This window comes from Rhodococcus sp. NPDC060090 (assembly GCF_042729855.1).
GTDB lineage: Bacteria > Actinomycetota > Actinomycetes > Mycobacteriales > Mycobacteriaceae > Rhodococcus.
Window position 1 is genome coordinate 113,619 of record NZ_JBHWXB010000007.1, and the last position, 114,411, is coordinate 228,029.

Here is a 114,411-nt window from a genome sequence, read left to right on the forward strand (position 1 = left end):
TGTGGCTCCGTGACCAGTATCACCGGCGCACGCCGATAACACAAGTACGACCGCCGCGCACTTCGCCGCCCACTCACCGAATCCGCTTCGAATCGGGGCGTCCGGCACGTCCCACTGAGCAGGAGATCGCGTGGCCCGCCCTCGGCCGACGGGTAGAAAAGCCTGTAGGACAGAACAGCCGGTAGGACACTCGGTGTCCGCCCCGCGCTGCCGCGCCCATATCGGTATGAGGTGACCAATCGTATGCACATAGGGATCACGTCACCCGTGGTGATCGGCCACCCCGCGACCCTCGCCGAATGGGAACGCGACGCAGGCATCCTCGAACTCGCGCGTATCGCCGAGACCGCCGACGGCCTCGGATATCACCACCTCACCTGCAGCGAACACGTCGCCGTACCTACGGACGTCGCAGCCGAACGCGGCGGCGTCTACTGGGACCCCCTCGCGACGTTCGGCTACCTCGCCGCGCACACCTCCCGGATCCGGCTCAACACCCGGGTTCTCGTCCTCGGCTACCACCACCCCCTCGAGATCGCGAAACGCTACGGCACCCTCGACCTGGTGAGCGGCGGCCGGCTCGTCCTCGGACTGGGAGTCGGAAGCCTCGAGGAAGAGTTCGCACTTCTGGGAGCGCCCTTCGCCGACCGCGGGGCACGCGCCGACGAAGCCCTCTCCGCCCTGCGCGCCTGCATGTCCACACCGACTCCCGAGTTCCACGGCACCTATTACGATTTCGCCGACGTCTACGTCCGGCCGCATGCGATCCAGCAGCACGTTCCGTTCTGGATCGGTGGGCGCACAGCCCGTTCGCTACGACGTGCCACCACCCTCGGCGACGGCTGGCTGCCGTTCGGACTCACCCTGGAGCAGACCGAGGCCATGCTGGCGAAAGCAGACATCCCCCGCGGATTCGAAGTCGTGCTCACCACCGGCCGAGCTCTCGATCCGCTCGGATCACGCGAGCAGACGCTCCGCGCACTCGATCGCCGAAGGCGGGTCGGGGCCACGATCGTGAGCGCGCCCATCGCGGCCACCGGAGTCGAGCACTACTGCGATCAGTTGCACGCGCTGCGTGATCTCGCACCCGAAATCGGCGCAACGTTCGACGCGCCCTCCCTGTCCGACATCGACGAAAGCACACCGCGCCCATGACCCGTACGCTCTCTCCCCTGTTCCGTCCCCTGTCGATCCGGGCGCTCGAGCTGCCCAACCGCATCGTGATGTCACCGATGACGCGCTCACGCTCCGCAGGCGGAGTACCCGGAGCCGACGTCGCCGAGTACTACCGGCGACGCGCTGCGGGCGGCACAGGGTTGATCGTCACCGAGGGCACCGCAATCGGGCATCCCACGGCGGTGGACAACCCGCGCGTCCCCCGCATGCACGGTGACGACGCGCTCGAAGGCTGGCAGCGCGTGGTCGACGCCGTCCACGCCGAGGGCGGCCGGATCATCCCGCAGCTGTGGCACGTCGGCCCGCTCTGGGGAGCGATGACCGCCGATGTCGATCCGGCGCTCACCCCGATGCGGCCGTCCGGAGTGTGGGGCGAGGTCGGTCTGACCTCCTACTCCGACGAATACGTCGCGCGGGCATCGGAGCCGTGTCGCGCCATGACCGAGGAGGACATCGCCGACGTCATCGCCGCGTATGCCCAGGCCGCCCGCAACGCCCGGGAAGTCGGGTTCGACGGCATCGCCCTGCACGGCGGCCACGGCTACCTGCTCGACTCGTTCCTGTGGGATTCCACCAATCAACGCGATGATCAGTGGGGCGGCGACCTCGAACGACGCACGCGCTTCCCCGCCGCGGTGGTGGCGTCCATCCGGGCCGAGGTCGGCGAGGACGCCCCGATCTTCTTCCGTTTCTCGCAGCACAAGCAGCAGGACTACAACGCTCGGATCGCGCAGAACCCCGAAGAACTGCGGACGATCCTCACCGCCTTGGCCGACGCAGGCGTCGACGTCTTCGACGCGAGCATCCGCCGCTTCGACGCGGCTGTCTTCGAGGGCAGCGACCTGTCGCTGGCCGGGTGGGCGAAGAAGCTGACCGGCGCGATGTCGATGGCGGTCGGCAGTGTCGGCATCGGCGCCAGCCTGCGCGAGAACCGCTCGGGCAGTGCCGCTTCCACCGTCGACAACATCCCCGAACTCGAGCGCAGGTTGTCCGATGACGAGTTCGACCTCATCGCCATCGGCCGCCTCCACCTCGCCGATCCTTCCCTCGCGACCACACTGCGCGACGGATCGGCACTGCCGGAATTCGACCGGTCGGTGCACGAGGCCACCCTCACCTGATTCTCGGTCCTCCGCGGTCTCTCGATACGGCTCTCCCCCTTACAGTCCCGACCGACGGGGCTGTCCCGGCCAACGGGAGATCGTGTCACCGACAGTGGCGAGCACATTAGCGTGAACGGCACACCCGTTCGTCCCGTATCGAAGGAAACCGCATGACATCCGTTCAGACGCCGGTGAGCACGCGCGCGGTGGCGGTCACCGTGGCCGCTGTCGTGCGGGAAACCGCCGACGCGTGTTCGCTGGTATTCGACATTCCCGCGGATGCGAAGGACAGGTTCTCGTACAAGCCGGGCCAGTTCCTGACCGTGCGCATCCCGAGCGACCGGACGGGCTCGGTGGCGCGGTGCTACTCGCTCGCGAGCTCACCGCACAGCGAGGAACAGCTCAAGGTCACCGTCAAGCGCACCGTCGACGGATACGGATCGAATTGGCTGTGCGACAACGTCGCTGCCGGGGACGAACTCGTGGTGTTGCCGCCGGCCGGCGTGTTCACGCCGAGCAGTCTCGACGACAAGCTGCTGCTGTGCGCCGCGGGCAGCGGAGTCACCCCGGTGATGTCGATCCTCAAGTCGGCACTTGCTGCCGGCAACCGCAACATCGTCGTGTTCTACGCCAATCGGGACGAGAACTCCGTCATCTTCGCGCAGGAGCTGCGCGACCTGGCGATACGCTATCCCGGTGCCTTCACCGTCCTGCACTGGCTCGAAACCGTGCAGGGTCTGCCCGTCACCGGACAGCTCACAGCGCTGCTCTCGCCGTACGCCGAGCATCACGCGTACATGTGCGGCCCACAGCCGTTCATGGATTCCGTGCGTGAGGGGCTCGGGGCTGCCGGGGTGCCGTCGGACCGGATCCACGCCGAGGTGTTCACGTCGCTGTCCGGCGACCCGTTCGCCGCGATCGACCCCGTGGAGATCTCGGACGACGAGGAAACCTCGTCCGTCCAGGTGAGCCTCGACGGCGACGATCACGAACTGTCCTGGCCTCGGTCCGCGACCCTCGTCGACGTCATGCTGTCCAAGGGACTCGACGTGCCGTACTCGTGCCGCGAGGGTGAATGCGGTTCGTGCGCATGCACGGTCGTGTCCGGCAAGGTCGACATGCCCGAGTCCGCGATCCTCGACGACGAGGACGTCGCGAGCGGATATGTGCTCGCGTGCCAGGCGCGTCCGATCAGCGATCGCATCGAGATCGAGTTCTGATCGCACCGTCCAGCGACAACAGAAAGGGCCGGCGAGGTGAAAACCTCGCCGGCCCTTTCTCGATCCGGAACTAGCGGTTCAGCAGTGCCCGCATGGCCTTCGCGGCGCCCTGCACCATCTTGTCGCGCGGGAAGCCACTGCGCTTGACCGCCGCGTCGTAGTTACCACCGGCGACCCACACCGGGCCGTCGGCCAGATGCTCGAGGCCCTCGCGGGCCACGTCCTCCGGCTCCGACACGAGCATGCCGGGAATGTCGAAGTTCAGGCCGGCACGCTCCATGGCGGGCGTGCGGGTGACGCCGAGAATCAGCTCGAGCACGTGCACGTTGTGCGGTTCGAGTTCGAGCCACAGGCTCTCCGCGAAGACCCGGCTGAATGCCTTCGACGCGGAGTAGATGCTCTGGTGTTCCGAGCCCATGTAGCCGGCGAGGGACCCGAGCAGCATGATTCCGCCGCGTCCCATCTCCTTCATCCGCGCCCCGAACAGGTGTGACAGTTCGATCTGACGATGCACGTTCAGTTCGATCACGCCGCGGAAGCCGTCGAGGTCGCCGGTGACGAACTCGTGGCCGTAGCTGTTGGCTCCGGCGTTGAAGATGAACAGGCCGACCTCGAGGTCGGCGGTCGCCGACCGGATCGTCTCGACAGCGTCGGCCTCGAGCAGATCCAGCGAAAGCGTGCGCACTTCACCGCCGTGCACACGCACCTTCGTCGCGGTCTCTTCGAGGGGTTCCGGCTTGCGGGCGATGAGCAGCAGGTCGAATCCGGCGCGGGCGAGTTCGTCGGCGAAGGCCGCGCCGACGCCCTCGGAACCACCGGCGATCACCGCCCACTGTCCGTACCGGGCGCGGTCGATCGAAAGGGAGTCGGTCATGGAGTTCCTTCGAGAAGTGTTGTCTTGCTGGGCAATCGAGCTACTGGAACATCGGGGCCGGGACCGGCGCGTCGTCGACGACGTCGATCAGTCCCTCTGCGGCGGCACGAGTGATGGTGGCAACCATCGACGGGCATGTCGGCAGCGGCGCGCCCGGACGCCGGGGCTTGACGGCCCCGGACCCGAACTCGTGACACTGCTGACGCGCCTGCTGGTCCCACTGGACTTCGGTGTGTTCCCAGCTGTTCTTCTTCACCAGCACCTGCGCCATGCAGTCGCTACACCTGAGTGGCTGCATTGTCCTGCTCCGCGCTCGCCTTCGCAGCGAGGTTGGCCTCGACTTCCTTCATCCAGGCCGCGACCGGCCGGGTGGTGTCCATCTCGAACTCGAAGCGGTCGGTCATCTCCGGCTTGACGTCGTCGATGTCGACGTAGAACTGCTCGTACCAGCGGCGCAGCTGATAGACCGGGCCGTCCTCCTCGCACAGCAGCGGGTTCTCGATCCGGGTCTTGTTCTTCCAGATCTCGATGTCCTGCTCGAAGCCGCGCGCGATGAAAGTGCCGAACTGCTGCGCGGTCGCGAGTGCAGCGTCACCCTCGAGTCGATCGGACTTCTTGACGATCATCCCGTACATGAGCACGAACTTGTCGGCGGAGACCGGGTAGTGGCAGTTGAGGAGCACCGATTCGACGTCGTAGCCCTCGTACTCGTACTTCAGATCGTCGATCATGAACGACGGACCGAAGTACGACGCCTCGGAGTGGCTGCCGAGCATCTTCGGCTGACCCTCGGTGTTCGGACGCATGTCCGGGCGGGCCTGGCCCTTCATGATCTGCGTCGCGACATGCCCCTCGAAGACGTTCTTGAAGAACGTCGGGAACGAGTAGTGCACGTAGAAGAAGTGCGCCATGTCGACGATGTTGTCGATGATCTCGCGGCAGTTGGTGTCGACCTCGGTGGTGTACCAGACCCAGTCGGTCCACTCGTCGCTGGTCGCGCCTTCGATCCGGGGAATCGCGACGTCGTCCGTCGGGGGGTTGCCCTGGGGATCGTGCCAGATGAAGAACAAGCCGTCCTGCTCGAGCGTGTGCCACGAGCGGGTCTTGGCGATCGGCGGCACACGACGGGCGTACGGGATCTCCTTGCAGCGGCCGTTGCCGCCCCAACGCCAGTCGTGGAACGGGCACGCGATGTTGTCACCCTTGACGGTGCCCTGGGTCAGGTCGCCACCCATGTGGCGGCAGTACCCGTCGAGGACCTTCAGGTCTCCGTTGCTGTCTGCCCAGGCGACGAGCTTCGTGCCGAATGCCTCGATGGAATGCGGCTTGCCGTCCTTGAAGGACTCCGCCAATCCGAGGCAGTGCCATCCGCGGGCGAAGCGGGTGGGAGCGGAACCGACGACGATCTCGCGGATTTCGGTGTCTCCGGAAGTATCCAGGCTCACGGTCGTCCGTCCTTTCGGAAGTAGTGATCGAGGGAGCGGAACAGGGTGTTCCGTTCGCGGCGCGGACTCGTCGCGGGCTGTGCAACAAGTCCCGGTGGGGCTGTATGGACGTCACGGTAGGTGAGCGAGGTCACCCCCGAGTTCGAGGTCCCGCTCGGTGAGACCGACCGAGGACCGGGCTGCCTTCGGAACACGGCCTAGACGGACGTGAGCGGTGCCGGTAGCAGCGCGGCCCGCCCCTGCTCGGTGAAGTCGCGTTCGATCCGGGTACGCGTCTCGTCGTCGAGCAGGATGTACTCGGGAGTGCGGCCGACGCGGACGTACACCGGGTCGCCGGTGCTCCACGCGGCCGCACGCAGGGGCGCCTTGTCGATCTTGTTGCTGCCCGTGAGCGGGATGTGATCGGTCACTCGCACGAAACGCGGCCACCACTTGTCGCCCATGTCGGGCTGGTCGGCGAGCGTCTGCCCGAACGCCTGCGGATCGAACACCGCGCCTGCGTCGAGCTCGACGGCGCACATCACCTGGTCGCCCGTGGCCGGGTCCGGCACTGCGAACACCGGCGCCGACAGGATCCCGGGGATGCGCACCAGGATTCGTTCGACGGGTGCGGCGGAGAAGTTCTCACTGTCCACACGCAGCCAATCCGACGCGCGACCGGCGAAGTAGAAGAATCCGTCGGCGTCGCGGTAGGCGAGGTCGCCGGTCCAGAAATCGTTACCCTTGATCCGCTCGGCGGCGGCACCCGGATTCTTGTAGTAGCCCTCGAAGGCTGCTGCACCGCCGATCGAGACGATCTGCCCGACCGCCTCGGAGTTGAGCAGCCGGCCGGTGTCGTCGAACTGCGCGCGAGGACATTCCTCACCGGTGTTCTCGTCGAGGATCCGCACGTCGGCTCCGCCCGGCGCCACGCCGAGGGATCCGGTCGGGGTCTCGGCGGTGCGGTTGATCCTGATGACGCCTTCGCTCGAGCCGTAGCCCTCGATGACCGTGCACCCGAATCGCTCGGAGAACCGCGCGACGTCGACCTCGGATGCTTCGGTGCCGAAAGCCAACTCGAGCGTGCCGGTGCGGTCGCGCGGGTCCTCGGGCTTGTTGAGCACGTACGACAGCGCACGTCCGACGTAATTGACGAAGGTCGCGCCGTAGCGGTGGATGTCGTCGGCGAATCGGCTGGCCGAGAACTTCCGGATCAGGCCGACCGTCGCGCCGACGCGCATGGCGGTGCCCAGGTTGAGCATGACGGCGTTGCCGTGGAACAGCGGCATGCACAGGTACGTCACCGAGTCGCGACGCATGCGCGTGCGCTCGACGAGGACGTCGAGGAGCTTCCCGAGGCGGCCCTGCGTGACGATGACCGCCTTGGGTCGACCCGTCGATCCGGAACTGAACAGCAGCAGCGCGATGTCGTCGGGTGCGGGGATCGTCTCGGGCAGGTCGGCGCCGCGGTGCGGTTCGAGGAAGCGGAGGTACTCGGGCGAGTCGACGTCGAGGATCCGGTCGGCAGGCAAGCCGTGGTCGGTGCCGTCCATCAGGTGCGCGAGGCGCGATTCGGTGACGACGAAGTCCACGTCGGCCTGGCGGATGTCGTCGGCGATCTCAGGGCCGCTGCGGCTCGCGTTGATGCCCACCACCACGGCACCGGCGAGTGCGCCTGCCCCGATCCAGAACACGAAGTCCGGAACATTCTCGAGCAGCACGCCGATATGGCGACGGCGATCGGCGGGTTCCTCCGCTGCGGCAACGAGCGCGGCCGCGCGATCGGCACTCTCCTGGGTCACCTGGTCCCAGGTCCATTGCCGATCTTCGAACCGCAGGCCGATCTTGTCGTCGCCCTTACGAGAACGCACTACTTCGGCGAACGTGTCCAACTTTTTCCTCCAGATGGTTCCGGCCCTGGGCAGGGGCGGTCAGGCGAACGTCGCACGCCCACCCGACACCACTGCGTTGTCGCCGGTGCGGACGTCGAATTGCAGGTCGTTGCTCTCGCCCCAGATACGGATCTCGTGCTCGTCGCCGGGGAACGCCGGCGCTGCGAACCGGCCGGACAGCGACGTCAGGTCTGCGGGGTGCGCGCCGACCGCACGGGCCAGCGGGATCGTCGAGGCTGCGAGCGTGCACAGTCCGTGCATGATCGGCCGGGGTTGGCCGATGCGTGCAGCCGCCTCGGGATCGATGTGGATGTGGTGCCGATCCCCCGTCAACCGGTACAGCGCAGCCTGGTCTTCTCGGGTGCGCAGGGTCGTCGTCCGCCCCGGTTCCCCTTCGGACGCCGATGCTGCCGACGGTCCACGTTCGCCACCGAACCCGCCCGCACCCGGCGCGAACAGCGACCACGTGGCGACGAAGAACTCCGACTCGACCAGGACTTCGAACACCGCGGCGCGGCCCTTGTCCCACACCTCGCCGACCTTCGCCGACAACGTGAGCTCACCCGCGCGCGGCAGCGGTGCGCGAACCTCGAGGCTCTGCGACCCGTGCACAGCGGTGCGGGTGTCGAACCCGCCGCGGGCACCGAGCTCGTCGGGTGCCCACTGCGCGAGCGTGAGGGCGAACGTCGGGAGCACCCTGAGCCGCTCCTCGAACACGAGGTCGAGATCGGTGGCGGGTGCGCCGACCGCGAGGGCGTACAGAATCGCGTCGCTCTCGTCGTAACGGACGGTGCGCGTACCCAGTTCGACGCCGCGCCAGCGGGCGGCCGACGATTCTTCGATGGTGGTCATGGTTGCCGGTCCTTTCTCCACTGTGAGCAGGCTAAGTGGGTAGGCGACCGCTCCCCTCTGCTATCTCACTCACCGGTACATTCGAAGGTCGTGGTCCGGAGCGTGAGAGCCTTTCGCGACACACAAGCGCCGTCGGAGGAGGGGAGAGCACTTTTGACTGTCCCGTCGGATCCACGGCCGTTCCTGGACCAGCTCATTTCCCGGCTCACCGGCCGGGGCGGCGACTTCGAGATCGTCATGGACGACGTGCTGGGCACCGAGATGCCGGTGATGCGGAACCGCGACCGGGCCGTCGCCGATCTGCTGTCGCAGTCGCTCGCCTGGGGAGAACGCGAGTACCTCGTCACGACGGAGCGCAGGATCACGTTCGCCGAGCACGCGCGCGAGGCCTACGCGCTGGCCGCGGCGCTGCGCGAACGATACGGGGTGTCGGTCGGCGATCGGGTCGCGATTCTGTCGGCGAACCGGCCCGAATGGGTGACTGCTTTCTGGGCGACACAGGCACTGGGCGCGATCACCGTAGGCCTCAATGCGTGGTGGGTGCGGCCGGAGATCGAATTCGGAATCCGATGTTCGCGTCCACGGGTGGTGTTCGTCGACGAACAGCGCGCCGACACCGTGTCCGCCATGGACATGAGCGACACGATCGTACTCACCATCGAGGAGGATCTGCCGCGCCTGATCGGCGAGTTCAACGGCTCGCAACCTCCCCCGCCGAGGGTCGATGAGGACGATCCGGCCGTACTTCTGTACACCTCCGGCACGAGCGGGGACCCCAAGGGCGCCTTGCATTCGCAGCGGAACCTGCTGGCGGTGGTCGACTATCATCGCTACTCCGACGCCATCGCCGCCGCGTGGAGCGGGGAGCAGTACACGCGTGGTGTCCCCTCGGACACCCGCCACCTGCTCACCTCCTCCCTGTGCCACATCACGAGCCTGCACAACACCGTGGTGCCCCGGCTCGCGACGGGCAGCGCTGTCGTCATGAACCAGGGCTGGGTCGGTATCCGACCCGTGCTCGAACTGCTCGAAAGCGAGGAGATCACCCACTGGAATGCGGTTCCGTCGATGGCGGCGCGCATGCTCGAGATCGACGATCTCGACCAGTACGATCTCACCTCATTGATCAGGTTCACATTGTCTTCGGAGCCGTCCACCCCCGAATTCAAGCAGCGGATACGTGAGAGATTGCCCTTCGGCAGTCACACCGTCGTCGACAGTTACACGATCACCGAGTGCAGCACCTCCATCTCTGTCGCGAGCGCCTTGGAGAACGAGGAGTATCCGGGCACGGTCGGACAACCCGTCATCACTGTGAGTCTCGAGATCCGCGATCCCGACGGCGGGTGGCTCCCCGATGGACACGCCGGCGAGGTATGCGTGCGTAGTCCGTTCGTCATGCTCGGATATTGGCGCGACGACGCGGCCACAGCCGAGACGATCACCGCCGACCGGTGGCTTCGCACGGGCGATTACGGCGTCGTCGAGGGCGGGCGGCTGCGGCTGGTCGGTCGGCGAGCGGACCTCATAGAACAGAACGGGGAGGCGATCTACCCGTCGGAGGTCGAACGCGTCCTGGAAAGTCATCCTGCGGTTCGCGAATGCCTCGTCAGTGGCACACCGCACCCCGAGTGGGGGCAGGAGGTGTGCGCAGTCGTCGTCCTGAATCCCGCGTCGCCGGAGGCCTCGGGGGTTGTGACCAAGGAGAGATTGACGGCGTACGTGGCCGATCGTCTCGCCTACTTCAAGGTGCCCACCCGCTGGCGGTTGACGCAGAATCTGCTGCCTCGCAATACCACCGGAAAGATCATTCGACGCCGCTTCCCCGGGGACGACCTGCCCGGGAACTGACGCGAATTCGCTGTCACTGTGCCCTGGAAGCCGCATGTGCTAACTTACCAAGCAATCGCTTGGTTCGGTACCGACGTTAGGAAAATGCCATGGGCATCACCTCCACCACCGACGGCGCAGGGATCACCACGGTCACCGTCGACTTCCCGCCCGTGAACGCACTGCCCTCCGCCGCATGGTTCGAGCTCGCCGACACCATCGTGGCCGCAGGCAAGGACATGAACACGCACGTCGTGGTCCTGCGCGCCGAAGGCCGAGGCTTCAACGCCGGCGTCGACATCAAGGAGATGCAGGCCACCGAAGGCTTCGACGCCCTCATCGCCGCCAACCACGGCTGCGCAGCCGCATTCGCTGCGGTGTACGACTGCGAGGTCCCCGTGGTCGTGGCAGTCAACGGCTTCTGCGTCGGCGGCGGCATCGGACTCGTCGGCAACGCCGATGTCATCGTCGCTTCCGACGACGCCGTCTTCGGCCTCCCCGAGGTCGACCGCGGCGCCCTCGGTGCCGCCACCCACCTCTCGCGCCTCGTCCCCCAGCACCTGATGCGCACTCTGTACTACACGGCACAGAACGTCACCGCGCAGCAGCTCGAGCACTTCGGTTCGGTCTACAAGGTGGTTCCGCGCAGTGAACTCGACGCCACCGCACTCGAAGTCGCCGGACTGATCGCCGCAAAGGACACGCGCGTCATCCGCCGAGCCAAGGAAGCCATCAACCGCATCGATCCGGTCGACGTCAAGACTGCCTACCGCATCGAGCAGGGCTTCACCTTCGAACTGAACCTCGCCGGTGTCGCCGACGAGCACCGCGACGAGTTCGTCGCCACGGGCAAGCCCCGAAGCAACCACTGAGCAGCACGAGAGCTGGGCAGTACGAGAACTGAGCAGCACGAACAGGAGCTTGAACACTCATGCGTGACAAGAGAATGTCGCTCGACGAGGTCGTCGGCGAACTGCGCAGCGGAATGACCATCGGCCTCGGCGGCTGGGGATCGCGCCGCAAGCCCATGGCGTTCGTCCGCGCGATTCTGCGTTCGGACATCAAGGACCTGACCGTCGTCACCTACGGCGGACCCGACCTGGGCCTGCTGTGCTCGGCAGGCAAGGTGAAAAAGGCGTACTACGGCTTCGTGTCGCTCGATTCGGCGCCGTTCTACGACCCGTGGTTCGCCGCCGCCCGCACCTCCGGCCAACTCATCGCCCGCGAGATGGACGAGGGCATGATCAAGTGCGGCCTCGAAGCTGCCGCCGCGCGCCTGCCGTTCCTGCCCATCCGCGCCGGGCTCGGCTCCGACGTGCAGACCTTCTGGGGCGACGAACTGCAGACCGTCACCTCCCCCTATGCCGACGAAGCCGGCCGCCGCGAGACCCTGATCGCGATGCCCGCGCTGAACCTGGACGCGTCGTTCGTACACCTGAACATCGGTGACAAGCACGGCAACGCCGGCTACCAGGGGGTCGACCCCTACTTCGACGATCTCTACTGCATGGCCGCCGAGAAGCGGTACGTCTCGGTGGAGAAGATCGTCGAGACCGAGCAGCTGGTCAAGGAAGTGCCGCTGCAGCAGTTGCTGCTCAACCGCCTGATGGTCGACGGTGTCGTCGAAGCACCGAACGGCGCCCACTTCACCCTCGCCGGCGACTCGTACGGCCGCGACGAGAAGTTCCAGCGTCACTACGCCGAGGCCGCCAAGACCCCCGAGTCGTGGCAGACCTTCGTCGACCGGTTCCTCTCCGGATCCGAAGAGGACTACCAGGCCGCCGTCAAGAAGTTCACCGCCGAATCGAACACCGGGGAGCAGCAGGCATGACCACCACCGACACCGTGACCCGCGCCGAATACTGCGCGATTGCGTGCGCCGAGATCTTTTCCGGTGCAGGCGAAATCGTTGCCAGCCCCATGGCTACGCTCCCGCAGATCGGAGCACGCCTGGCCAAGCTCACCACCGAACCCGACCTCGTGATCACCGACGGTGAGGCCCTGATCCTCGCCGAGGTGCCCGCGCTCGGCGCGAAGGCTCCGATCGAGGGCTGGATGCCGTTCCGCAAGGTGTTCGACGTCGTCGCATCCGGACGCCGCCACGTGGTGATGGGCGCCAACCAGATCGACCGCTACGGCAACCAGAACCTCTCGGCATTCGGCCCGCTGGAGAAGCCGACGCGTCAGATGTTCGGTGTTCGCGGCGCACCCGGCAACACCATCAACCACGCCACCAGCTACTGGGTGGGCAAGCACTCGACCCGCGTCTTCACCGACACCGTCGACGTCGTGTGCGGCGTGGGCTACGACAAGATCGACCCCGAGAACCCGGCGTACCGATTCCTGAGCATTCCCCGGGTGGTCACCAATCTCGGCGTGTTCGACTTCGAGGGGCCGAACCACGCGTTCCGCGCCGTGTCGCTGCACCCGGGTGTCGACGCCGACACCGTCGCCGCGAACACGTCGTTCGAGGTCGCCGGTCTCGCCGAGGCAGGCGTGACCCGCGAGCCCACCGCCGAAGAGCTGCGCCTGATCCGCGAGGTCATCGATCCGAAGGGCCTGCGCGACCGCGAGGTTTCGCTGTGAGCAGCGAGGGCGAGCGAAGCGACGGGGGATCTGCGCAGGGCGAGCGAAGCGACGGGGGATCTGCGCAGGTCCTGCGTACTCCGTTGACCGAGCTCGTGGGGATCGAGCATCCCATCGTCCAGACGGGCATGGGATGGGTGTCGGGTCCGCGCCTGACGGCGGCGACGTCGAATGCCGGCGGCCTGGGCATCCTTGCGTCCGCCACGATGACCTACCCGGAACTCGAAGCGGCAGTGCTGAAGACGAAGTCGCTGACCGGCAAGCCCTTCGGCGTGAACATGCGCGCCGACGCATCCGATGCGGAACAGCGCATCGACCTGCTGATCCGCGAGAAGGTCAAGGTCGCATCGTTCGCGCTTGCCCCCAAGAAGGAGCTCATCGCGAAGCTCAAGGATCACGGCATCGTCGTGATCCCGTCGATCGGCGCCGCGAAGCACGCGGTGAAGGTCGCATCGTGGGGCGCGGACGCAGTGATCGTGCAGGGCGGTGAGGGCGGAGGCCACACCGGCCCCGTCGCTACGACGTTGCTGCTGCCCAGCGTTCTCGACGCCGTCGACATTCCCGTCGTCGCCGCAGGTGGTTTCTTCGACGGCCGCGGCCTGGCCGCGGCGCTGTCGTACGGCGCGGCCGGTGTCGCGATGGGCACCCGATTCCTGCTCACCAGCGACAGCGCTGTCCCGGATTCGGTCAAGCAGCAGTACCTGGCCCGCGGGCTGCAGGACACCACCGTCTCCCTCAAGGTCGACGGGATGCCGCACCGCGTGCTCAACACCGATCTGGTGAACAGCCTCGAGAAGTCCAGCTACGCGAAGGGACTCGTCGCGGCCGCGCGCAACGCGACGAAGTTCAAGTCGATGACCGGCATGAAATGGTCCACGCTCGTCAAGGACGGACTCGCCATGAAGAAGGCGAGCGACCGCACCTGGCAGCAGATCATCATGGCCGCCAACACCCCTATGTTGCTCAAAGCCGGTCTCGTCGAGGGCAACACCGATGCCGGTGTGCTCGCCTCGGGTCAGGCGGTCGGCATGGTCGACGACCTGCCGAGCTGTGCGGAGTTGATCGACCGGATCATGACCGACGCGGTTGCTCGTATCGACGCCCTCGGAGCCCTGCGGGAATCCGGACGCGTCTGAACCTGGCAGCCCTGATGTAGAGCTCGCAGCCCTGGTGGTCATCCACTGGGGCTGCGAGCTTTACATTCACCCTGCTTACTTCTCTTCGTTCACGGGTCCTGTGCTTGTTCAGGGTCTCAGCATTCTCACGATCATCTCCACCGTCCGCTCGACCGGGTCGGGTCGCGAGTCGATGATCGGCACGACGATGCGCGTCCACACTGCGCCGAGGAGCATGTCGAACACGTCGTTGGGGTCGAGGGTCGGATCGACGGTGCCCGGTGGTGCCGATTCCAGGATCGCAAAGAATTGGGGTCGCACCGACACCCGCTGGTACGCCGCGCCGTGGCCGGCATCGGACCGGCGATGCGCCAGTAGAGGCCCCGCCGCGGCACGTGTCGCCGGGTCGCTGAACGTGCCGGTGTAGGCGCGGATGAAGCGACGCAGATCCTCTCGGAGATTCCCTGTGGGGTCGACCTTCAAGGGGCTCTCCATCGGGAAGGCGGCGTCCTCGATCAACTCGATCCGCGACGACCACCTGCGATAGATCGCCGACGCGTGCACACCCGACCGCACCGCCACGGCCTGGATTGTCGTCGCCTCGAATCCCTGTTGCGCGAGCAGTTCGCGCGCTGCGGCGAGTGCCCGTTCGTCGATGCTGGTGTCGCGCGGTCTGCCCGGACGACGGGACGTGTCCGCCATGTGGTGATCGTACCCAGATCGACTATTTCAGGAGATGGTCTTCTATATCTCTCCCGATCTTGCTAACTTCACTCTTCAGGACTGTGTGACCCGTCCCACAATGAGGGGAGATCGATGATCCGGCATACCCTGACCACCGTCGTCGCCGCATGCTCGGTGCTACTGCTCGTAGGCGCATGCGGGGCCCCCGACTCCGGCGGCACCTCGGACGAACCGGTCGGCGATCCGGTCTCCGGCGGCACGGCCACCATGATCCAGGTTCGCGAACCGGTGGCACTCGACCCGGCGGCATTGACCAACAACTGGGTCGGCCAGAGCCTGCTCGGAAACGCGCTCTACGGAACGCTGATGATCGACGATCCCGAAACGCTCGAGATCGAATACCGGATGGCGACCGGATTCTCCACCGCCGATGGTGGTAGTACGTTCACCCTCGAACTGCGCCCGGACCTGATGTTCACCGACGGAACTCCCCTCGATGCCGAAGCGGTGCAAGTTAATTGGTCGCGGATCGCCGACCCCGCCACCGGATCGAGTTCCCTTCCGCAGGCCTCCCAGATCGCCGCAACAGAGGTGATCGACGAGACCACATTGAAGGTCGTCATGGCCGACCCCAACCCGATGTTCGCCTACTCGATCACGAACAGCACCTTGAACTGGATCACCTCCCCCACCGCGCTGGAGAAGAGCAAGGACGCCTTCAACAACGCTCCGGTCGGCGCAGGACCGTTCACGCTCACGGAGTGGCGTCGCCAGGACCGCATGGGGCTCGAACGCAACCCCGGCTATTGGGACGCACCCCGGCCGTACCTCGACAGCATCACCCTCCTCAACGTCGCCGACGGCAGCCAGCGGGTCAACATGCTCTCGTCGGGAGGAGCCGACCTCGCCTCGGAAACCAGCTGGACGGCCCTCGCCCGAGCCGAAGATGCCGGACTCGGCACCGAGATCGCATCCGTCGGCGGTGGACAGTACTTCGCAATGAATACCCGCCGCGCCCCATTCGACGACCCTCGCGCGCGTCGCGCCGTCTCGATGGCATTGCAGCTCGACGACATCAACACGGCCGCATTCGAAGGCACCGGCATCGTCCCGGACACACTGTTCCCCGAGTCGTCGCCGTTCTACAACGACATTCCCTTGGCCGAGCACAACCCCGAAGAAGCCCAGCGCCTCTTCGACGAGCTCGCGGCAGAGGGCAAGCCCGTCGATTTCACCTTCCTTGCAACATCTCTACCGGAGACCAAGGCAACCGCCGAAGTCTCCCAAGCGCAACTGGCCGCATACGACAACGTGAACATGGACGTCGAGGTCGTCGATTTCACCGCGTTCATTCCGCGCAACATCGCCCGCGACTACGACATGATGATCTCGTCGGCGAATGTCCAGGAACCTGACTCCACCTTGTGGAACGCTTTCCACTCACAGTCGAGAGGCAATGTCACCGGCATCTCCGATCCCGAACTCGACGCGGCCCTCGACGCAGGCCGTGTGGGCACGACACCCGAAGAACGGGCCGCTGCCTACGAGATCGTGCAGGAGCGTCTCGCCGAGGTCGCCCCGGCCATCTGGTACATCCGGGCAGCTCCGGCCGTCATCACCGGCAACGATATCCACGGCATCCGCCTGTACTCGCTCGGATCCCCACTTCCCGGGGAAATGTGGGTCACGGGATAGCGATCCGCCACCAGCTCCATTTGCCTGAAGGTAGGTTCCTCCATGTTCGGATGGGTTGTTCGGCACAGGAATTCGGTCACCTCGCTCGTCGCCGTCTGTGCGGCGGCGCTACTCCTGACAGCGTGCGGTGCGCCGTCCGATTCCGCCGCGCCTGCGGGGTCCGACGGCGAACCGGCGCCGGGCGGTGTCGCACGTGTCATCCAGGTCCGCGAACCGCTGTCGCTCGACCCAGCGACACTCGCCAACAACTGGGTCGGCCAAGGCTTGTTGGGCAATGCCCTGTACGGGACGCTCATGATCGATGATCCTCAGACACTCGAGCTCGAGTATCGGATGGCCGAGGATTTCTCCACGTCCGACGGCGGTGCCACGTTCCTCCTTGCGCTGCGACCCGATCTCGTCTTCACCGACGGAACACCGCTCGACGCCGAAGCGGTGAAGTTCAACTGGGATCGCATCCTCGATCCGGCGCTCGGCTCCGGTTCGCTGACGTTGGCGTCGCAGATCGCGTCGACCGAGGTTGTGGACGACACAACGTTGAAGGTCACCCTGGTTGCACCCAATCCGAAGTTCGGGAATTCGATCACGTCGAGCGGACTCAACTGGATAGCGTCCCCCACCGCACTGGACAAGGGGACCGACGCCTTCAACGCGGATCCCGTCGGGGCAGGCCCGTTCATATTGACCGAGTGGTCGCGCCAGGACCGGATGAAGCTCGACCGCAACCCCGACTACTGGGATGCACCACGCCCGTACCTCGATTCACTCGAGCTCCGCGCCGTCAGCGACGCAAACCAGCGCGTCAACATGATGGTCAGCGGCGGCGCCGATCTGGCGTCCGAATCCAGCTGGGCGGCACTGGCAAAGGCCGATCAGGCGGGCCTGGTCACCGACGCCGTACCGGTCGGCGGCGGACAGTACCTGGTCATGAACACCCGGCGTGCCCCGTTCGACGACCCCCGAGCCCGGGAGGCGGTGAGCGCGGCGGTGAATCTCGACGACATCAACACCGCCGTGTTCGAGGGGCACGGCGAGGTCCCCGACACACTGTTCCCGGACTCCTCACCGTTCCATGCGGACATCCCCCTCCGGCAGGATGATCCCGAGCGGGCACAGCAACTCTTCGACGAACTGGCTGCGGAGGGAAAACCCGTCGAATTCACCTTCACCGCAACCTCGCTCGTCGAGATCAGATCCGTCGCCGAGAGTCTTCAGGCACAGCTCGCCGCCTACGACAACGTCGACGTCCAGGTGGAGGTGCTCGACATCGCCGGGTACATGCCGCGTACCGCGGCCCGCGACTTCGACATGATCATCTGGGCCGCGGACAGCCCCGAACCCGACACCACTCTGTGGAACGCCTTCCATTCCACGTCGTCGGGAAATCACACCGGCATCTCCGACCCCGAATTGGACGCCGCCCTCGACGCCGGTCGCACGGGCACCTCGGGCGAGGAACGGGTCGCCGCGTATCGCACGGTGCAGGAACGGCTGGCCGAACTCGAACCGGGAATCTGGTACATCCGGTCGGCACCGTCGGTGATCAGCAGCCAGAACCTCCACGGTGTACAGATGTACGCACTCGGATCGACACTGCCCGATGGAATGTGGCTCACCCCGTAGTTTTCGGAGCCATCGAGGCACAGCTGCGATCAGACGTTCCCGAGGCGCATGTGGATAGGCCACGCCACCTCCCGCGTGACCGCGGGGTCGCCCCACAGGAGCGTCATGTCCGCTGCGAATGACTTCAGCACCTCGGACTTTCCTGCCTCCGCGGCATTTCGGACCGCCGACCACGTCGAGATATAGCCCAGCATTCCATTCAGGTCCCACTGTCTACGGATCAACATGGGTGGGGCCGATTGCTCGTCGAACGGAAAGTCGATGTCCGCGTATCCACTGTCGACCAGCTGCCGTTCCTTCGTCCAGTACGGGCCGATCTCGTCACGATAGAAACGATCGAACCGGTCGACGAGCTCGGCATCGAGTTGCATCACCCCGTAGCTGACCAGCGCAAGAACAGCATCGTCGACCGCGACACGCCGCACCTCGCTGTAGAACGCCGAGCGATCGAACCAGTGCGCCGCCTGCGCCGCGGTGATCAGCCCGGCGCTACGGTCCCGCACGGGAAGAACCTCAGCGGGCGCCTGCACGTACCGGACCCGATCATGAGCCCGGGCATTCACGATCTGATCGACGCTGGGATCGATCCCGATCACCGCCTCGAAATGAGGTGCGAGCTGCACCGTCAGCTGGCCGCTTCCACACCCGACATCGACCGCGAGTTCGGTCGTCGGAGCAAGGGAAGCGAGGAACTCCGCGAGCTCTGCCGGGTATTCGGGACGAAACTGCGCGTAGGCCTGACCACCATGATCGAACCAATTCTTTCCCACCATCACGCTGCGAAAGATACATCCATGGTCATCCACAAATCGGCATAACGCCGTGTGCATATCGTTGACCTGGGAATTTCCGGGCGCTAACGTGCCTGAAAGCTGTTACTGCCGGTACGAGGGAATTCAAGTGAAATCACGTCTCATGAGCGCTGTCGTCATTGCGGCAGCCACCGCCACGACGATCGCGCTCGCGCCACCGGCCACGGCCGATCCGTCGGGTGGAGCCGATGCCGTCGCATGGCAGGACGCCGTCGACGCACCCGACGACTATCCGAGCACCGCAGTCGAGTGGGACGTTCCGATCACCCTCAGCGACGGAACCATTCTCCGCGCCAACGTGTTCCGACCCGCGAATACGGACGGAACACCGATCGACGAGAAGACACCGGTGGTCCTCAACCTCACGCCGTACACGAAACTCCTGTCGACGCTCGCCTCCGTCGCAATGGAGGATCCCACCCTCCAACCGCTCATCGAAGATCTCGGGACGATCCTGAATCTCGACGTCCCGTTCGACGGCATCACCGAGCTCGCCGCCCCCGCAGCACAGCTCGGACGCGTCTTCGGGCTCAACCGCGACCTCGTGCAGAACGGCTACACCCAGGTGATCGTCGACGTCCGCGGTACGGGCTTCTCCCAGGGTCAGTGGGACGTACTCGGACCTCGCGAACAACAGGACACCGTCGAGGTCATCGACTGGGTCGCGGCGCAGCCGTGGTCCAACGGCCGCATCGGCACTACCGGCGTGTCGTATTCGGCAATCAATCAGATCCAGGCCGCCGGACACCGGCCCGCCGAACTCGACGCGGTGTTCGCCGTCGAACCCGGCAACGACCTGCTCCGCGACATCGTCGGCACCGGCGGTGCGATCGGCGTCGGATTCATGCCGGCGTGGCTCGGCCTCGTCAACGGACTCAAATGGGTACCCGACGTCGAAGCGCTGTTGCAGGGCAGATTCGATGCGCAATGGCTCCGCGACCGCATGGCCGATCCGTTCACCAAGATCCCCGAACTCGTCGAAGCGCTCACCGCACCGACGATCGAGGGCGTCTCCCCCGATGCCCTCGAAGTCGCGCAGGACGGCTCGTTCTACCAGGAACGACAAGCCGATCTCGACGCTGTCGACGTACCCACCTTCGTGTTCGGCAACTGGCACGACATCTTCGCCAACAGCGAGCCCGATATCTACAACTCGATTCCGGTGGCGCCCGGCGACAAGCAGCTCGTGATGGGCGACGGATACCACGCCGTGCTCGGCGAAGACTTCGGCACACCCGGACACCCGCCGACGATGGCAGCATTGCAGCGCGCCTGGTTCGACCATTGGCTCGCGGACATCGACAACGGCATCACCGACTACGGGCCGGTGACCCTGCTGCAGCAAGGAGGCGGCTGGACCACCACCGACCAGTTCCCGCGCGCCGGTGTCGAATACGAGCGGATGTATCTGTCGATGCCCCAGAGCGGCACCGCAGCACACGCAGTCCACGACGGAAGCCTGCAACCCACCCCGCCCGACGCGCCTGCACGGCTCACCGTCGCACCAGGCCTGCGCGGGGTGTGTTCGAGAGAAGCCGCGCAGGGCACCGCGGGCCTTGCAGTTGTCCTCGGATCGAACTGCACGAAGGACGCACGGTTCAACGAAGCGGAGGGCCTGACGTTCACATCCCAGCCGATGGTCGAGCCGACAGCTCTGTCCGGGCCGATCAATCTGCACCTGAATACCGTCCTCGACAATCCGGACGGATTCTGGTCGGTGTCGATCAATGATGTTGCGCCCGATGGTCGCTCCACCGTGCTGTCCTCCGGGTCGCTGGTGGCGTCACTGCGGGCGATCGACGATTCGAAGAGCACGTTCACCGAGGCGGGCGACTACGCGCAGGCCCACCCGTTCCTGACGCTCGACACGCGCCAACCGGTCGTGCCCGGGCAGCCCACCCAGCTCGACATCAGCATGCTGCCCACCGACGCAATCCTGCAGCCGGGTCACCGCATCCGGATCGACGTGTACGCGTCGAGCATTCCGCGGTCGCTCCCGCTCGGTCCGATGCTCCACGACAGCAAGCTCGCACCACAGCATGTCGAACTCGATCCATCCACACCGAGTTTCGTGACGCTGCCTGTCGTGGGTTAGCAGCAGCGTGCGCCCGGGTTCGCATCGCTCGAGGCATGCCGCTCACGCCAGTACTCACGCTCTGTCAGGACGGGGCGATCCGGGTGCGTTCGCCGCTGTAATGCGGCATACCGCGCGTAGTCGTGGTCGCCCATCAACGCACCGACCCACCACCACGCTCGACGCACCGCGGTGATCACGACTTTTCCTCGTCGCGTTGATGCGCATGCTCGGGGTGAGCGCGCGCCGCACCCGGTGCACGCACCTTGCCTGCCGCAATGAGTTCGTCCCACTGCTTCTGCAGTTCACGCTCGGCCGGTGTGGGCACGAATCCGGCCGGAGCGAAGATCTTCGACGGCACATCCGGAGACTCGGTGGTGGGCATGCCGCCCTGTCGTATCGACCGGATACACACCACCACACCGGCGATCGCCACGATGAGCACGAGTACCGCGAACACGATCGACAGTGTGCCCTGGATGAACGTGTTGCGGATGACCGCGTCGATCGCCGCCGGCGAAGCCGCGGAGCCGAAACTGGTTTCGCCTGCGTTCTTCGCGTCGACGAAGGCATTGTGCTGAGCCCAGTAACCGACGGCACGGTCGCTGGAGAAGATCTTCTGCCACGACCCCGTCATCGTCACGATGAGATCCCACACCAACGGGACGCCGGGTATCCACGCCCACTTCAGCAGACCCTTCTTGACCACGATGGTGAGGACGATCGTCAGTGCGATCGCGGCGAGCAACTGATTGGCGATACCGAACAGCGGGAACAGGGTGTTGATGCCGCCGAGCGGATCGGTGACGCCCATGAGCAGGATCGCACCCCACAGCGCGCAGACCACGAACGAGCAGAACCACGCACCGGGACGCCACGACGGATCCTTGAAACGCTTGGCGGCACCGCCGAAGTTGCCGAGGGAATCCGAGAGCATGAAGCGCGCGACACGGGTACCGGCGTCGACGGTCGTGAGGATGAACAACGCCTCGAACATGATCGCGAAGTGATACCAGAATGATTTGAGACTGTCGCCGCCGAACAGGTCGGACAGCACATTCGACATACCGAACGCGAGAGTGGGCGCACCGCCGGTGCGGGAGATGATCGAGTCCTCCCCTACGGCGGCCGCAGCACCGGCTATCTGCTCGGGAGTGATATCCGGCGAGGACAGCCCGAGTCCGTTCACATAAGCGGCTGCGGTTTCGGGAGTGCCGCCGGTGAGTGCTTCCGGGGCATTGAGCGCGAAATACAGGTGCTGATCGATGATGCACGCGGTGACGAGCGCCATGATCGCCACGAACGATTCGGTGAGCATCCCGCCATATCCGATGAGGCGGGTCTGCTTCTCCTTCTCCAACATCTTCGGGGTCGTGCCGGACGAGATCAGCGCGTGGAACCCCGACAACGCCCCGCAGGCGATGGTGATGAACAGGAAGGGGAACAGCGACCCGGCAAAGGCGGGTCCGTCGCCGTCGATCGCGAACGACGTGACGTCGGGCATCTGGATCTCGGGCCGAGCAATGAGAATACCTATCGCGAGCAACGCGATGGTGCCGACTTTCATGAACGTGGAGAGGTAGTCGCGCGGGGCCAGCAGGAGCCAGACGGGCAACACCGACGCGGCGAATCCGTAGGCGATCATCAACCACGAGATCGTCACCTTCGACAGGGTGAACCACTCGACACCCCACTCGGTTTCGGCGACCCAGCCACCGGCGACGATCGCCAGGATCAGCAGCACGACTCCGATCGCCGAGACTTCGGAGACCTTGCCTGGCCGCAGGAAACGCAGATACACGCCCATGAACAGCGCAATCGGGATGGTCATCGCGATGGAGAACATTCCCCATGGGCTCTCGGCGAGCGCGTTGACCACCACGAGTGCGAGCACCGCAATGATGATGATCATGATGACGAAGACGGCGATCAGGGCGGCGGTGCCGCCGATGGGGCCGAGTTCGTCACGTCCCATCTGCCCGAGACTGCGTCCGCGACGACGCGACGAAATCCACAGCACCAGAAAGTCCTGGACAGCACCGGCGAAGACGACGCCGACGATGATCCAGATCGTTCCCGGAAGATAGCCCATCTGGGCGGCAAGCACCGGTCCGACGAGCGGTCCGGCGCCGGCGATCGCGGCGAAGTGATGACCGAACAGCACGCGCCTGTCGGTCGGCATGTAGTCCTTGCCGTTCTCCAGGACCTCGGCGGGTGTCGCGCGGTCGTCGCGCGGCTGCACGATCTTGCGTTCGATGAACTTGGCGTAGAACCGGTATGCGACCAGGTACGTGCACACCGCCGCGATGACGAACCACACCGCGTTGATGTTCTCGCCGCGGACCACCGCGATCATCGACCAGGCGAAGCCGCCGACGATCGCCAGGATCACGAAGACGATGCGCGCCGTGGCGGACATCGGAGTCCGGTCGACGACGCCGACCGGCGGCAGATCCGGTTCTGTACGCAGGTATTCGATATTCGCGTCGGTCTGCGGCGTCGGGTCGACGGCCATCTCGGCTCCTCACCAGAGCCGACGCGGAGCTTCGACCGATGCGCCGCGACAGCCCTCGACAGCGTGCACAGTTCTGGCCAGCGTCACGCTACCCGCGGACCGGAGAGCACGAACCGAAATCAGTGATTCAGCCGCGTGCCGCGATCCTCGCCTGCACTTCGGGACGACGCAGTGGTGGCACCGTCGGTGGTGGTTGCCGCCGCTCGGGGAGAAGGTCGAGCAGCCGGGTGGTGGTCGCGGTGACCTCCGCGACGGCCTGCTCGAACGGCTCCCGGGTGGCATCGGACAGTTTGTGGATTCCGCTGACCTTGCGGACGTATTGCCGAGCAGCCGCCTCGATTTCTTCGGCGGTCGCTACCGGCTCGAGACCGCGCAGCTCTGTGATGTTCCGGCACATGCCTTCGAGGTTAGACCTCGTCGCTGGACACGCACAGGAATCGCGCGCGCCCGTCGCCTTCGCGCAACTGCGAGGTGCAGCGGCGGGAAGCGACGGGCGGGCGGGAAGTATCGAGCAGGTGTCGTCAGACGCGTTCGATGATGGTGACGTTGGCGGTGCCGCCACCCTCGCAGATGGTGAGCAAGCCGTAGCGTCCACCGGTGCGCTCGAGCTCGTTGAGCAGGGTCGCCATGAGCTTGGTGCCGGTCGCGCCGAGCGGGTGGCCGAGCGCGATAGCGCCGCCGTTGACGTTGACCTTGGCCGGGTCGGCGCCGATCTCCTTGATCCATGCGAGCACGACGGGTGCGAACGCCTCGTTGATCTCGATCAGGTCGATGTCGTCGATCGTCAGGCCGGTCTTCTCGAGTGCATGCTGGGTGGCCGGGATCGGTGCGCTCAGCATGAAGATCGGGTCGTCGCCGCGGGCACTCATGTGGTGAATCCGCGCGCGCGGCTTCAGACCGTGCTTCTTCACTGCCTCGTCGGACGCGAGCAGCAGCGCGCTGGCGCCATCGGAGATCTGGCTGGCGACGGCCGCGGTGAGTCGTCCACCCTCGACGAGCACGTTGAGCGAGGCCATCTTCTCGAGGCTGGTCTCGCGCGGGCCCTCATCGGTGGTGAACTCACCGACCGGGACGATTTCCTTCTCGAAGCGCCCCTCGGCGATGGCCGCCTTGGCGCGCTCGTGGCTCTGCAGAGCCCACTGCTCGAGGTCCTCGCGGGTGATGTCCCACTTGTCGGCGATCATCTCGGCGCCCTTGAACTGGGACACCTCCTCGTTGCCGTACCGCTCGGCCCAGCCCTTCGACTCGGCGGTCGGCGTGGTGAAGCCGTACTGCTGACCGACGATCATCGCGGCGGAGATCGGGATCTGGCTCATGTTCTGCACGCCGCCGGCGATGATGAGGTCGGCCGTGCCGGACAGGATCGCCTGCGCCCCGAACTGGATGGCCTGCTGGCTCGAGCCGCACTGACGGTCCACGGTGACACCGGGCACGTGCTGCGGCAGGCCCGCGGCCAGCCACGACATGCGTGCGATGTTGCCGGCCTGGCCGCCGATCGCGTCGACGCAGCCGAAGATGACGTCGTCGACGTCCGACGGGTCGATGCCGGTGCGCTCGACGACGGCCTTGATGACGTGCGAGCCGAGGTCGATCGGGTGAACGGGAGCCAGGCTGCCGTTCTTCTTACCGATCGGAGTGCGGATCGCATCGACGATGTACGCCTCGGACATTGTTGCTCCTTATGCGGGGTTCGGGTTCGACAGTCCATCGAGAACGATGGAAAGGTACTGCTGCGCAACTTGTTCGACACTGAGCGCTCCGCCCGGCCGATACCAGCGCACCGCGACCCACACCGTGTCGCGGAGAAAACGGAAGACGACGTCGACGTCCACGTCGGGCCGGAATGCTCCCTCGGAGATGCCGCGTTCGAGTACCCCCGACCACAGTGTGCGGAACTCGGTGTTGAGTTCGGCGATGTAGGAGAACTTGTCGCCGTCGAGGTGCTTGGCCTCGTCCTGGTAGATCGCAACGGCCGCGTGCGATCGGTCGATCGATTCGTAGGACGTGGTGACGAGCGCTTCGAGGGTCGCGCGCGGGTCGAGGCCGGCTGCCACGATCTTGCGGTACCGATCGAACAGTTCGTCGAGGAACGCTCGCAGGATCTCGTCGACCATCGACTCCTTCGAGTCGAAGTGATGGTAGAGGCTGCCCGAGAGGATCCCCGCGGCGTCGGCGATGTCGCGGACCGTGGTGGCGCGGACACCGCGTGACGCGAAGAGGTCGGCCGCGATGTGGAGCAGTTCGGCGCGGCGGCCGGTCTTCGCTGAGTCGTCGCGAGGTGGGGTCATGGAGAGAAAAGCCTTTCGAACTATTAGGCCCGCTGCGAGGAGATCGACACGATCTCGCCGGTCAGGTAGGTGGTGTAGTCGCTCGCCAGCATCGCAATAGTCGCTGCGATCTCCCACACTTCCGCGGCACGACCGTACGCCTCGCCGGAGGCCAGCTTGTCGAGCAGTTCCTCGCTGGTGACCTTCGCGAGGAACGCGTGGCGCGCGATGGACGGTGCGACGGCGTTGATGCGCACGCCGTATTCGGCCGCCTCGATCGCCGAGCATCGGGTGAGGGCCATGACGCCGGCCTTCGCGGCAGCGTAGTGCGCCTGCGAATGCTGGGCCCGCCAGCCGAGGACCGAGGCGTTGTTGACGAGGACGCCGCCGTGCCCGGCCTCCTTGAAGTAGCGCAGTGCGGCACGGGTGGCGCGGAAGGTGCTGGTGAGGGTGACGTCGAGGACGCGATCCCACTGCTCGTCGGTCATGTCGACCACGGGGGTTTCACCGCCGAGACCGGCGTTGTTGATGAGCGTGTCGATGCGGCCGAGCTGTTCGGCGGCTCCGGTGATGAGCGCGTCGACCTGCGCGGTCGACGACACGTCGCACACGATGGAGTGCACCTGCTGCTCCGGGAACTCGGCAGCAAGCTTGTCTGCGGCCTCGCCGAGGCGACGCTCGTGGAAGTCGGAGACCAGCACGTCGGCGCCTTCGAGCAGGGCACGCCGGGCCGATGAGAAGCCGATGCCCGTTCCGGCGGCCGCGGTGACGACGACCTTCTTGCCGGCGAGCAGTCCGTGTCCCGGGGTTTCGACCGGAGGGACCGACAGGGGTGAAGTGGTCTGGGGCGTGGTGGTCACGGACGAGCCTCTCGGGGAAGGCCGAGCACCCGCTCGGCGATGACGTTGCGCTGGATCTCGTTGGATCCGCCGTAGATGGTGTCGGCGCGGGTGAACAGGAACAGCCGCTGCCATTCGGCGAGCTCGAGATGTTCCGGGTCGGTGATGTTCGACGGGGTGCCCGCGTGATCGTGGTCGGGGCCGATGAGCGATGCGGCGCCCTGGACCTCCATGGCGAGGGCGCCGAGGTCGCGGTGCCAGTTGGCCCACAAGAGCTTGGCGACCGAGGCCTGTCCGGGATCGGCGTCGCCGAGGGTGCGGAGGGCGTGGGCGCGCATCACGCGCAGCCCGACGCGGGCACGGGCGATCTTCTCGCGGATGTTGGGGTCGTCGAGCGATCCACTGGCCCGCGCGAGGTCGACGACACCGTCGAGTTCTCGTTCGAAGCCGATCTGCTGGCCGAGGGTGGAGACGCCGCGTTCGAAGGTCAGCAGACCCATCGCGACCTTCCAGCCGTCACCTGGTTCGCCGACGACGAGGTCGGCGTCGGTCACCGCGTCGTCGAAGAAGACCTCGTTGAATTCGGAGGTTCCGGTGAGCTGCTGGATCGGCCGGACGGTGACGCCGGGCTGATCGAGCGGGACGAGCAGGAAGCTCAGGCCCTGGTGACGTGTCGAGCCCGGTTCGGTGCGCGCGATCACGAACGCCCACTGCGCGACGTGGGCGAGGGACGTCCACACCTTCTGGCCGTTGATGATCCACTTGCCGTCTTCGAGCCGCGCGGTGGTCGAGACGTTGGCGAGGTCGGATCCGGCGCCCGGTTCGGAATAGCCCTGGGCCCACAGTTCGGTGACGTTGCGGATCCCGGGGAGGAATCGCGCCTTCTGCTCCTCGGTTCCGAACGCTATGAGGGTGGGGCCGAGCAGTTCTTCACCGAGGTGGTTCACGCGGGCGGGCGCGTCGGCCTTCGCGTACTCGGTGTGGAAGGTGACTCGCTCCTCCATGGTGGCGCCGCGTCCGCCGTATTCGGTGGGCCAGCCGATGCAGGTCCATCCGGCCTCGGCGAGGTGACGATCCCACGCGAGCCGCTGTTCGAAGAACTCGTGCTCGCTGCCGGGACCGCCCTTGCCCCTGAGCGCGGCGAACTCGCCGGTCAGGTTCTCCTCGAGCCACGCCCGCACGGTCGCCGCGTACTCGGTATTTTCCAGGCTCTCGCTCTCTTGCACGTCTGTACGATAACCTACCAAGCAATTGCTAGGTAGGGAGCTCAGTGAAGACACATCCGAGGACCACGCCGGCCGCCCTCGCCGACGCCGCCGGCACCCGGCCGGACCGGCTCGCGATCGTCGACGGCGACACCCGACTGACCTTCGCACAACTGCACACCCGCGTGCGGGACTTCGCGGCCGCGCTCGTCGCCCGCGACATCGAACCCGGTGCGCGCGTCGCGATCTGGTCACCCAACACGTACCACTGGGAAATCGCAGCTCTCGGTGTGCACTGGGCAGGCGGCGTCGTCGTTCCCATCAACACCCGCTACACCGGCAGCGAAGCGGCCGAGATCATCGAACGAGTGAATGCCGCAGCGCTCGTCGTCGCAGGCGAGTTCCTCGGCACCGACCGCTACGCGCAGTTTCGCGAGGCCGCACCGGATCTCGCCGTGCCCACGGTCGTGCGGGTCCCGGTGGGCGGGATCGACGCTCCCGCCGACGGCGTCCTCGACTGGGACGACTTCCTCGCCGCCGCCACCGACACCTCCCGCACCGAGGCAGACACCCGCGCCTCAGCTGTCGGGCCGGATGACATCTCCGACATCCTGTTCACCTCCGGCACCACCGGCAAGAGCAAGGGCGTGCTCAGCGCGCACCGGCAATGCATCGGGGTCGCGCAGGCATGGGCAGAGTGCGCGGAACTGACGGTCGACGACAACTATCTGATCATCAACCCGTTCTTCCACAGCTTCGGCTACAAGGCCGGGTTCGTTGCCGCCCTGCTCGCAGGCTCGACGGTGGTCCCGCTCGCTGTGTTCGACGTCGAGAAGGTCATGGCGATGGTCTCCGAGGAGAGCATCAGCGTCCTGCCTGGCGCGCCGACCATCTACCAGGGCATCCTCGACCACCCCCGCCGCGGCAACTTCGACCTGAGCAACCTGCGGATCGCCGTCACCGGCGCCGCGCCCGTTCCGGTCTCGCTCGTCGAACGCATGCAGACCGAGCTGAACTTCGACGCGGTGCTCACCGCGTACGGGCAGACCGAGGCCGTGGTCGCGACGATGTGCCGCACCGACGACGACCCCGTCACCGTGTCTACCTCGTCCGGACGCGCGACCGCCGACTTCGAGGTGCGCATCGGCGACAAGGACGAGATTCTGCTGCGCGGCCCCAATGTGATGCTCGGCTACCTCGACGACCCCGAGGCCACCGCGAAGACGATCGACTCCGACGGCTGGCTCCACACCGGCGACGTCGGCACCCTCGACGAGCGCGGCTACCTCGACATCACCGACCGGCTCAAGGACATGTACATCAGCGGCGGATTCAACGTCTACCCGGCCGAGATCGAAGCGACACTGCTGACCATGCCCGGCATCCACGAAGTCGCGGTGATCGGTATCCCCGACGAGCGCATGGGCGAGGTCGGCCAGGCGTTCGTGGTCCCGCTGGACGGAAGTTCGCCGACCGAAGACGACGTGATCGCGTATTCCAAAGAGAAGCTGGCCAATTTCAAACGGCCGAGGTCGGTGCGATTCGTCGACCACCTACCCCGCAACCCATCCGGCAAGGTCCTGAAGAACGTTCTGCGTGAGGAGAAGTCATGACCGTCCCATTCGAGCCCGATGTCGTCACCTACGAGGTGCGTGACGGCGTTGCCATCGTCACTCTGAACCGGCCGGACTACCGGAACGCGCAGAACTCGGTGATGACCTACGCTCTCGACGCCGCTTTCGAGAAGGCAGTCCAGGACGACGAGGTGAAGGTGATCGTGCTCGCCGGCAACGGCAAGCACTTCTCCGCAGGCCACGACCTCGGCACCCCCGGCCGCGACCACCACGTGCACTACGACAACAAGGCCGTCATGTGGTGGGACCACGTCGACAAGCCGGGCGGCGACCAGCGCTACGCCCGCGAGATGGAGGTCTACCTCGGGATGTGCCGCCGCTGGCGGGAGATCCCCAAGCCGACCATCGCGATGGTCCAGGGCGCCTGCATCGCCGGTGGCCTCATGCTCGCGTGGGTCTGCGACCTCATCGTCGCCTCCGACGACGCGTTCTTCTCCGATCCCGTGGTACGCATGGGCATTCCGGGTGTCGAGTACTTCGCCCACCCGTGGATCCTGGGCACCCGGTTCGCGAAGGAGATCCTCTACACCGGCGACCGGTTCACCGCGCAGCGTGCGTACGAGGTGGGCATGGTCAGCCGCGTCGTCACGCGTGACGACCTCGAGACCGAGACGCTCGCACTGGCCGGGCGCATCGCCGAGATGCCGCGATTCGGTCTGGCCCTGACCAAGCGCGCCGTCAACCAGTGCGAGGACCAGATGGGTATGCGAAACGGCATGGACTCGGTCTTCGGCCTGCATCACTTCGCGCACTCCTACAACGCCGAGGTCGGCACCGATTCGCTCGGCGGCATGGATGCCAAATCGATGGCGGCAAGCGCACGTCCGGCCGAGGGGAGCAAGTAGTGGATCTCGAACTGGACGCCGCTACCCTCGCCTTCCGCGACGAAGTGCGGGCGTTCCTCGCGGAGAACGTCCCGAAGACCCCCCTGAAGTCGATGGATACCGCCGAGGGCTTCGAAGAGCACCGGCAGTGGGAAGCACTCCTCGCCGATGCGCGCTTGTCCGTCGTCTCGTGGCCCGAATCGCTCGGTGGCCGCGACGCGACGCTCGAACAGTGGGTCGTGTTCGAGGAAGAGTACTACCGCTCGGGCGCACCCGGTCGTGTGAGCCAGAACGGCATCTTCCTGCTCGCCCCCACTCTGTTCGAGCACGCGAAACCCGAACAGCTCGAACGCATCATGCCGCGCATGGCACGCGCCGACGACATCTGGGCGCAGGCCTGGTCGGAACCCGAATCGGGCAGCGACCTCGCGTCACTGCGCTCGACCGCCACAAAGGTCGACGGCGGCTGGCTGCTCAACGGGCAGAAGACGTGGAGCTCGCGGGCGTCGTTCGCCGACATGGGCTTCGGTCTGTTCCGGTCCGACCCGGAAGCCCAGCGCCACAAGGGCATCACGTACTTCATGTTCGATCTGCGTTCCGAGGGCGTCACCGTCCGTCCGATCGACCAGCTCGACGGCGAACCCGGCTTCGCGGAGATCTTCCTCGAGAACGTGTTCGTCCCCGACGACCCGTCGAAGCCCGGCGAGTCCGGCGTGATCGGTGAGGTCAACGCGGGGTGGCGCGTTGCGATGAGCACAGCGTCGAACGAGCGCGGCCTGTCGCTGCGTGCGCCCGGACGGTTCCTCGCCACCACCGACCGGCTACTGGCGCAGTACTCGAAGTCGCCGCTCCACGGCGACGCGGCGCTCCGGAACAAGGTCGCCGACGCGTGGATCGGTGCCCGCGCCTACGAGCTGTCGACGTGGGGCACGGTCACCCGGCTCACCAACGGCGGACAACTCGGCGCCGAATCGTCGATCAACAAGGTCTTCTGGTCGGAGTGGGACATCGCAACCCACGAGACCGCCCTCGACCTGCAGGGCGCGCACGCAGAGATCGTCGACAACTGGACCGACGGCTACCTGTTCTCACTGTCGGGCCCGATCTACGCCGGCACCAACGAAATCCAGAAGAACGTCATTGCTGAGCGGCTGCTCGGCCTCCCGAAGGGTGACCGATGAGATTCGCACTCGATGAGTCCCACGAGGACTTCGCGTCGAGCATCGACGCGCTCCTCACCAAGTCCGACATGCCCGCCGTCATCCGCGCGTGGAACACCGGCGACACCGCGCCCGGCCTGAAGGTGTGGCAGCGGCTCGCCGAGACCGGCGTCAACGGGCTGCTCATCACCGAAGAACATGACGGTCTCGGCGCCGACGCGGTCGATCTCGTCGTCGCGCTCGAGCAGCTCGGCAGGCATGCCGTTCCGGGACCGGTCGTCGAAACCGTCGCGGTCGCACCGGCTCTGCTCGCAGCAGTCGCCCCAGAGCGTCTCGCGGCACTGGCAGCGGGGTCGCTTGCGACGGTCGCCGCGGCGCCGCACACGCCGTTCGCGGTCGACGCCGATTCCGTCGATCTCGTCCTGCACGTCGACGGAGACGCCGTCTCCACGGCCACCGCGGGTGAGCAGCACGCGTCGGTGGATCTCGCGCGTCGCCTGTTCGAGGTGTCGCCCGGTCAGGCCCTGGGGTCCACCTCGTTCGACGCAGCCTTCGACCTGGGCGCACTCGCGACCGCCGCGCAGCTGCAGGGCCTCGGCCGGACATTGCTCGACACGTCCGTCGAGTATGTGCAGCAGCGCAAGCAGTTCGGCCGCGTCATCGGTTCGTTCCAGGCGATCAAGCATCACCTCGCCGACGTCGCTGTGGCGCTCGAGATGGCGCGCCCGCTACTGCACGGCGCGGCGCTCGCGGTGCGGGACGGTCTACCCACCGCGTCGCGCGACGTGTCGGCCGCCAAGGTCGCGTGCGGCGACGCCGCCTACCTCGCGGCACGCACGGCACTGCAGGTGCACGGCGCGATCGGATACACCCAGGAATACGATCTGTCGCTGTGGATCACCAAGACACGCGCACTCGTCACCGCGTGGGGCACACCTGATTTCCATCGCTCACGCGTCGTCGCAGCTCTCGAGAGCGGAGTGGCGTCGTGACGTTCGAAACCGAGGACCGTGCGGCACTGCGGGAGTCGGTGCGCAACCTGCTCGCGAAGCATTCCGACTCCGCGGCGGTCCGCAAAGCGATCGACACCCCTGACGGCTACGACCCGGATCTGTGGTCGCGGCTCGTCGAGCAGGTGGGGGTCGCGGCGCTCGCGATTCCCGAGGAGTACGACGGTGTGGGCGCGTCGTGGGCCGAAACCCACGTCGTGCTCGAAGAACTCGGTCGCACACTGACTCCGTCCCCGTTCCTCGGCTCGGCCGTGCTCGCCGCGCAGGCGGTGTTGTTGTCCGGCGACACCGACGCCGCAGCGCGGCTGCTGCCGAGCATCGCGGCCGGCGAGGTCGTTGCAGTGTGCTGGGCGTCGGAAGCGGGATGGCATCGGCCCGGCGTGGTCGCCGACGGCGACGTGCTCACCGGCACCGCCCACTACGTCCTCGGCGGCGACATCGCCACAACCCTGCTCGTGATCGCCGCCGACGGTGACACGACAGCGCTGTTCGAGGTGGATCCGACGGCCGACGGGGTAGTCCGTCGCAGGGTTCCGACGATGGACCCCACCCGCACGCTGGCGGAGGTGTCGTTCTCTGCTGTGTCCGCGCGCCGGTTGTCGTCGACCGACGATCTGGTGGAGCGACTGCGGACGGCGGCGGTGATCGCGGTCTCGGCCGAGCAGGTGGGTGCCGCGCAGGCAACACTGGATCTGACGGTCGAATACACGAAGAACCGCAAGCAGTTCGGGCGCGTCATCGGCTCGTTCCAGGCACTCAAACACCGCATGGCCGACATGTACGCGCTCGTGGAGACCGCGCGATCCATGTCGTACGCGGCGGCGCTGTCGCAGGATCCGCAGGATGCCTACGCGGCGAAGATCTACTGCTCCGAAGCGTTCGAGCAGGTCGCGTCCGAGGCGGTGCAGCTGCACGGCGGCATCGCGATCACGTGGGAACACGACACACAGTTGTTCTTCAAGCGCGCACACGGAACCGCGCAGCTGTTCGGGCAACCGCGCGAGTATCTGCTCGCCGTCTGTGCCTGACTGCGCTAACCTGCCGCGGTGCCACTTCTCGACGCCTCCGCGCTACTCCCCGATCGCCCCTGCCGCATCGTCGTGGCGGGGGCGTCGGGCTCGGGGAAGACGACACTTTCCGCCCGGATCGGTGACGCGCTCGGCATCGAACACATCGAGATCGACGGGCTGCATCACGGACCGAACTGGACGCCGCGGCCGTCGTTCGTCGCCGACGTCGAGGATTTCACCGCGAAGCCGCACTGGGTAACCGAGTGGCAGTACACGGTGGTGCGTCCGCTGCTGGCAGACCGCGCGGATCTGATGGTGTGGCTCGACCTTCCCCGCTCCACGGTGATGCGGCAGGTGGTGCGCCGGACGCTACGGCGACGCATCCACCGTGAGGTGCTGTGGAACGGCAACATCGAACCAGGTCTGCACACGATCTTCACCGACCGCACGCACATCATCCGCTGGGCGTGGTCGACGTACGGGCTCTTCCCGGAGCGCATCCGCGAAGTGCTCGAGCGGCGTCCCGAACTGCCGATCGTGCAGCTGACGAGCCGACGTGACGTCGAGAGGTGGACGGTCCGACTCGGACTCGAGTAGCTGCCGCGACCTCACCGATCGCATCTTCAGCCATCTCGGCGACATCAGCGTCGCCATCATCGAGTGCGCCGACGTACCGCGTGCATCGGTCGATGGCGTGCAGGACGTCGACGATGCGCTGGTCTGCATCGCGGCTCACAGTGCGACCGCGCCCTCGAGCGCCGACACTGCAATCGGCCGCTCGAGCAGCTGGAGCGGGAACACGTCGATGTCGTCGCGGCGGGCTTCGTCATGTCCCCATGACACGAAAGGTCGCGGCACGGTATCGACGACATCGAGATCACCGTTGCCGAATACATCAATGGATTCGATCAGCGACGGCTTCATGGCGAGATCGGGCACGACGTGCGATCGGTGTCGAGACCCTTGAAGTCTCGTTAACCTCGTACACATGACGACTCCCGACATCACGCTGAACTCCGGAACCACCATCCCTCAGCTGGGCCTCGGGGTCTGGCAGGCCACGAACGACGAGACCGAGCACGCCGTCCGATTCGCAATCGACGACGCCGGCTACCGACACATCGACACCGCCGCCGCGTACGGCAACGAGGAGGGCGTGGGCCGCGCACTCGCGGGCACGTCGGTTCCACGTGAGGACATCTTCGTCACCACCAAGCTCTGGAACTCCGACCAGGGCTACGACTCTGCTTTGAAGGCATTCGACTCGAGCCTGAAAAAGTTGGACACCGACTACGTCGACCTGTACCTGATCCACTGGCCGCTCCAGGACAACGATCGTCTGTTGCGCACGTGGGACGCCCTCGAGAAGATCGTCGAATCCGGACGGGCGAAAGCCGTGGGTGTGTGCAACTTCGAGCCGCACCACCTGCAGTTGCTCGTCGACCGCGGCGGGCTGCTGCCCGCCGTCGACCAGGTGGAGCTACACCCGAACCTGCCTCAGCATGCGATCCGCGGGGCCGCCGCCGAGCACGGGATCGCGGTCGAATCGTGGAGCCCGCTCGGCGGCACCAGCAACTCCGGCTGGGGGTCGAATTCGAAGCCCAACACCCTGCTCACCGACCCCGTCATCGACCGGATCGCCGATCGTCACAGCAAGACCGCGGCCCAGGTGCTGATTCGGTGGCATCTGCAGAACGGGCTGATCGTGATCCCGAAATCGGTCCACGACGCGCGCATCGCCCAGAACATCGACGTGTTCGATTTCGAACTGTCCGACCTCGATCTCAGCGAGATCGACACCCTCGACAACGGCAATCGCGTAGGCGCGCATCCGGACGAGATGAACCTCGGCGCGCCCAGCTGACCGCTCTACCCACGCTCCCTTCCCCGCCTTCCCCTTCCGAGCGAGTGGTACACCCGATCGATTCATCGAGACGGGTGTACCACTCGCTCGGGCGCGGGAGGGTTCCACTGACGACTAGAACGTGTTCTCATTGCAGTCATGAGTGACGTTCACATGGTGCTGGGCACTCCCGTCGAGATGCCGGTGCAGGTGCGCACGGCGACGGCGTTCATGGCCGTCTTCTCCGTTCCCGTCTCCCCCGCTCAGACGCTGATCGACCACACCGGACTCGAGCTCCTGCAGCACCGGCCCGGCCGCGGACTGTGCACGCTCGTGTTCGTCGACTACGTGGACGGCGACCTCGGCCCGTACAACGAGTTCGGAGTCTGCTTCCTCGTGCGCGACCGCGCACGGCGCGGCGGCGGCGTACTGCAAGACCTGCGCGACCTCGCCACCGGAGGCGCTGGCGCGCTGATCCATCAGTTGCCGGTCGACGGAGAGTTCACACGCGCAGCGGGCCGGGGTATCTGGGGCTTCCCGAAGATCCTGGCCGATTTCGACACCGACCATCACAGCGACACCAAGCATGGACGTGTGAACTGCGACGGAGCGCTGATCGCGGAGATGTCGGTGACCCCCGGCCTCCCCGTTCCCGGCAAGGGCATCGCCGCGTCGCTGGCCGCGTACTCGCACCTCGACGGCGTCACGCGTCGGACGACGTGGGACATGAATCCCAGCGGTGTGCGCACCCGGATCGGTGGCGCGACGCTGCAGCTGGGCACCCATCCGATCGCTGAGGAGCTACGCGGCCTGGGTCTGCCTCGACGCGCACTGGTCACGTCGTCGATCCCCGATCTGAAGATGACGTTCGGCGAGGCCGAGGTCGTCACTCCTATCCCGTGAGATCCTGACCCCTGAGCCGATCGACGGTGTCGTGCAGATGTTCGACGAGGAGTTTGCGCACGACGTCCGGCTCGGCGGTACGGATCGCGTCGCGCAGCGCGACATGCTCGTCGACCTGCACCTGCAGGTCGCGATAGGTGGTCTGCAGCGCCCCGAGGCACATGCGGGTCTCGACGAGCAGAGTGCGCGCCGACCGGATCAGCCGCGGGCTCGACGCGCCGGCAACGAGGACCTCGTGGAACATCTGGTCCGCATCGGAGACACCGCCGGCGTCACCGCGTTGCGCGGCGGCGCGCATCGCGTCGATCGCAGTCCCGAGATCCTGCCACGTCTGCTCACGGCGCCCGTCGAGCACGAGATCGAGCGCGCCGCCCTCGATGACGCGGCGATTGTTGTAGATGTCGACGACGTCGTCGAAGGTCAGTTCGGTGACGAAGATGCCGCGGTTCCGGATGCTGTAGAGCAGTCCCTCCGACACGAGACGCTGCATGGCCTCACGCAACGGCCCCCGCGACACGGCGAAACGTGTCGCGAGTTCGGCCTCACCGAGCTGCGCGCCCGGTTCGATGGCGCCGCGGACGATGGCCGACCGCAATTGATCAGCGATCAACTCCGCCGTCGACGGTTGGGCCACGGGTTGGAGATCTCCGAGATCACCGAGCGCCATGATCGATACCTTCCTCGAACAGTGTGCCCAGCTGCGGGCGTACACATGTATATCCCGCGAGGCGAAGCCCCTCCCACACCGAGACCTGGTTGGCAGTGAGCACCGGCTTGCCGACCTGCTTTTCGATCTCGGGCAGGAACCTCAGCGTGTGCATGGCGGTGTCGGGAACGAGAAGTACCTGTGCGTCGGGGTGGTCGTTGTCCGAGGCGAGGGCAAGCACTTCATCCGGGGTGAGAGTGCCCACCTGCGCTGCGGTCTCGATGCCCGCGCCGGTGAACGAGACGACGTCGATCCCCGCGGCACGCAGGAATTCGACGAACAGCTCACTGACGTCGCGCGGGTAGCTCGCCGCGATCGCGACACGTGTCGCGCTGTGGTTGTTCTGTCCACCGAGTACACGCAGTGCTTCGACGAACGCGAAACTGGTGTTCGACGCCGGGATGTCTCCTGCCGCCGCCGACAGCTCGGCTACCTGGTTGCGCGCACCATCGGGTCCGTAGACGAAACTCCCGGACGTGCACGCCCACACGACAACGTCGGGCGACTCCGGCGCGAGCTTCGCTGCCCCAGCGGCGAGTTTGCTCGGGCTGCCCAGGTCGAGCAGCTCGGGCACCGCGTGCAGATCGGTGCCGTAGATGTGGGCGACGGGAATCCGGACGCCGAGGAGATCTGCGGCGAACGGATAGTCGTCCTCCGCTGCATGGTCGGGGTAGATGATCCCCACCGTCGGACTCTCACGCACCTGGAACACCTCGCATCAGAAGACACCTCTCAACCACTGGCCCGGCCCGGTCATCGGCAACTGCATCCGCCCGAGGCACGCCCAGATCGTCAGCTGGTTTGCCGTGAGCACCGGTTTTCCGAGCTCACGTTCCAACGGTGCGATCAGGTCGTAGGTCGGCAGGTTGGTGCAGCTGACGAAGATGGCCTGGGAGTCGGGGGTATCGGCCCCGATGATGTGTTCGGCGATCGTGCGGTAGTTGACCTTCCAGATGCCTCCCCCGAGGCCGAGATGCCGAGACCGCACGACATCGGTTCCGGCTTCGGCAAGAAAGTCGTGCAGGAGCAGTGTCAACTCCTCGTCGTACGGGGTGAGCACCGAGATCTTGGTCAGACCCAGTTCACGGAGTGCTTCGAGTAGCGCCCCCGAGGTCGTCACCGCTGCGGGCGCACCGGCCTCGCAGATCGCGTCGCACAGCGTCTTCTCGAATCCCACACCCCTGATGAAGGACCCGGAACTACAGAGGTAGGCAACCACTTCCGGCTCGACCTGCAGAATGTCGCGGGTTGCGGCCACGAGGTGACGTCGATCGGACACGAGTTCGGCCATCGCTCTGCTCACCGCAACGGGTTGGAAAGGTGTGCGCGCAAGGTGCAGGCTCACTTCGAGCGGAGTCCAGCGCCACAGTTCGCGTTCGAGCGCGAGATCGAACGGTGCGATGATGCCGATGCCCCGTTGCGCGAGGGGCCCCTCGAATTCGGGGATGTTCAATTCCATAGGGTCCTCTGCTTCTACCCGAAGACACCACCATACGAGGATTGTTGACAATAATACGATGCACTCATACGGTGTCAATCGTGACAGTGAATCCTGTGGTGGCAGTACTCCATGCAGAGACCGTGCCGGACACGGCGCTTCTGGCCTCGGTAGCCGAGCACGCCGAGATTCACTACACCGACAGCGACGGTCTCGCGACCGCACTAGCGGGCGCCGACGTGCTGTTCGTCTACGACTTCCTCACCGATGCACTCCCCCAAGCATGGCACGCCGCCGAGTCACTGCGCTGGGTGCATGTGGCGGCGGCCGGCGTGGATCCCCTCATGTTCCCCGCTCTGCGAGACAGCGACGTCACCGTCACCAATTCCCGGGGCGTGTTCGATCAACCGATCGCAGAATACGTTCTCGCACAGATCCTCTCGTTCGCGAAGGACCTCCCGGAATCACTCCGGCTCCAGCGCGAACACACGTGGCGGCACCGCGAATCCGAACGCATCACCGGACGCACCACACTGGTCGTCGGGACCGGTCCTATCGGTCGCGCGATCGCACGCCTGCTCACCGCAGTGGGCATGCAGGTTCGAGGGTCGGGGCGACGCGCACGCGACCAGGACCCGGACTTCGGTACCGTCACCGCCACCGAAGACCTTCCCGACGCACTCGCCGACGCCGACTTCGTGGTCGTGGCCGCACCCCTGACCGAACAGACACGCAACATGTTCGACGCTGACCTGTTCCGCGCGATGAAACCTGGCGCGCGCTTCATCAATGTCGGACGCGGCGATCTCGTCCGCACCGACGATCTGGTCGACGCACTGCAATCCGGTGAACTCGCCGGAGCCGCGCTCGACGTCGTCGACACCGAACCGCTCCCGCCGGAACACCCACTGTGGGATATTCCGAATGTCATGATCACACCGCACAATTCCGGCGACTTCGCCGGATGGAGAAATGCGCTGGTCGACGTGTTCGTCGACAACTTCCAGCGGTGGCGCGCCAACAGAGAACTCGAGAACGTCGTCGACAAGCACCTCGGCTACGTGCCGAGTACCTGAGGCCGCACACCCGGTAACAGGCCCGAGCATCAGGGAGGCAGCTTGAAGCCCACCGACATGACCGCCGTCGAACTGGTGACTGCCTTTTCCGCGGGTGAGCTGTCCCCGGTGGAAGCGGCCCGGGCCGTCCTCGACGACATCGCCGCGCGCGACCACGACATCAACGCGTTCTGCCTCGTCGACGAAGAACGCACCCTCGAACAGGCGCGACTCTCCGAGGAACGCTGGCGCACCGGATACGCCAAGGGCCTGCTCGACGGAGTGCCCATCTCGATCAAGGACATCTTCCTCACGAAACACTGGCCCACATTGCGAGGTTCACAGGCCGTCGACCCCGACCAGGTATGGGACGTCGACAGCCCTGTCGTCGCCCGACTACGGGAAGACGGGATGGTGTTCGTCGGCAAGACGACCACCCCGGAGATCGCCTGGAAGGCCGTGACAGACTCCGCGCTGCACGGGATCACCCGCAATCCCGTCGACACGACGAAGACGGCAGGCGGATCCTCCGGCGGGAGCGCCGCAGCAGTCGCCGCCGGCTTCGGACCCTGCTCGGTGGGCACCGACGGAGGTGGCAGCATCCGCATCCCGGCGGCGTTCTGCGGTGTCGTCGGATTCAAACCCACCCACGGCCGCATCCCGCTGTTTCCGGCGAGCCCGTTCGGCCCGCTCGCGCACGCCGGACCGATCACCCGAACCGTCGAGGACGCGGCCCTGCTCACCGACATCCTGTCGCTGCCCGACCCACGCGACCCCACCGCGCTCGCACCGCCGGTCATGACGTTCCGCGGGGCACTGGATCGTGAGGTCGTCGGTCTCGGTGTCGCGTATTCGAAGACGCTCGGCTACGTGTCGGTCGATCCCGAGGTCGGCGACATCGTCGACCACGCTGTGCGCCGGCTCGCCGACGCCGGCCTGATCGTCACGGAAGCCGATCCCGGGTTCGACGACCCACTCGACGCGTTCGAGGTGCTGTGGGCGTCCGGCGCCGCCGCGATGTTGAAGAACTTCCCCGACGGCGCCCGCGACAAAGTCGACCCTGGACTCGGTCGGGTGTGGGAGCGCGGTGAAACACTCAGTGCTGTCGAGTATCTCGACGCGCGCGCGGTCGCTGCCGCTGTGGGCATCACCATGGGCACATTCCACCTGACGCACAACGTGCTGATCACCCCCACCATGCCGATTCCCGCGTTCGAGGCCGGCTACGACGTTCCCTCGGGTTCTTCGGCCACAAGCTGGCCGCAGTGGACGCCGTTCAGTTACCCGTTCAACCTGTCGCAGCAACCTGCGATCAGTATTCCGGCGGGGAAGGCCGCTGCCGGGCTTCCCGTCGGTCTCCAGATCGTGGGGCCACGGCACTCGGACGACCTGGTCCTCGCCGTCGCGCGGTTCGCGGAGTATGTGCTGGCCGATCAGAAAGGTTGAAACGGAGGAGCATTCATCATCGCCTTTCGCCGACCACACCATGCCGCACACCCTGCGCCGGTCGATGTCGGTGATGAAGCCTCGGCCGAGCTCGGGTCCTCGTCGGATTCGACGACGACCTCGCCGGTGAAGCCACCCACATCAGCCACCTCGTCAGCGGCTTACTCACCGGAATCCACTCCGCCTTCGAGCGAGTTCTCGGTCCGCGGATCGCGCATCCGGCCATACTCGAAATCCTGTGGAAACACACCCGCCATCCTCGGAAAGACAACGGCTTCTCAGCGAGCCGTCGGCCGGATGTCAGTCAGCTGACGGAGGCTGTCTGCACAGTGACCGAGCCATTCTCGTGGAGACATCGAAACCGCCCGGTACCCGGGTGAGACCACGAGGAGCACACTGTGAACACCATCGCGCAGCACTGGATCAACGGACAGTGGACCGGCTCCGGCTCGGTTCTGGAATCGATCAACCCGGCCGACGGCACAGTCGTCGGCTCGTTCTACGACGGTGGCCAGGCCGAGGCCTCGGCCGCCGTGGACGCCGCCGCCGCCGCGTTCGAGACCACCGAATGGTCGCGCACTCCCTCGCTTCGGGCGACCGCGCTCAGTCGGCTGGCCGACGCCCTCGAGGCCCGGGTGCCCGAGGTTGCGGCCATGTTGTCCCAGGAGAACGGCAAGCTGCTGGGTGAGACCACGTGGGAGGTCAGTGGTGCGGTCGGATGGCTGCGGTACGCGGCGGCCTCTGCGCGCACCCAGAACGCCGGGCGCGCCGCCGAGACGGCACCTGGCCAGTACACCCACTCTGTGCCCGAACCGCTCGGTGTCGCCGGGATCATCTCTCCCTGGAACTCCCCCATCATGCTGACCGTGCGGGCGCTGGGCCCGGCGCTGGCCGCCGGCTGCACCGTCGTGGTCAAGCTTCCGGCTCAGACGGCGCTGACCAATGAGCTTTTCGCGCAGGTCCTGGCCTCGGTCACGGAGATCCCGGCGGGCGTGGTCAGCGTGTTCACCGAGTCCGGCAACACCGGGGCCCCGTTCCTGGTCTCCTCGGACAAGGTCGACGTGATCAACTACACCGGCAGCACGCCGGTCGGGCGCCGTATCGCGGCCGCGGCCTCCACCACGCTCAAGCGGCTCGGTCTGGAACTGGGCGGCAAGGCGCCGATGGTGGTCCTTCCCGACTCCGATCTGGACATAGTGATCCCGACCGTGGTGCAGTCGCTGGTGCTGATGAACGGGCAGTTCTGCTGCACCGGCTCCCGCGTACTGGTTCACCGGGACATCGCCGACCAGGTGCGCACCCGACTCACCAACGCGCTCGCGCAGGTGCGGCTCGGCTCGGGTGACGACAAGGATGCCCAGCTCGGCCCGGTGATCGACAGGGCGTCCGCCCAGCGGGTGGACGCGATCGTCGAGGAAGCCACCTCGTACGGCACGGTACTGCTGCGCGGCGGCGTGGTCACCGACGGCCCCCTGGCCACCGGTGCGTTCTACCGGCCGAGCCTGATCGAGGTGGACCGCACCGACGTTCGGATCGTGCAGGAAGAGGTCTTCGGTCCGGTCCAGACGTTCGAGATCTTCGACGACGAGGACGACGCCGTGGCCAAGGCGAACGCCACCATCTACGGCCTGGCCGCCTCGGTGTTCAGCTCGGACTCGATGAAGGCCCGCCGGATCGCCCGGCGCATCCGCACCGGCACTGTATGGATCAACACCTGGGGAGCCATCAGCGAGGACTTCGAGGAAGGCGGCGTCAAGGGCAGCGGTTACGGCTATCTGTGCGGCCCGCGAGCGATTGAGGAGTTCCAGACCCTCAAGGTGTATGTAGAGCAGGACCATACCCAGTCCACGCACTGATCAGATCATGCCCCGGCCGGCGCCCGCCGGGCTCCGGTTCCGGGGCCCAGGCCGGCTGAGGAGCTTGCGGAAGCCCGGCACCAGTTGCTTCTGCACGATCGCAACCCGCAGCAACCGGTGCCGATCGCTCAACGCTTCAGCGCCGAGCGATACATCGCCGAGTTGTCCGCTCCGGCCAAGACCCAGCGACTCGTGGCCGAAGTGGCGGCACGACACCAGCAGCGGCTGGCGGTGAACCATCCGAGTCCTGTGCTGCTCACCTGGCGACTGCTGCCGCTGTTGCGCGCGGGCAGCCCATCCCGCAGCGCCAACATCACCTCGGTCGTGCAGGAACCGATGAAATCAAAACGCAGCATTTCGATTTGGAGTGGTCGATGAACGAGAGAATTGTTTCCCATGCCTACGGTGCCGACGATCCTGGACTGCCAAGCCCACTGGCAGCGACAGACATCCGGCACACGCTCCGGGAGCAGAGCCGGAACGCGTTCGCGAACGCCGAACCCCGGCTCGGCCCCACCGTTCCGGCCGCCGTCCGGCGTTGGAAGTTGTGGCTGCTCACCGTGTGCGCTATCTACCCCACCATCGTCCTGCTGGGCCTGGCCACGAACCCTGTTCTGGAGGATCTGTACCTGCCGGTGCGACTCGCTGTACTCGTCCCGGTGGCGGCAGCAGTGATGGTCTGGCAGATCAATCCCCGACTGCAGCGGCATTTCGGAGCTTGGCTCACCAGATGACAAGCAGCGGGAGGCCGCGATGAGACCCACCGCGGCGTCTCCTCACTGGAACTCTTCTTCGACCTGTGCTTCATCGTGGCCATAATCCAGGCAAGCGCCCAGTTGGTGCACGCCTGGGAAGCGCGAGGAAAGCGCCGTGCCAGTACTGTGAGCGAACCCCTCGCCGCCGCGGGACCCACTGCGTCCTGACGCGGTGCGAGGTGCCCTGTAGCCCGCCGGTAGGACCGTCGTGCGGCGAGCTTGCCTCCCAGGCCTATTCGCCCGGTTCCCGGACCATCCCCGCCTCGTGCGTCGAGCAACTCTTTGCGCCGCGGTTCCAGCTCGCCCGCCCGCAGTGCCTTTCTCTGCTGGTGAAGCCACCTTCCAAGCGGAGAAGCCTTCGTCGCGCCTACCCTGGTCCCGCGTCGTACGGGACCGGGGTAGGGGCCGATGACCTCGTTCTCGGATCGCCGGCGCCGCAGGGCCTTTCGGCCCTGCGACCAGATCAGGGACCGGGTCGGTAGACCCGGGTGCGCAAAACGGCCGCGATGGTCGCTGGGTCGGGCAGGGTGGAGAAGTGGAGCAGGGCGGACTCGGCAGCGGCGTCGCCGTCGTAGTGTTCCTGGTCTCCGTCGGCGCCGATGATCCTCGACAAGTCGTTCATCATGACTGCGCAGGCCTCGGAGGACGCGACGAGGGGCGGTAGCCGGCGGAGGCGACCATGTCGTCCAGGTCTTTGCCGGGCGGGGCGACGACCGGCGCGATGATCCGCGTGACCTTCGTGCTGTCGCTACGGTGGGGCTGCAGCGCCCGGCTGGTGATCTGCATGATCTTCGTTAGGGAGCTGCGAGTGTCGGCGAAGCGGATGTCTTCACGATCCGATTGCCGGTGGGTGCGATAATTGCTGGTCGAGTGCGTGGCTGGTGGTTCGACTGCTTCGCGAGGTACGACGAAGGACGCGGCGGATGTGGGCGAAGCCAAGGGCAGACATGAGCGTCGGCCCGACCGGACTGGTCGGTCGGGAGGGCGAGCTCGCAGAGCTTGCGGCGTTCCTGGACATGGCCGGGATGAACGGAGCCGCCCTGCTGCTCACCGGTGATCCGGGTGTGGGGAAGACTGCGCTCCTGGACGCGACCGCCGAGCTGGCGGTGGCGAAGGGAGTGCGGGTCGTCCGCGGGAGCGGCGTCGAGTACGAGACTGGCATCAGCTTCGCGGGACTCCATCAGCTCGTCGGTTCGCTGCCGGACGAGCTTGGTCGTCTGCCACGTTCCACGCGAGAGGCCCTCGAGGTCGCTCTCGGTCTCGGCGTCGGTCCCGCGGCGAGCCGGATCGCCGTCCTGAACGCGGCACTGGCCCTGTTCGACGAGGCCGCGAAGGAGCGGCCGTTGCTACTCGTGGTCGATGACCTTCATGCCGTCGACGAGGCGAGCCAGGCTGCGGTAGGTTTCGTCGCCAGAAGACTGGGCGGTCGCCGCATCGGACTGCTCGGAGCACAGCGAGAGGAGTCCGACGCATCCTTCCGCTCCACCGGTCTGCCGGAGCTCGAGATCGCGCCGCTGGACGACGCGGACGCCCTGCGACTGCTGTCCCGGCGCTTCGCCCACCTCCCCCGCCGGGTCCTTTCGACCGTGGCGCACGAGGCACAGGGAAACCCCCTGGCTCTGCTCGAGTTCGCCGGGTCCACGGAGGCGTCCGGCGACCGACACGGCCAAGGGGCGGGGTGGGCGAGCGGCCCGGGGCGGGACGTGCGCGCTCTGTACGGCGCCCGCGTCGGACGACTGCCGCAGAGAACGCGCGAGGTACTGCTGCTCGCGGCTCTCGAGGGCTCCGGCGACATCGGCATTCTCGAGGCGGCCGGCGGGCTGGGCAGCCTCGAGGAACTCGCTCCCGCGGAGCGTGACCACCTGGTCATGGTCGCGGAGAACGGCCGCGCGGTGCGCTTCAGGCACCCGCTGGTCAGGTCCGCGGTGGTCGACGGTTCCACCGGCGAGCAGCGGCGCAGCGCCCACCGCCGACTGGCCGACGCACTGGGCCACCAGCCCGAGCGGCGCGGTGATCACCTCGCGAGAGCCACGACGGCGCCCGACGAGACGGTCGCCGCCGTCGTGGAGTCGGCGGCCCGGAGCAGCCTGCGACGCGGTGACGCCGACGGCGCGATCGCGAGGCTGCGGCGCGCGGCCGAACTGAGTCCCGACCGAGGGGTCCGCAGGCGCCGCCTGTCGAAGGCCGCCTACGTCGCCGCCTGGGTCGCGGGCCATCTGGAGGTCAGCCACGAGATCATGCGTGAGATCGAGGGCGATCCGGCGGCCCGGTCGCTCGCGGCGGCCGCGGCGGCCGGCTTCCTCGTGCTCGTCACGGAAGGCGAGGCCGATACGGCGCACGCGCTGCTGATGGAGGCGGTCGGGCATGCCTCGGTGATGCCCGGACCGCCGCGTGAGGAGCTGGAGACCGCGCTCTTCACTCTCACCCTCGCCTGCCAGTACTCGGGCCGGCCCGAGCACTGGCAGCCTCTGGTCGACGTGCTCGACCGGTTCCCCGAGGCATCGCCCGCCGCCGCGGCGTCGCTGGGGCGCGTCCATCACGACCTCGGTTCCGTCACCGACGGCATGCTGCGCCGCCTGGACGAGGAGATCTCGCGGCTGAGGGACCAGAGTGACGCCGACGTGGTCATCCGCACCGCCCTGACCGCCTCGTACCTCGACCGGCTTCCGGGCTGTCGCGAGGCCGTGTCCCGGGTCATACGCGACGGCGGCGCGGTGGGGTCGAGCATGCCGGCCCTGATGTTCGTCGCCCTGGACAACCTGTACGCCGGCCGGTGGCAGCCGTCGGCCGACGCCGCGGACGAGCTCATCGCACTGTCCGAGGAGACGGGATACCACTTGTTCGTCCAGGTGGGACACTACGTCGCCGCAATGACCGCGGCCCAGCGCGGCGACCTCGACGCGTGCCGCCGCCACTGTGAAGCAGTCTGGGGGTGGTCGAGGCCCAGGGGACTGCAGCGGCTGGAGAACTGCGCCCACCAGGCGGCGGCCCGGGCGGCCCTCGGCGCCGCCGACTTCGAGACGGCCTTCCGGCACGCCACAGCGATCTGCGCCCCGGGTGTGCTGCCGCCGTTCAATCCCGAGGCCGTGTGGTCCGCGCCGGACCTCGTCGAGGCCGCCGTGCGCACCGGGCGGCACGCGGAGGCGCGACGGCACGCGGACGCGCTGCGCGACGCCGGTGTCGGCCACCTCTCGTCGCGGCTCGCGCTGAGTTCGGCCACGGTCACGGCGATGACATCAACTGCCGAGGACATGGTCCGGTGCTTCGAGGAGGCACTCGGACTGCCGGGCGTCGAGCAGTGGCCCTTCGAGGTCGGCCATGCTCGTCTGGCGTACGGCGAAGCGCTTCGCCGGCAAGGACTCAACCGTGATGCGCGGGTGCAGCTGGCCGCCGCCCGCGACCGCTTCGAGGAACTCGGGGCCCGTTCGTGGGAGGCCCGAGCCGCTGCGGAGCTCCGCGCCACCGGCATGACGCGGACCGGCCGGGGCAAGGCCGGTGAAGCCCTCACCCCACAGGAGCTGGAGGTCGCCAGGCTGGCGGCGACGGGGCTGTCCAATCCGCAGATCGCGTCGCGTCTGTTCCTTTCGCCGCGGACCGTGTCGTCGCATCTCTACCATGTGTTCCCGAAGCTGGGGATCACGTCGCGGGCCGAGCTCCGCGACGCTCTGGATGCGCTGCCTCCCGAGCCTTCGGCCACCCGGCTGTGAGAGCTACCGGTCGGGTCTCAGTACTGCCCCGGCACTGACGTGAGCGAGCCGCCGGCGGGATGTCAGTCAGCTGACGGAGGCTGTCGGTAGGGTGGCCGAGCCATTCTCGTGGAGACATCGAAACCGCCCGGTATCCGGGCGAGACCACGAGGAGCACACCATGCCGTTCGTCACCGTCAGCGACGGAACCGAAATCTTCTACAAGGACTGGGGCTCGGGCCGGCCGGTCATGTTCCACCACGGCTGGCCGCTGAGCTCGGACGACTGGGACGCCCAGCTGCTGTTCCTCGTCCAGCGGGGCTACCGTGCCATCGCCCACGACCGCCGGGGGCACGGGCGCTCCGCCCAGGTCGGCCACGGGCACGACATGGACCACTATGCGGCGGACGCCGCCGCCGTGGTGGCGCACCTCGGCCTGCGCGACGTCGTCCACGTCGGTCACTCCACCGGTGGTGGAGAGGTCGCCCGGTACGTCGCCAGGCACAGTGCGGGGCGGGTCGCCAAGGCCGTCCTCATCGGAGCGGTCCCGCCGCTCATGGTCCAGACCGAATCGAACCCGGGAGGGCTGCCGGTCGAGGTCTTCGATGGCTTCCGCGAGGCCGTGGCCACCAACCGCGCCCAGTTCTACCTCGACCTCGCCTCCGGGCCGTTCTACGGGTTCAACCGCCCGGGCGCGGACATCTCCCAGGGCGTCATCCAGAACTGGTGGCGCCAGGGAATGACCGGCAGCGCGCAGGCGCACCACGAGGGGATCAAGGCGTTCTCGGAGACCGACTTCACCGACGACCTGCGGGCGATCGACGTGCCCACGCTCATCATGCACGGCGACGACGACCAGATCGTCCCGATCGCCAACTCCTCCGAGACGGCAGTCACGTTGGTCGAGAACGCGCGCCTGAAGGTTTACCCGGGGCTGTCGCACGGCATGTGCACCGTGAACGCCGACACCGTCAACGCCGACCTCCTCGGCTTCATCGAGAGCTGACACCGGCCCGGTACCGACACACAGCCCGTCAGCACGGAACAGAACAGGAATCACCATGACCGCAACACCCACCGGCTACGTGACCGTCGTCTGGGACGCGAAGGCGAAGGCCGGTAGAGAGGCCGACCTCAAGGCGTTCATCACCGCCGCCGTCACCCCCTCGCGCAACGACCCCGGCAACATCGACTACGAGGCCCACGAAGTCGAGGGCAGGCCCTGCGAATTCGTCATCTACGAACGCTGGGAGACCCGCGCCCACCTCGACGCCCACCTCGCCGCGCCCCGGATGCGGGAACTCGTCCCGCAGATGCTCGAACTGATCGACGGATCCATCGAGGACGGCATCCGCATCCTGCACCCGTTCCGTCCCGCCCACTAGCGCCGGACGCCCGCCGGCGGCAACAGGGCCTCGGCCACGAGATCTCGCGCAAACTCGTTCAGGCGGGCCAGACGGTCTGGATCGGAGCCCGAGACGCCGAGAACGGACGCAAGGCCGCCGACCCGCTCGGCGCCGACTTCGTCCAGCCGGACGTGACCGGCGGCACGGTGACCGACCGCACCGGTGTGCTCCCCTGGTGACGGTGGCAGGCCCGACGCCGGGACAGGCTTGGCAACCGTCCTCGCCCGGCGCACCGGCCGGGGCAGGCGGGCCCTTACTGAGGGTCCTGACCGGCACCCGCCCCTCACCCGCACCGCACTTCCCGGGCACTGGCCGCATCAGCTGCTTGCCGCATGGTGTTGTAACATCTATAGTTACGACTAACGCCGAGGAGTGAGGGAGGTGGAGCCCGACGTGAGTGCCAACAGCAGACTGACCGTCGCGGCGCACGCCCTGACATGGATCGGGCTGTATCAGCGGCGTGGCCACGAGGTCGCCACCTCCGAGCAGATCGCGACGAGCGTCAACACCAACCCCGTGGTGATTCGCCGCCTGCTGGGCGAGCTGCGCAAGGCCGGCCTGGCCGATTCACGGCAGGGGGCGGGGGCCGGCTGGATGCTCGCCCGGGACCTCTCGGCGATCACCCTGCTCGACGTCTATCAAGCGATCGAACCGGGGCCGGTCTTCGCCCTGCATCGCGCGACACCGAACCCCGAGTGCGTCGTGGGCCACGGCATCGGGCCGGCAATGACCGCCGTGTACGACGAGGTGGAGGCCGCCCTGCGCAGGGAGCTGGCAAAGACAACACTGGAAGACGTGCTGCGGGACGTCTTGAAAGCCGCCTGACCTCGAACCGTCGACTTCCCCGATCGGGGGTCGCATTCCACGACTACCGATGTAACCAAATTAGTTACACTGAGGAATTGGAGAATCTCATGGGACAACTGGACGACAAGACCGCCCTCGTCACCGGCGCCTCCAGCGGCATCGGCCTGGCGATCGCCCGCCGTTTCGCCGCCGAGGGCGCCACCGTCTACCTGACCGGGCGCCGCAAGACCGAGCTCGACGCCGCCGTCGCACAGGTCGGAGACCTAGGCATCGCCATCCAGGCCGATGCCTCCGATCTCGGCGACCTCGACCGGGTCTTCGCCGAGATCACGAACCGCAGCGGCCGCCTGGACATTGTGGTGGCCAACGCCGGGGTCGGGGAATACAGCCCGCTCGGCACGATCACCGAGGAAGAGTACGACCGCACTGCCTCGATCAATTTCAAGGGCACGGTCTTCACTGTCCAGAAGGCGCTGCCGCTGCTGACGGCCGGCGCGTCGGTGACGCTGATCTCTTCCAACTCGGCTCTGCTGGCCACCCCGGGCCTGGGCGTCTACGCCGCCTCCAAGGCCGCGGTCCGCAGTCTCGCGCGTACCTGGGCCGTTGAGCTGGCCGGCCGCGGAATCCGCGTCAACGCTCTTACCCCCGGCCCCGTCGAGACCCCTGGCCTGGCCGAGCTCGTCGCCGCTTTTCCGCGCGACGATCGGCCCACCGCGGCCGAGCCCGCCCCACCGACCCCACTCGGCCGCTTGGGCCGTCCCGACGAGATCGCCGCTGCCGCCCTCTACCTGGCGGGCGACCAAAGCAGTTTCACCACCGGCGCGGAACTGCTCGTCGACGGCGGCGTCACACAGCTCTAGGCGGCGAATCGGCGAGGCGGGACGCATCGACGCTCCAGGACCTCCGAGCCGCGTACTTGCGACCGTCTTGCCAGGGCAACGGCTCCGACACAACAAGAAGCGCGTCATGAAGAGCGTGGTCGGTCCACTACCGGGCAGGCCGTCTTCCTCGCCGGTGACGACGAGAGCGCCAAGCCGCCTTCACACGACTGCTGACCGAATTCTGGTTCGCGCCGGTCGACCTCGGCGCGCTATGCAAAGGCGGGGCGCTCATGCAGCTCGGCTGGCCACTGAGCGGCAAGCACTTCCTGTTCCAGAGCTGAGGCCCGACCGACACCCTCGAGAGACGAAGAGACAAAGGACAAAGGGACGATGACACCAGATACTCAGACCTCGCGCACCGTGGCCGAGAAGTTCCTGGAGCGCCTCGGCAGGCAGGACCCCGACGGCATCCAGGAACTGTTCTCCGAGGAGATCGACTGGCACGTCCCCGGCAGCGACGCGCTGCCCTGGACCGGGCGCCGTACCCGCCGGGAGGAAGTCGCCCCCTACTTCACCACCATGTGGCCGCACTTCGCGCACGGCCAGAGCGAGGTCGTGCTGGAGCGCCTCATAGTCGACGGTGGTGACGTGATACTGCTGGCAGTCTTCACGCACACCGCCGTGACCAGCGGCAAGGAGTTCACCACACCGGTGGCCATGCACCTGGCGGTCGAGGACGGCCGAATCGTTCGCATGCACCTCTACGAGGACACACTGACCGTCGCCGAGGCGTTCAACGCCGGCTGAGCGGAGGGTACTGCTGCCGTGCTGTTGTCGTGGACTCCCAGCTTTTTCAACCGCGAGTACGGCATGGCCCCGGACAAAGCAGGTGTGATCGCTTCGGTGTTCGTGTTGCTGATCGGCACCGGCATGGTGGTGTGCGGATTCATCACCGACCGGGTCAGCCGCAACAGCCCTTCCGCGAAGTGGTCCAGTGCCATTGTGTTCTGCGTTATTTCGCTGGCTTCTCTCGGGGTCGCGTTCCAATTGGAGCCGGGTGCGGCACAGTTGACACTCATCGCGATCGGGGCGTTCTTCTCTGCCGGTTCGTCCGGTCCGACTGCCGCGATGGTGGCCAGCCTGACGCACCAGTCGGTGCGGGCTTCCGCCCTCGGCTCCCTGACCGTCGCCAACAACATCTTGGGGCTGGCGACCGGACCGTTCTTCGTCGGCATCCTCGCCGACCGTCTCGGCCTCGTCGGCGCACTGCAACTTACTCCACTGGTGTACTTGCTCGCGATCGTGGCGCTGCTCGCCGGCAGGCGGTTGTATGCAGCCGGTCTCGCGAAACTTGCGGTGCAGAGTGCCGCCGCAGGCAAGGCCTGACCTGCGGCCAACTCTGTGCGGGCGCTGTGATCATCGGATCAAGCAGATTGCGCAGCTCTGCCAGCGTCGCGGCATCGATGAGCTCATCGATGAGCATCACGAACGGACAGCGACCACCGGTCTCACCCATGAGACTGGGTCGGGGCGGTCAGGCGTTCGCCGGCGAGCGGGTGAAACGTTTACGCAGTGCCAGCGAAACGTAGATCAGAGCAACAAGGACGGGCACCTCGATCAGCGGACCCACCACCCCGGCCAGGGCCTGACCGGAGGTGACACCGAAGGTGCCGATCGCCACGGCAATGGCGAGTTCGAAGTTGTTGCCCGCCGCAGTGAACGCCAGAGTCGTGGTGCGTTCGTAGCCGAGACCGATCGCGGCACCGAACAGGAACCCGCCGCCCCACATGAGGATGAAGTACGCCAGCAGCGGCAGAGCGATGCGGACGACGTCCCATGGCTGCGAGGTGATCTGCTCACCCTGCAACGCGAACAGGATCACGATCGTGAACAACAACCCGTACAGTGCCCACGGGCCGATCTTCGGCAAGAACGTGCCCTCGTACCACTGGCGGCCCTTGGCCTTTTCACCGAAGTGGCGGGTGAGGAAACCGGCGACCAGCGGGATGCCGAGGAAGATCAGCACCGATTTGGCGATCTGCCACGGCGAGACGTCGAGGGTCGTCTGCTCGAGTCCGAGCCAGCCGGGCAGCACCGAGAGGTAGAACCAGCCGAGCACCGCGAACATGATCACCTGGAAGACGGAGTTGATCGCGACGAGCACGGCGGCTGCTTCGCGGTCGCCGCACGCGAGGTCGTTCCAGATGATGACCATCGCGATGCAGCGGGCGAGGCCGACGATGATCAGGCCCGTGCGATACTCGGGCAGGTCGGGTAACAGCAGCCACGCGAGGGCGAACATCAGCGCCGGGCCGAGCACCCAATTCAGGATCAGCGAGGAGATCAGCAGCTTGCGATCGCCCGTGACAGTGTCGAGGCGGTCGTAGCGCACCTTCGCGAGCACCGGATACATCATGATCAACAAACCGAGCGCGATCGGCAGCGAGATGTTGTCGATCTCGAGGACACTCAGTGCGTCGCCGAGCCCAGGTATGAGGCGACCGAGCAGTAGTCCGACGACCATGGCGATGCCGATCCACACCGCGAGGAACCGGTCGAGGACCGACATCTTCCCGGCGACAGACCGGTGTTCGGTCGTGGTGGTCACGAGTGAGTTCCCGCGAGAGCGGCTGTCGGGGTGCAGGCAGAAGCGGGCAGGACCCCGGATTCGGTGGCGAGCACCGCAGAGAGCTGTTCGAGAGCTGCCGGGATCACCCGGTAGTAGACCCAGGTGCCGCGACGCTCGCAGTCGAGCAGTCCGGCTTCGCGCAGCACCTTGAGGTGATGCGAAATGGTGGGTTGCGACAGGTCGAACGCGGGGCTGATGTCGCACACGCAACTCTCACCGCCCTGGTGACTGGCGATCATGCTGAGCATCCGCAGCCGCACCGGATCACCGAGGGCCTTGAACATGCGGGCCAGGTCTGTGGACCGATCCGAGGTGAGGGGCTCGCGCGAGAGCGGCGGGCAGCACGGCTCGGCCCCGCTCGACAGCTGATTCGACATCCGTCTATATTTTCCTCTATCAATCCAGTCGTCAAATGGGAAGGGACCTCCACGTGCCCACTGCTTCGGTGCTGTTCGTGTGTGTGAAGAACGGCGGAAAGTCCCAGATGGCCGCAGCGTTGATGCGCAAGACCGCCGGCGACCGCGTCGTCGCCCACTCGGCCGGCACCGTCCCCGGGCCGTCACTGAACGCTCTGTCGGTGCAGGTCCTCCATGAGGTAGGCGCCTCCATCGACGGTGAGCACCCCAAGCCGATCGATCCGCAACTACTCGGTGAGGTCGACCTGGTGGTCACTCTCGGCAGCGAAGCCCGCGTCCACGCTCCCGCCGGCGTGGCCGTCGAGAACTGGGACACCGACGAGCCTTCCGAGCGCGGCATCGACGGAATCGAGCGCATGCGCCTGGTCCGCGACGACATCGCCACCCGGGTCGACGAACTCACCACCCGATTACTCGCCGCGACCCACTGAGCACCTTGAACCATCCCGGGTTTCATGCACACACTGTCATTGTGTGCAACCGGGCGATCTGCACGGTGTCCGGCGTAGTACTCGGCCTCGCATTCGCCCGGTGGGGTCCACTGCTCGTCTCGTCGAAGGCGTTGCCGTAGGCATCGGCCACTGGCCCTATCGACGGCCGAAGCCCTTGCAGGAACAGGGTTTCCCCGAACCGCACAGCCACGTATCGAGAGTCCGCATTCGAGTGATGAATAGTTCCCTCGCGCAACGGGTTACCTAGAGCCGCCCGCAGCCTGCAGGTGGGATCCCTGTCGTTGCACGAATACGGTTTCCTTGGACGTCGGCACCTCCCAACCAACGATCGTTCCGACGAACACATCGATCACGAACGCCGCATACGCGAACCGCGGCATGCCCCTCCCTTTAGGTGAAGTCGGCGACATAGAGCATCGGGCCACTCGGCCCGGAAGTTCCGGTCGACCAGATCCGGCGGCCGGGTTCGCCCTGATACATATTCCCATGAGGACATCGACGCCTTCACCGGCAAACCGACTTGGTTACCGTGACGCAAAATGGGTATCGCATGCGACAGCCGGGGTTGTCCTCATGGAAGTGCACCTCGGTCGAGGTGCCGCCGGTTCAGCAGCGTAGCCGGCGGCACCGCTCGTGCGGTCACGGACGAGCAGTGTGATCGGGGTGACCGTCGGTGCGTCGCCGCTCTTTCATTTCCGACTCGAACACATGTCGTTTGCCGTCTTGCAATGCCTCCCGCACCCGACGTTCTTCGGAGCGAAACACAGACCAGTAGTTGTCGTCGAAGTCTTCGACGATCTGAAAAGTCCAGCGTCCACTGATCACGTTGCGGCCGAGCATCTCTTGCTCCAGCCGGGTGGCGTGATCAGAGTGCCCAGCGGCCTCGAGCATGCCGATGGCATCTTCGAGAAGCAGGTCCGCGTGCCCGATCAATTGATGTAGGTCGTAGAGATGTCCACGGGCGCGCTCGACGCATTCGAGAGCCTCCGATACTTTGCCTACCGCGGCGATGGTGTCGTCGCCGGCACCGGTGGGTCTGCGGTGTTCCGAGTCGGGCCGGCCGCTATTGCTGTTCACCGAGGGTGTATTCCCGCCGGCAGGCACTTCAAACGACATCGCAGCCGTGGCCTCACCTGTGCGGAGGTACCTGTGTGGTGCGCAGCTCGTAACGGCGTTCGGCGTAGGCGAGATCGTCACGCCAGAGCCGGGCTGCGGCACGGCGCATCAACGGACGCAGCATCGGCGCAGCACGACGTGCCGCGGTGAAGCCGCTCCGAGGCGAAAAAGCGAGGACCGCTTCGATCACCGCGGTACGGGGCCGTCCATCGGGGCCCGGGCCGAGCGCGGTGGCGTGAGTTTCCACCACGCTGTCGGCACCTTCGCCGTCGAGGATCCGCATCACCACGGTCCGAGGTTCCGGGCTGGTGAACTCAGCGCGCACGGGCACCCCGAGGCGCCGCCCGACACGGAAGGTCACGGCCACCACGAACCGATCGCCGCTATCTGGATCAGGGGTCTCCAGTACGTCGAGATGGGTGAACGAATACGGGTGGAACCATGCGCCGTGCCACGGATCGAGCCGGTTGGCCACGATGTCGACGGGCTCGCACACCCCAACCATGGTCGTCACGGCCGCCAGATGTGCATGCGCAGGCGGCCGGGGGCCGATGATCGGCGCCGGGGTCGGCGTCTGTCGTCCGATGTGGTCGAGGCGCACCCAGGCCAGTACACCGTCATCGTGGCTTGGCCACGGTGTCCAGCCGGGCACCCCCTCGGCGGCGATACGCAGCCCGTGCCAGCGGCATCGCAGCGCACCGCAGTCGAGTGCTGCGCGGGCCAGCGGCGCCCCGAGATGCGGACATGCGCCGGGGCCGACGATCAAGCGTCCGGTTCGGTCGCGCCACGCGACGAGCTCCACACCGGCGACCGTGACACCGATCGGGTGTTCGGTGCCGATCCCGTCGCTGGCGGCGATGACGAACCAGTTTCCCGACGGGCGGGCCTGCGTGCGGTCGAGGACAGCGGCGATAAGTCCGGGGTCTGCGTCATGATGTGTGGGGCGTTGCGCACTCCAATCGAATTTCTGGAGAGGCTGCAGCGGAATATTGTTCGGCCATTTCCCCGGGCCGGAAGCGGATCCGCTCATGTCTGGCGGTTTCCGGTCGCGGCCAGCCATCGCAGCACAGTGTTGCGACCGCGAGTGGGCACGGTGTACAGGTCGTGACCGACCAGTTCCCACGTGGCGAGCAGACAGTTGGCGGCGTGCAGGCCTGTGGTGGCGGCGCGTTCCATCAACGCAACCGGCAGATCGATCCTCACCAGGTCGCCGGCCAGCATCAGCCGCGGGTGCGGAGTGTGCACCGGGGGACGATGAGCAAAGTCGCCGACACCGAACAGCGGACAATCGGATCGGCGCTGCGTATGCTCGGCGACAATGCGGGCCGTAGCGGTTTCCGGGTAGACCTCGTGCAACCGCTGCACCAGTTGCGCTGTCAATTCTGCGGGTCGCAGGTGCGTGTCGTGGCTCGGGATATCCTCGGGGAGGGCGTAGGCGTGCAGTTCGACGACGGCCCCATCGTTGCGCCGCGCCCACGTGGCGGCCTCGTGCTCGTATCGGTCGGGCACACTGATGTTGTCCAGCGGCGCAAGGCCTCCGGTACCCAGAAACGGTGCCCGGTGTGCAGCGACGGGACGGTCCAGCCACAGCCGGTGCACCAGAAACGGTGGAGCGGTTCGCAGACGCGCAATCTGGGTACGCCACTGCTCATCGCCCAGGTCCGGCGAGGCCTCGACCAGTGTGCGCAGCCCCGCGGTATCGAGAGCGAGGACTACCGCATCGACGTCGAGTACGGCGTCGTCGCGGTGGTGCAGCCGGAAGGTGCGCGGACCGCCGGTCTCGACGGCGGTGACGGTGGTGTCGAGGCATATATCGACGCCGAGATCGGACAGATACCGGCCCAACGGATTCCACAAGGCGGTGTCGTAGTTGGCGGTCGGCACGTCGAAGAGCAGCCCTTCGGCCGAACCGAGGAAGTAGATATGGAACATAGCGGCCAGTTCTGCCGCCGACATCGCCCCGGGTGAGGCAAAGAAACTGCGGGAGAACACCTCGAACGCCAAATGGCGCGCAGCGGCGGGAAACTGCATGCGCTGCAGAAACGTTGCCGCGTCGATGTGGTCGAGGCGATGATAGATCTCCGGCACACTGACGTCTGCCAGTGGCGCGGCGGCGCGAGCATCGATCCGCATCAGATCCGGGACCGTGAAAGTGGGGCTGCGCAGGGCGAATCGCAGTGCACTCCACGGCGGGGTACGCGGTAACCCTCGGAAACTGTCGAGACGGCCGTGTGCATCGAGGAGCGGATAGTCCTCGACCGGGGTCAACCGGTCCAGGTTCGGGTCAGTCCGGGCCAGTAGCTGCCGCAGGTTGTAGTACTGGCGAAAGAACGCGTGGAAGCCGCGGTTGACCGCCACCTGCGTCCCGTCGGGCAGTGATTCGCTCCAGCCACCGACCCGGCCCCCGAGATACGGTGCGCGCTCGATCAGCGTCACGCCTACGCCGCGTTCGGCGAGCCCGGTGGCCGCGGCCAACCCGGCGATGCCACCCCCGACGACCGCGACCTGCGGCCTTTGCGCAAGCTGACCGGCGCTTTCTGCGCCGGGACGTGCACGATGTCGCACGGCGCGCGGGTCACTGCCGACGCGGACGGTCACGGTACGTTTCCCTGCTGGGGCAGGCCCCGGGTGATGTTGTCCCTATGGGGCAGCATCGTCATCTCGGTAGGTCTGCTCACGGGGTGTGCGCTCTGTCGCGGGGTGAGGTGGCGGAACATCGGATAGGCCACGGTTGCTTCTCCTTTCCCGGCGTGTAGGAGGAGGCAGGAGTTCTGCAATGCACTCGGATGGACCGTGCAGAACTCATCCTAACCATCAAGCGATGCGTCACTGGTGCATTCGTCGAAGTGGCCCCGCCGACGAGCAGGCCGACCTCGGACCCGCAGGATCATCCCAACGGCCGGTGAAGCGGCCATCGGTCGCGAACTCCCACGGCGTCCACTCCCACGAGGTCGGCGGGTAGCCGACGCGGTAGGCGGCAGCTCCCCGGACTTGGGCGCAGCAGACATCGCCGCGAGAGGTGGGGACCAACGTGCGGGCGGCTGCGTTCATCCGACCGCCGCGAACTGACGCGCAGCCGCGAGGACCTTCGGTCCGACGTCGGGGAGATCACCCTCGCGCAACAGCAGCGCCGGCGGACGGTCATCGAGGATCGGGTTCAGGCCCTGGAACCAGGTCTGGGCCACTGCCGGGGTGTCGCGTTCCGCGATCAGACGGGCGGCGCGGTAGGCGATGCGGAGGCGTTCGACGGCGGTCTCATTGTTGATGGTGCGAGTACCTTCGGCCCACTGGCGTACAGCCCGGGTCTCTTTCACCTTCCCGAGATACGCGACAAACTTGGCACCGAGCAGCTCACGCAGCGCCGTGACCAGCTCCGATTGAGACATACGGGCGGCGTCGTTGTAGGCGGCGAGGTCGGGTCGTGGGTGTGCAGTTGCCATTACAATCCACCTCCTGATCACACGGTAAATCACACGCCCAATGCCGTCCACGTTCTCCACCCGCTGACCAGATCCACAGGCGTCACCATCGGAAGGCAACAGCTCTCATCAGGACAGCCCTGGCCGGTGTCGACACCCGACCGGGACTCCGGCAGGGCTTCAGCCCTCGATGATCCTTTTGATCGCGGCGAGCGTCGCGGGGATGCCTTCCCTGGCAGCCGCTTCCCGCGCCGCGATCTCCTGGGTAGCGTCAGAACCGAAGCGTTCGTCGAAGAACTTCCTTCCGGCCTCGCCGAACTCCCACGTCTCCGTCAACTTCGTACCCGCATCGACGGGTTCCATGAAGTAACTCCAGCGCACGACACCGGGGCCGACCGACCACGCGAACTCCCTGCCCGGGGCGGCAACGACCACCTCCGAGCGTGTCTCCCAGGTGCGGTCCGGGGTCACGTTCCGCCCGGTGAAGAAAGCACCGACCTCAGGCCCCTGATCCGAATCCCACCAGCACTCCGCGCACACCGGCGACCACTCACCCGTCCGCGTCACATCCGACACGAGCGCGTACACCTCCTCCGGGGTAGCACGTACGACGACAGAGGACTCCAATATCAAAGGCAAGGTCTGCATGGGCGCTATCTTGCCCTGCTCGGCTCCAGAAGGAGCAGAACGGCCCCGACTCGAGCCGAATCCGCCGACCTACCGTTCCCGGGCGAAGCTCAACGTCTCCCCCACCACCCCCTGTATCCACAGGTCGTTGCATGCGACCGCGAGGTCGGACAGTCCGTCCACGATGGTCGCGAACACGTTTCCCGGCACCCAGCCCACATCGCCGTTGATGAGCAGGTTGTTGCGTCCGTAGAACAGCGCCAGATCGGTGGCCCCCTGCTCGTGGTGGGCCTCGGATCCCGGTTCGTATCCGTATGCCGGGTTGCCGATCTCCCACGGCTCGAAGTCGAAGAGACAAACATCTCCGGGAATAGGTGTGACCGTGGGATTTTCACGATGGGGTGCCGTCGTGATCCGGGGCACGAGGGTGTACACCTCATTGCGTGCGTACTTCGCGTGGAACGCCGCGCCGCTCTGCGGCAGAGCGTTCCACACTGCCTCACATGTGAGCGGCGCTTCGGCGTCGAGAAGTTTTGCGCGGCAGGAGATACCTCGCTTGTCGAGCGTGATCGTGATGTAGCGGGCCACAGAAACTCCTGAGCGCGATCAGATTTCGGAGAGCACCTCGGACCAGATCCCGAGGCCGTCCTCGATCTGTTCGGATGTGACGATGAGTGGCGGGATCATCCGCACGACATTCATGTATGCGCCGCACATCAGGAGAAGCAGCCCTTTCGATGCTGCGAGTTTCTGTGCGGCTGCGGCTCGTTCGTGATCGGGCGTGCCGTCCGCGCTGACGAACTCGCTGCCCACCAGCAGTCCCAAGCCCCGCACGTCCCCCACGGCGTCGGTGGCCCGTGAGCGCGCACCGTCGAGCAGTTCGCTGCCGCGCGACGCGGCGTTCTCGACGAGCCCTTCCTTCTCGATGACGTCGAGGGTCGCGACCGCTGCCGCACACGACACGGCATTGGCGCCGTAGGTTCCACCCTGGGACCCGGGCCACGCCTTGGCCATGAGCTCTTCGGAGGCCGCGATCCCCGACAGCGGGAAGCCGCTGGCCAGGCCCTTCGCGATGGTGATCACGTCGGGACGCGTGTCGAAGTGCTGGTGTCCGAAGAACTTTCCGGTGCGCCCGAATCCGGTTTGGATCTCGTCGAAGACGAGGAGGATGCCGTGCCGGTCGGCGCGCTCGCGCAGGCCCTGGAAGAATCGGGTGTTGCCCGGCACGTAACCGCCTTCACCGAGAACAGGTTCCACGATGAACGCCGCAGTTTCGGCGGGTGAGGTGACCGTCGCGAAGAGGTAGTCGAGTTCCTTCAATGCGAAATCGGTGGCCTGATCTTCGGTCCATCCGTATCGGTAGGCGTTGGGGAACGGAGCGATGTGCACCCCGCCCATCAAGGGGCTGAATCCCGCGGAGAATCGCGTGCCCGAGGTGGTCATCGACGCGGCCGCCACGGTGCGGCCGTGGAATCCACCGTGGAACACGATCACGTTGGGACGTCCGGTCGCCTGGCGAGCGAGACGCAACGCCGCCTCGACCGCCTCGCTCCCCGAGTTCGCGAAGAACAGTGAGTCCAGGCCCTCCGGTAGGACGGCGCCGAGTCGTTCGGTGAGTTCGAGCAGGGGTTTGTGCATGACGGTCGTGTACTGGCCGTGGATCAGCGAGCCGATCTGTCGCTGCGCTGCTTCGACGACGTGCGGGTGGCAGTGACCGGTGCTGGTCACACCGATCCCCGCCGTGAAGTCGAGATATCTGCGTCCGTCGGTGCCGTAGATGTAGCTGCCGGCGGCGTGGTCGACGGTGACGGGCGTGGCTTGCTGAAGCAGTGGAGACAGTCGAGTCATGACAACCCTCCCGGGTTCGGCGACCGATTTTCGAATCCCAATCCTATTGTTGGATTGTTGACAATATGCATAACATGGGCGGAGGCCGAAGGCAACGGACGAAAGGCATGCCATGCCCGATCAGGCGGTCAGTCAGAACGACAAGCTGAGCCAGAACGAAGACGCAGCCATCCGGACGGTCCCGACGGGCCTCTTCATCAACGGCCGATGGCAGGACGCCGACCGCACGATGCCCGTCGTCGACCCGTCCACCGAGCGAGAGCTGTGCTCGGTCGCCGATGCGAGCCCCGCCGATGGGATGCGTGCCCTCGACGCCGCGGCAGCGGCCCAGGATTCGTGGGCACAGACGTCACCGCGTGAACGCTCGACGATCCTCGCGGACGCGTATCGGCTCATGCTCGAGAACGTCGACCGGCTCGCGCTCGTCATGACCCTCGAGATGGGCAAACCGCTGGCAGAAGCACGCGGCGAGATCACCTATGCGGCCGAATTCTTCCGCTGGTTCGCCGAAGAAGCCGTGCGCATCGACGGCGGCTACATGCAGGCCCCCGCAGGTGGATCGAGATTTCTCGTCACCCGGCAGCCCGTCGGCCCGACCCTCCTCATCACCCCGTGGAATTTCCCGATGGCGATGGGCACCCGCAAGATCGGCCCGGCCATCGCCGCCGGCTGCACGAGCGTGATCAAGCCGGCGTCGCAGACCCCGCTGTCGATGCTCGCCCTCGTCGATCTCCTCAGCGAGGCAGGGCTTCCGCCCGGTGTCGTCAACGTCGTCACCACCTCGAAGTCCGACGACGTGATGGCCCCGCTGATCCTCGACCCACGCTCGCGAAAACTGTCGTTCACGGGATCGACCGGAGTCGGCAAGCACCTGCTCGAACTGTGTGCGAAGACGGTCATGCGCACCTCGATGGAGCTCGGCGGGAACGCGCCGTTCCTCGTGTTCGACGACGCGGACCTGGACGCCGCCGTCGACGGCGCGATGGCCGCGAAGATGCGCAACATCGGGCAGGCCTGCACCGCCGCGAACCGCATTCTCGTCCAGCGCGGTGTCGCCGAGGAGTTCACGAGGCGCCTCACCGAGCGCATGTCCGCGCTGCCGATGGGTCGCGGTGTCGAGGACGGGGTGGTCGTCGGTCCACTCATCAACCGCGCCGCGGTCGACAAGGTCGGGCAACTCATCGACGACGCCGTGACGCGCGGCGCGACCGTCGTCCTCGGCGGCGCTCCCGTCGACCGGCCCGGATTCTTCTATCCGGCGTCGGTGCTCACGAATGTCACCGACGACGCGGAGATGTGCCATACCGAGATCTTCGGCCCGGTCGCAGCGATCAGTACCTTCGAAACCGAAGACGAAGCGGTCCGCCGCGCAAACGACACCCCCTTCGGGTTGGTGTCCTACGTCTATACCGAGAACTTGCGACGAGGTCTGCGCGTGTGCGAGGCCCTCGAAGCCGGGATGGTGGGGCTCAATCAGGGCGTGGTCTCCAACCCGGCCGCACCGTTCGGGGGAATCAAGGAGTCCGGGCTCGGGCGCGAGGGCGGTTTCACCGGAATCGACGAGTTCCTCGAAACCAAGTACATCGGCGTAGCGCTGTAACCGATCGGCGCGCACGACGAGCGGATGCCTGGCAGGATCGCTTCATGCCGGCCGCACAAGTGGCGCGGGTTCGCGCCGAGTTGAACACTCACCCGGCTGGGCGTGCGCTAGAGCGTATTCTGTTGGGGCTCGGGAGGATCGAACTCGTCGACCGCTCGATGACGCTCGCCGCACAGCTGTTCACCTCGGTCCTGCCCGTCATCATGGCCGCATCGGTCCTCGTCGATAGCGCCGCGCTGCGGGAGACTCTGCTCGACCCGTTCGGAGTCGATCCGAACTCGTTCGTCCAGGACGGGTTCGAGGTGACATCCGAGGCCGCGGCGTTCGGTGCGGTGGGCTTGCTGATGGTCCTGATCAGCGGCACGTCGTTCGCGCGTGCGCTCGGCAGGGTGTACGGGAAAATCTGGGCCACACCCGTGCTGCGCCTGTCCCATGCATGGCGGTGGTGTGCGGTACTGCTTCTGGTCGCGACATCCGCGTTGGCCACCGGGCTGATCCACCAGCTGGGGTCACCGATTCTCGCGGTCGTCGCCCAGTTGGTGCACGTGGGTGTGCGTGTGGACGGCATGCCCGGCGCTGCTCACATCAGGTCTCGTCCCCATCCGAGTCCTGATCGGGGCGGGTGTTCTCACCGCGACACTGCTCACCGCGGTGAGTATCGGAGGCAGGGTCGTGCTACCCCATGTCACCGCCAGTTCCGAAGCACATTTCGGGACGCTCGGGATCGTCTTCACCATGGTCGGCTATCTGTTCGTCGTCGCGATTGTGCTCGTGGCGTCGCCGGTGATCGTCCAGGCGGCCATCTCTCCCAGCGCTCCGGGTTGATCGGCGACAACGACTCCGGATACGCCGAGGACTGGATCTGCCGCTGACCACGAACGCAGCGGCGATCATCTTCACCGTTACGACTGTCGTCGGGATGGGCATTCTCGTCATTCGACAGAGCCGGCGGTGGCTCTTCGTGCTGCCCGTACTGGGACTGCGGGTCAGGTCCTCGAGCCCGTGTACGGATTCCGGTCACTGCTGGCATTCAAGACCGAGTTTCGGCCCCCGCCATCAGCTGTACATGGTGTTCCCCGATTCCACGGCGTTGCCCGAAAATCGGACCCGCGGTCGGCCACGCGTCCCTGCCGAACATGTGGTTCGAGCAGGGACGGCAGCTGACGTCGCGAATTCTGCAGCGCTGAGATCGGTCACTCGCCCTTCAGGCGCAGTCCATGCAGACGCTCTCCGCGGGGTCGGCCATGCGATTGCGATGCTGGACGAGAAAGCAACGCGTGCAGGTGAATTCATCCGATTGACGGGGAACGACACGAACCGTGAGTTCCTCACCGGACAGATCGGCGCCAGGAAGCTCGAACGATTCGGCAGTATCGGCCTCCTCCACGTCCGCCACCGCCGCCTGCGCGGAGTTGCGGCCGGGGCCCAAAATGTCGAGCGACTCATCGTTGCTTTCGACCCTGGGGCGGTCATAGTCGGTTGCCATGGGCTCCTCCGTTCGTGGATGTTGGCGGCTGCCGGTTACCGGCCTTGGTTGACCGATGGTAGAGCACAACACGCCACGGTGAGGATTTATGCCCGATCACATGGGCAACAATTTTCGGATCAGCTTTCGGTCACTACAGCCAGGTGTCCTCGGAGGCCGTGGTGAGAAACGCTTCGAGATCGTCGCGCCACGGGGCCGGGGTGGTCTTCTCCGGTTCGATGCCCGTGTACTGGCCTCGGTAGAACAGCAGCGGCCGGCCCAGCTCGTCACCCACCTCGCTCAGCGAGGAGACCCGACCGAACACGACCCAGTGATCACCGCCGTCGTGCACGGTCTCCACGGTGCAGTCGATGTGCGCTAGCGATCCGTCGAGAATGGGTGAGCCGAGCGGCGACGACGTCCACTCGACACCCGCGAACTTGTCCGGCTCCCTCGACCCGAAGCGGGCGCACACGTCCTGCTGCTCTTCCCCGAGCACGTTCACACAGAATCGGCCGCTGCGTTCGATCGCCGACCACGAGCGGGATTGCTTCGTAGGACAGAACAGGACGAGCGGCGGGTCGAGCGACAGTGCCGCGAACGACTGGCAGGCGAATCCGACGGGCGCGTCGTCGTCGATCGTCGTGATGATGGTGACGCCGGTGCAGAACTGCCCGAGGACGGTACGGAACGTCCTCGGATCGAGGGGCGCAACCCCCTGCGACTGTTCGAACGCACCGGCGTCGCCGTCCGTGGGGACAGTCATTGTTGGAACCCCACCGAGAAGTCGTGCCCCCACAGGCTCACCGCGGTCGACTCCCGGGCAATCCAGCCCTCGTCCTCGACCTGCAGTCCTTCACACCCGAATTCGACGTCGAAGCCGCCCGGCGTCTTCATATAGAACGAGAGCATCTTGTCGTTGACGTGGCGGCCGAGAGTCGCCGACATCTTGACCTTCTTGCGCAGCGCCCGGTCGAGCCCGAGTCCGACGTCGTCGGAGTTCTCGACCTCGATCATCAGGTGCACGATGCCGCTGGAGGTGGGCATCGGCATGAACGCAAGGCTGTGGTGACGGGGGTTGCATCCGAAGAACCGCAGCCACGCAGGCTTGCCGTCGGCGGGCCTGCCCACCATCTGCGGGGGCAGTCGCATCGAGTCGCGCAGACGGAAGCCGAGGACGTCGCGATAGAACCGCAAGGACTCCTCGTCGTCGCGGGTGGAGAGCACCACGTGACCGAGGCCCTGCTCGCCGGTGACGAACGTGTGCCCGTACGGACTGACGACGCGTCGGTGTTCGAGCGCGGCACCGTGGAACGCCTCGAGGGTGTTGCCGGACGGATCCTGGAACACGATCATCTCGTCGACGCGGCGGTCGGCGATCTGCTCCGCGGTGCCTTCTTTGAACGGAACCCCGGCTGCCGACAGGTTGTCGCGCACCGTCTGCAGGTCGCCGGCGTTCGCGGTTTCCCAGCCCGACACCAGCAGATGGTCGGTGTCGTGGGGCTCGATGACGAGGCGGGCGGGGAAGTCGTCCATTCGTAGGTACAGGGCGTCGGGGTTGGTGCCCTTGCCCTCGACCATGCCGAGTACTTTGAGGCCGTAGTCGCGCCAGGCGCCCACATCGGTCGCGCCGATGCGCAGATATGCCAGGGACCGGATCGACATCACTTACCTCCGTCCGTGAGGAAATCCGCCGTGATCCGGTTGAATTCCTCGAACTTCTCGAGCTGTGCCCAGTGCCCGCAGCCACCGAACACGTGCAGTTGCGCGCGCGGGATCATCTTGAGTGCGACGAGCGCACCGTCGAGCGGGTTGACGCGGTCTTCGCGACCCCAGATGAGCAGGACACGCTGCCGGAGTTTGTAGGCGTCGCGCCAGAGCATGCCGAGTTCGAAGTCGGCACTGGAGAACGACTTTCCCATCGCCTTTGCGGCAGCGAGTGATTCGGGTGCGCTGGCTGCTTCGAATCGCTCGTCGATCAGTTCTTCGGTGACGAGCGACTGGTCGAACACCATGATCCGCAGGAAGGTTTCGAGGTTCTGACGCGTCGGCTGGTAACTGAACTTGCCGAGATTGCGAACCCCCTCGGTCGGGTCGGGGGCGAACAGGTTGACGCTGAGCCCGCCCGGGCCCATGAGGACCAACCGGCCGGCGCGGTCGGGGAAGTCGAGAGCGAAACGCACTGCAGCGCCGCCGCCGAGGGAGTTGCCGAGCAGGTGGACTCGCTCGATGCCGAGGTGGTCGAGCAGGTCCTTCAGCGCGGTCGAGCTGTGCACGAAGTACTGCGGGTGCTCGGTGGGCTTGTCGGACTTGCCGTATCCGGGCTGATCGACGCAGATGACGTGGAACTTCTCCGCGAGCACGGGGATGTTGCGAGAGAAGTTCGACCAGCCCGACGCACCCGGGCCACCGCCGTGCAGCAGCACGATCGTCGTGTCGTGCCCGATGCCTGCCTCGTGGTAGTGCAGGCGCAGATCGTCGCGGACCTGCGCGAAGCGGGACGTCGATTCGTAGGTGATCTCTTGCGTTGCAGTCACGGGCGATCCTTAAACCATCGTGTCGGTGAGAGGAAGACCGAATTCCGCGCCGCCGAACATGACGTATGCGCGTTCGGCGTCGTTCGCAGCGTGCACACGACCGGCGTGAGCGTCGCGCCAGAAGCGTTGGATGGGCGTGCCGTTGGCGAGCGCAGTGGCGCCCGAGTTCTCGAACAGTCGGTCGATCGAGGCGATGGCACGACCGGTCGCGCGCACCTGGTCGCGGCGGGCGCGCAGGCGGAGCTCGATCGGAACGTCTTTGCCTTCGAGAAGACATGCGTACTCGTCGGCAACGTTGCCCGACAGCTGACGCCACGCGGCGTCGATATCGCTGGATGCTTCGGCGATGCGGATCTTCGCGAACGGATCGTCCTTGGCCTTCTCCCCCGCGTATGCGGCGCGCACCCGCTTGCCCTGATGCTCGACGTGGGCGTCGTAGGCCCCGTACGCCATGCCGACGATCGGAGCAGAGATGGTCGTGGGGTGGATGGTGCCCCACGGCATCTTGTAGACGGGTGCGGTATTGCGTTCGAGACCGGGCGAGGCCAGATCGTTCATCGTCTTGAAGCTCAGGAAGCGGTGTCGCGGAACGAACACGTCCTTGACGACGATCGTGTTCGAGCCCGTTCCTCGCAGGCCGACCACGTTCCACACGTCGTCGATCTCGTATTCGGAGCGCGGGATCAGGAAGCTGCCGAAGTCGACGGGACGCCCGTCCTTGATGACCGGGCCTCCGACGACAACCCAGGTCGCGTGATCGCTGCCCGACGACCAGGCCCAGGAACCGTTGACCTTGTAGCCGCCGTCGACAACCTCGCCGGCACCCATCGGCGCGTAGGACGAGGAGATCCGCACATCCGTGTCGTCTCCCCAGACGTCTTCCTGCGCCTGCTGATCGAACAGTGCGAGGTGCCAGTTGTGGACGCCGATGATCCCGGACACCCAACCAGTGGACCCGCAAGCACCAGCGATGTTGCGCACCGCGCTGTAGAAGGTGACGGGGTCGGCCTCGTACCCTCCCCACTGCGCCGGTTGCAGAAGTTTGAAGAACCCGGATTCCTGAAGCGCCTTGATCGAACTGTCGGGGATGCGGCGAAGATCCTCGGCCTCCTGCGCGCGTTCCCGCAGGCTGGGCAGCAGAGCGTCGATCCGCTGCAGTACCTCGTGACTGTCGTGGTCACCCACTGGACGCTCCCGTCTGTTCAGGAATTGATCGCTTGGTTCGAGACTAGAACATGTTCTTATTTGTGTCGAGACCGGAGGAGTTCGATGACGCGACAGGTTCCACCGGGACCAAAGTCCCCGTTCCCTTTCGATCACGGCCGAAATTCTATAACGTGTTCTACTAAGAGATCCTGAAGGAAGTGAGCGGAGATGGCACAGATTCGCGAGATCGACGTCGGAGAGACACGGACCCGGTTCGCGCGGGGCTGGCACTGCCTCGGACTGAGTCGCAGTTTCAAGGACGGCAAGCCGCACTCCGTCGAGGCCTTCGGCACCAAACTCGTGGTCTGGGCCGACAGCAACGACGAGATCAAGGTGCTCGACGGCTACTGCAGGCACATGGGCGGCGACCTGTCCCAGGGGGAGGTCAAGGGCGATTCGATCGCGTGCCCGTTCCACGACTGGCGCTGGGGCGGCAACGGCAAATGCACCGATATCCCCTACGCCCGTCGCGTTCCTCCACTCGCCCGCACCCGCGCCTGGACCACGATGGAGAAGCACGGCCAGCTGTTCGTGTGGAACGACCCGGAAGGCAACAAGCCACCGGAGAATGTCACCATCCCCGAACTCGAGCAGTACGGGACCGACGAGTGGACCGACTGGACGTGGCACCAGATCGTCATCGAGGGTTCCAACTGCCGCGAGATCATCGACAACGTCGTCGATATGGCGCACTTCTTCTACATCCACTACGCCTTTCCCACGTTCTTCAAGAACGTCTTCGAAGGCCACGTCGCGGAGCAGTACCTCAACACCCGCGGACGCCCCGACAAGGGCATGGCCACCCAGTACGGCATGGAATCGAAGCTCGAGTCGTACGCCGCGTACTACGGCCCGTCCTACATGATCAACCCGCTGAAGAACAGCTACGGGGGCTACGAGACCGAATCCGTGCTGATCAACTGCCATTACCCGATCACGCACGATTCGTTCATGCTCCAGTACGGAATCATCGTCAAGAAGCCGACCGGCATGAACGCCGAGCAGACCGACATGCTGGCCGCCAAACTGACCGAAGGTGTCGGCGAAGGCTTCCTGCAGGACGTCGAGATCTGGAAGAACAAGACCAAGATCGAGAATCCGCTGCTGTGCGACGAGGACGGCCCGGTCTACCAACTGCGCCGCTGGTACGAGCAGTTCTACGTCGACGCGGCCGACGTCACCGACAAGATGACCGGACGCTTCGAATTCGAGGTCGACACTGCCAAGGCCAACGAGGCCTGGGAGAAGGAAGTCGCCGAGAATCTCGAGCGCAAAGCGGCAGAAGAGGAAAAGCGCAAGCAGGAAGCGGAGGTCTGACGTGAACGCCTCGACCCGAGAAGCCAAATGGGCGAAGTCCCCGAATTTCGCCGATCGCCCCGACCGGGTCGAGGCCATCGCCGCCCAGACCGCAATAGACAAGATCAACTATCTCGACTCGGGCCTCCACGAAGTCACGTGTCGCGAGTGCGGCACGTGTGTTCTCGTGCGCAAGAACAGCTACCGACACACGAGCGTGCAGTGGCGCGACGACCCGAGCGCCGTGTGCCCGGTCCTCCGCGCCGACGCCGCAGGCATGGGCACGTCGATCACACCGCGTGAGGGCTGCCCGAATCTACGTGACAGCATCGAACAGGCCGTCATTGACGGCTCGGTTCCGGTGCCCGGCAATGCTTCCGCCGAACAGCACTGAAACGTGTTTTCCGTCCTCGAGCGGGGATCCGAAACCGCTGTCTGCAGACAAAAGATGGACTCGGTGCGGTCTCATTCTATAACGTGTTCTACATGACAATTCAGGAGTACGACATCGTCGTCGTCGGCAGCGGCGCCGGCGGCATGACCGCCGCGATCACCGCTGCCCGCCAGGGCGCAAGTGTCGTCCTGATCGAGAAGGCACCCCACTACGGCGGCTCGAGCGCACGCTCCGGTGGCGGCGTATGGATTCCCAACAACGACGCCCTGAAAGCAGCCGGTGTCGACGACACCCCGGAAGCGGCACGCACCTACCTGCACAGCATCATCGGCGACGTCGTCCCCGCCGAACGGATCGACACCTACATCGACCGCGGCCCCGAAATGCTGTCGTTCATCCAGAAGAACAGCGCACTCGAACTCGACTGGGTACCGGGATATTCCGACTACTACCCCGAAGCGCCCGGCGGGCGAGCCGGTGGCCGCTCGGTGGAACCGAAGCCGTTCGACGGCAATCGCCTCGGCGACGACCTGAAACTCCTCGAACCCGACTACGTCAAGGCACCACCGAACTTCGTCATCACCCAGGCCGACTACAAGTGGCTCAACCTGCTGATGCGCAACCCGCGCGGCCCGCTGCGCGCAGCGAAGGTCGGCGCGCGGTTCGTGTGGGCCAAGATCACCAAGAAGAACCTGCTGGTCCGCGGTCAGGCCCTGATGGCCGGATTGCGCATCGGCCTTCGCGACGCCGGTGTCCCCCTCTTGCTCGACACCGCCCTGACCGATCTCGTCATCGAAGACGGGGTCGTGCGCGGAGTGCGCGTCGAATCCGGCGGCGAGGAACGGACCATCCACGCGCGCAAGGGCGTCATTCTCGCTACGGGCGGCTTCGAACACAACGCGGAGATGCGTGCGCAGTACCAGCGTCAGCCGATCGGTACCGAGTGGACGGTGGGCGCGAAGGCCAACACCGGCGACGGTATCCGTGCCGGCCAGGCGGTCGGCGGTGCGGTCGATTTCATGGACGACGCCTGGTGGGGGCCATCGTTTCCGCTCACCGGCGGCCCGTGGTTCGCATTGTCCGAACGCAGCCTGCCGGGCTGCATGATGGTCAACAGCGCCGGGAAGCGGTTCGTCAACGAATCCGCACCGTATGTCGAGGCCACCCATGCCATGTACGGCGGGAAGAACGGGCGCGGCGACGGACCGGGCGAGAACATTCCGGCCTGGCTGGTCCTCGACCAGCGCTACCGCAACCGGTACACCTTCGCCGGCATCACGCCCGGGCAACCGTTCCCGAAGCGATGGTTCAAGGCGGGGGTGATCGTCAAGGCCGACACGGTCAGCGAACTCGCCGAGAAGATCGGTGTTCCGGCGTCCGCCCTCACCGAAACCGTCGAGCGCTTCAACGGTTTCGCTCGTTCCGGCAAGGACGAGGATTTCGGCCGTGGCGAGTCGAAGTACGACCACTACTACGGCGACCCCCGCAACAAGCCCAACCCCAGCCTCGCGGTGATCGGCAAAGCGCCCTACTACGCAATCAAGGTGGTTCCGGGAGACCTCGGAACCAAGGGTGGTCTCGTCACCGATGTCGATGCCCGCGTCCTGAAAGAGGACGGCACGGTCATCGACGCCCTGTACGCGACCGGCAATGTCAGCTCCCCCGTGATGGGCCACACCTACGCCGGCCCGGGCGCCACCATCGGACCCGCGATGACCTTCGGCTACCTGGCCGTCCTCGACATTCTCCGCAGGGACGAAAACCGATCGGCCGACGAGCCCGTCGTGGACACCGCCGACCGCACATAGCCTGCGCCTGTCCGGCGCCGAAGCACGGCCCGGTAGTGAAGAAAGGACCCCCGTGCCCATCGATCCCTCCGTTGCCCTCGGTGCAACGCTCCCCGTCCAAGAATTCTCGTGGACGAGCAGCGACGTCCAGCTCTACAACCTCGGACTCGGTGCGGGCGCCCGCCCCACCGATGCCGGTGAGCTTCGCTACCTGCGCGACGGTGATCCCCAGGTGCTCCCCACGTTCGCAACGGTGGCGGCGACATTCCACGACACGGAACCTCCGAAGGTTTCCTTCCCCGGTGTCGAGATCGACCTCGCGAAGGTCGTGCACGGCAGCCAGGAGGTCGCGGTCCACGCGCCCATCCCGGCATCCGGCAAGGGCCGCACCACCACTCGTATCGCCGAGGTGTGGGACAAGGGCAAAGCCGCGGTCATCGTGCAGGAATCCGTCACCGAGGATCTCGACGGGAACCCCCTGTGGACCGCACGTTCGTCGATCTTCGCGCGCGGGGAAGGCGGCTTCGGCGGTGAGCGTGGACCGTCGGGATCCGTCGAGCTGCCCGATCGCGCACCAGACGCCGAGTTCGATGTTCCGACCTTGCCGCAGCAGGCGCTCCTGTACCGCCTGTGCGGCGACCGCAACCCTCTGCATTCGGATCCCGATTTCGCGAAGGCCGCTGGATTCCCGGCACCGATCCTCCACGGCCTGTGCACCTACGGCACGGTGTGTAAGTCGATCACCGACCATCTCCTCGATTCCGACGCGACACGTGTCGCGGGCTTCCGCGCCAAGTTCGCCGGTGTCGTATTTCCGGGCGAGACACTGCGCGTGCGGGTCTGGAAGATCGAGAACCGACTCCTCGCAACCGTCGCCGTTGCGGAACGAGACCTTGCGCCCGCCCTGGCCGATGTGGTGCTCACCGTCGCATAACTCCCCCTCCCGGAAAGTTGTAGCCGATATGACAATTCGAGATTCCGCACCGCGTCTCTCCCGGCGGGGTTTCCTCGCTGCCGGTGCAGGCGCTCTGGCCGCGACCGCTGTCGGCGGCTGGACTCCGGCGCATGCGATTCCGTTCGGGTCCTCCGACGCAACGCTCCCTGCGCCGCCGTCGTTTCCCGACGGCATCGATCTGTACCAGCAGGCGTACCAGAACTGGTCCAAAGAGATCATGCTGGACTCGATCTGGACATGCGCGCCGAACAACGCCGACGACGTGGTGCGGCTGACGAATTGGGCCCACGAGAACGGATACACCATCCGGCCGCGGGGAGCGATGCACGGCTGGACGCCGTTGACTATCGTCAACGGTGCTCCGGTCGACCGGGTGATCCTCGCCGACACCATGCTCCATCTGAATTCGGTGAGCGTGAACCCGGGCGGCGACCCGGCCACCGTCACTGCAGGCCCCGGCGCGACGCTCGACGCGATCACCTCGGCATTGCAGGCCCACGGTCTGGGATTCGCGAACCTGCCCGCTCCGGGCGTGCTGACGATCGCCGGATCGCTCGCCGTCAACGCTCACGGAGCGGCCCTACCGGCCGACGGTGAAAAACGCGTTCCCGGGCACACCTTCGGGTCGTTGAGCAATCTCGTCACCGAACTCACCGCGGTCGTCTGGGACGGCAACAAGTACGCGCTGCGCACCTTCACCCGCGCAGATCCCGACATCACCGCGCTCCTCACTCACCTGGGCAGGACATTCCTGACGTCGGTCACGCTCCAGGTCGGCCCCAACTACCGCATGCGGTGCCAGAGCTACACCGACATCGACTGGAGAGAAATATTCGCCCCCGCAGGCGCTTCTGGTCGGACATTCGAGTCGTTCGTCAGCAGCACGGGACGCGCAGAGGCCATCTGGTACCCGTTCACCGACAAACCATGGATGAAGGTGTGGTCGCTCGCACCCGAGAAGCCCGCTGAGTCGCGCGAGGTCACGGGCCCGTACAACTACCCGTTCTCCGACAACGTTCCCGAACCGATCACCGACCTGCTCGGGCAGATGACGGCGGGAAACCCTCAGGTTGCACCGGCTTTCGGTCAGACCTACTACGGTGTGACCGTCGCGGGCCTCGCAGCGACGGCGTCGACCGACATCTGGGGCTGGTCCAAAGACCTGCAGTTCTACATCAAGGCGACAACGCTGCGTCTGACCGAGGGCGGCGGGGCGGTCCTGACCAACCGCGCGAACATCGCCAACGTCGTCCACGATTTCGCGCAGTGGTTCAACGAGCGGATCGAGCACTACCGCGGGATCGGCCAGTACCCGCTCAACGGTCCCGTCGAAATCCGATGCTGCGGACTGGATCAGCCATCCGATGTACGTGTTCCGTCGGCGGGCCCGCCGACCATCTCCGCGACGCGCCCGCGTCCGGACAAGCCCGAGTGGGACACCGCGATCTGGCTGAACGTGCTCGGTGTTCCGGGTACGCCCGGAATGTTCGCGTTCTACCGCGAGATGGAACAGTGGATGCGCCAGCGCTACAACGGCGGCGATTCGACGTTCCGCCCCGAGTGGTCGAAGGGCTGGGCATTCGGACCCGAACTGCCGTACACGGATGAGCAGATCATCACCCAAGGCCTTCCCGACACTTATCGTGAAGGTGTTCCGGCGGATGAGAATTGGGATACCGCGCGAGCGGTGTACAACCGGTTCGATCCCCACCGGGTATACAGCAACACCTTCATCGACCGCCTGCTCCCCTGAACCCACCCGACTATTCCGAGCGAATGTATCCCTGGCTCTATCTGATGAGACGAGTGATACATTCGCTCGGAAATGGTGAGGGTTCGCGAGGTTTGTTAGGGTTCGCAATTATGCGAAGCCTTCGGCGTGTGATCGGTGCAGCAGCGATTCCCCTACTCGTAGTGGCGGGCGGTGCGACGTTCACAGGTACTGCGTCTGCACTGCCCGACACGGGGTCCGTCATCGCGCCTGCGGGCTCCGATACCGACGTCACGTTCGACGCTTCCGGAACCACCTTCCACGGAAGCCTGCGCACCCCCGAGGGCGACGTCAAGGGTGCCGCGCTACTGCTGCCAGGCAGTGGGGTCACCGATCGCAACGGCAACCAGGCTCCGATGATGGTGGCCGACACCCTGCTTCGTGTCTCCGAGTCGCTCGCCGCACACGGGATCGCGAGCCTGCGGTTCGACAAGATCGGTGCGGGTGCCACCGGGCTCGGGTCGTACGCGCCCGAGTCCGGCAACGTGTACGGGTTCACCGATCAGGTCGACCACGCTCAGGCAGCTGCCGCACTGCTCTCCGAGCGCACCGGCTTCGCGGCCGACGACATCCTCGTGCTCGGCCACAGCGAGGGCGGCCTGACCACGCTCGCACTCGCGCAGCGCGGAGTCGGCGAGGGATACGGCTTGCTGGCACCGTTGTCGATGCGCTACCTCGATCTGCTGCGCGGCCAGCTCGAGTCGATCGCGAATTCGGGGCAACTCGCCGACGCCGACGCCGAGGCGCTGCGCAACGACATTCCCCGTGCCGTCGATTCTCTTCGCAGCACCGGCACCGTCCCGGAAGACCTGAGCCCGATCATGGTGCAGTTCGGCTTCAACGCGTACAACGCGACGTTCCTGGCCGAGGCCGACGCACTGAATCCGCCGGAGCTCGCCGCATCACTGCCGTCCGACACCCCGGTCCTGCTGACCTGCTCCGACAAGGACCTCAACATCACCTGCGATCAGATCGAGCCGCTGCGGGCCTCACTTGAGCACACCGATCTGCAGTTCGGGCACTTCACGACGGCCAATCACAGCCTCGAAGAACTCGGCCCCCTGCCTGCCGGCATTGCAGACGGCCCGGCGCTGCTGCCCGCGTCGACCGAGTTCGCGACCGCCATCAACGGATGGGCTGCGCAGCGCGGAGCGTGATGTCTCAGCGACTGACCGCCTTCTTGTAGCGACGGATTGCGAACGGCACGAATACGAGCAGCATCAACGCGGTCCACAGCAGTGACGCGATGATGGGGTTCTGCAAGGGCCAGACGTCGGGTACCGGCATCATCGGATTGGTGTTGCCGAACAGTTCACGGACCGCCTGGGTCACCGCCGACACCGGGTTCCACTCGGCGAACGTACGCAGCACGGTCGGCATCTGCGACGTGTCGACGAACGTGTTGGCGATGAACGACAGCGGGAAGATCACCATGAAGCTCGCGTTGTTGAACACCTCGGGCGTACGGATCCACATCCCCACCACCGCCATCAGCCACGACAGGGCATACGCGAACAGCAACAGGAGCACATAACCGGCGAGCGCCTCCAGCGGCGACGAATTGATACGCCAGCCGACGACCAGTCCGGTCAGCGACATGACCACCAAGCTCACGATGTTGATGAGCACGTCGGTGGAGGTACGGCCGATCAGCACCGCGGACGGTGCCATCGGCAGCGTCCGGAATCGGTCGATGATGCCCTTCTGAAGGTCTTCGACCATGCCGAGGCCCGTCCACGTGGCGCCGAAGATCACGGTCTGGGTGAAGACACCCGCGATGAGAAACTCGCGGTACGACGTGCCCGGAATCTGGATTGCGCTGCCGAACACGTACGCGAACAACAGCACGAACATGATCGGCGACAGGGTTGTGAAGACGATCAGATCGGGCACGCGCTTGATCTTGATGACGTTGCGTTTGGCGATGGTCAGACCGTCGGATGCGGTCATCTGCAGAGTGTTCACTTTGCCGTCTCCTCGATCTTCTCCGCCGCCTCGTGGCCCGTCAGGGTGAGAAACACGTCGTCGAGAGTGGGCCGACGCAGCGTGACGTCGGTGACCCGAACCCCGGCCTCGGCGACCCGACCGAGTGCCGCGACGAGGAGTTCGGTGCCGCCGGTGGCCGGCACGATCACGCGACCCGCTTCGACGCGTATCTCTCCGGCAGCAAGCCCCGCCAGAGCCTCACGTGCGGTCTCGACCTGCCCGCCATCGGGAACCAGTAGCTCGATGCGTTCACCACCGACGAGCGACTTGAGCTCGTCGGCGGTACCCCGCGCGATGATGGTGCCCCGATCGATCACGACGATCCGATCGGCGAGCCGCTCCGCCTCGTCCATGTACTGCGTGGTGAGCAGCAAGGTGGTGCCGCGTTCGACGAGCTTCTCGATGATGTCCCACAGGCCGAGTCGGGCGCGGGGGTCGAGGCCCGTGGTGGGCTCGTCCAGGAACAACACGGGCGGTTCGGCGACCAACGCACCCGCAAGGTCGAGCCGGCGACGCATACCACCCGAGTAGGTCTTCACCGGGCGATCGCCCGCCTCGACGAGGTCGAACTGGCCGAGCAACTCGCGTGCCCGCTCACGACTTCGTTTGGCACCGAGATGATAGAGACGCCCGACCATTTCGAGATTCTCGTACCCGGTGAGGTATTCGTCGACCGCGGCGTACTGACCCGACGCACCGATCTGGGTGCGCAGCGCTGCAGCGTCGGAGACGACATCGAAACCGGCGACCTCGGCGCGGCCACCGTCGGGGGCCAGCAATGTCGTCAGGACGCGAACAGCCGTGGTCTTCCCCGCACCGTTGGGGCCGAGCAGCGCCGTGACCGTCCCCTCCGGAACACGAAGATCGATCCCGTCGAGCGCGATGAGCTCCCCGAACCGCTTGATCAATCCTTCGACAACAATGGCATCGGCCATGAGTTTCTCCCGCTGGATGTGGGTTGCTCGCCCAGTGTGCACCAGGGCACCGACAGGGTGCGACCGATTTTGCAGTCTCGTGATTGCCGGCTCCGAGCTGTTGTACTTTGTCTGTACTGCGCGGTTCACTTCTGGAATCGGAAGCCGGTTCGACTATGAGCACGAGTCGTAGATCAGGTCCGGAAGTGCGTTCCGGCTCGACGCTCGTCCTGACCGTGTTGGCGTCGGGACAATTTCTGATGACGCTCGACAGTTCGGTGATGAACGTGTCGATGGCGACGGTCGCGCAGGATCTGGACACGACGATCACTGGAATCCAGACGGCAATCACCCTGTACACGCTGGTGATGGCGTCTCTGATGATCACCGGCGGCAAGATCGGTACCGCACTCGGACGACGACGAGCATTCGGCATCGGCCTCGTGATCTACGGTGTCGGCTCGCTCGTCACCGGGCTCGCCCCGAATCTGCTGATCCTTCTGGTGGGGTGGAGTCTGCTCGAGGGCATCGGCGCGGCGCTGATCATGCCTGCGATCGTGTCGCTCGTCGCCGCCAACTTCCCACCGGAACGACGGGCAGCAGCGTACGGACTCGTCGCAGCGGCCGGCGCGATGGCCGTCGCCGTCGGGCCCTTGCTCGGAGGGGCGGTGACGACCTTCGCGTCGTGGCGATACGTGTTCTTCGGCGAGGTCGTCGTGGTGGCACTGATCCTGCTGGTACTGCGGCGGGTGCGGGACGTGCCGCCGTCGCCGGTGTCGCTCGATGTGCCCAGCGCGATCATGTCGATGCTGGGGCTGGCGACGATCGTGTACGGCGTTCTGCGGTCGAGTGAATGGGGCTGGGTGATCGCCACTCCCTCCGGCCCCGAGATCATCGGGGTGTCTCCGGTGATCTGGCTGATTCTCGGCGGGCTGCTGGTCCTCTATGTGTTCATGCGACGGCAGCATTCGCTGGTCAGGAAAGGCCGCGACCCACTCATCGATCCGGCATTGTTCGAGAACCGTCAGCTCACCGGCGGACTCACGATGTTCTTCGCGCAGTTCGCAGTCCAGGCCGGGGTCTTCTTCTCGGTGCCGCTCTTCCTGTCCGTGGTGCTGGAGTTGAGCGCACTCGAGACTGGTGTACGAATCCTCCCGCTTTCGATCGCACTCGTCCTCGCAGCGGCGGGTATCCCCAAACTATGGCCCCACGCGAATCCGCGACGGGTGGTGCGGATCGGTCTCGCGTCGATGATCGTAGGAATCGTGATTCTCACCGCAGGAATGGACCCCGGTGCCACGGCAGCCGTCGTCGCGATCCCGATGTTGTTCATGGGGTCGGGGCTCGGGGCATTGTCATCGCAGTTGGGAGCGATCACGGTTTCCGCGGTCCCGGAATCGCAGAGCGCCGAGGTCGGCGGCGTCCAGAACACCGCCACCAACCTCGGCGCATCGCTCGGTACGGCGCTGATCGGATCGATCCTGATTGCCACCCTCTCCACGTCGGTGGGCGCGGGGATCGCAGACAACCCGGAGATCCCGGCAACCGTTCAGGAACAGGCGACCACGCAGATCGCCCAGGGCGTGCCGTTCCTGTCGAACACCGAACTCGATGGCGCTTTGGACGCCGCGGGCTTGGACGAACCGACCCGCGACGCCGTCGTCGCCGTCAACAGCGACGCGCGCCTCGAAGCTCTGCAGGTGGCATTCGGTGTGACCGCACTGCTCGCGGTCGCGGCACTGTTCTGTACGGGCCGGCTGCCGACGCGAGCCGTCGGCACCGGTCCCGAAGTCGCTAACCCGTAACGCGCGCGGCGTTTCCCGCATCGATCGGAAGCACGGTGCCGCTGATGTGCGCGGCAGCCTCGTCGCAGAAGAACAGCACTGCGCGAGTGATCTCTTCGGGCTCGAGCCACGGCACAGGCTGGGCGTGCAGCGACGTGAAGACCGGTGCGACGTCGTCGGCGGTGGGGTTCTCCAGGTCGGGGCGGAGCATGCCGTAGAGCGCATCGTTGTGGATCATCGGTGTGGAGATGTTGCCGGGCGCGATCGCGTTGACGGTGATCCCCTTCTGCGCGAGATCCAGTGCAGCACTCTTGGTCAGGCCGATGACGCCCCACTTGGATGCACCGTAGGCGACCATGTTGGTGTTGCCGGCGCGCCCGAGCATCGACGAGATCGTCACGATGCGTCCGTAGCCGCGTTCGATCATGCCGGGCGCGACGGCCGCGATCGTATTGAATACACCGGTCAGGTTCGACGAGATCGTCTCGTCCCACATGGCCTGCGGCATCGACTGGACCGGCGCGGCCGTCGACACCCCGGCGTTGGCGACCGCGATGTCGATGCGACCGAACTCGTCGTGGGCGCGTGCGACGAGACCGTCCATCGCTGCGCGATCTGCGGTGTCGAGCTTCTCCGAGATGACCTTCGCACCGGCAGCTTCGGCCAGACGCACGGTCTCGGCGAGGTCGTCCTCGGTGGCGAGCGGGTACCGCACGACGGGTGAATCCTCGCAGCGGTCGCACAGGACGAGGTTCGCCCCCGCCTCCGCGAATGCCAATGCGTGCGAACGCCCCTGGCCGCGTGCGGCTCCCGTGACGAACGCGACCTTGCCCTCGAAGTTGCTCATGTACGTGCCCTTCTCTGTTGGGTGACTACCGGACGCGCGACCGGTCAGGACCGCGACAGCATCAGACCTGATGTCGGGACACCGGTGCCCGCGGTGACGAGCACATTCTCCACGGAATCCACCTGGTTCACGGATGATCCGCGAATCTGACGGACGCCCTCGGCGATGCCGTTCATGCCGTGGATGTAGGCCTCACCGAGCTGGCCGCCGTGGGTGTTGAGCGGCAGGTGCCCGCCGAGTTCGATTCCGCCGTCGGCGATGAAATCCTTCGCTTCGCCGGGTTTGCAGAAGCCGAGCTCCTCGAGTTGCATCAGCACGTACGGGGTGAAGTGGTCGTAGAGCACCGCGGTCTGCACGTCCTGCGGAGTGAGCCCCGACTGGTCCCACAGCTGATTGCCGACGATACCCATCTCGGGCAGGCCGGTCAGGCCATCCCGGTAGTAGCTCGTCATGATGTATTGATCCGGACCGCTGCCCTGCGCGGCCGCCGTGATGATCGCCGGCGTCTGCTTCAGATCCTTGGCACGCTCGGGCGTCGTGATCACCAGTGCCACACCACCATCCGATTCCTGGCAGCAGTCGAGGAGATGCAGCGGCTCGGCGATCCAGCGTGAGTTCTGGTGGTCTTCGATGGTGATCGGCTTACCGTGGAAGAACGCCTTGGGGTTCGTCGCCGCGTGTTTGCGGTCGGCGACAGCGACGGCACCGAAATCCGCGCTGGTGGCGCCCGTGACGTGCATGTAGCGCTGCGCGGTCATCGCGACGAACGAAGCCGGGGTGCTCAGGCCGTGCGGGTATGAGAACGCATTGTCGGTACCCGACGAATTCACCTGCGTTGCAAGAGCACTGTTGACTTGCCCGTAGCGGGCACCGGAGCGTTCGTTGAACGCGCGGTAGGCGACGACGACGTCGGCGACACCGGTCGCGACGGCCATCGCGGCCTGTTGCACCGTCGCGGCCGCAGCCCCGCCGCCGTAGTGGATGCGGGAGAAGAACTTCAGGCTCGGGATACCGACCGATCGCGCGACCGCGACTTCGGTGTTGGTGTCCATCGTGAAGGAGACCAGTCCGTCGACGTCGGCCGGTGTGAGTCCTGCGTCGTCGAGGGCATCGGTCACTGCTTCAGCGGCGAGGCGCAGTTCGCTGCGCCCGGAGTCCTTGGAGAAATCGGTCGCGCCGATTCCGGCGATCGCAGCCTTACGCGACAGCCCGCTCATGCGGTTCCTCCTTCGGATGTGCCCTCGCCTGCGAGGAACGTGGCTTTCGCGACGATGTGGTTGCCGAGCGAGTTGCTACCCACGATGTCGACGGTGATGACGCCGTCGTCTGCGATGTCAGCGACGGTGCCGTTCAGCGTGAGCGTGTCGTAGGCGTACCACGGAACGCCGAGGCGCAATGAGATCGACTTGACGACGGCGCGCGGCCCTGCCCAGTCGGTCAGATACCGCTGGACGAGTCCGGTGTCGGTGAGGATGTTGACGAAGATGTCCTTCGAACCGCGCTGCTGTGCAAGATCGCGGTCGTGGTGGACGTCCTGGAAGTCCCTCGTGGCCAACGCCGTCGAGATGACGAAGGTCGGGTCGCCGTGGACGGACAAGGGCGGGAGCTTCTCCCCCACCGTCGTCGTGGATGTGCTCACGCGTCCTCCTCACGGGGCTGCCAAGCGTAGAGAGTCCAGGGGATTCCGCCGGTCTCGTCGTCGCCGGGGAAATCGAGATAGGTTGCCTGGACGGGCATTCCGATCTTCACGTCGGCCGGGTCCACACCGCGCAGCTCGCCGAGCATGCGGACTCGTTCCCCGTCGAGCTCCACCAGGGCGACCACGAACGGCAGTTGGCGTCCGGGCGCCTTCGGTGCGTGGTGCACCACGAAGCTGAAGACGGTGCCGCGACCCGACGAGACGACGTAATCGGTCGTCTCGTCCTTGTCGAGCCACAGTGCGGGCACCGGAGGGTGCTGCAGTGAGCCGTCGGGGCGACGCTGGATGCGCAGTTCGTGCTCGGCGACACCGTCCCAGAAGAACTTCGTGTCGTGCGACGCGGACGGGCGCAGCATACGGGTGGGGTCGAGATCGTCCGGGACCGACTGCGCTGTGGCCGAAGGTGACATTCGGTCATCGCTCTCCGCCGCCGGAGGTGCGAACTTCAGGATGCGGAAGATCATCTCGGCGACCGCCTCGTCGCCGACCTTCCAGATGTTGCGGGTGGTGAAGAACCATCCCTCACCGAGTCCGGTCTTCTTGGGACCGACGACGTCCTCGAGCGTGGACTCGATCGTCACCTCTTCGCCGGGGCGAAGGTACCGGTGGTAGATCTGGTCGCAGTTGGTTGCGACCACCGACGTGTAACCCGCCTCGTCGAGGATGTTGGTCATCCGGCCGAGCGGATCGTCCTTCTCACGTTCGGCGCCGAGGCCGCGCATCGTCCACACCTGTGCCATCGCGGGGGGCGCGACGAGGCCGCCGTGTCCGGCCGCGATCGCCGCGGATTCGTCGGTGTAGATGGGGTTGACGTCGCCGATCGCCTCGACCCAGTTGCGGATCATCGGCAGGTTGACGGGGTCGCGTCCCGCGCGCGGGGCGGACGGCCCGTCGGCACGAACACCGTCGGCGGACGCGAGGATTTCTTCGGGCGTGCTCATGGTGTTCGCCTCCGTCATCGCGGCACCCGGGGCATCCCGAGGCCGGCCGTTGCGATCAGTTCCCGCATCACCTCGTTGACGCCGCCACCGAAGGTGATGACCACGTTCCGCTTGGCCTGCATGTCGAGCCAGCTGAGCAACGTGCCGGTATCGGGATCGGCGGGGTCGCCGTGTCGTCCGACGATCTCTTCGGCGAGCATGCCGACCCGCTGGATGCGTTCGGTGGCGAAGACCTTGGTCGCAGATGCGTCGGCGATATCGACGGCGTCACCATCGCTCGAGGCGACCTGCCAGTTGAGCAGTTCGTTGAGCCGGTACGTCGCGTGGATTTCGCCGAGAGCACGGCGCACGTCGGGTTCGTCGGTGAGCTTGTGCTCGCGCACCCAGTCGAGCAGGTGCTCGTAGATCCCCGCGACCTTCCCTGCCGGTCCGAGCATGACGCGCTCATGGTTGAGCTGGGTCGTGATCAGGCGCCAGCCCTTGTTCTCCTCGCCCACGAGCATGCTCGCGGGCACCCGCACATCGCTGTAGTACGTGGCGTTGATGTGGTGGGCACCGTCGGCGGTGATGATGGGCGTCCAGCTGAATCCGGGGTCGCTGGTGTCGACGATGAAGACGGAGATGCCGCGGTGCCTCGAGTCCGCGGTTCCGGTGCGGGCGGCGAGCCAGATGTAGTCGGCGTCGTGCCCGCCGGTGGTGAAGATCTTCTGGCCGTTGATCACGTACTCGTCGCCGTCGCGGACGGCGGTGGTCCGCAGCGCAGCGAGGTCGGTGCCTGCTTCGGGTTCGGAGTATCCGATGGCGAAGTGGACTTCGCCGGCGAGGATCGAGGGCAGGAACTTCTGCTTCTGCTCGTCGGTGCCGTAGACCTGCAGGGTGGGGCCGACGGTCTGCAGCGTGACGCTGGGCAGCGGCACGTCGGCGCGGACGGCTTCGTTGGCGAAGATCTGCTGTTCGACGTCGCCGAAGCCGTGTCCGCCGAATTCGACGGGCCAGCCGACGCCGAGCCACCGGTCCTTGCCCATGCGACGGATCACGTCACGGTAGGTGGGGCCGTGCCGCTCGATCCGCATGATCTCGGCTTCTTCGGGCGAGATGAGGTTGGAGAAGTAGCTGCGCAGTTCGTTCTGCAGCGCGCGCTGGTCTTCGGTCAGTTCGATGAACACCGGGCCCCCACGAGGTCGAGTCGGTACGAAGCGCCGCCGAGCAGCCGCGCAATATCCTTGGCGGACGACGAATACCTGTGCATCGGATAGGTTTCGTCGACGCCGATGCCGCCGTGCAAGTGGTGCAGCACGCGCATCGCCGGGAGAAGTTCCGCGGCGATCCAGTACGCGGCGACGTCGAGGTCGTCTGCGGCGTCGAGTCCCTCGGAGACCCGCCAGATGGTCGACAGGGCCGCTACATGCAGGGTGCGGGTGGTGACGTACACGTCGGCGATCTGCTGCGCGACGGCCTGGAAGGCGGCGAGCGGCTTGCCGAACTGCTGGCGTTCACTCAGGTGCTTCGCGGTGAGTTCGGTGGCGCCGGTGAGCAGGCCGTCCGAGTATGCGGCAATCGCGGTGGTCGCCAGGCGGTACAGGGTTTCGACGTCGGATGCCGGCTCGGCCCCTGCGCCGAGCCGGATTCCGACCGCAGAGTCGAGCCGGACGGAGAATTCGGGGGTGTGCGCCGACGTGGGGCTTTCCCGCAGGGTCACCCCGTCGGCGTCGGGAGCCACAGCGACGACACCGGCAGCGGTGGGCACGAGGATGCTGCGCGCCCGGTCCGCGTAGGGAACCGCAACGAACGACCCCGTGACCGCGACACCGCCGTCGACCTCGACGGCCGTCGCAGCGGGTGTCTGCGGGAAGGGACGGCTCGGCTCTGCGAGCGCCGCGGTGAGGACACCACCGGCGGCGACCCCGCTGAGCAGTTCGTCCTGCTGCTCGTCGGTGGCGAGCGCAAGGACCGGCAGCACACCGAATCCGATGGTGGGCAGCGCCGGGATCAGAGCCGCCGTACGGCCGACCTCGGTCAGGACGGTGAGCGCCTCGGCAACTCCGAGTCCGGAACCGCCGAGCCGTTCGGGTAATGCCAGGGAGAGCAGATCCGCACCGGCGAGCGCGGTCCACAGTTCGTCGGAGTCGAGACCCCGACCGAGCAGGTCGGCGGCGACTCCGGCCACTTCCTCCTGCGTCTCGTCACGTGCGAAATCCACCGTAACCACCTTCTAGTTAGAACGTGTTCTAGTTGTAGCACCATTCCGGTGTCGGCGAAACCGCCGTCGGCTCGTATCGTGCATGCCTGAAGGAGTCGACGGCGGGCTCGTCCCGCCCTTCGGGACCGACGGGCTCGCCCCGCCCTTCGGGACCGACGGGCTCGCCCCGCCCTTCGGGATCGGGCAGGTTCGCCCCCGGTCAGCTCCGAGGCAATCCGAGAAGGCGTTCGGCCGCGACGGTGAGCAGGATCTGCTCGGTTCCGCCCGCGATCGTGAGGCACCGGAGGTTGAGGAACTCGCGCGTGAGCGGACCCTCCACCCATCCGGCCTCCCCCGCGAGATCCATCGCAAGCTCCGCGGTGTCCTGACGCTGACGCACCCCGATCAGCTTCCGCACGCTGGACGCCGGACCGGGGTCCTGCCCCTCGAGCTGGGCGAGGGTGGTTCGCAGGTCCAGCAGCGAGCCGACGAGCGCCTCGCCGATCTGAGTTCCGATCCGGTCGTCGGCCACCGCGTCGCCGGGTGCGGCGAGGGTGAGCAGCTCTTCGATGGCCGGGCCGAGCGACGACTTTCCCCCCATCGCGACCCGTTCGTTCGCGAGGGTGGTCCGTGCGAGTTTCCAGCCGCCACCGAGCGAACCGACGACGCACTCGTCGGGTACGAACACCGAGTCCAGGAACACCTCGTTGAACAGGGCGTCGCCGGTGATCTCCCGCAGTGGCGCCACGGTGATGCCCGCGGATTTCATGTCGACGAGAAAGTAGGTGATGCCCTTGTGCTTCGGAGCATCGCGGTCGGTGCGAGCCAGGCAGATGGCCCAGTCCGCCTCGTGCGCGAGCGACGTCCACACCTTCTGTCCCTGCAGCGTCCAGCCGCCGTCGACCTTCTCCGCGGTGGTGCGCAGTGCCGCGAGGTCCGATCCGGCGCCGGGCTCGGAGAACAACTGGCACCACACGATGTCGCCGCGGAGGGTGGGCATCGCGAAACGTTCGATCTGCTCGGCTGTTCCGTGTTCGAGAACGGTCGGCACCGCCCACGCTCCGATCACCAGGTCGGGTCGCGAAATGCCTGCGGCCACAAGTTCTTCCTGGATGAGGAGCTGTTCGGCAGGTCCCGCGCCGCGCCCGTACGGAGCGGGCCAGTGCGGTGCGAGACAACCGGATTCGGCGAGCATCTCCCGGTGTTCGGATTGGGGACGAGCCGCGATGGCTGCGATCTCACCGCGAATGCGTTCGCGATCGGCGACGTGCTCCGACAGGTCGATTCCGAGGTGACGGCGTGCGCCCGCGCGGGTGAGCTCTGTCAGGCGTGCGCGCCACATGGTGGAGCCACCGAGCAACTGCCGCGTCGCGACCGCACGCCGCAGGTAGAAGTGCGCGTCGTGTTCCCAGGTGAAGCCGATACCGCCGAGCACCTGGATCGAATCCTTGGTGGTCTGCACGGCAGCATCGAGCGACACTGCCGCGGCAACGGCGGCCGCGACGGGCAGCTCGTCCGGATCCGTGTCGACGGCGACGGCTGCGTCCCAGGCGAGGGCACGGATCTTCTCTGTACGACACAGCATTTCCGCGCACAGGTGCTTGATGGCCTGGAACGAGCCGATGGGTTTTCCGAACTGCTCACGGATCTTGGCGTACTCGACGGCAGTGGTCAGTGCCCAGCCTGCGATGCCTGCGAGTTCGGCGGCCGAGAGCGCCACGGTGAGATCACGGACGAACCCGGCGGGAGCCTGCACCACCCGATCGGCGGGGACAACCGTTCCGTCGAACCGCACTCGCGCGAGCGGGCGCGACTTGTCGATCGTGTCGAGCGCGTCCAGATGCACGCCGGAGGCGTCGGGGTCTACGAGCGCCCACCGTTCGACGCCCTCCCCACCCGCGCTTCCACTGCCGGTATCGAGCCGAAGGAGGACTGCGACACCGGGCTCCGCCGCGATCACCGCGCCGGCCTCTCCGGTGATCACGACCCCGTCGGCGGTGGGTTCAGCGGCGACCGGGTCGAGTGCGACGGCGGTGGGCAGGGCGCCTTCCGCGAGGAGCGCGGCCGTCTTCGCCGCCGCGTCTCCGCCGCGTCCGAACACGAGCGCAGCAACGGCGGTGGTGACGACGGGGCCGGCGGCGAGTTCGTGTGCCGCCTGCTCGAGCATGACGGCCAGGTCGACCACGGTGGCACCGAGCCCTCCGGCCTCTTCCGGGACGGCGACACCGAACAGCCCGAGTTCGGCGAGCGACGCCCATCCCTCACGCCAGGTGTCGTCGGGATGCCGACGTATCCTGGATATCGGCGTGGCGGCTCGTGACCAGGCCTGAACAGAAGCCTGAACGGCCCGCTGTTCCTCTGTCATGGCAATACTCACAGCGGGTCTCCGACCTTTCGAGATGACACAATTACCTAGAACGTGTTCTAATATGACACCGGTTCAGAGTCAAGGTGTGAGGAAACGATCTATGGCCCCCCCGTCTCGCTCGCGTTCCAATGGCAACGGAACTTTGACCGCCCTCACGGAGGACGATCTCAGTTCCAACGCCCAGAAGGAACGGCGCAAGCGGATCCTCGACGCCACCCTGACGCTCGCGTCCAAGGGCGGATACGAGGCCGTGCAGATGCGTGCGGTGGCAGAACGCGCCGACGTCGCAGTGGGCACGCTGTACCGGTACTTCCCGTCGAAGGTGCACCTGCTGGTCTCGGCGCTCGGGCGCGAATTCGCCCGCATCGAAGGCAGAGGAAAGATCCCGCCCGGCCACAGCCCGCTCGAACGCATGCATCTGATCCTGGGCCTGATCACCAAGGCCATGCAGCGCGACCCGCTGCTCACCGAGGCGATGACCCGGGCATTCATGTTCGCCGATGCCTCGGCTGCAGCCGAGGTCGACCAGGTGGGCAAGCTGATGGACCGGCTCTTCGCGCGGGCCATGAACGAGGGCGAACCCACCGAGGAAGAACTCGCGATCGCGCGCGTCATCAGCGATGTGTGGTTGTCCAACCTCGTGGCATGGCTGACCCGCCGTTCCTCGGCCACCGACGTCGCGCGCCGACTCGAACTGACCGTCGACCTGCTGCTCGGCGATTCCCCGCGCGAGCTGTACTCCATGCCCGGCGGTGCCGAGTCGCTCGGCGATTCGTGAGCCGACCGGCTCGTTCGTCCCGCAATCCGACGGTGTAACGCGAAACACCTCACGATTGGCTCCACTCGGGGTGGATGCATCGGTTTTTTCGCCTACCTTGGGACAGGTGAGCGCACTAGACCTTCCCATCGAGCTGCGCCGCGCCCTGGCTGCTGTCGCACGAGTGCCCCGGCTTCTGGTCGCGAGCGACTACGACGGCACATTGTCGCCCATCGTGTCCGATCCGGACAATGCTCATCCCCATGCCGAAGCGGTTCGCGCCCTGCGCAACCTCGCGGTTCTCCCTGCGACCTCCGCCGCGGTGATCTCGGGACGCGCACTCAAGGACCTGGCAGCGCTCTCGCGTCTGCCCGTGGAGGTCAAGCTGGTCGGAAGCCACGGCTCCGAGTTCGATGTCGGATTCGTCCACGCCATCGACGACGAATCCAAGAGCCTGCTCCGCGACATCGTCATCGGGCTCGAGGCGATCGCGAACCGCTTTCCCGGCGTCGGGGTGGAGGCGAAGCCCGCAAGCGCCGCTCTGCACGTGCGCAATGCTATGCCCGAGGATGCCGAGCACGCGCTGGCGGCGGTGCGCGGCGATCTCGCGCTGCGCCCCGGCATCCAGGTCACCGAAGGCAAGTCCGTCATCGAGCTGTCGGTCGTCCCGACCGACAAGGGCAGCGCACTCGACATCATCCGTCACCAGGAATCCTGCAGCGCCGCAGTGTTCTTCGGCGACGACGTCACCGACGAGAAAGCGTTCGCGTCCCTGCGCGGACCCGACGTGGGCATCAAGGTCGGCGAAGGCAAGACGATCGCCGAGTTCCGGGTGAATCGATCCGACGACGTGGTGGCCGCGCTGGCCTTCCTCCTCGAGGAACGACGCACCTGGTTGTCGGGCGCCCACGCCGCACCCATCGAACGACTCACCATGCTCGCGAGCCCGCGCTCGAAGGCATTGGTCACGCCCGACGGCACCATCACCTGGTTGTGTCATCCGGAGCCGGACGCAGCCGCGATCTTCGCCCATCTGCTCGGCGGCGACGCCGCCGGTCATTTCACGATCGGCCCGACGCGCGAGGCCCTTCCGCTGAGCCAGCGCTACATCGACTCGACGATGACCGTCGTGACCCGCTGGGCGAGTCTGGCGGTGATCGATTACCTGCCGCACGACGTCGATGCCGGCCGCACCGACCTGACGCGGGTGATCGCCGGCCGCGCAACGGCAGTCGTGACCTTCGCACCGCGACCGGAATTCGGTCAGGGCCAGGTGATCCTCGAGGCCGAGGACGACGGCCTGCGCGTGCACGGCTTCAACGAGCCCTACGTCCTGCGGTCCCCGGGTGTGCGCTGGGACATCACCAGCGACGGCGGCCACCACACCGCTCATGCCGTGGTCGACCCGTCCGAGGGCGATATCACTTTGGAATTGCGTTGCGGTACAGAAGATCTCGACGAACATCCAATCTCCGAAGTGGAACGTCGCGCACAAGCGGAAGCATACTGGTGGCAGTGGGCCGCGGAACTCGACCTCCCCACACTCAAGCCCGATCTCGCCAAGCGGTCGGCGCTGACATTGCGCGGTCTCGTCCACGAACCGACCGGATCGATCCTCGCGGCAGCGACCACGTCGCTGCCGGAGGAGATCGGCGGCGTGCGCAACTGGGACTACCGGTACTGCTGGCTACGCGATGCGGCACTGACGTCGCACGCGCTCGTGGACGTGGGCTCACTCGCCGAGGCCGAGAACTACCTCGATTGGGTTCACGGGGTCCTCGAGACGCTGCCCGGACCCGAGCGCCTGCATCCGCTGTACACACTCGCAGGTGGCGCGTTGCCCCCCGAGGCCGTGCTCGATTCCCTTCCCGGATATGCGGGTTCGCGACCGGTGCGCGTCGGCAACGCAGCCAATCAGCAGGTCCAGCTCGACGTGTTCGGCCCCATCGTGAATCTGATCTCCGCGGTTGCGCATCGGCGCGACGCACGCGGCGCCGACCGCGCGTCCGCGCTCACGGATCGCGACTGGGAGCTGGTCTGCTCGATGGTCACGGCCGTCGAACGTCGCTGGTTCGAACCGGATCACGGCATCTGGGAGATCCGCGACAACCCGCGACACCATGTGTATTCGAAGGTCATGGGCTGGCTCACCGTCGATCGCGCGCTCGCACTCGCGTCCACGTTCTCGCGACCCGCCGGTGAGGAATGGGAATCCCTCCGCGACGAGATCGCGGAGGAAGTTCTCGAGAAGGGCTGGAACGACGACGTCCGTTCCTACACCGCCGCATACGACGGCACCGATCTCGACGCGGCAACCCTGTTCATCGGACTGACAGGATTGATCGACCCCACCGACGAGCGGTTCCGCGAGACGGTCCGGGCCACCGAGGCGGAATTGCGGAGTGGTTCGACGGTGTACCGGTACCGCCACGAGGACGGACTGCCGGGCATCGAGGGCGGCTTCCATCTGTGTGCGGCATGGCTCGTCGAGGCGTATCTGCTCGTCGGGCAGCGCAACGACGCGGAGGCACTGTTCGCTCAGCTCGTCGCTGCCGCCGGCCCGACCGGCCTGCTCAGTGAGGAGTACGACCCGGTCGCCGAGCGGTCGCTGGGCAATCACCCGCAGGCATACAGCCACATCGGGCTGCTGCGCTGCGCTCAGCTGCTGGCCGCGAAACCCGTCTGAGCACTACTCTGCGTACCAGCCGGTGCTTTCGACGGGTCCCGAGGTCTTGCCGAATACGAGCCGGGTGTCGAGGATCTCGAGCTCGGGTATGCCCGAGTGCGCGGGCGACGCCAACAGCAGTTCGCCCGCGCGGCGTCCCTTGTCCTTCTGGGGCTGGCTCACCGTCGTCAAGCCTTCACGCAGCGCCTCGTCGACGCCGTCGAATCCGGTGATCGACAGGTGACCGGGGACGTCGAGGCCCGCTTGGTCGGCCCACGCGAGCGCACCGAGCGCCAACACATCGGTGGTGCACATCAGCGCGGTGATACGCGGGTTGACGCCCATGATCTGTGCGGCGGCAGACTGCCCGTCGCCGGAGGTGTGGGTGAACCGTTCGACCACGGTGAGCGCGGAATCGTCGAGCCCGGCGGCGCGCATGGCGTCGCGGACCCCGAGGATGCGTTCGCGTTGGACGTGGAAGCCGGCGTCCCCGAGCGTAGCGAAATCGACGACACCGTCGTGCCGTTCGCGACCGAGCCGCATGCAGACGATCCCGAAGTCGCGGTGACCGAGCTCGATCAGATGGGTGGCCAGATCACGCATCGGGCTGCGGTCGTCGATTCCGACGACCGGGGCCACCTCGAGACCGCGCGGCTGGTCGCACGCGACGATCGGCAAGTGCCGCTCGAGCACGGCCGCCAGATAGGGATCCTCGGGCGGCACCGAATAGACGACGAACCCGTCGACGGATGAGCGGTGCACGACCTGCGCGGCATCGGCGTCGGAGAGGCCGGGGCCCGCGGGAATGAGCAGCAGGCCTTGCCCGGCGGCTTCACATGCTTCGGACAGACCTGAGAGAAAACTCATCGCGGCGGGATCGCGGAACGAGTAGCTCAGGGCTTCAGTGAGAAGCACCCCGACCGCCCCTGCCTTACGGGTGCGCAGCGACCGAGCCATCGGATCGGGACCGGCGTAGCCGCGGCGTTTCGCGACCTCGAAGACCCGTTCGCGCAGCTCAGTGGATAATTGATCCGGCCGGTTGTACGCGTTCGAGACCGTGGTGCGGGAGATTTTCAGCTCGGCGGCGATCGACGCCAGGGTCGCCTGTCGGCGCGGCTGACGGGACCTGGACATGATCGGACCGTAGTCCTGTGTCGATACTCACGACCAAGCGGGTTGGGCAGAATGCGTGAAATCGTCCGCTAAAGTGGAACGGTAACGGTTTCCAATAGCGTTAGGGTGGCCTCACCGTCGCCGTGTCGCACCCCGACCCAGGAGAGAACAACTGTGCGTATGTCCTCCCGCGCCGCGCTCGCTGCGGCCACCCTGTCGTGCGTCACCGTCCTCGCTGCATGCGGCTCAGAGACGGCAGGCGGCCCGAGTTCGGACGGCGAACTGCGTGTGGTCGCCTCGACGAACGTGTGGGGCTCCATCGCCCAAGCGGTCGCGGGAGACCGGATCGAAGTCGAATCGCTGATCTCACAGCCGAGCGCCGACCCGCACTCCTACGAGGCGAGCCCGCTCGATGCCGCGGCGATCAGCGACGCGTCGCTGGTCGTGTACAACGGCGGTGGATACGACCACTTCGTCGACGACATCCTCGAGTCCATCGGCGGCGAGGTCCCCACCGTCGAAGCATTCGCACTGTTCGAGTCCGGTGAACACAGCGACCTGCACGCCGGCCACGACCACGGGGCGAGCACGGATACCCCCGCGGCCGAAGCACCGGCAGAAGACGAGGCCACACACGACCACGCAGGCGACGACCACGCAGGCGACGGTCACGAGGGCCACGATCACAGCGGCGTCAACGAGCACGTCTGGTACGACCTCGCGACCGCCGACGCCGTCGCACACGCCGTCGCCGAGCAACTCTCCGAGCTCGACCCGGAAGGTGCGCAGGTGTACCGCGACAACGCCGCCGCCTTCCACGAGAGCCTGCACGGCATCTCCGACGTGACGACCCGGATCGCAGACACCCACGCCGACGCACCCATCGCGCAGACCGAGACCATCGGCCACTACCTCGTGCTGTCGGCCGGTCTCGACGACGTGACCCCCACCGACTTCACCAACGCGATCGAGAACGGCACCGACCCCTCGCCCGCGAGCATCGCCGAAACCCGGCAGCTGCTGCTCGACAAGAAGGTCGGAGTCCTTCTCTACAACCCGCAGACCGAGGACAAGGTGAGCCGGGAGATGCGCTCCGCCGCCGAATCTTCGGGCATTCCCGTCGTCGAGGTTTTCGAGACCCTGCCCGAGGGCCTCGACTACATTCAGTGGCAGACCCGGACCGCCGAGTCGCTCGCCACCGGACTCGATTCTGCGTCGTGACCCCCACGCACAGCCCCTGACCACAGCTCGAGAACGCGGACTCCCGGTGACATCTTCCTTTCCCGACCATCCCCACGCGGTCGAACTGAGCGGCGCCCGATTGGCGTTCGGCGAACGCACCCTGTGGGACCACCTCGACCTCGCGGTGCACCCCGGAGAATTCATCGCGGTACTCGGGCCGAACGGTGCCGGAAAGACCTCCCTGCTCAAGGTGCTGCTCGGCCAGCTCCCGCTCAGCTCGGGCACCGCCACCATCGCGGGCACACCGGTCCACACCGGCAGCCCCCACGTCGGATACGTGCCGCAGCAGAAGACCCTCGACGTGGGTGTCCCGCTACGCGGCCGCGACCTCGTCGGACTCGGCGTGGACGGACATCGTTGGGGCACAGGCATACGGCATTTCAAGCGCCGCAAAGCCGCTGTGGATGCCGCGATCGCTCAGGTCGGCGCACAGTCGTACGCGAACGCGCTGGTCGGTGACCTTTCGGGCGGAGAGCAGCAACGACTCCGGGTGGCGCAGGCACTCGTGGGCGATCCGCAGGTCCTGCTGTGCGACGAACCGCTGCTCAGCCTCGACCTCGCCAACCAGCATCTCGTCTCGGCGCTCATCGACCAGCGACGCAAGGACCACGACACCGCCGTCCTGTTCGTCACCCACGAGATCAATCCGATCCTTCCGCTCGTCGACCGGGTGCTGTATCTCGTCGACGGCCAGTTCCGCATCGGCACGCCCGGCGAGGTGATGACCTCCGAGGTGCTCTCCGAGCTGTACCGCACCGAGGTCGAAGTGCTCGAGATGCGCGGTCGGCTCGTCGTGGTCGGCACCGGCGACGCCATCGATGCGCTCGGCAGCGCGGGCGGGCTCCGCCCGGGCGAAGGCGTCCACCATCACCATCACGAGGACCACGCATGAGCAGCAAGTTCACGGACGCCATGGGACGGCTGTTCGACTTCCGGACCACCGCCGACCTGCTGCAGTACGACTTCGTGCAACAGGCGCTGATCTCGGGCGCCATCCTCGGCCTCCTCGCCGGTGTCATCGGTCCGCTGATCATCAGCCGACAGATGGCGTTCTCGGTGCACGGCACCTCCGAGTTGTCTCTCACGGGCGCCGCCGCAGCACTGCTGGTCGGAGTCTCCGTCGGGCTCGGTGCGGTCGTCGGCGCAGTGGTCGCGGCGATCCTGTTCGGATTGCTCGGCACCCGCGCCCGCGAACGGGACTCGGTGATCGGCGTCGTCATGGCCTTCGGACTCGGCCTCGCCGTGTTGTTGCTGTGGGCATACGACGGCCGCACCGGCGCCGCGTTCTCACTCTTGACCGGTCAGATCGTGGCACCCGGCGGGACCGGCATCTCACTGCTCGCAGGCTGCGCGGTCGTGGTGATCGGTGCCCTGGTCCTGATGTACCGTCCGCTGCTGTTCTCGAGTACCGACCCCGAGGTCGCCGCCGCACGTGGCGTGCCGGTGCGGGCACTGTCCATGGTCTTCGCGGTACTCGTCGGCATCACCGCCGCGCTCGGTGTGCAGATCGTCGGTGCGCTCCTCGTCATGGCGCTGCTCATCACACCTGCCGCCGCAGCGGCGCGGGTGACCCGCGGGCCGCTTGCGGCGACGATCCTGTCGGTGATCTTCGCCGAGGTCGCGGCGGTCGGTGGCATCCTGCTCGCGCTCGCACCCGGTGTCCCGGTCTCGAGTTTCATCACCACGATCGCCTTCGTCATCTACCTCGTGTGCCGGACGATCGGGTCGGTGCAACGTCGCCGGGGCGCGGGACGGGTTCTGGCACCGTCCTCCTGACGTCCACTCGGTGCGGGACAATCAGCGGATGCGCTCCCGTACGAAAGTTCTCGACGCGACGCTCGCGCTCATCACGAGCGACGGGTTCGACGCCGTCACCATCGCGGGCGTTGCGAAGGCGGCCGGCGTCTCCCGACAGACGGTGTACTCGATATTCGGGAGCCGGGAAGATCTGGTGTCGCAAGCGGTCGCGAGCGCGGCGCTGGGAGGACTCGACGATATCCGCACCCGGTTGTCCGGAACGGACACGCCGTGCGAGTACGTCGTCGAACTGCTCGTCGCCGGCCGGGGGGCGGTGCGTGACAATCCGGTACTCGCCGCATTGCACCGTTCGGGACGCGAGCATCCCTTCTTCGACACGGGCATGGTGAGCCGGGCGAAACCGGTCGTCCATCACCTGCTTGCACCATTGACCGACAAGTACCCGCAGATCGCTCCCCGGATCGACGACATCGCCGACATCGCGCTCTTCCTCGGGTTGTCGGTGGTTCTGTTCGACGATCCGGAGATGCACTCGGACGACGAGTTGCGGCGATTTCTCACCAGATGGCTCGGCCCCGCGATGCCCAAACCTTGACACTCAGAACCCTTGTGTCTAGTTTTGCACGCGGCCCGGAGACATCTGCCGGGGTCGAGCGGACTCTTGGGGGGTCGAAATCTTGTCGAGCATCACCAGGCGCACATTTCTCGCAGGGGCAGCCACCGTCGGCGCCGCACTGGCGGGAGCATCGGCCGCACACGCGTCCACCGGCATCGCTGCCCGAACGAACAAGGTTCCGCTGACACGCGAGGAACACCGCGTCGTCGTCATCGGTTCCGGCTTCGGCGGCGGCGTGAGCGCACTACGCCTCGCCGAAGCCGGGGTACCCGTCACCATCCTCGAGCGTGGAAAACGCTGGCCTACCGGGCCGAATTCGACAACCTTCCCGCGAGTCGACGCACCCGACGGTCGCATGCTGTGGTTCCGCTCCGCACCCGAACTCTTCGGCAGGCCCGTCATGGTCGAGCCGCACACCGGGCTGGTCGAGGCGGTCGTCGGACAGAACATGACCGCCCTGTGTGCCGCGGGCGTCGGCGGTGGATCACTGGTCTACCAGGGAATGTCTTTGCAGCCCAGCGAAGAGGTGTTCAACACCCACTTCCCGACCGAGCTCGACTGGGCCACCATGAATCGCATCCACTACCCGCGGGTCGCTCGGATGCTGCAGCTTGCGACGGCCCCCGACGAACTCGTCTCCCACCCCAACTACGCCGCCGCGCGCATCTTCGCCGACCGCGTGAAGCAGGCCGGCCTGCCGCTCGAGAAGATTCCCATGCCGATCGACTGGGACTACGCCCTCGCCGAGCTGCGCGGTGAGATGGCCCCCTCGTACACCGACGGCTCCGGTGCTCTCGGTGTCAACAACGGCGGCAAGCATTCCGTCGATGTCACCTACATCGCTGCTGCCGAGGCCACGGGTCTGGTGACCGTGCAGACCCAGCACGAGGTCAGGGACATCGAACGTGCCTCCGACGGCCGGTGGACCGTGCACGTCGACCGGATCGACACCTCGGGGAATCTCCTCGAGAACAAGATCCTCACCACCGACACACTCATCCTGGCCGCCGGCAGCGTCAACACGACCCGCCTGCTGGTCCGGGCGTCACAGAAGGGTCAGATCTCGGATCTCCCCGACGATCTCGGACGCAACTGGGGCAGCAATGCAGATCGCATCTATCTCTGGACCGACATGCGCGAGGACTTCGGTGCCATGCAGGGCGGCCCGGTCGTCTACGGCAGCAAGAACTGGGACGATCCGAACGCCGCCTTCACCGTGATCCAAGCGTCGATTCCGGCGATGGGCGTCAACTCTCGTAGCACCGTGCTCGTGGGCTACGGCATCAGCGACAGCCGAGGTTCGTTCGTCTACGACTCCGCGAGAGACGACGCGATCCTGCACTGGCCGAAGGACGGCGACGTTGCGATTCAAAACGGCCACATCGATCCCACGGTGCGCAGGATCGTGGGCAGCACAGGCATCGCCACCGACACCAATGCCATCATGCCGTCCACGTGGCACCCCCTCGGCGGGGCGAGCATGGGCGGAGTCTGCGACCTCGACGGACGAGTACACGGCCAGCGCGGCCTGTACGTACTCGATGGCGCCCTGCTTCCGGGCCACGCCGGTGCGTGCAACCCGTCGATGACCATCGCCGCCGTCGCCGAACGCGCACTCGACAACATCGTCGCGAAGGACGTCGGCGTCGTGATCTGATCCTGGGGCACCACACACAACGTTCGTCCCGCCCCCGCCGGTAGCTTTCCGGGAGCCAACGGCATCCGGCCGTACGCGTCCTACTCGTTCGCCCCAACTCCGTTCGCACCGACGACCGCGGCCATGGTGGCAACCGCCGGACACAGCCGTTCCAGGGCCCATATCCACCGAGAATGTGGCGTCGGGTACTCGGACGTGGAACCGATCCTGTCCCAAGTCCACCACGCCGCGCGCCAGGCACTGAACGCCAGTTCCGCGTGAAGCCGCGCCTCGCCCTCGTCGAAGTCGGGGGCGAGGCCACGAAGGGCAGCGGTGGCTGAGCGGATCAGCTCGCCGTCCTCGCTCGAGACATGAGCTCGGAGTTCCGGCTCTGCTTCCAGGAGCGCTCCGATACGGCGGTGCTCATGATGGTCGATGGGGTCGTCACGGATGAGTCGGCCGAGGTATTTCACCAAGTGCTCTACTGCTTGCTCGGGGGCCAGGACGCAGCCGGTTCCTGCGTCCTGGTTCGCCGTGAGAGTGCGCAGTGCGGCTCCGAGTTCGATCTGCCCCGGCAGGATCGCGGCTTCCTTCGAAGGGAAATAGCGGAAGAAGGTTCGAGAAGAGATACCGGCCGTCTCCGCGATCCGCGCCACCGTTGTCGCCTCCAGTCCGTCTCTCTCCACGCAGTCGACGGCAACTTGATGAATCAGCGCTGTGGTCTCGCGGCGACGGCGCTCGCGCAACCCCCGGACGGGTACGGATTCGGACATGCATCCATCCTGCCGCATCCAACCGACGCCACGATCGGCATGGGAGGCGAGGCGGTAGCGCGCCCGCCTGCGGCCATGTGGGCGGGTGGTCGGTGCGACAGATCATCCAATCTGTCCACATGCGACAAGTTGGCACAATGTGACACAATCGCTTGTCGTCTTTCTCCGAGCACACCCGCCCAGAAATCAGGTATCCCTTTGACCTCGACGGCCTCACCCGCCGCTACCCGGCCCGAACTTGCCCCCGGGGCAGCAGGCACCATCGCCGTTCTGGCCGCCTCAGCGTTCGTGATGATCCTCAACGAAACGGTCTTGGCGGTGGCACTGCCGCAACTCATGATCGATTTCAGCGTGGACGCCACAGCAATCCAATGGCTCTCCACCGGCTTCATGCTGACCATGGCCGTAGTCATTCCGGCCACCGGCTTCCTCCTGCAACGCTTTTCCGTTCGCGACCTTTTTATGACCGCGCTCGCGTTGTTCCTCGTCGGCTCCCTTTTGGCAGGGGCGGCTCAGAACTTCCCGACGATGCTCGTCGCCCGCGCGATCCAGGCCGGCGGCACTGCGATCATCATGCCTTTGCTCATGACCACCACCCTCAGAACAGTCCCACCCGCCCGACGCGGCGCCGTCATGGGCATGAACACCATCGGCATCGCCTGCGCACCGGCCATCGGCCCTGCGCTTTCAGGCGCCATCCTCGCCTGGCTCGGCTGGCGATGGATCTTCTGGATGATGATCGCGATCGCGACCGTGACGCTGGTGGTAGGCGCCGCCCTCCTCACCAAGGGCGGCGAATCCCGCCGCGCCCCTTTCGATCTCACATCAGTTGCGTTGTCCGCGTTCGGTTTCGGCGGAATCGTGTACGTGATCTCATGCGCGGAAGCAGCTCTGACCGGAACCTGGGCACCCGCCGTGATCGCCCTTGCCGTGGGTGTCCTCGGACTCGCGCTGTTCGTATCCCGCCAGCGCGCACTACAAAAGCATGATGCCGCGCTGCTGGATCTCCGCCCGCTGTCGGTACCAACGTTCCGGCTCTCCCTCATCACGGTCGCAATCAGCTTCGGTCTACTCCTCGGCTCCGTGGTTCTCCTGTCCATGGTGCTGCAGCAGGGACTGGGAATGAGCCCACTGGCGGTGGGCCTGCTGCTCTTGCCGTCCGGCCTGATACAGGCAGTGCTTGCACCGTTCGTCGGGCGCGCCTTCGATCGTGTGGGCCCGCGACCGCTCGTGATCCCCGCGACAGTCGTCCTTGCCGTCTCGATGTTCGCTCTGGCATTCATCTCCGCCGACACGCCCATCTGGTACGTGATGCTCTTCAGCACGACGTACGGAGCCGGCATGGCATTCGTACTGACGGCGCTGCTGACCACCTCGCTCTCATCGCTTCCGCACAGCCTCTACGGCCACGGGGCGGCGATCATGAATACCTTCCAACAGTTGGCCGGGGCCGCCGGTACAGCACTGCTGGTAGCGGCGATGACCTTCGGCGGTTCGAAGGCATCCGAGGTGGGACCGGCCGCGGAGATGACAGGGGCCCGATGGTCGTTCGCGATCTCGGGAGTGCTCTGCCTGATCGCCATTCTCACCGCGACGATGATCCGCCCGACAGAAACCGAACGGCTCGTGTCCGTCGCTTCCGGCGGCGATTCCCCCGACGCCTCGGCAGCCTAGAATTGGGCACGTGACCCGCATCGACCTGAACAGCGACCTGGGCGAAAGCTACGGGCAGTGGCGCCTCGGCGACGACGAGACCATGCTCTCACTCGTGACGAGCGCCAACATCGCGTGCGGGTTCCACGCGGGCGATCCGTCGACGCTGCTCGAAACCTGCAGGGGCGCTGCAGATCATTCCGTGCGCATCGGTGCACAGGTGGGGTATCACGATCTGACGGGATTCGGTCGACGATTCATCGACGTCGAGCCCGCCGAACTCACCGCCGAGGTCATCTATCAGATCGGCGCCCTCGACGGTCTCGCTCGTGCGGCAGGTTCGGCGGTCAGTTACGTCAAACCGCACGGCGCCCTGTACAACGCGATCGTGCACCACCGCGAGCAGGCCCGCGCCGTGGTGGAGGCGATCCGCTCGTACAACGCCTCCCTGCCTGTTCTCGGCCTTCCCGGATCGGTGTTCCTCGAGGAGGCCGAGCGCGCGGGACTGGTCGTGGTGACCGAGGCGTTCGCCGACCGCGCATACACACCCGAGGGCACCCTGGTGTCACGACGCGAACCAGGTGCCGTGTTGCACCACCCGGACGTCGTGGCCCAGCGTGTGTTGCGCATGGTCACCGAGGGTGTGGTCACGGCAATCGACGGCACCGACGTACGGGTGGACGCGAAATCCGTATGCATCCACGGCGACTCTCCCGACGCCACCGCCATGGCCGTGGCCGTCCGGACGCTGCTGGACGCCGAAAACATCGACATCCGCGCATTCGTCTAGGTTTCGCGCGTGAGACTCCTACCCAACGGCGACTCCGCGATACTCGCGGAGTTCGATTCTCTCGACGACGTGCTCGCGCATTTCCGGGCACTCGATGCGGTGCGCATGTACGGTGTCGTCGACCTGATTCCCGCCGCCCGCACACTCCTGGTCTGCTTCGACGCCGAGACGGCCCACGCCGACGACGTACGCCGCTGGCTCGTCGAGACACCGCCGATGCGTGCGGACCCCGCCGCGGGTACGGAAGTGGTGATCGAAGTCCGGTACGACGGCCCCGATCTCGAGGAGGTCGGGGAACTGTCCGGACTGGGTGTCAGCGGAGTGATCGCGGCACACACCGGCCAGTTCTGGACGGTGGCGTTCGGCGGGTTCGCCCCCGGCTTCGCGTATCTCACGGGCGGCGACAGCCGCTTGCACGTGCCGCGACGCGACTCCCCGCGCACCTCGGTGCCCGGGGGTGCGGTCGGGTTGGCCGGCGAGTTCTCCGGCATCTATCCGAGAAGTTCCCCCGGTGGCTGGCAGCTGATCGGCACCACGGAACAGGTGCTGTGGCAACCGGACCGGACCCCACCTGCACTGTTGCGGCCCGGCGCCACGGTGCGATTCGAACCCCTCTGAGGCGCCGATCCGCCTCGTCAGATTCCCAGTACGGCCTTCGCTATCAGGAAGTACACCACCAGGCCCGTCGCGTCGACGAACGTGGTGATGAACGGATTGGAGAAGACCGCGGGATCTGCACGAATCGCCTTGGCCGCCAACGGCATGACCCCACCGACGGTGGCCGCGAGCGTGCACACGGTGAGCAGCGTCAATCCGATCACCGCTCCCACCGACATGTCGTAGACGAGAGTCGCGAGCACGAACGCCACTGTTCCGAGCAGTACCCCGAGTGAGAGCCCCACCCGGCTCTCACGGGCGACGACACGACCGATGTCGCGGGGACTCACGTCGTCGAGGGCCAAAGCACGCGTAACGGTGGTCGCCGCCTGGTTCCCGGTGTTGCCGCCGGTGCCGATCAACAACGGCACGAACAACGCCAACGTCACGGCCTGCTCCAGGGTCGACTCGAACACCTCGAGCACCTGCACGGTCAGCGTCGCGCCCACTGCCAGCACCAACAGCCACACGACCCGTGAGCGCACCAGTTGCCCCACGGGAGTAGCAAGATACGGCTGTCTCAGCGGCTCGGTGCCACCGATGCGGGCCTGGTCCTCGCTCTCGGCCGATTCCAGGATGCGCAACGCGTCGTCGACGGTGAGGATCCCTACCAGCCGTGTCTCGCTGTCCACGACGATCAGCGCCAGCAATTTCAGCTCGGCACAGCGACGGGCCGCTTCCTCCGCTTCGTCGGTGGCCCGCGCGAAGTACGGCTCGTTCATGATGTCACCGATGACGCTGTCCGCCGGCGCGCCCATCAACTCTCGCAACCCCACCACGCCCACGAGGATCCGGTTCCTGTCGACGACCGGCAGTGTGTAGACCGTCTCCGCATCGTGGAGGCGGCTTCGGACGATCGCGAGCGCTCGGTCGATCGGCATGTCGAGGCGCAACGAAACGAACTCCGGGCTCATACGCCGCCCCAGCGCGCCCTGCGGGTAGCCGAGGATCGCTGCCGTCATCTCACGTTCGTCGTACGGAAGACCGCGCACGAGCTTCGCGGCAACGGTGGCAGGCAACTCGTCGAGCAGCTCGACTCGATCGTCGGGCTCGAGATCGGCGAAGATCGAGGCGACCTGATCGTCCTGCAGACCCCCGACGAGAGCGCTCTGCAGACTCGGATCCAGCTGCTCGAACACCTCCATCGCCTCGTCCTTGGGAAGCAACCGGTAGAGCACTGCGCGGTCGGTCTTGTTCAGCCTCTCGAGCACGTCGACGAGCAGTTCCACGCTCAGGTCGGCAACCGCAGCGTGCGCCGCGGCCAGATCGCCGTCGCCCAATGCACGCTCGACCATCCGGGTCGACTCGACACGGGTCGCCTCGACACGGGTGATCTGATCGTCTCGGCTCATCACGTCTCCCTCGAACTGCGGCACTCCAACCTAACGTGCTCCGGGTGCGCCCACCGAACTGTGCTCGCGCCCGACCGCGGTGTGCGAGACGATGGGTCCATGGCATGGCTCGAGGTCGTCATCGGTGGCATCTTCACGACCGTGCAGGATCACGGGCGCATCGGACACGGGACCGACGGCGTGACCGGATCCGGTGCTGCCGACCGCACGGCGCACGACGCCGCAAACAGGCTCGTCGGCAATCACCCGGATGCCGCCACACTCGAAATGACCGGCGGGCTCTCCGTCCGCAGTGTCGGCGACACGATCATCGCGATCACCGGGGCCCGGGTCGACGTGACGGTCAACGGCCGCACGGTGGGCGACTACGCGAGAGTGCTGCTCCGCGATCAGGACGTCGTCTCGGTCGGTATTCCGGCCGAGGGATTGCGGTCGTATCTGGCGGTCCGCGGCGGCATCGACGTTCCGGAGGTGCTGGGAAGCCGCTCGACCGACACGTTGTCGGGTACCGGCCCCGCGCCTGTGCGCGCCGGCGATCGATTGCTGGTGGGTGCGCTCTCGGAGACACTCCCGAGTGAGGAGCAGATTCCGCCGCCCGCCCCGGTCGGCGATCCCGTCGAACTCCGTGTGCGGATCGGTCCCCGCGACGACTGGTTCACTCCCGCCTCGGTCCGGGCACTCCTGCACGAACCGTGGACGGTGACACCGCAACTCGATCGGGTGGGGATCAGGTTCCGCGGCCCCGGCCCCCTGCACCGCTCACGCCACGACGAACTTCCCAGCGAGGGCATGGTTGCGGGTTCGATTCAGGTGCCGCCGGAGGGGCACCCGGTGTTGTTCCTCGCGGATCATCCCGTCACCGGCGGATATCCGGTGATCGCCGTAGTGAGAACAGCGGACCTTCCCACGGCGGCGCAGCTCCGGCCGGGTCGGCGTGTGCGGTTCGTCCGACTGATCTGAGCGTCGACTTCGTTGTCACGCACAGTGATCCGGCCGAAGTCGCCGGCGCTCGTGCGTACCTCCACGATTCCGGACATCACGTGGCCGCGAGGCGCGAGCAACGCGGCGATCAGGTACTCCAGCCATTCGGTGTAGCGATAGAAGACCTGGTCGCCGTCCCACTCGAGGGCGCTGCCGTCACCGGTCGGGACCCACTGACACCACGACAATGGCCGCCCGCGGGTGGGCAGACCGTCGCGGCCCGCGTTGTGAGGACCGCTCGCAGATCCCGCGAACCGGGTGAGGAAATCGATCTCCTGCCGGTTCAACGGCGGTGTGATCTCGAATCGCCCGTCGAACGCCGTTGTGTATGCCACTCGTTGCCCCCGCTTCCGTCCGGTCCTACCGATACAGACGCAGCGGGGGCCCGATCGGTTCCCGTGCGAGCGCCGAAAATTCAGGAACGACGACGGCGCGCGATGTCGGCGAGCACGACGCCTGCCGCCACCGACGCGTTGAGTGATTCCACGTCGCCGGCCATCTGGATGGACAGGATCGAGTCGCAGGTCTCGCGGACGAGCCGCGAGAGTCCCTTGCCCTCGGATCCGACCACGACGACCACGGGATCGGTGCCGTCGAAATCGTCGAGATCGGTGTCGCCGCCTGCATCGAGCCCGACGACGCGAACACCCTGGGACTGCCAGTCCTTGAGCGTGCGGGTCAGGTTGGTTGCCCGCGCGACCGGGAGCCGCGCGGCAGCACCCGCGCTGGTACGCCATGCGACGGCGGTGACCGATGCGCTGCGACGCTGCGGAATCACGACGCCGTGACCACCGAACGCGGCCACCGAACGAATGATCGCGCCGAGGTTACGCGGATCGGAGATGTTGTCGAGCGCCACCAGCAAGGGCCTCTCGTGCCTCTCCTTGGCGCGCACGATCAGGTCGTCGGGATGCATGTACCGGTACGGCGGCACCTGAAGACCGATGCCCTGATGCATGCCGTTGGCGCTGAGCCGGTCGAGTTCTGCGCGCGGTACTTCGAGGATCGAGATACCGATGTCGGCGGCCCGCTGCACGGATTCCTTGAGCCGATCGTCGGCTTCCGCGCCGACCGCGACGTAGAGCGCGGTCGCGGGTACTTCTGCCCGCAGACACTCGACAACGGGGTTGCGGCCGAGAACCATTTCGGGCCCGTCCTCGGGCTTGCGTCCACCCGGGCGACGACCGCGGGTGTCGGCGGTTTTCGCCGCTGCACGGGCGCGCCGTGCAGCGGGATGGTACGAACGTTCCTCGGCTTTCGGGGTCGCTCCGCGGGCTTCGAGTCCGCGACGGCGCTGACCGCCCGAGCCGACGACCTGACCTTTCTTCGTTCCGCCCTTGCGGATTGCTCCGCGACGCTGGGAATTGCCTGCCATCACTGCCCTGCTTTCAGGGACCACTCGGGTCCGTTCGGCGTATCCGTTACTTCGATCCCCGCCGCTGTCAGCCGGTCACGTACTTCGTCGGCGACCGCCCAGTTCTTCTCGGCGCGGGCGCTCTGTCGACGATCGAGTTCTGCTCCCACCAGCACATCGAGGGCGGCGAGCGCACCCGACTCGTCGCCGGAGCTCTCCTGCCAGTGTGCATCGAGTGGGTCGACGCCGAGGACGGAAAGCATCGCACGGACCTGGGAAGCGATGCGCACCGCTTCGGCCAGGTCTCCGTTGTCGAGTGCCTTGTTGCCCTCGCTGCGCCTGCCGTGGATCTCGGCGAGCGCCTTGGGCACCCCGAGATCGTCGTCGAGTGCTTCGGCGAACGCGTCGGTCCACGTTCCGACGGGAACGTCACCGGCCCGATCGCGTGTCTTGAGCACGAACGACTCGAGTCCGCGGTAGGCCGCGGCGGCCTCGGCCAGCGCCGTGTCGGAGTATTCGAGCATCGACCTGTAGTGGGCGCTGCCCAGGTAGTAACGCAGCTCCTGGGCCCGCACCTGGGTGAGGACGTTGGGGATGGACAGCACGTTACCGAGCGACTTGGACATCTTCTCGCCGCCCATGGTCACCCAGCCGTTATGCAGCCAGTAGCGAGCGAAGCCGTCGCCCGCGGCGCGGGCCTGCGCGATCTCGTTCTCGTGGTGCGGGAACACCAGATCCATACCGCCGCAGTGGATGTCGAAAGTAGAGCCGAGGTAGAACTCGGCCATCGCGGAACATTCGAGATGCCAGCCCGGGCGGCCGCGCCCCCACGGAGTCGGCCACGACGGTTCGCCCGGCTTCTCCGCCTTCCACAGCGTGAAGTCGCGGGGGTCGCGCTTGCCCTGTCCGGCGCTCTCACCCTGGTGGACGTCGTCGAGTTTGTGACCCGACAACGCGCCGTACTCGGGGAAGCTCATCACGTCGAAGTAGACGTTGCCGTCGGATGCGTACGCATGACCCGCGTCGATGAGACGCTGCATGAGGTCGACCATCTGGGTGATGTGTCCGGTCGCGCGCGGCTCCACGGAGGGCGGCAACACACCGAGCGCGTCGTAGGCGCGAGTGAAGGCGCGCTCGTACGTCGTCTTCCACTCCCACCAGGGACGGCCTGCGTCGCCGGCCTTGCGGAGAATCTTGTCGTCGATGTCTGTGACGTTTCTCACAAACGCGACATCGAGGCCTTTCCCTGCAAGCCACCGTCGCAGCACGTCGAATGCGACGCCGCTGCGCACGTGGCCGATGTGCGGCTCACCCTGAACAGTGGCGCCACACAGGTACACCGAGGCATGTCCGGGCACCAGCGGTTCGAAATCCCGCACGGCTCGTGTTTCGGTGTCGAAAAGGCGCAAAGTCACGACAGACCATCCTACCGTTGATCGATGTCAGGTAATACGAGTGCGGTAGCGATAGCCGCCACACCTTCTCCGCGGCCGGTCAGCCCGAGGCCGTCGGTGGTCGTGGCGGACACCGACACGGGCGCGCCGAGCAGATCGGACAGCACGCGCACCGCCTCGTCGCGACGCGGACCGATCTTCGGACGGTTTCCGATCACCTGCACCGCTGCGTTGCCGACGGCCCAGCCCTGCTCGGCCAGCAACCGCCGCACCTCGACGAGCATCGAGGCTCCCGAGGCGCCCGCCATCTCGGGCCGATCCGTCCCGAACACCGACCCCAGGTCGCCCAGACCGGCGGCCGACAGCAGCGCATCACACAACGCGTGCGCGGCGACATCGCCGTCGGAGTGTCCCGAACAGCCGTCCGCATCGTCGAACAGCAGACCGGCAATCCAGCACGGGCGCCCCGGCTCCACCGGGTGCACGTCTGTTCCTATTCCGACACGCACGTGTGTTCAGTTCCCCTCTTCGGTCCGGGCGGCGGCCTCGAGCAGCGCTCGTGCCAGCACCAGATCCAACGGTGTGGTGATCTTGAAGGCGAGTGGGTCGCCCGCCACGGTCTGCACGGACTCGCCGAGCCTTTCGACGAGACCGGCGTCGTCGGTCGCGTCGCCCGTATCGCGATTGGCCCGGTCCAGCAGGTCCGCATCGAACCCCTGCGGCGTCTGCACCGCCCGCAGCGTCGCGCGTTCCGGGGTGCCGGTGACGGCACCGCCCGAGTCGACGCTCTTGATGGTGTCGGCGACCGGCAGGACTGGGATCACCGCGCGTCGTCCTGCGCGCAGTTCGTCGACCACCCTGGTGAACAATGCCGGTGGAGTCAGCGCCCGCGCGGCGTCGTGCACGAGCACGAACTGCGCGTCGGGTGCGGCCTTCAGGCCGGCTCGTACGGAGTCGGCGCGTTCCGCACCGCCCGCAGTGATCACGACCCGATCGGCGTACTCCTCGAGTACGAGCTCCGCCGGAGGTGTGGCAGCGAGCTCGGGGGGCGCCACCACCACGACGCGGTCGACCGCGCCGGAGCCGAGCATCGATTCGACGGCCCGGTCGAGCATCGTGCGCCCGCCGAGTTCGACGAATGCCTTGGGGAGTGCTTCCCCCAGACGGACGCCGCGGCCGGCCGCCGGAATGATTCCGACGACCGGCCCGCGGCGATCGTGTACTTGCTGTATTCGATTCACTTCTCTTGATTCGAGCGTCGCGTCGCCGATCAGGATGCGGCGGCGAGAACCTCGTCGAGCATGCTGTCTGCCCTCACCTGGTCAGTTCCCTCGGCGAGCGCGAGCTCACCCACGAGAATCTGCCGAGCCTTCGCCAGCATTCGCTTCTCACCAGCAGAAAGGCCACGGTCCTGTTCCCGGCGCCACAGGTCGCGTACTACTTCGGCAACCTTGTTCACATCTCCGGAGGCCAACTTCTCGATATTGGCCTTGTATCGCCGTGACCAGTTGGTCGGTTCTTCTGTATGCGGTGCGCGCAGCACCTGGAAAACCTTGTCGAGGCCTTCTTGCCCCACTACGTCGCGAACTCCGACGTATTCTGCATTCTCAGCAGGTACCCGCACTGTGAGGTCGCCCTGCGCGACTTTCAGAACCAGATATTCCTTCTGCTCCCCCTTGATGGTGCGTGTTTCGATTGCTTCGATCAGCGCCGCACCGTGATGGGGGTATACGACGGTGTCTCCGACCTTGAAAATCATGTGTCCCGTGCCCCTTTCGATTCTTCGAGTTTAACACGTGACCACATCGCGCTCTCATCAACTGCGCAGGTCAGGGGCATCGACACGCGAGCGCAGGGCTTGACAGGCAACCGGTTACGTGCATTCGGTGATGTGCGACACACCAGCTCTGACGCGGCGTTATGGCCCGTTGTCGTGCACAAAATGGCAATATCGATGACCCGACGCGCACTCCTCGCGGGGCAACTACTACTCTGCCTAGTGGATTGCGAGGCCAACCCCGAGTGGAGGAAAAGTGACTGCTCTCAACACGCCGACTCGTCGAGTCGCAACCGCTGTCGCACTGGCCGCGGGGGCGACGCTGGCGCTGTCCGCGTGCAGCGCTGGTCAGATCACCCAGACCTCCGAGCAGGTGGCTGCGATCAACGGCACCAACACGGACGCCGGCTCCCTTGCGTTGCGCAATGTGCACATCATCTACCCGGATTCCGAGGAGTACAGCATCGAGCCGGGCGGCACCGCTCTGCTGGGCTTCACCATCGCGAATCTCGACGGCTACCGCGACGACGTGCTCACCGGCATCGAGACCGACTACGCAGGTTCGGTGACCGGCGCAGACAACATCGAGATCCCGGCACAGGGCTCCGTCATCGCAGGCGTCTCCCCGGAGACCGCAAAGCTCGTCGAGTCCGTCGACGAATCACCGCAGCCCACCTCGCCCGAGGACACCCCCATCGTGCCCGCCGGCGTCGAGACCGTCGAACTGGTCGACCTGAAGGAGGGTGTCCGGCCCGGCCTGACGATCCCCCTCACCTTCTCCTTCGAGGAAGCCGGCGACGTGACCCTGTCCGTCCCGGTCGACGCAGGGCCCCTGCTCGAGCGCAACGAATCGGAGATGTCCCCGATCATCGGCGACACCCACTGAGCCGACACGGCTCCCACGCACCACACCGGATGGCCCGGACGAGAACATCCTCGTCCGGGCCATCCGCGTTCTGTCACCGCCTTCGCATATCCTCCGGCCGTGGCCAGAACCAAAACGATCTATCGCTGCTCCGACTGTTCGCACACCGTCGCCAAGTGGGTCGGACGCTGTCCGGAATGCGGAACGTGGGGATCGCTGGACGAAGCGCCGGTGCAGCCCGCAGCCGTCGCCTCGCGTCCGGGTACCTCGCTCGCTCGCGCGGGCGCCGCGGCAGTACTGCCCACCACCCCGGCCACTCCCCTGACCCGGATCGACAGCAAGGAAACCGCGGCCAAGTCCACCGGCATCTCCGAACTCGACCGAGTCCTCGGCGGCGGGATCGTGCCCGGATCCGTCGTCCTGCTCGCAGGTGAGCCGGGTGTCGGCAAGTCGACGCTGCTCCTCGAAGTCGTGCACCGCTGGGCTCAGCGCGGCGCCGACGACCGGTCGCTGTATGTGACGGGCGAGGAATCCGCCGGCCAGGTCAGGCTCCGCGCCGACCGCACCGGGTCCGTACACGAACGGGTGTATCTGGCCGCCGAATCCGATCTGGCAACGATCTTCGGCCACGTCGAGCAGGTCAAACCGACGCTGCTCGTCGTCGACTCGGTGCAGACGATGCTCGCCGCCGACGTGGACGGCGTGTCGGGCGGTGTCACCCAGGTCAAGGCCGTCACCAGCGCCCTGACCTCACTCGCGAAGGCGAGCGGCATCCCGGTGCTGCTGATCGGTCACGTCACCAAGGACGGCGCGGTCGCGGGTCCACGCTCGCTCGAGCATCTCGTCGACGTCGTGCTGCACTTCGAAGGAGACAAGCATTCGACGCTGCGAATGGTGCGCGGCATCAAGAACCGGTTCGGAGCGGCCGAAGAGGTGGGCTGCTTCGAACTCACCGAAGGCGGCATCGTCGAGGTATCCGACCCGTCGGGATTGTTCCTCCAGCATCGGAACGAAGAAGTCTCGGGCACCGCGGTGACCGTCACCATGGACGGCAAACGCCCACTGCTCGGAGAGGTGCAGGCACTCGTGGTCCACACCCAGAATCCGTCACCCCGGCGCGCGGTGAGCGGCCTGGACTCGGCGCGCGTCGCAATGGTCCTCGCCGTGCTCGAACGGCGCTGCAACATCCGCAATCTCGGGAAGTGCGACGTATACGCGTCGACTGTCGGCGGCATGCGGATCACCGACCCGTCCGCCGACCTCGCGTTGGCGCTCGCCATCGTGTCCGCGGTGCGAGATCAGCCGGTCCCGCCCGGCACCGTCCTCCTCGGAGAGGTCGGACTGGCGGGCGAGGTCCGACGCGTGGCCGGGGCCGGTCGACGACTCACGGAAGCCCACCGTCTCGGGTTCACCCGCGGTGTGGTCCCCCGCAACACCGACGGCGCCCCCACCGACATGAAGGTCCACGAGGTGACGAATCTCGGACAGGCCCTCATGACCATCGGCTGACCGAGGTGCCGTGCCTGCCCTCCCCGGACGCGAACCGCGCGGCACCGTCGACACCTTCCCGTTCGACGATCGGCACACCGTGGGCGCCCTCGGCGCGCAAGGCGTCGTCGAGCGGCAGGTCGAACGACCGGTACGCCGATGCCCGGTCCACAGACATGCATTCCTGCGGGAATGCAGCCAGTTGCTGCGCGATCTCCCGCGCTGCAGCAAGTGACGTCCCCGCCTCGACGACGCGGTTGACAAGGCCGGACGACAGGGCTTCGGCTGCCTCCACCGCACGGCCCGTGAGGATCATGTCGAGGGCTCTCCCCTGGCCGATGATCCGCGGCAGCCGCACCGTGCCGCCGTCGATGAGCGGCACACCCCAGCGTCGGCAGAACACCCCGAAGACCGCGTCGGCTTCGCACACCCGCAGGTCTGCGAGGAGCGCGAGTTCGAGCCCCCCGGCGACCGCGTAGCCGCTCACCGCCGCAATGAGCGGTTTTGTCAGCGCTATCCGGGAGGGTCCCATCGGACCGGTTCCGCCGCCCTGCGGGTCCAGTTCGTGCCGCCGCTGCGGATCGCCGACCGCGGTGAGGTCGGCACCGGCGCAGAAATGACCACCGGCGCCCCAGAGCACCGCGACACGTTGCTCGTCGTCGGCGTCGAACTGTTCGAAGGCCTCGCGAAGTTGCACGGCCATCGGCCCGTCCACGGCGTTCCTGCGGTCGGGACGGTTGAGCACGATCGTGGTGACGGCGCCGTCGCGTTCGACGACGACGTCGGGGGCACCGGCGTCGGAGACGGGCATGTGTCGTTTCTAGCACCGCCGCCGCGCCTGTTCTGTCGCATCGGTCATTCTGTCGGACCCGCATGCGAACATATGTTCGTGTCCGCTCGAGCAACGATCCTCCACGCCGACCTCGACGCGTTCTACGCGTCGGTCGAGCAGCGCGACGATCCGTGGCTGCGAGGCAAACCCGTGGTGGTCGGCGGCGGAGTCGTCCTGGCCGCGAGCTACGAGGCGAAGGCCTACGGAATCACGACACCCATGCCGGGCCGTGGAGCGCGCGCCCTGTGCCCGCACGTGATCTCGGTACCGCCGCGCATGGACGCCTATTCGCGCGCCTCGAAAGAGGTGTTCGCGATCTTCGATCGGGTCACGCCACTCGTCGAAGGGATCTCCATCGACGAGGCCTTCCTCGACGTGTCGGGTCTGCGGCGCATCTCGGGCGAGCCGGATGAGATCGCAGCGCGACTGCGCGCCACGGTCATGGCCGAAGTCGGCCTGCCGATCACCGTCGGTGTCGCCCGGACCAAGTTCCTGGCGAAGGTCGCGAGCGGTGTCGCGAAACCCGACGGGCTGCTCGTCGTCCCACCCGACCGCGAGCTCGAGTTCCTCCACCCACTGCCCGTCGAACGCCTCTGGGGCGTCGGCAAGGTCACCGCAGCCACCCTGCACTCGCACGGCCTGCGGCTGGTGGCCGACATCGCGAACGAATCCGAATCCGACCTCACCGCGCTACTGGGCCCGGCGACGGGACGACACCTGCACGCGCTCGCAACCGGACACGACCCCCGGCCGGTTCGACGGCAACGTCGACGCTCGATGGGAGCCCAGCACGCGCTCGGCCGAGGAGCCCACAGCATCGAGTCGGTCGACGCGACGCTGCAACTCCTCGTCGACAAGGTCGCCCGGCGGATGCGGCGAGCCCACCGAACCGGTCGCACCGTGGTGCTGCGGCTGCGGTTCGCCGACTACACGCGTGCCACGAGGTCGCACACACTCGGTGTCTCCACCGCCCGCACCGATGTCCTGAGCACCACCGCGCGAGCCCTGCTGGAGTCCGCGAGACCGCTGGTGACGGAGGGAGGGCTCACCCTCATCGGTGTTTCGGTGACGAACCTGGACGGCGAGGGCACCGAGCAACTCGAACTGCCCTTCGACGAACCCGTGCCGTCACGCGATCCGGCATCCGACGAGACCTCCCCGACACACCGCCCGATCGACAGGCACGCCCTCGACACCGTCCTCGACGACGTCCACAGCCGATTCGGAGCGGGGTCGCTCACGTCGGCGACGCTGCTGGGCCGCGACAACCGGCCCGGGGTGCCGATGCTCCCGGATTGAGATCCTCAGAGCGACGAGATGTCCTCGGCGCCGGGCAGTCCGTCCGCGAAGTCCTTTCCCTTCTCGAAATGCTCGTGCCCGACGATCACGAACAGTCCGTGGGAGCGTCCGACGATCACGTCCGGATCAGCAAACGGACCATCGACGATGCGCACGTCGGCGCTCGTGTACACCTTGCGGCGCACCGTCCCGTCGACCCGGGCGGTGAACTCGAGGAGCGCACCCAGCGGGATGGGTCGCGTGAAATCGGTGCCCATATGTCCGGTGACCACGGCCGTACGCAACACAGCGTTGCAGGCGAAACCCTGGATCTCGTCGAACGCGGTCATGAGGATGCCGCCGTGGATGAACCCTGGCCCGCCCTGGAAGCGTGTGGCCACCTCGAAGCGGCCCTTCACCGACAGTCCTTCACCGACCGTGCACTGCATCCCGAGGCCGGTCGGCTGTTCATCGCCGCACCCGAGGCACTTGGACCAGTGCTGCGGTATCGGCGCACCAGGACCGGGATGATCCTCGCGAAGATCAGGAACGACGAGGTCGTCGGGCAAGGTCCAGAGGCTACTCATGAGCAAGTAATGTAGTTGCGCGCTCGGTTGCAGCTTTTCCGTGGCCTGCGCCGATGTGACGAGAACCGCATGCGCCGCCAAGGGAGGACTTCGCAGATGACCGAGTCGGCCGCCGCGGCGACGTTGAACGAGACGATCGCGCGCCTGGCACCCGGCACAGCTCTGCGAGACGGGCTCGAACGCATTCTGCGAGGCCGAACGGGTGGGCTCATCGTGCTCGGCTTCGACGAGCACGTCGCATCGATCTGCGACGGCGGCTTCGAACTCGATGTCGAATTCGCCCCCACCCGGCTCCGCGAACTGTCGAAGATGGACGGCGCGGTGGTGGTGTCCACCGACGGCACCCGGATCGTGCGCGCGAACGTGCAGCTCGTGCCCGACCACCGCATTCCCACCGTCGAATCCGGGACCCGGCATCGCGCTGCCGAACGCACCGCCATCGAGACCGGATATCCGGTGGTCTCGGTGAGCCAGTCGATGAGCATCGTCAGCGTGTACGTCGAGGGACGCAGGCACGTCATCGACGACTCGGCGATGATCCTCTCCCGCGCCAACCAGGCCGTCGCGACACTCGAGCGATACAAGGCCCGTCTCGACGAGGTCACCCGACAGCTCTCGGTGGTGGAGATCGAAGACATCGTGACCCTGCGTGATGCGCTCACCGTCGCGCAGCGCCTCGAGATGATGCATCGCCTGTCGGTGGAAATCGAGCAGGACGTGCTCGAGCTCGGAACCGACGGGCGACAGCTCGCACTGCAACTCGAAGAACTCGTCGGCGACAATCAACTCGCCCGGCAATTGCTCGTGCTGGACTACCTGGCGGGAACCGATTCCCCGTCGGTCCTCGACGTGGAGCAGGCGCTCGATGCGCTGGGATGCCTGACCGACGTCGATCTGCTGGACCTCACGACGCTCGCGCGGGCATTCGGATACCCGAACACCATCGAAGCACTCGACACTGCAATGAGCCCGCGCGGATACCGCGTCCTCAACCGCGTGCCGCGGCTACGGGCCCGTCAGATCGATCGGCTGGTGAGCGCCTTCGGAACCCTGCAGGGTCTCCTCGCCGCGACAGCCGCGGATCTTCAGGCCGTCGAAGGAATCGGCGCCCTGTGGGCTCGGTACATCCGCGAAGGACTCTCACGCCTGGCCGAGGCGTCGATCACCCACTACGACTAGCGCCGACGACGCCGTGCCCGACTCACGCTGTGACGTTGAACGGCTCCGGCGAGCTGCGCAGGCCGCCGAGCTGCCCGACGACCGTGTACGCACCCGGCCCGACCGGCTCCCTCGGTGCCTCACATCCGGGCTCGGACGTCGTGCCCGACCACTGCACCGTGAACGCCGCCTGATCGCCGGGCGCGAGCGAACGCAGGTCGGCGGTCGAGTCGGGAAAGCAATCGGTGTTCGCCCACACCCGGTTGTTGCCGTCGAGGGTGTACACGAGAACCTGCTGGAGTCCTGCACCGAGATCACGTTCGCACGCGGCAGTCCCGATATTGGTGATGACGATCGTGAACTCGGGCTCGGTCCCGACCTGGTAGTTCGGCTCGCCTGCCGTCACCCGCACTGCGAGCGATTGATCGGAACACTGCCCGGGAGCCGTCGATGCCGAGGCCGGGGTGGTGCCCGCCCCCGGGCCCGACTCGGCAGCACCCGAGGTCGAGGACGACGCGGAGGAGTCCGCGTCGTTCTCCCCAGAGGATCCGGCATCGCCCGAGCTACCACCCGAACCGGCGACGCCCGAGCCGGTCTCGGCTCCGGCTTCTACGCCGGCGCCGTCCGGTGCGGTCGTGGTGGTCTCGGACATCGTGGTCTCGGAGGCGGTAGGTTCCGTTTCCGGATCATCACCGCTGGTGAAGGCCAGAACTGCCCAGATCACCAACGCCAGCACGACCACCGCAACGACGATCGCAAGAACGCGGCGACGCCGGTAGATCTCGGGGGGAAGTGGGCCGTTGGGTTCAAGCACGCTTCACACGGTATGTCCCAGCTCGGACGATAGCCACATGATCGTCGGCGTGTCGCGTCAGTCCGAGGTCACACCGATGTCGCCGATGTGGCCTTGCAGCTGAACGTGACCGTCGTCGAGCTTGTAGGTCACGCCCACGACAGCGCACCGACCGTCGGCGATACGCTCGGCGATGATCCGTGATCGTTCGTTGAGCACCTTGCCGGTTTCCACCACGTGACGAGCCTCGAGTTCGTCGACCGTGGAGAGGCCTTCGTGACGTCCGAGGAGAATCGACGGAGCGACCCGCTCGACGATGCTGCGGATGAAGCCCGACGGAACCTCACCGCCGTCGAGTGCTTCGAGCGTCGCACCGACCGCACCGCAGCTGTCGTGGCCGAGCACGACGATGAGGGGCACATCGAGGATCTCGACGGCGTACTCGATCGAACCCAGCACGGAACTGTCGATGACGTGGCCCGCGGTGCGGACGACGAACATGTCGCCTAG

112 protein-coding genes and 2 pseudogenes (1 of these 114 cut by a window edge) are annotated in these 114,411 nt (G+C 66.4%); 58 read left to right on the forward strand and 56 right to left on the reverse strand.

Annotated elements, in window-relative coordinates; genetic code table 11:
- The first annotated feature begins 243 nt into the window (after positions 1-243).
- From ACFWCF_RS11635 to ACFWCF_RS11645, 3 genes are all read left to right on the forward strand, one after another.
- A complete protein-coding gene (locus tag ACFWCF_RS11635) occupies positions 244-1,155 on the forward strand; it encodes an LLM class F420-dependent oxidoreductase (RefSeq protein ID WP_378561124.1) in 912 nt (303 codons plus the stop codon).
- Positions 1,152-2,297: a 12-oxophytodienoate reductase gene (locus ACFWCF_RS11640; protein ID WP_378561127.1), complete on the forward strand. Its 1,146-nt coding sequence runs from the start codon at positions 1,152-1,154 to the stop codon at positions 2,295-2,297. The genes ACFWCF_RS11635 and ACFWCF_RS11640 overlap by 4 nt, the downstream gene beginning before the upstream one ends.
- 152 nt (positions 2,298-2,449) lie before the next feature.
- Positions 2,450-3,499 (forward strand): 2Fe-2S iron-sulfur cluster-binding protein, encoded by a 1,050-nt coding sequence (locus tag ACFWCF_RS11645; RefSeq protein ID WP_378561130.1) that lies wholly within the window; start codon positions 2,450-2,452, stop codon positions 3,497-3,499.
- Positions 3,500-3,569: 70 nt separating this feature from the next.
- On the opposite strand, the gene ACFWCF_RS11650 is transcribed toward ACFWCF_RS11645, so the two are convergent.
- The 5 genes from ACFWCF_RS11650 to ACFWCF_RS11670 all read right to left on the reverse strand — a co-directional run bounded on the left by ACFWCF_RS11650 (position 3,570) and on the right by ACFWCF_RS11670 (position 8,541).
- Positions 3,570-4,373 (reverse strand): SDR family NAD(P)-dependent oxidoreductase, encoded by an 804-nt coding sequence (locus tag ACFWCF_RS11650; protein ID WP_378561133.1) that lies wholly within the window; start codon positions 4,371-4,373, stop codon positions 3,570-3,572.
- A gap of 40 nt (positions 4,374-4,413) precedes the next feature.
- Positions 4,414-4,671 carry a hypothetical protein gene (locus tag ACFWCF_RS11655; protein WP_378561136.1) on the reverse strand — a complete coding sequence of 86 codons (258 nt, stop codon included), beginning with the start codon at positions 4,669-4,671 and terminating at the stop codon, positions 4,414-4,416.
- Positions 4,652-5,818, reverse strand: coding sequence for a Rieske 2Fe-2S domain-containing protein (locus ACFWCF_RS11660; protein WP_378561143.1), 1,167 nt, complete (start codon positions 5,816-5,818; stop codon positions 4,652-4,654). Before ACFWCF_RS11660 ends, ACFWCF_RS11655 begins: the two co-directional genes overlap by 20 nt.
- A 197-nt stretch (positions 5,819-6,015) precedes the next feature.
- Positions 6,016-7,689 (reverse strand): AMP-binding protein, encoded by a 1,674-nt coding sequence (locus ACFWCF_RS11665; protein ID WP_378561146.1) that lies wholly within the window; start codon positions 7,687-7,689, stop codon positions 6,016-6,018.
- A gap of 39 nt (positions 7,690-7,728) precedes the next feature.
- A complete protein-coding gene (locus ACFWCF_RS11670; RefSeq protein WP_378561149.1) occupies positions 7,729-8,541 on the reverse strand; it encodes a MaoC/PaaZ C-terminal domain-containing protein in 813 nt (270 codons plus the stop codon).
- A 153-nt stretch (positions 8,542-8,694) separates the two neighbouring features.
- On the opposite strand from ACFWCF_RS11670, the gene ACFWCF_RS11675 reads away from it, so the two are divergent.
- The 5 genes from ACFWCF_RS11675 (at position 8,695) to ACFWCF_RS11695 (ending at position 14,093) form a co-directional block, all read left to right on the forward strand.
- Complete coding sequence (locus ACFWCF_RS11675) at positions 8,695-10,392, forward strand: class I adenylate-forming enzyme family protein (RefSeq protein WP_378561152.1); 1,698 nt, start codon at positions 8,695-8,697, stop codon at positions 10,390-10,392.
- 89 nt (positions 10,393-10,481) lie between these two features.
- Positions 10,482-11,243: a (7aS)-7a-methyl-1,5-dioxo-2,3,5,6,7,7a-hexahydro-1H-indene-carboxyl-CoA hydrolase gene (gene echA20, locus ACFWCF_RS11680; protein ID WP_378489007.1), complete on the forward strand. Its 762-nt coding sequence runs from the start codon at positions 10,482-10,484 to the stop codon at positions 11,241-11,243.
- A gap of 59 nt (positions 11,244-11,302) precedes the next feature.
- Positions 11,303-12,202, forward strand: a complete 900-nt coding sequence (locus ACFWCF_RS11685) for a CoA transferase subunit A (protein ID WP_378561155.1) — start codon at positions 11,303-11,305, stop codon at positions 12,200-12,202.
- The gene (locus ACFWCF_RS11690) at positions 12,199-12,957 is read left to right on the forward strand and encodes a CoA-transferase subunit beta (RefSeq protein WP_378561158.1); all 759 of its coding nucleotides are present in this window, start codon (positions 12,199-12,201) and stop codon (positions 12,955-12,957) included. Before ACFWCF_RS11685 ends, ACFWCF_RS11690 begins: the two co-directional genes overlap by 4 nt.
- A 71-nt stretch (positions 12,958-13,028) precedes the next feature.
- The gene (locus ACFWCF_RS11695) at positions 13,029-14,093 is read left to right on the forward strand and encodes an NAD(P)H-dependent flavin oxidoreductase (protein ID WP_378561473.1); all 1,065 of its coding nucleotides are present in this window, start codon (positions 13,029-13,031) and stop codon (positions 14,091-14,093) included.
- A gap of 108 nt (positions 14,094-14,201) precedes the next feature.
- On the opposite strand, the gene ACFWCF_RS11700 is transcribed toward ACFWCF_RS11695, so the two are convergent.
- The gene (locus tag ACFWCF_RS11700; RefSeq protein WP_378561161.1) at positions 14,202-14,774 is read right to left on the reverse strand and encodes a TetR/AcrR family transcriptional regulator; all 573 of its coding nucleotides are present in this window, start codon (positions 14,772-14,774) and stop codon (positions 14,202-14,204) included.
- A 114-nt stretch (positions 14,775-14,888) separates the two neighbouring features.
- Between ACFWCF_RS11700 and ACFWCF_RS11705 the strand changes: the two genes are divergently transcribed.
- Both ACFWCF_RS11705 and ACFWCF_RS11710 read left to right on the forward strand, forming a co-directional pair.
- Complete coding sequence (locus tag ACFWCF_RS11705; protein WP_378561164.1) at positions 14,889-16,451, forward strand: ABC transporter substrate-binding protein; 1,563 nt, start codon at positions 14,889-14,891, stop codon at positions 16,449-16,451.
- 42 nt (positions 16,452-16,493) lie between these two features.
- Positions 16,494-18,074 carry an ABC transporter substrate-binding protein gene (locus ACFWCF_RS11710; protein ID WP_378561167.1) on the forward strand — a complete coding sequence of 527 codons (1,581 nt, stop codon included), beginning with the start codon at positions 16,494-16,496 and terminating at the stop codon, positions 18,072-18,074.
- 29 nt (positions 18,075-18,103) lie between these two features.
- Here ACFWCF_RS11710 and ACFWCF_RS11715 read toward each other — a convergent pair whose 3' ends face one another.
- The gene (locus ACFWCF_RS11715; RefSeq protein ID WP_378489012.1) at positions 18,104-18,847 is read right to left on the reverse strand and encodes a class I SAM-dependent methyltransferase; all 744 of its coding nucleotides are present in this window, start codon (positions 18,845-18,847) and stop codon (positions 18,104-18,106) included.
- Positions 18,848-18,989: 142 nt separating this feature from the next.
- Between ACFWCF_RS11715 and ACFWCF_RS11720 the strand changes: the two genes are divergently transcribed.
- On the forward strand, positions 18,990-20,981 hold the full coding sequence (locus tag ACFWCF_RS11720; protein WP_378489121.1) for a CocE/NonD family hydrolase: 1,992 nt from the start codon (positions 18,990-18,992) through the stop codon (positions 20,979-20,981).
- Here ACFWCF_RS11720 and ACFWCF_RS11725 read toward each other — a convergent pair.
- The 7 genes from ACFWCF_RS11725 to ACFWCF_RS11755 all read right to left on the reverse strand — a co-directional run bounded on the left by ACFWCF_RS11725 (position 20,978) and on the right by ACFWCF_RS11755 (position 27,807).
- A complete protein-coding gene (locus ACFWCF_RS11725; RefSeq protein WP_378489013.1) occupies positions 20,978-21,160 on the reverse strand; it encodes a YbdD/YjiX family protein in 183 nt (60 codons plus the stop codon). The genes ACFWCF_RS11720 and ACFWCF_RS11725 overlap by 4 nt on opposite strands.
- Positions 21,157-23,475: a carbon starvation CstA family protein gene (locus ACFWCF_RS11730; RefSeq protein WP_378561170.1), complete on the reverse strand. Its 2,319-nt coding sequence runs from the start codon at positions 23,473-23,475 to the stop codon at positions 21,157-21,159. The genes ACFWCF_RS11725 and ACFWCF_RS11730 overlap by 4 nt, the downstream gene beginning before the upstream one ends.
- 127 nt (positions 23,476-23,602) lie before the next feature.
- Complete coding sequence (locus tag ACFWCF_RS11735; protein WP_054718315.1) at positions 23,603-23,872, reverse strand: DUF2277 domain-containing protein; 270 nt, start codon at positions 23,870-23,872, stop codon at positions 23,603-23,605.
- Positions 23,873-23,996: 124 nt separating this feature from the next.
- Positions 23,997-25,145 carry an acetyl-CoA C-acetyltransferase gene (locus ACFWCF_RS11740; RefSeq protein ID WP_378489015.1) on the reverse strand — a complete coding sequence of 383 codons (1,149 nt, stop codon included), beginning with the start codon at positions 25,143-25,145 and terminating at the stop codon, positions 23,997-23,999.
- Positions 25,146-25,154: 9 nt separating this feature from the next.
- Entirely contained in the window at positions 25,155-25,763 is a 609-nt protein-coding gene (locus tag ACFWCF_RS11745; RefSeq protein ID WP_378489016.1) for a TetR/AcrR family transcriptional regulator, read from the reverse strand.
- Between the two features lie 23 nt (positions 25,764-25,786).
- The gene (locus ACFWCF_RS11750) at positions 25,787-26,602 is read right to left on the reverse strand and encodes an SDR family oxidoreductase (protein WP_378489017.1); all 816 of its coding nucleotides are present in this window, start codon (positions 26,600-26,602) and stop codon (positions 25,787-25,789) included.
- The gene (locus ACFWCF_RS11755) at positions 26,599-27,807 is read right to left on the reverse strand and encodes an acyl-CoA dehydrogenase family protein (RefSeq protein ID WP_378489018.1); all 1,209 of its coding nucleotides are present in this window, start codon (positions 27,805-27,807) and stop codon (positions 26,599-26,601) included. The genes ACFWCF_RS11750 and ACFWCF_RS11755 overlap by 4 nt, the downstream gene beginning before the upstream one ends.
- Positions 27,808-27,851: 44 nt before the next feature.
- Between ACFWCF_RS11755 and ACFWCF_RS11760 the strand changes: the two genes are divergently transcribed.
- The 6 genes from ACFWCF_RS11760 to ACFWCF_RS11785 are packed head-to-tail and all read left to right on the forward strand — an operon-like array spanning position 27,852 to position 34,021.
- Positions 27,852-29,399, forward strand: a complete 1,548-nt coding sequence (locus ACFWCF_RS11760) for a FadD3 family acyl-CoA ligase (protein ID WP_378561174.1) — start codon at positions 27,852-27,854, stop codon at positions 29,397-29,399.
- Positions 29,396-30,265 carry an enoyl-CoA hydratase gene (locus ACFWCF_RS11765; RefSeq protein ID WP_378489020.1) on the forward strand — a complete coding sequence of 290 codons (870 nt, stop codon included), beginning with the start codon at positions 29,396-29,398 and terminating at the stop codon, positions 30,263-30,265. Before ACFWCF_RS11760 ends, ACFWCF_RS11765 begins: the two co-directional genes overlap by 4 nt.
- Positions 30,265-31,425 (forward strand): acyl-CoA dehydrogenase family protein, encoded by a 1,161-nt coding sequence (locus tag ACFWCF_RS11770; protein ID WP_378489021.1) that lies wholly within the window; start codon positions 30,265-30,267, stop codon positions 31,423-31,425. The genes ACFWCF_RS11765 and ACFWCF_RS11770 overlap by 1 nt, the downstream gene beginning before the upstream one ends.
- Positions 31,422-32,396 (forward strand): acyl-CoA dehydrogenase family protein, encoded by a 975-nt coding sequence (locus ACFWCF_RS11775; RefSeq protein ID WP_378561177.1) that lies wholly within the window; start codon positions 31,422-31,424, stop codon positions 32,394-32,396. Before ACFWCF_RS11770 ends, ACFWCF_RS11775 begins: the two co-directional genes overlap by 4 nt.
- Complete coding sequence (locus tag ACFWCF_RS11780; protein WP_378561180.1) at positions 32,393-33,442, forward strand: acyl-CoA dehydrogenase family protein; 1,050 nt, start codon at positions 32,393-32,395, stop codon at positions 33,440-33,442. Before ACFWCF_RS11775 ends, ACFWCF_RS11780 begins: the two co-directional genes overlap by 4 nt.
- Before the next feature lie 18 nt (positions 33,443-33,460).
- Positions 33,461-34,021 carry an AAA family ATPase gene (locus tag ACFWCF_RS11785; protein WP_378489024.1) on the forward strand — a complete coding sequence of 187 codons (561 nt, stop codon included), beginning with the start codon at positions 33,461-33,463 and terminating at the stop codon, positions 34,019-34,021.
- Positions 34,022-34,156: 135 nt separating this feature from the next.
- Here ACFWCF_RS11785 and ACFWCF_RS11790 read toward each other — a convergent pair whose 3' ends face one another.
- Entirely contained in the window at positions 34,157-34,363 is a 207-nt protein-coding gene (locus ACFWCF_RS11790) for a hypothetical protein (RefSeq protein ID WP_378489025.1), read from the reverse strand.
- A gap of 49 nt (positions 34,364-34,412) precedes the next feature.
- Here ACFWCF_RS11790 and ACFWCF_RS11795 point away from each other — a divergent pair, with 49 nt between their 5' ends.
- Positions 34,413-35,288 (forward strand): aldo/keto reductase, encoded by an 876-nt coding sequence (locus ACFWCF_RS11795; RefSeq protein ID WP_378489026.1) that lies wholly within the window; start codon positions 34,413-34,415, stop codon positions 35,286-35,288.
- A gap of 153 nt (positions 35,289-35,441) precedes the next feature.
- Entirely contained in the window at positions 35,442-36,170 is a 729-nt protein-coding gene (locus ACFWCF_RS11800; RefSeq protein ID WP_378561476.1) for an acetoacetate decarboxylase family protein, read from the forward strand.
- On the opposite strand, the gene ACFWCF_RS11805 is transcribed toward ACFWCF_RS11800, so the two are convergent.
- Genes ACFWCF_RS11805 through ACFWCF_RS11815 form a run of 3 tightly spaced genes read right to left on the reverse strand, consistent with a single transcriptional unit; the run spans position 36,160 to position 38,335 of the window.
- Positions 36,160-36,837, reverse strand: coding sequence for a GntR family transcriptional regulator (locus ACFWCF_RS11805; protein WP_378561184.1), 678 nt, complete (start codon positions 36,835-36,837; stop codon positions 36,160-36,162). The two genes, ACFWCF_RS11800 and ACFWCF_RS11805, sit on opposite strands and share 11 nt — an antisense overlap.
- Positions 36,824-37,579: a maleate cis-trans isomerase gene (locus tag ACFWCF_RS11810; RefSeq protein WP_378561187.1), complete on the reverse strand. Its 756-nt coding sequence runs from the start codon at positions 37,577-37,579 to the stop codon at positions 36,824-36,826. The genes ACFWCF_RS11805 and ACFWCF_RS11810 overlap by 14 nt, the downstream gene beginning before the upstream one ends.
- Before the next feature lie 15 nt (positions 37,580-37,594).
- Positions 37,595-38,335, reverse strand: coding sequence for an Asp/Glu/hydantoin racemase (locus ACFWCF_RS11815; RefSeq protein WP_378489029.1), 741 nt, complete (start codon positions 38,333-38,335; stop codon positions 37,595-37,597).
- Between the two features lie 80 nt (positions 38,336-38,415).
- Here ACFWCF_RS11815 and ACFWCF_RS11820 point away from each other — a divergent pair, with 80 nt between their 5' ends.
- The 7 genes and pseudogenes from ACFWCF_RS11820 (at position 38,416) to ACFWCF_RS11850 (ending at position 43,594) form a co-directional block, all read left to right on the forward strand.
- Positions 38,416-39,390 (forward strand): D-2-hydroxyacid dehydrogenase, encoded by a 975-nt coding sequence (locus tag ACFWCF_RS11820; RefSeq protein WP_378561190.1) that lies wholly within the window; start codon positions 38,416-38,418, stop codon positions 39,388-39,390.
- A gap of 57 nt (positions 39,391-39,447) precedes the next feature.
- Positions 39,448-40,815 carry an amidase gene (locus ACFWCF_RS11825; protein ID WP_378561479.1) on the forward strand — a complete coding sequence of 456 codons (1,368 nt, stop codon included), beginning with the start codon at positions 39,448-39,450 and terminating at the stop codon, positions 40,813-40,815.
- A gap of 28 nt (positions 40,816-40,843) precedes the next feature.
- Positions 40,844-41,054: pseudogene (locus ACFWCF_RS11830) on the forward strand (IS110 family transposase); the annotation flags it as partial.
- 159 nt (positions 41,055-41,213) lie between these two features.
- The gene (locus tag ACFWCF_RS11835) at positions 41,214-42,671 is read left to right on the forward strand and encodes an aldehyde dehydrogenase family protein (RefSeq protein ID WP_378561193.1); all 1,458 of its coding nucleotides are present in this window, start codon (positions 41,214-41,216) and stop codon (positions 42,669-42,671) included.
- An 84-nt stretch (positions 42,672-42,755) separates the two neighbouring features.
- Positions 42,756-43,049 (forward strand): hypothetical protein, encoded by a 294-nt coding sequence (locus ACFWCF_RS11840; protein WP_378561196.1) that lies wholly within the window; start codon positions 42,756-42,758, stop codon positions 43,047-43,049.
- Entirely contained in the window at positions 43,046-43,405 is a 360-nt protein-coding gene (locus ACFWCF_RS11845; RefSeq protein WP_378561199.1) for a hypothetical protein, read from the forward strand. Before ACFWCF_RS11840 ends, ACFWCF_RS11845 begins: the two co-directional genes overlap by 4 nt.
- A gap of 45 nt (positions 43,406-43,450) precedes the next feature.
- A complete protein-coding gene (locus ACFWCF_RS11850; RefSeq protein ID WP_378561481.1) occupies positions 43,451-43,594 on the forward strand; it encodes a hypothetical protein in 144 nt (47 codons plus the stop codon).
- A gap of 295 nt (positions 43,595-43,889) precedes the next feature.
- On the opposite strand, the gene ACFWCF_RS11855 is transcribed toward ACFWCF_RS11850, so the two are convergent.
- Both ACFWCF_RS11855 and ACFWCF_RS11860 read right to left on the reverse strand, forming a co-directional pair.
- Entirely contained in the window at positions 43,890-44,051 is a 162-nt protein-coding gene (locus tag ACFWCF_RS11855) for a hypothetical protein (protein WP_378561202.1), read from the reverse strand.
- Positions 44,048-44,212 carry a hypothetical protein gene (locus ACFWCF_RS11860; RefSeq protein WP_378489033.1) on the reverse strand — a complete coding sequence of 55 codons (165 nt, stop codon included), beginning with the start codon at positions 44,210-44,212 and terminating at the stop codon, positions 44,048-44,050. The genes ACFWCF_RS11855 and ACFWCF_RS11860 overlap by 4 nt, the downstream gene beginning before the upstream one ends.
- A 161-nt stretch (positions 44,213-44,373) precedes the next feature.
- On the opposite strand from ACFWCF_RS11860, the gene ACFWCF_RS11865 reads away from it, so the two are divergent.
- The 7 genes and pseudogenes from ACFWCF_RS11865 to ACFWCF_RS11895 form a co-directional block, all read left to right on the forward strand.
- Positions 44,374-47,133 carry an ATP-binding protein gene (locus ACFWCF_RS11865; protein WP_378561205.1) on the forward strand — a complete coding sequence of 920 codons (2,760 nt, stop codon included), beginning with the start codon at positions 44,374-44,376 and terminating at the stop codon, positions 47,131-47,133.
- Between the two features lie 160 nt (positions 47,134-47,293).
- Positions 47,294-48,118 (forward strand): alpha/beta fold hydrolase, encoded by an 825-nt coding sequence (locus ACFWCF_RS11870; RefSeq protein ID WP_378561208.1) that lies wholly within the window; start codon positions 47,294-47,296, stop codon positions 48,116-48,118.
- A gap of 55 nt (positions 48,119-48,173) precedes the next feature.
- Positions 48,174-48,497 (forward strand): putative quinol monooxygenase, encoded by a 324-nt coding sequence (locus ACFWCF_RS11875; protein ID WP_378489036.1) that lies wholly within the window; start codon positions 48,174-48,176, stop codon positions 48,495-48,497.
- Between the two features lie 414 nt (positions 48,498-48,911).
- A complete protein-coding gene (locus tag ACFWCF_RS11880) occupies positions 48,912-49,343 on the forward strand; it encodes an Rrf2 family transcriptional regulator (protein ID WP_378489038.1) in 432 nt (143 codons plus the stop codon).
- 89 nt (positions 49,344-49,432) lie between these two features.
- Positions 49,433-50,185: an SDR family NAD(P)-dependent oxidoreductase gene (locus ACFWCF_RS11885; protein ID WP_378561211.1), complete on the forward strand. Its 753-nt coding sequence runs from the start codon at positions 49,433-49,435 to the stop codon at positions 50,183-50,185.
- 351 nt (positions 50,186-50,536) lie between these two features.
- A complete protein-coding gene (locus tag ACFWCF_RS11890) occupies positions 50,537-50,953 on the forward strand; it encodes a nuclear transport factor 2 family protein (protein ID WP_378561214.1) in 417 nt (138 codons plus the stop codon).
- Positions 50,954-50,962: 9 nt separating this feature from the next.
- Positions 50,963-51,532: pseudogene (locus ACFWCF_RS11895) on the forward strand (MFS transporter); the annotation flags it as partial.
- A 148-nt stretch (positions 51,533-51,680) separates the two neighbouring features.
- Here ACFWCF_RS11895 and arsB read toward each other — a convergent pair.
- Together arsB and ACFWCF_RS11905 are read right to left on the reverse strand one after the other, a co-directional pair.
- Complete coding sequence (gene arsB, locus ACFWCF_RS11900; protein WP_378561484.1) at positions 51,681-52,715, reverse strand: ACR3 family arsenite efflux transporter; 1,035 nt, start codon at positions 52,713-52,715, stop codon at positions 51,681-51,683.
- Between the two features lie 35 nt (positions 52,716-52,750).
- Positions 52,751-53,152, reverse strand: coding sequence for an ArsR/SmtB family transcription factor (locus ACFWCF_RS11905; protein WP_378561217.1), 402 nt, complete (start codon positions 53,150-53,152; stop codon positions 52,751-52,753).
- A gap of 53 nt (positions 53,153-53,205) precedes the next feature.
- Here ACFWCF_RS11905 and ACFWCF_RS11910 point away from each other — a divergent pair, with 53 nt between their 5' ends.
- Positions 53,206-53,622: a low molecular weight phosphatase family protein gene (locus ACFWCF_RS11910; protein WP_378561220.1), complete on the forward strand. Its 417-nt coding sequence runs from the start codon at positions 53,206-53,208 to the stop codon at positions 53,620-53,622.
- 660 nt (positions 53,623-54,282) lie between these two features.
- On the opposite strand, the gene ACFWCF_RS11915 is transcribed toward ACFWCF_RS11910, so the two are convergent.
- The 7 genes from ACFWCF_RS11915 to ACFWCF_RS11945 all read right to left on the reverse strand — a co-directional run bounded on the left by ACFWCF_RS11915 (position 54,283) and on the right by ACFWCF_RS11945 (position 60,653).
- A complete protein-coding gene (locus ACFWCF_RS11915; RefSeq protein ID WP_378561223.1) occupies positions 54,283-54,759 on the reverse strand; it encodes a hypothetical protein in 477 nt (158 codons plus the stop codon).
- A gap of 13 nt (positions 54,760-54,772) precedes the next feature.
- Positions 54,773-55,789 carry a DUF5914 domain-containing protein gene (locus tag ACFWCF_RS11920; protein WP_378561226.1) on the reverse strand — a complete coding sequence of 339 codons (1,017 nt, stop codon included), beginning with the start codon at positions 55,787-55,789 and terminating at the stop codon, positions 54,773-54,775.
- Positions 55,786-57,357, reverse strand: coding sequence for an FAD-dependent oxidoreductase (locus tag ACFWCF_RS11925; RefSeq protein WP_378561228.1), 1,572 nt, complete (start codon positions 57,355-57,357; stop codon positions 55,786-55,788). Before ACFWCF_RS11925 ends, ACFWCF_RS11920 begins: the two co-directional genes overlap by 4 nt.
- A gap of 449 nt (positions 57,358-57,806) precedes the next feature.
- The gene (locus tag ACFWCF_RS11930; protein ID WP_378561230.1) at positions 57,807-58,199 is read right to left on the reverse strand and encodes a hypothetical protein; all 393 of its coding nucleotides are present in this window, start codon (positions 58,197-58,199) and stop codon (positions 57,807-57,809) included.
- A gap of 159 nt (positions 58,200-58,358) precedes the next feature.
- A complete protein-coding gene (locus ACFWCF_RS11935; RefSeq protein ID WP_378561233.1) occupies positions 58,359-58,826 on the reverse strand; it encodes an SRPBCC family protein in 468 nt (155 codons plus the stop codon).
- A 69-nt stretch (positions 58,827-58,895) separates the two neighbouring features.
- Positions 58,896-59,393, reverse strand: coding sequence for a DUF3830 family protein (locus ACFWCF_RS11940; protein WP_378561235.1), 498 nt, complete (start codon positions 59,391-59,393; stop codon positions 58,896-58,898).
- An 18-nt stretch (positions 59,394-59,411) separates the two neighbouring features.
- Positions 59,412-60,653: an aspartate aminotransferase family protein gene (locus tag ACFWCF_RS11945; protein WP_378561237.1), complete on the reverse strand. Its 1,242-nt coding sequence runs from the start codon at positions 60,651-60,653 to the stop codon at positions 59,412-59,414.
- Positions 60,654-60,765: 112 nt separating this feature from the next.
- On the opposite strand from ACFWCF_RS11945, the gene ACFWCF_RS11950 reads away from it, so the two are divergent.
- Entirely contained in the window at positions 60,766-62,253 is a 1,488-nt protein-coding gene (locus ACFWCF_RS11950) for an NAD-dependent succinate-semialdehyde dehydrogenase (protein ID WP_378561239.1), read from the forward strand.
- Between the two features lie 44 nt (positions 62,254-62,297).
- The gene (locus tag ACFWCF_RS11955; protein ID WP_378561241.1) at positions 62,298-63,125 is read left to right on the forward strand and encodes a hypothetical protein; all 828 of its coding nucleotides are present in this window, start codon (positions 62,298-62,300) and stop codon (positions 63,123-63,125) included.
- A gap of 332 nt (positions 63,126-63,457) precedes the next feature.
- On the opposite strand, the gene ACFWCF_RS11960 is transcribed toward ACFWCF_RS11955, so the two are convergent.
- The 5 genes from ACFWCF_RS11960 to hsaA all read right to left on the reverse strand — a co-directional run bounded on the left by ACFWCF_RS11960 (position 63,458) and on the right by hsaA (position 67,440).
- Positions 63,458-63,739, reverse strand: a complete 282-nt coding sequence (locus ACFWCF_RS11960; protein WP_378489055.1) for a DUF4193 domain-containing protein — start codon at positions 63,737-63,739, stop codon at positions 63,458-63,460.
- Between the two features lie 133 nt (positions 63,740-63,872).
- Entirely contained in the window at positions 63,873-64,484 is a 612-nt protein-coding gene (hsaB, locus tag ACFWCF_RS11965; RefSeq protein WP_378489056.1) for a 3-hydroxy-9,10-secoandrosta-1,3,5(10)-triene-9,17-dione monooxygenase reductase subunit, read from the reverse strand.
- Positions 64,481-65,383, reverse strand: coding sequence for an iron-dependent extradiol dioxygenase HsaC (gene hsaC / locus ACFWCF_RS11970; RefSeq protein WP_378561243.1), 903 nt, complete (start codon positions 65,381-65,383; stop codon positions 64,481-64,483). Before hsaC ends, hsaB begins: the two co-directional genes overlap by 4 nt.
- Positions 65,383-66,255, reverse strand: a complete 873-nt coding sequence (hsaD, locus tag ACFWCF_RS11975; protein WP_378561245.1) for a 4,5:9,10-diseco-3-hydroxy-5,9,17-trioxoandrosta-1(10),2-diene-4-oate hydrolase — start codon at positions 66,253-66,255, stop codon at positions 65,383-65,385. The genes hsaC and hsaD overlap by 1 nt, the downstream gene beginning before the upstream one ends.
- Before the next feature lie 9 nt (positions 66,256-66,264).
- On the reverse strand, positions 66,265-67,440 hold the full coding sequence (hsaA, locus tag ACFWCF_RS11980) for a 3-hydroxy-9,10-secoandrosta-1,3,5(10)-triene-9,17-dione monooxygenase oxygenase subunit (RefSeq protein ID WP_378561247.1): 1,176 nt from the start codon (positions 67,438-67,440) through the stop codon (positions 66,265-66,267).
- 189 nt (positions 67,441-67,629) lie between these two features.
- Here hsaA and ACFWCF_RS11985 point away from each other — a divergent pair, with 189 nt between their 5' ends.
- From ACFWCF_RS11985 to ACFWCF_RS12010, 6 genes are all read left to right on the forward strand, one after another.
- Positions 67,630-68,778, forward strand: coding sequence for a Rieske 2Fe-2S domain-containing protein (locus tag ACFWCF_RS11985; RefSeq protein ID WP_378489060.1), 1,149 nt, complete (start codon positions 67,630-67,632; stop codon positions 68,776-68,778).
- A 1-nt stretch (position 68,779) separates the two neighbouring features.
- Positions 68,780-69,151 carry a hypothetical protein gene (locus tag ACFWCF_RS11990; protein ID WP_378561250.1) on the forward strand — a complete coding sequence of 124 codons (372 nt, stop codon included), beginning with the start codon at positions 68,780-68,782 and terminating at the stop codon, positions 69,149-69,151.
- A 92-nt stretch (positions 69,152-69,243) separates the two neighbouring features.
- On the forward strand, positions 69,244-70,959 hold the full coding sequence (kstD, locus tag ACFWCF_RS11995; RefSeq protein ID WP_378561253.1) for a 3-oxosteroid 1-dehydrogenase: 1,716 nt from the start codon (positions 69,244-69,246) through the stop codon (positions 70,957-70,959).
- 52 nt (positions 70,960-71,011) lie between these two features.
- The gene (locus ACFWCF_RS12000) at positions 71,012-71,872 is read left to right on the forward strand and encodes a MaoC/PaaZ C-terminal domain-containing protein (protein ID WP_378561256.1); all 861 of its coding nucleotides are present in this window, start codon (positions 71,012-71,014) and stop codon (positions 71,870-71,872) included.
- Positions 71,873-71,900: 28 nt separating this feature from the next.
- Positions 71,901-73,646: a cholesterol oxidase substrate-binding domain-containing protein gene (locus ACFWCF_RS12005; RefSeq protein WP_378489064.1), complete on the forward strand. Its 1,746-nt coding sequence runs from the start codon at positions 71,901-71,903 to the stop codon at positions 73,644-73,646.
- Positions 73,647-73,774: 128 nt separating this feature from the next.
- Positions 73,775-74,821 (forward strand): alpha/beta hydrolase, encoded by a 1,047-nt coding sequence (locus ACFWCF_RS12010; protein WP_378489065.1) that lies wholly within the window; start codon positions 73,775-73,777, stop codon positions 74,819-74,821.
- 4 nt (positions 74,822-74,825) lie between these two features.
- Here ACFWCF_RS12010 and ACFWCF_RS12015 read toward each other — a convergent pair whose 3' ends face one another.
- Positions 74,826-75,614, reverse strand: coding sequence for an ABC transporter permease (locus ACFWCF_RS12015; protein WP_378489129.1), 789 nt, complete (start codon positions 75,612-75,614; stop codon positions 74,826-74,828).
- Between the two features lie 11 nt (positions 75,615-75,625).
- A complete protein-coding gene (locus tag ACFWCF_RS12020) occupies positions 75,626-76,585 on the reverse strand; it encodes an ATP-binding cassette domain-containing protein (protein ID WP_378489066.1) in 960 nt (319 codons plus the stop codon).
- A gap of 155 nt (positions 76,586-76,740) precedes the next feature.
- Here ACFWCF_RS12020 and ACFWCF_RS12025 point away from each other — a divergent pair, with 155 nt between their 5' ends.
- Positions 76,741-78,369, forward strand: coding sequence for an MFS transporter (locus ACFWCF_RS12025; RefSeq protein WP_378561260.1), 1,629 nt, complete (start codon positions 76,741-76,743; stop codon positions 78,367-78,369).
- Here ACFWCF_RS12025 and ACFWCF_RS12030 read toward each other — a convergent pair.
- The 7 genes from ACFWCF_RS12030 to ACFWCF_RS12060 form a co-directional block, all read right to left on the reverse strand.
- Complete coding sequence (locus tag ACFWCF_RS12030) at positions 78,359-79,195, reverse strand: mycofactocin-coupled SDR family oxidoreductase (protein WP_378489068.1); 837 nt, start codon at positions 79,193-79,195, stop codon at positions 78,359-78,361. The genes ACFWCF_RS12025 and ACFWCF_RS12030 overlap by 11 nt on opposite strands.
- A 44-nt stretch (positions 79,196-79,239) precedes the next feature.
- Entirely contained in the window at positions 79,240-80,412 is a 1,173-nt protein-coding gene (locus ACFWCF_RS12035) for a lipid-transfer protein (RefSeq protein ID WP_378561264.1), read from the reverse strand.
- On the reverse strand, positions 80,409-80,834 hold the full coding sequence (locus ACFWCF_RS12040) for a MaoC family dehydratase (RefSeq protein WP_378489070.1): 426 nt from the start codon (positions 80,832-80,834) through the stop codon (positions 80,409-80,411). The genes ACFWCF_RS12035 and ACFWCF_RS12040 overlap by 4 nt, the downstream gene beginning before the upstream one ends.
- Positions 80,831-81,835 carry a bifunctional MaoC family dehydratase N-terminal/OB-fold nucleic acid binding domain-containing protein gene (locus ACFWCF_RS12045; RefSeq protein WP_378561267.1) on the reverse strand — a complete coding sequence of 335 codons (1,005 nt, stop codon included), beginning with the start codon at positions 81,833-81,835 and terminating at the stop codon, positions 80,831-80,833. Before ACFWCF_RS12045 ends, ACFWCF_RS12040 begins: the two co-directional genes overlap by 4 nt.
- A gap of 14 nt (positions 81,836-81,849) precedes the next feature.
- Positions 81,850-83,001, reverse strand: coding sequence for an acyl-CoA dehydrogenase family protein (locus tag ACFWCF_RS12050; RefSeq protein WP_378489072.1), 1,152 nt, complete (start codon positions 82,999-83,001; stop codon positions 81,850-81,852).
- Complete coding sequence (locus ACFWCF_RS12055; protein WP_378489073.1) at positions 82,986-84,035, reverse strand: acyl-CoA dehydrogenase family protein; 1,050 nt, start codon at positions 84,033-84,035, stop codon at positions 82,986-82,988. Before ACFWCF_RS12055 ends, ACFWCF_RS12050 begins: the two co-directional genes overlap by 16 nt.
- A gap of 199 nt (positions 84,036-84,234) precedes the next feature.
- Positions 84,235-86,391 (reverse strand): acyl-CoA dehydrogenase, encoded by a 2,157-nt coding sequence (locus ACFWCF_RS12060; RefSeq protein ID WP_378561270.1) that lies wholly within the window; start codon positions 86,389-86,391, stop codon positions 84,235-84,237.
- A 91-nt stretch (positions 86,392-86,482) separates the two neighbouring features.
- On the opposite strand from ACFWCF_RS12060, the gene kstR reads away from it, so the two are divergent.
- Positions 86,483-87,160 (forward strand): cholesterol catabolism transcriptional regulator KstR, encoded by a 678-nt coding sequence (gene kstR / locus ACFWCF_RS12065; protein WP_378489075.1) that lies wholly within the window; start codon positions 86,483-86,485, stop codon positions 87,158-87,160.
- A gap of 106 nt (positions 87,161-87,266) precedes the next feature.
- Positions 87,267-89,825 (forward strand): trehalose-phosphatase, encoded by a 2,559-nt coding sequence (otsB, locus tag ACFWCF_RS12070; RefSeq protein WP_378561273.1) that lies wholly within the window; start codon positions 87,267-87,269, stop codon positions 89,823-89,825.
- Positions 89,826-89,828: 3 nt separating this feature from the next.
- Here otsB and ACFWCF_RS12075 read toward each other — a convergent pair whose 3' ends face one another.
- Positions 89,829-90,938 carry a LacI family DNA-binding transcriptional regulator gene (locus ACFWCF_RS12075; protein ID WP_378561276.1) on the reverse strand — a complete coding sequence of 370 codons (1,110 nt, stop codon included), beginning with the start codon at positions 90,936-90,938 and terminating at the stop codon, positions 89,829-89,831.
- A 153-nt stretch (positions 90,939-91,091) separates the two neighbouring features.
- On the opposite strand from ACFWCF_RS12075, the gene ACFWCF_RS12080 reads away from it, so the two are divergent.
- The 5 genes from ACFWCF_RS12080 to ACFWCF_RS12100 all read left to right on the forward strand — a co-directional run bounded on the left by ACFWCF_RS12080 (position 91,092) and on the right by ACFWCF_RS12100 (position 96,190).
- A complete protein-coding gene (locus ACFWCF_RS12080) occupies positions 91,092-92,138 on the forward strand; it encodes a metal ABC transporter solute-binding protein, Zn/Mn family (protein WP_378561279.1) in 1,047 nt (348 codons plus the stop codon).
- Between the two features lie 46 nt (positions 92,139-92,184).
- On the forward strand, positions 92,185-93,051 hold the full coding sequence (locus ACFWCF_RS12085; RefSeq protein WP_378561282.1) for a metal ABC transporter ATP-binding protein: 867 nt from the start codon (positions 92,185-92,187) through the stop codon (positions 93,049-93,051).
- Positions 93,048-93,935, forward strand: coding sequence for a metal ABC transporter permease (locus ACFWCF_RS12090; RefSeq protein WP_378489080.1), 888 nt, complete (start codon positions 93,048-93,050; stop codon positions 93,933-93,935). Before ACFWCF_RS12085 ends, ACFWCF_RS12090 begins: the two co-directional genes overlap by 4 nt.
- A 28-nt stretch (positions 93,936-93,963) precedes the next feature.
- A complete protein-coding gene (locus ACFWCF_RS12095) occupies positions 93,964-94,512 on the forward strand; it encodes a TetR/AcrR family transcriptional regulator (RefSeq protein ID WP_378561285.1) in 549 nt (182 codons plus the stop codon).
- Between the two features lie 82 nt (positions 94,513-94,594).
- Positions 94,595-96,190, forward strand: a complete 1,596-nt coding sequence (locus ACFWCF_RS12100; RefSeq protein ID WP_378561289.1) for a GMC oxidoreductase — start codon at positions 94,595-94,597, stop codon at positions 96,188-96,190.
- Positions 96,191-96,270: 80 nt separating this feature from the next.
- On the opposite strand, the gene ACFWCF_RS12105 is transcribed toward ACFWCF_RS12100, so the two are convergent.
- Positions 96,271-96,942 (reverse strand): TetR family transcriptional regulator, encoded by a 672-nt coding sequence (locus ACFWCF_RS12105; protein ID WP_378561292.1) that lies wholly within the window; start codon positions 96,940-96,942, stop codon positions 96,271-96,273.
- A 198-nt stretch (positions 96,943-97,140) separates the two neighbouring features.
- Between ACFWCF_RS12105 and ACFWCF_RS12110 the strand changes: the two genes are divergently transcribed.
- From ACFWCF_RS12110 to ACFWCF_RS12120, 3 genes are read left to right on the forward strand one after another with little or no spacing between them, the layout of a single operon-like run.
- On the forward strand, positions 97,141-98,616 hold the full coding sequence (locus ACFWCF_RS12110) for an MDR family MFS transporter (protein WP_378561295.1): 1,476 nt from the start codon (positions 97,141-97,143) through the stop codon (positions 98,614-98,616).
- A 10-nt stretch (positions 98,617-98,626) separates the two neighbouring features.
- Positions 98,627-99,385: a LamB/YcsF family protein gene (locus tag ACFWCF_RS12115; RefSeq protein ID WP_378561298.1), complete on the forward strand. Its 759-nt coding sequence runs from the start codon at positions 98,627-98,629 to the stop codon at positions 99,383-99,385.
- 9 nt (positions 99,386-99,394) lie between these two features.
- Complete coding sequence (locus ACFWCF_RS12120) at positions 99,395-100,003, forward strand: allophanate hydrolase subunit 1 (RefSeq protein ID WP_378561301.1); 609 nt, start codon at positions 99,395-99,397, stop codon at positions 100,001-100,003.
- Positions 100,004-100,020: 17 nt separating this feature from the next.
- Here the strand turns inward: ACFWCF_RS12120 and mgtE are convergent, their stop codons facing one another.
- Positions 100,021-101,337, reverse strand: coding sequence for a magnesium transporter (gene mgtE, locus ACFWCF_RS12125; protein WP_378561487.1), 1,317 nt, complete (start codon positions 101,335-101,337; stop codon positions 100,021-100,023).
- A 156-nt stretch (positions 101,338-101,493) separates the two neighbouring features.
- Between mgtE and ACFWCF_RS12130 the strand changes: the two genes are divergently transcribed.
- The gene (locus ACFWCF_RS12130) at positions 101,494-102,354 is read left to right on the forward strand and encodes a biotin-dependent carboxyltransferase family protein (RefSeq protein ID WP_378561304.1); all 861 of its coding nucleotides are present in this window, start codon (positions 101,494-101,496) and stop codon (positions 102,352-102,354) included.
- Here the strand turns inward: ACFWCF_RS12130 and ACFWCF_RS12135 are convergent.
- The 6 genes from ACFWCF_RS12135 to ACFWCF_RS12160 form a co-directional block, all read right to left on the reverse strand.
- Positions 102,243-102,710, reverse strand: a complete 468-nt coding sequence (locus ACFWCF_RS12135) for a hypothetical protein (RefSeq protein WP_378561307.1) — start codon at positions 102,708-102,710, stop codon at positions 102,243-102,245. The two genes, ACFWCF_RS12130 and ACFWCF_RS12135, sit on opposite strands and share 112 nt — an antisense overlap.
- Before the next feature lie 80 nt (positions 102,711-102,790).
- Complete coding sequence (gene rlmB / locus ACFWCF_RS12140; RefSeq protein WP_378489091.1) at positions 102,791-103,750, reverse strand: 23S rRNA (guanosine(2251)-2'-O)-methyltransferase RlmB; 960 nt, start codon at positions 103,748-103,750, stop codon at positions 102,791-102,793.
- Positions 103,750-105,144 (reverse strand): cysteine--tRNA ligase, encoded by a 1,395-nt coding sequence (gene cysS, locus ACFWCF_RS12145; RefSeq protein WP_378489092.1) that lies wholly within the window; start codon positions 105,142-105,144, stop codon positions 103,750-103,752. The genes rlmB and cysS overlap by 1 nt, the downstream gene beginning before the upstream one ends.
- Before the next feature lie 11 nt (positions 105,145-105,155).
- Entirely contained in the window at positions 105,156-105,632 is a 477-nt protein-coding gene (ispF, locus tag ACFWCF_RS12150; protein WP_378489093.1) for a 2-C-methyl-D-erythritol 2,4-cyclodiphosphate synthase, read from the reverse strand.
- 6 nt (positions 105,633-105,638) lie between these two features.
- Positions 105,639-106,355, reverse strand: coding sequence for a 2-C-methyl-D-erythritol 4-phosphate cytidylyltransferase (ispD, locus tag ACFWCF_RS12155; protein WP_378561490.1), 717 nt, complete (start codon positions 106,353-106,355; stop codon positions 105,639-105,641).
- A 38-nt stretch (positions 106,356-106,393) separates the two neighbouring features.
- Positions 106,394-106,882 carry a CarD family transcriptional regulator gene (locus tag ACFWCF_RS12160; protein ID WP_378561310.1) on the reverse strand — a complete coding sequence of 163 codons (489 nt, stop codon included), beginning with the start codon at positions 106,880-106,882 and terminating at the stop codon, positions 106,394-106,396.
- A 274-nt stretch (positions 106,883-107,156) separates the two neighbouring features.
- Here ACFWCF_RS12160 and ACFWCF_RS12165 point away from each other — a divergent pair, with 274 nt between their 5' ends.
- Both ACFWCF_RS12165 and radA read left to right on the forward strand, forming a co-directional pair.
- Positions 107,157-107,786, forward strand: coding sequence for a hypothetical protein (locus tag ACFWCF_RS12165; RefSeq protein ID WP_378561313.1), 630 nt, complete (start codon positions 107,157-107,159; stop codon positions 107,784-107,786).
- Between the two features lie 99 nt (positions 107,787-107,885).
- Positions 107,886-109,274, forward strand: coding sequence for a DNA repair protein RadA (gene radA / locus ACFWCF_RS12170; protein WP_378561316.1), 1,389 nt, complete (start codon positions 107,886-107,888; stop codon positions 109,272-109,274).
- Here the strand turns inward: radA and ACFWCF_RS12175 are convergent.
- Complete coding sequence (locus tag ACFWCF_RS12175) at positions 109,258-110,064, reverse strand: crotonase/enoyl-CoA hydratase family protein (protein ID WP_378561319.1); 807 nt, start codon at positions 110,062-110,064, stop codon at positions 109,258-109,260. The genes radA and ACFWCF_RS12175 overlap by 17 nt on opposite strands.
- A gap of 72 nt (positions 110,065-110,136) precedes the next feature.
- Between ACFWCF_RS12175 and dinB the strand changes: the two genes are divergently transcribed.
- A complete protein-coding gene (gene dinB / locus ACFWCF_RS12180) occupies positions 110,137-111,384 on the forward strand; it encodes a DNA polymerase IV (RefSeq protein ID WP_378561323.1) in 1,248 nt (415 codons plus the stop codon).
- A 5-nt stretch (positions 111,385-111,389) separates the two neighbouring features.
- Here dinB and ACFWCF_RS12185 read toward each other — a convergent pair whose 3' ends face one another.
- A complete protein-coding gene (locus ACFWCF_RS12185; RefSeq protein WP_378561326.1) occupies positions 111,390-111,950 on the reverse strand; it encodes a PaaI family thioesterase in 561 nt (186 codons plus the stop codon).
- A gap of 96 nt (positions 111,951-112,046) precedes the next feature.
- Here ACFWCF_RS12185 and disA point away from each other — a divergent pair, with 96 nt between their 5' ends.
- Complete coding sequence (gene disA / locus ACFWCF_RS12190; protein WP_378561329.1) at positions 112,047-113,129, forward strand: DNA integrity scanning diadenylate cyclase DisA; 1,083 nt, start codon at positions 112,047-112,049, stop codon at positions 113,127-113,129.
- Between the two features lie 22 nt (positions 113,130-113,151).
- Here the strand turns inward: disA and ACFWCF_RS12195 are convergent, their stop codons facing one another.
- Entirely contained in the window at positions 113,152-113,922 is a 771-nt protein-coding gene (locus tag ACFWCF_RS12195) for a hypothetical protein (protein WP_378561332.1), read from the reverse strand.
- 57 nt (positions 113,923-113,979) lie between these two features.
- Positions 113,980-114,411: the 3' portion of a carbonic anhydrase gene (locus ACFWCF_RS12200; RefSeq protein WP_378489102.1), read on the reverse strand. 195 nt of this gene lie beyond the right edge of the window; the window shows 432 of its 627 coding nt (coding positions 196-627); its start codon lies beyond the right edge, outside the window; the stop codon is at positions 113,980-113,982.

Excerpts from the sequence above, each read along its gene's own strand:
- ACFWCF_RS11635 (WP_378561124.1), top strand. The coding sequence starts at position 244 with ATGCACATAGGGATCACGTCACCCGTGGTGATCGGCCACCCCGCGACC.
- ACFWCF_RS12005 (WP_378489064.1), top strand. The coding sequence starts at position 71,901 with ATGACAATTCGAGATTCCGCACCGCGTCTCTCCCGGCGGGGTTTCCTC.
- ACFWCF_RS11815 (WP_378489029.1), bottom strand. The coding sequence starts at position 38,335 with ATGGAATTGAACATCCCCGAATTCGAGGGGCCCCTCGCGCAACGGGGC.
- ACFWCF_RS11710 (WP_378561167.1), top strand. The coding sequence starts at position 16,494 with ATGTTCGGATGGGTTGTTCGGCACAGGAATTCGGTCACCTCGCTCGTC.
- ACFWCF_RS11955 (WP_378561241.1), top strand. The coding sequence starts at position 62,298 with ATGCCGGCCGCACAAGTGGCGCGGGTTCGCGCCGAGTTGAACACTCAC.
- ACFWCF_RS11805 (WP_378561184.1), bottom strand. The coding sequence starts at position 36,837 with ATGGCGCTCGGTGATCTCGGAGATCTCCAACCCGTGGCCCAACCGTCG.
- ACFWCF_RS11730 (WP_378561170.1), bottom strand. The coding sequence starts at position 23,475 with ATGGCCGTCGACCCGACGCCGCAGACCGACGCGAATATCGAATACCTG.
- kstR (WP_378489075.1), top strand. The coding sequence starts at position 86,483 with ATGGCCCCCCCGTCTCGCTCGCGTTCCAATGGCAACGGAACTTTGACC.
- ACFWCF_RS11845 (WP_378561199.1), top strand. The coding sequence starts at position 43,046 with ATGAACGAGAGAATTGTTTCCCATGCCTACGGTGCCGACGATCCTGGA.
- ACFWCF_RS12030 (WP_378489068.1), bottom strand. The coding sequence starts at position 79,195 with ATGAGCAACTTCGAGGGCAAGGTCGCGTTCGTCACGGGAGCCGCACGC.
- ACFWCF_RS11795 (WP_378489026.1), top strand. The coding sequence starts at position 34,413 with ATGACGACTCCCGACATCACGCTGAACTCCGGAACCACCATCCCTCAG.
- ACFWCF_RS11735 (WP_054718315.1), bottom strand. The coding sequence starts at position 23,872 with ATGTGCCGGAACATCACAGAGCTGCGCGGTCTCGAGCCGGTAGCGACC.
- rlmB (WP_378489091.1), bottom strand. The coding sequence starts at position 103,750 with ATGGCAGGCAATTCCCAGCGTCGCGGAGCAATCCGCAAGGGCGGAACG.
- ACFWCF_RS11650 (WP_378561133.1), bottom strand. The coding sequence starts at position 4,373 with ATGACCGACTCCCTTTCGATCGACCGCGCCCGGTACGGACAGTGGGCG.
- ACFWCF_RS12105 (WP_378561292.1), bottom strand. The coding sequence starts at position 96,942 with ATGTCCGAATCCGTACCCGTCCGGGGGTTGCGCGAGCGCCGTCGCCGC.
- ACFWCF_RS12160 (WP_378561310.1), bottom strand. The coding sequence starts at position 106,882 with ATGATTTTCAAGGTCGGAGACACCGTCGTATACCCCCATCACGGTGCG.
- ACFWCF_RS11800 (WP_378561476.1), top strand. The coding sequence starts at position 35,442 with ATGGTGCTGGGCACTCCCGTCGAGATGCCGGTGCAGGTGCGCACGGCG.
- ACFWCF_RS12035 (WP_378561264.1), bottom strand. The coding sequence starts at position 80,412 with ATGAGCGGGCTGTCGCGTAAGGCTGCGATCGCCGGAATCGGCGCGACC.
- dinB (WP_378561323.1), top strand. The coding sequence starts at position 110,137 with ATGTTCGTGTCCGCTCGAGCAACGATCCTCCACGCCGACCTCGACGCG.
- ACFWCF_RS11645 (WP_378561130.1), top strand. The coding sequence starts at position 2,450 with ATGACATCCGTTCAGACGCCGGTGAGCACGCGCGCGGTGGCGGTCACC.
- ACFWCF_RS11870 (WP_378561208.1), top strand. The coding sequence starts at position 47,294 with ATGCCGTTCGTCACCGTCAGCGACGGAACCGAAATCTTCTACAAGGAC.
- arsB (WP_378561484.1), bottom strand. The coding sequence starts at position 52,715 with ATGTCGGTCCTCGACCGGTTCCTCGCGGTGTGGATCGGCATCGCCATG.
- ACFWCF_RS12175 (WP_378561319.1), bottom strand. The coding sequence starts at position 110,064 with ATGCCCGTCTCCGACGCCGGTGCCCCCGACGTCGTCGTCGAACGCGAC.
- ACFWCF_RS11860 (WP_378489033.1), bottom strand. The coding sequence starts at position 44,212 with ATGCAGATCACCAGCCGGGCGCTGCAGCCCCACCGTAGCGACAGCACG.
- hsaC (WP_378561243.1), bottom strand. The coding sequence starts at position 65,383 with ATGTCGATCCGGTCCCTGGCATATCTGCGCATCGGCGCGACCGATGTG.
- ACFWCF_RS11985 (WP_378489060.1), top strand. The coding sequence starts at position 67,630 with ATGGCACAGATTCGCGAGATCGACGTCGGAGAGACACGGACCCGGTTC.
- ACFWCF_RS11670 (WP_378561149.1), bottom strand. The coding sequence starts at position 8,541 with ATGACCACCATCGAAGAATCGTCGGCCGCCCGCTGGCGCGGCGTCGAA.
- ACFWCF_RS11745 (WP_378489016.1), bottom strand. The coding sequence starts at position 25,763 with ATGACCCCACCTCGCGACGACTCAGCGAAGACCGGCCGCCGCGCCGAA.
- ACFWCF_RS11655 (WP_378561136.1), bottom strand. The coding sequence starts at position 4,671 with ATGCAGCCACTCAGGTGTAGCGACTGCATGGCGCAGGTGCTGGTGAAG.
- ACFWCF_RS12015 (WP_378489129.1), bottom strand. The coding sequence starts at position 75,614 with ATGACCGCATCCGACGGTCTGACCATCGCCAAACGCAACGTCATCAAG.
- ACFWCF_RS11705 (WP_378561164.1), top strand. The coding sequence starts at position 14,889 with ATGATCCGGCATACCCTGACCACCGTCGTCGCCGCATGCTCGGTGCTA.
- ACFWCF_RS12025 (WP_378561260.1), top strand. The coding sequence starts at position 76,741 with ATGAGCACGAGTCGTAGATCAGGTCCGGAAGTGCGTTCCGGCTCGACG.
- ACFWCF_RS11920 (WP_378561226.1), bottom strand. The coding sequence starts at position 55,789 with ATGAGCGGATCCGCTTCCGGCCCGGGGAAATGGCCGAACAATATTCCG.
- ACFWCF_RS11855 (WP_378561202.1), bottom strand. The coding sequence starts at position 44,051 with ATGATGAACGACTTGTCGAGGATCATCGGCGCCGACGGAGACCAGGAA.
- ACFWCF_RS11700 (WP_378561161.1), bottom strand. The coding sequence starts at position 14,774 with ATGGCGGACACGTCCCGTCGTCCGGGCAGACCGCGCGACACCAGCATC.
- mgtE (WP_378561487.1), bottom strand. The coding sequence starts at position 101,337 with ATGGTCGAGCGTGCATTGGGCGACGGCGATCTGGCCGCGGCGCACGCT.
- ACFWCF_RS11945 (WP_378561237.1), bottom strand. The coding sequence starts at position 60,653 with ATGACTCGACTGTCTCCACTGCTTCAGCAAGCCACGCCCGTCACCGTC.
- ACFWCF_RS11720 (WP_378489121.1), top strand. The coding sequence starts at position 18,990 with ATGAGCGCTGTCGTCATTGCGGCAGCCACCGCCACGACGATCGCGCTC.
- ACFWCF_RS11865 (WP_378561205.1), top strand. The coding sequence starts at position 44,374 with ATGAGCGTCGGCCCGACCGGACTGGTCGGTCGGGAGGGCGAGCTCGCA.
- ACFWCF_RS11640 (WP_378561127.1), top strand. The coding sequence starts at position 1,152 with ATGACCCGTACGCTCTCTCCCCTGTTCCGTCCCCTGTCGATCCGGGCG.
- ACFWCF_RS11950 (WP_378561239.1), top strand. The coding sequence starts at position 60,766 with ATGCCCGATCAGGCGGTCAGTCAGAACGACAAGCTGAGCCAGAACGAA.
- ACFWCF_RS11690 (WP_378561158.1), top strand. The coding sequence starts at position 12,199 with ATGACCACCACCGACACCGTGACCCGCGCCGAATACTGCGCGATTGCG.
- ACFWCF_RS11740 (WP_378489015.1), bottom strand. The coding sequence starts at position 25,145 with ATGTCCGAGGCGTACATCGTCGATGCGATCCGCACTCCGATCGGTAAG.
- ACFWCF_RS11905 (WP_378561217.1), bottom strand. The coding sequence starts at position 53,152 with ATGTCGAATCAGCTGTCGAGCGGGGCCGAGCCGTGCTGCCCGCCGCTC.
- ACFWCF_RS11935 (WP_378561233.1), bottom strand. The coding sequence starts at position 58,826 with ATGCAGACCTTGCCTTTGATATTGGAGTCCTCTGTCGTCGTACGTGCT.
- ACFWCF_RS11825 (WP_378561479.1), top strand. The coding sequence starts at position 39,448 with ATGACCGCCGTCGAACTGGTGACTGCCTTTTCCGCGGGTGAGCTGTCC.
- ACFWCF_RS12095 (WP_378561285.1), top strand. The coding sequence starts at position 93,964 with ATGCGCTCCCGTACGAAAGTTCTCGACGCGACGCTCGCGCTCATCACG.
- disA (WP_378561329.1), top strand. The coding sequence starts at position 112,047 with ATGACCGAGTCGGCCGCCGCGGCGACGTTGAACGAGACGATCGCGCGC.
- echA20 (WP_378489007.1), top strand. The coding sequence starts at position 10,482 with ATGGGCATCACCTCCACCACCGACGGCGCAGGGATCACCACGGTCACC.
- ACFWCF_RS12075 (WP_378561276.1), bottom strand. The coding sequence starts at position 90,938 with ATGTCCAGGTCCCGTCAGCCGCGCCGACAGGCGACCCTGGCGTCGATC.
- ACFWCF_RS12020 (WP_378489066.1), bottom strand. The coding sequence starts at position 76,585 with ATGGCCGATGCCATTGTTGTCGAAGGATTGATCAAGCGGTTCGGGGAG.
- ACFWCF_RS11685 (WP_378561155.1), top strand. The coding sequence starts at position 11,303 with ATGCGTGACAAGAGAATGTCGCTCGACGAGGTCGTCGGCGAACTGCGC.
- ACFWCF_RS11930 (WP_378561230.1), bottom strand. The coding sequence starts at position 58,199 with ATGGCAACTGCACACCCACGACCCGACCTCGCCGCCTACAACGACGCC.
- ACFWCF_RS11890 (WP_378561214.1), top strand. The coding sequence starts at position 50,537 with ATGACACCAGATACTCAGACCTCGCGCACCGTGGCCGAGAAGTTCCTG.
- ACFWCF_RS11875 (WP_378489036.1), top strand. The coding sequence starts at position 48,174 with ATGACCGCAACACCCACCGGCTACGTGACCGTCGTCTGGGACGCGAAG.
- kstD (WP_378561253.1), top strand. The coding sequence starts at position 69,244 with ATGACAATTCAGGAGTACGACATCGTCGTCGTCGGCAGCGGCGCCGGC.
- ACFWCF_RS12130 (WP_378561304.1), top strand. The coding sequence starts at position 101,494 with ATGGCATGGCTCGAGGTCGTCATCGGTGGCATCTTCACGACCGTGCAG.
- ACFWCF_RS11915 (WP_378561223.1), bottom strand. The coding sequence starts at position 54,759 with ATGTCGTTTGAAGTGCCTGCCGGCGGGAATACACCCTCGGTGAACAGC.
- ACFWCF_RS11765 (WP_378489020.1), top strand. The coding sequence starts at position 29,396 with ATGACCGTCCCATTCGAGCCCGATGTCGTCACCTACGAGGTGCGTGAC.
- ACFWCF_RS12045 (WP_378561267.1), bottom strand. The coding sequence starts at position 81,835 with ATGAGCACGCCCGAAGAAATCCTCGCGTCCGCCGACGGTGTTCGTGCC.
- hsaB (WP_378489056.1), bottom strand. The coding sequence starts at position 64,484 with ATGACTGTCCCCACGGACGGCGACGCCGGTGCGTTCGAACAGTCGCAG.
- ACFWCF_RS11715 (WP_378489012.1), bottom strand. The coding sequence starts at position 18,847 with ATGGTGGGAAAGAATTGGTTCGATCATGGTGGTCAGGCCTACGCGCAG.
- ACFWCF_RS11960 (WP_378489055.1), bottom strand. The coding sequence starts at position 63,739 with ATGGCAACCGACTATGACCGCCCCAGGGTCGAAAGCAACGATGAGTCG.
- ACFWCF_RS11775 (WP_378561177.1), top strand. The coding sequence starts at position 31,422 with ATGAGATTCGCACTCGATGAGTCCCACGAGGACTTCGCGTCGAGCATC.
- ACFWCF_RS12185 (WP_378561326.1), bottom strand. The coding sequence starts at position 111,950 with ATGAGTAGCCTCTGGACCTTGCCCGACGACCTCGTCGTTCCTGATCTT.
- ACFWCF_RS12090 (WP_378489080.1), top strand. The coding sequence starts at position 93,048 with ATGAGCAGCAAGTTCACGGACGCCATGGGACGGCTGTTCGACTTCCGG.
- ACFWCF_RS11885 (WP_378561211.1), top strand. The coding sequence starts at position 49,433 with ATGGGACAACTGGACGACAAGACCGCCCTCGTCACCGGCGCCTCCAGC.